98 protein-coding genes, 12 tRNA genes and 5 rRNA genes (2 of these 115 only partly in view) are annotated in these 115343 nt (G+C 56.1%); 86 read left to right on the top strand and 29 right to left on the bottom strand.

Annotation, left to right across the window (positions count from 1 at the left end; genetic code table 11):
* The 4 genes from DTA24_RS27335 to DTA24_RS27320 form a co-directional block, all read left to right on the top strand.
* Positions 1–51 (top strand): 23S ribosomal RNA (locus tag DTA24_RS27335) (it extends 2853 nt beyond the left edge of the window).
* Positions 52–149: 98 nt separating this feature from the next.
* A 5S ribosomal RNA gene (rrf, locus tag DTA24_RS27330) occupies positions 150–265 on the top strand.
* Positions 266–322: 57 nt separating this feature from the next.
* Positions 323–399: transfer RNA gene (locus DTA24_RS27325), tRNA-Asp, on the top strand.
* A gap of 52 nt (positions 400–451) precedes the next feature.
* Positions 452–527 (top strand) — tRNA-Trp (locus DTA24_RS27320).
* Between the two features lie 101 nt (positions 528–628).
* On the opposite strand, the gene hdfR is transcribed toward DTA24_RS27320, so the two are convergent.
* Positions 629–1450 (bottom strand): HTH-type transcriptional regulator HdfR, encoded by an 822-nt coding sequence (gene hdfR, locus DTA24_RS27315; protein ID WP_012543255.1) that lies wholly within the window; start codon positions 1448–1450, stop codon positions 629–631.
* Between the two features lie 118 nt (positions 1451–1568).
* On the opposite strand from hdfR, the gene DTA24_RS27310 reads away from it, so the two are divergent.
* A complete protein-coding gene (locus DTA24_RS27310; protein ID WP_004886877.1) occupies positions 1569–1907 on the top strand; it encodes a DUF413 domain-containing protein in 339 nt (112 codons plus the stop codon).
* Between the two features lie 24 nt (positions 1908–1931).
* On the opposite strand, the gene DTA24_RS27305 is transcribed toward DTA24_RS27310, so the two are convergent.
* On the bottom strand, positions 1932–3452 hold the full coding sequence (locus tag DTA24_RS27305) for a YifB family Mg chelatase-like AAA ATPase (RefSeq protein ID WP_012543254.1): 1521 nt from the start codon (positions 3450–3452) through the stop codon (positions 1932–1934).
* Between the two features lie 353 nt (positions 3453–3805).
* Between DTA24_RS27305 and ilvL the strand changes: the two genes are divergently transcribed.
* The 7 genes from ilvL (at position 3806) to ilvA (ending at position 10352) form a co-directional block, all read left to right on the top strand.
* Positions 3806–3904 (top strand): ilv operon leader peptide, encoded by a 99-nt coding sequence (ilvL, locus tag DTA24_RS27300; RefSeq protein WP_001311244.1) that lies wholly within the window; start codon positions 3806–3808, stop codon positions 3902–3904.
* A gap of 84 nt (positions 3905–3988) precedes the next feature.
* On the top strand, positions 3989–4042 hold the full coding sequence (gene ilvX, locus DTA24_RS29150) for a peptide IlvX (protein ID WP_201281575.1): 54 nt from the start codon (positions 3989–3991) through the stop codon (positions 4040–4042).
* Between the two features lie 2 nt (positions 4043–4044).
* Positions 4045–5691: an acetolactate synthase 2 catalytic subunit gene (gene ilvG, locus DTA24_RS27295; RefSeq protein ID WP_008807982.1), complete on the top strand. Its 1647-nt coding sequence runs from the start codon at positions 4045–4047 to the stop codon at positions 5689–5691.
* Complete coding sequence (ilvM, locus tag DTA24_RS27290; RefSeq protein ID WP_008807981.1) at positions 5688–5945, top strand: acetolactate synthase 2 small subunit; 258 nt, start codon at positions 5688–5690, stop codon at positions 5943–5945. The genes ilvG and ilvM overlap by 4 nt, the downstream gene beginning before the upstream one ends.
* Before the next feature lie 19 nt (positions 5946–5964).
* Positions 5965–6894: a branched-chain amino acid transaminase gene (locus DTA24_RS27285; protein WP_008807980.1), complete on the top strand. Its 930-nt coding sequence runs from the start codon at positions 5965–5967 to the stop codon at positions 6892–6894.
* Positions 6895–6954: 60 nt separating this feature from the next.
* Positions 6955–8805, top strand: a complete 1851-nt coding sequence (ilvD, locus tag DTA24_RS27280) for a dihydroxy-acid dehydratase (protein ID WP_008807979.1) — start codon at positions 6955–6957, stop codon at positions 8803–8805.
* Between the two features lie 2 nt (positions 8806–8807).
* Complete coding sequence (gene ilvA / locus DTA24_RS27275) at positions 8808–10352, top strand: threonine ammonia-lyase, biosynthetic (RefSeq protein ID WP_023296862.1); 1545 nt, start codon at positions 8808–8810, stop codon at positions 10350–10352.
* On the opposite strand, the gene ilvY is transcribed toward ilvA, so the two are convergent.
* On the bottom strand, positions 10349–11239 hold the full coding sequence (gene ilvY / locus DTA24_RS27270) for an HTH-type transcriptional activator IlvY (RefSeq protein WP_012543253.1): 891 nt from the start codon (positions 11237–11239) through the stop codon (positions 10349–10351). The two genes, ilvA and ilvY, sit on opposite strands and share 4 nt — an antisense overlap.
* A gap of 154 nt (positions 11240–11393) precedes the next feature.
* Here ilvY and ilvC point away from each other — a divergent pair, with 154 nt between their 5' ends.
* Entirely contained in the window at positions 11394–12869 is a 1476-nt protein-coding gene (gene ilvC / locus DTA24_RS27265) for a ketol-acid reductoisomerase (protein WP_008807976.1), read from the top strand.
* Positions 12870–13071: 202 nt separating this feature from the next.
* Here ilvC and ppiC (DTA24_RS27255) read toward each other — a convergent pair whose 3' ends face one another.
* On the bottom strand, positions 13072–13353 hold the full coding sequence (ppiC, locus tag DTA24_RS27255) for a peptidylprolyl isomerase PpiC (RefSeq protein ID WP_002883180.1): 282 nt from the start codon (positions 13351–13353) through the stop codon (positions 13072–13074).
* A 51-nt stretch (positions 13354–13404) separates the two neighbouring features.
* Positions 13405–13686, bottom strand: a complete 282-nt coding sequence (gene ppiC / locus DTA24_RS27250) for a peptidylprolyl isomerase PpiC (RefSeq protein ID WP_008807974.1) — start codon at positions 13684–13686, stop codon at positions 13405–13407.
* Positions 13687–13798: 112 nt separating this feature from the next.
* Between ppiC (DTA24_RS27250) and rep the strand changes: the two genes are divergently transcribed.
* Complete coding sequence (rep, locus tag DTA24_RS27245; protein ID WP_012543251.1) at positions 13799–15820, top strand: DNA helicase Rep; 2022 nt, start codon at positions 13799–13801, stop codon at positions 15818–15820.
* A gap of 4 nt (positions 15821–15824) precedes the next feature.
* On the opposite strand, the gene DTA24_RS27240 is transcribed toward rep, so the two are convergent.
* From DTA24_RS27240 to rhlB, 5 genes are all read right to left on the bottom strand, one after another.
* Positions 15825–16547 (bottom strand): DUF554 domain-containing protein, encoded by a 723-nt coding sequence (locus tag DTA24_RS27240; protein ID WP_032732167.1) that lies wholly within the window; start codon positions 16545–16547, stop codon positions 15825–15827.
* A gap of 62 nt (positions 16548–16609) precedes the next feature.
* Positions 16610–17608: an amidohydrolase family protein gene (locus tag DTA24_RS27235; RefSeq protein ID WP_008807971.1), complete on the bottom strand. Its 999-nt coding sequence runs from the start codon at positions 17606–17608 to the stop codon at positions 16610–16612.
* Between the two features lie 130 nt (positions 17609–17738).
* Positions 17739–18665: a LysR family transcriptional regulator gene (locus tag DTA24_RS27230; protein WP_032736939.1), complete on the bottom strand. Its 927-nt coding sequence runs from the start codon at positions 18663–18665 to the stop codon at positions 17739–17741.
* A 19-nt stretch (positions 18666–18684) separates the two neighbouring features.
* On the bottom strand, positions 18685–20193 hold the full coding sequence (gene gppA / locus DTA24_RS27225; protein ID WP_012969202.1) for a guanosine-5'-triphosphate,3'-diphosphate diphosphatase: 1509 nt from the start codon (positions 20191–20193) through the stop codon (positions 18685–18687).
* A gap of 118 nt (positions 20194–20311) precedes the next feature.
* Positions 20312–21577 carry an ATP-dependent RNA helicase RhlB gene (gene rhlB, locus DTA24_RS27215; RefSeq protein WP_008807968.1) on the bottom strand — a complete coding sequence of 422 codons (1266 nt, stop codon included), beginning with the start codon at positions 21575–21577 and terminating at the stop codon, positions 20312–20314.
* 341 nt (positions 21578–21918) lie between these two features.
* Here rhlB and trxA point away from each other — a divergent pair, with 341 nt between their 5' ends.
* From trxA to DTA24_RS27115, 20 genes are all read left to right on the top strand, one after another.
* Positions 21919–22248 (top strand): thioredoxin TrxA, encoded by a 330-nt coding sequence (trxA, locus tag DTA24_RS27210; protein ID WP_002883224.1) that lies wholly within the window; start codon positions 21919–21921, stop codon positions 22246–22248.
* A gap of 144 nt (positions 22249–22392) precedes the next feature.
* Positions 22393–22494: a rho operon leader peptide gene (locus DTA24_RS29145; RefSeq protein ID WP_049245627.1), complete on the top strand. Its 102-nt coding sequence runs from the start codon at positions 22393–22395 to the stop codon at positions 22492–22494.
* Between the two features lie 86 nt (positions 22495–22580).
* A complete protein-coding gene (gene rho, locus DTA24_RS27200) occupies positions 22581–23840 on the top strand; it encodes a transcription termination factor Rho (RefSeq protein WP_002883293.1) in 1260 nt (419 codons plus the stop codon).
* A gap of 240 nt (positions 23841–24080) precedes the next feature.
* Positions 24081–25184 carry a UDP-N-acetylglucosamine--undecaprenyl-phosphate N-acetylglucosaminephosphotransferase gene (wecA, locus tag DTA24_RS27195; RefSeq protein ID WP_004886849.1) on the top strand — a complete coding sequence of 368 codons (1104 nt, stop codon included), beginning with the start codon at positions 24081–24083 and terminating at the stop codon, positions 25182–25184.
* 13 nt (positions 25185–25197) lie between these two features.
* Entirely contained in the window at positions 25198–26244 is a 1047-nt protein-coding gene (wzzE, locus tag DTA24_RS27190; RefSeq protein WP_002883296.1) for an ECA polysaccharide chain length modulation protein, read from the top strand.
* 56 nt (positions 26245–26300) lie between these two features.
* The gene (gene wecB, locus DTA24_RS27185) at positions 26301–27431 is read left to right on the top strand and encodes a non-hydrolyzing UDP-N-acetylglucosamine 2-epimerase (RefSeq protein WP_008807966.1); all 1131 of its coding nucleotides are present in this window, start codon (positions 26301–26303) and stop codon (positions 27429–27431) included.
* Complete coding sequence (gene wecC / locus DTA24_RS27180) at positions 27428–28690, top strand: UDP-N-acetyl-D-mannosamine dehydrogenase (protein WP_008807965.1); 1263 nt, start codon at positions 27428–27430, stop codon at positions 28688–28690. The genes wecB and wecC overlap by 4 nt, the downstream gene beginning before the upstream one ends.
* Complete coding sequence (gene rffG / locus DTA24_RS27175; RefSeq protein ID WP_123837149.1) at positions 28687–29754, top strand: dTDP-glucose 4,6-dehydratase; 1068 nt, start codon at positions 28687–28689, stop codon at positions 29752–29754. The genes wecC and rffG overlap by 4 nt, the downstream gene beginning before the upstream one ends.
* Before the next feature lie 18 nt (positions 29755–29772).
* The gene (rfbA, locus tag DTA24_RS27170; protein ID WP_123837196.1) at positions 29773–30654 is read left to right on the top strand and encodes a glucose-1-phosphate thymidylyltransferase RfbA; all 882 of its coding nucleotides are present in this window, start codon (positions 29773–29775) and stop codon (positions 30652–30654) included.
* The gene (gene rffC / locus DTA24_RS27165) at positions 30632–31306 is read left to right on the top strand and encodes a dTDP-4-amino-4,6-dideoxy-D-galactose acyltransferase (protein WP_032732160.1); all 675 of its coding nucleotides are present in this window, start codon (positions 30632–30634) and stop codon (positions 31304–31306) included. Before rfbA ends, rffC begins: the two co-directional genes overlap by 23 nt.
* A 4-nt stretch (positions 31307–31310) precedes the next feature.
* Positions 31311–32441: a dTDP-4-amino-4,6-dideoxygalactose transaminase gene (gene rffA, locus DTA24_RS27160; protein ID WP_012543244.1), complete on the top strand. Its 1131-nt coding sequence runs from the start codon at positions 31311–31313 to the stop codon at positions 32439–32441.
* Position 32442: 1 nt separating this feature from the next.
* Positions 32443–33693 carry a lipid III flippase WzxE gene (gene wzxE / locus DTA24_RS27155; RefSeq protein ID WP_008807961.1) on the top strand — a complete coding sequence of 417 codons (1251 nt, stop codon included), beginning with the start codon at positions 32443–32445 and terminating at the stop codon, positions 33691–33693.
* On the top strand, positions 33690–34766 hold the full coding sequence (locus tag DTA24_RS27150) for a TDP-N-acetylfucosamine:lipid II N-acetylfucosaminyltransferase (RefSeq protein WP_123837148.1): 1077 nt from the start codon (positions 33690–33692) through the stop codon (positions 34764–34766). The genes wzxE and DTA24_RS27150 overlap by 4 nt, the downstream gene beginning before the upstream one ends.
* Positions 34763–36109 (top strand): ECA oligosaccharide polymerase, encoded by a 1347-nt coding sequence (gene wzyE, locus DTA24_RS27145; RefSeq protein ID WP_004886822.1) that lies wholly within the window; start codon positions 34763–34765, stop codon positions 36107–36109. Before DTA24_RS27150 ends, wzyE begins: the two co-directional genes overlap by 4 nt.
* An 11-nt stretch (positions 36110–36120) precedes the next feature.
* Positions 36121–36861 carry a lipopolysaccharide N-acetylmannosaminouronosyltransferase gene (gene wecG, locus DTA24_RS27140; protein WP_094284780.1) on the top strand — a complete coding sequence of 247 codons (741 nt, stop codon included), beginning with the start codon at positions 36121–36123 and terminating at the stop codon, positions 36859–36861.
* 205 nt (positions 36862–37066) lie between these two features.
* Positions 37067–38452 carry a bifunctional threonine/serine APC transporter ThrP gene (thrP, locus tag DTA24_RS27135; RefSeq protein ID WP_012969196.1) on the top strand — a complete coding sequence of 462 codons (1386 nt, stop codon included), beginning with the start codon at positions 37067–37069 and terminating at the stop codon, positions 38450–38452.
* 102 nt (positions 38453–38554) lie between these two features.
* A tRNA-Arg gene (locus DTA24_RS27130) sits at positions 38555–38631 on the top strand.
* A gap of 55 nt (positions 38632–38686) precedes the next feature.
* Positions 38687–38762 (top strand) — tRNA-His (locus tag DTA24_RS27125).
* A gap of 23 nt (positions 38763–38785) precedes the next feature.
* Positions 38786–38872 (top strand) — tRNA-Leu (locus DTA24_RS27120).
* A gap of 42 nt (positions 38873–38914) precedes the next feature.
* A tRNA-Pro gene (locus DTA24_RS27115) sits at positions 38915–38991 on the top strand.
* 461 nt (positions 38992–39452) lie between these two features.
* On the opposite strand, the gene hemY is transcribed toward DTA24_RS27115, so the two are convergent.
* From hemY to hemC, 4 genes are read right to left on the bottom strand one after another with little or no spacing between them, the layout of a single operon-like run.
* Positions 39453–40649 (bottom strand): protoheme IX biogenesis protein HemY, encoded by a 1197-nt coding sequence (gene hemY / locus DTA24_RS27110; protein WP_008807956.1) that lies wholly within the window; start codon positions 40647–40649, stop codon positions 39453–39455.
* A gap of 3 nt (positions 40650–40652) precedes the next feature.
* On the bottom strand, positions 40653–41834 hold the full coding sequence (gene hemX, locus DTA24_RS27105) for a uroporphyrinogen-III C-methyltransferase (protein WP_023296869.1): 1182 nt from the start codon (positions 41832–41834) through the stop codon (positions 40653–40655).
* 21 nt (positions 41835–41855) lie between these two features.
* Positions 41856–42596, bottom strand: coding sequence for a uroporphyrinogen-III synthase (hemD, locus tag DTA24_RS27100; RefSeq protein ID WP_123837147.1), 741 nt, complete (start codon positions 42594–42596; stop codon positions 41856–41858).
* Positions 42593–43534 (bottom strand): hydroxymethylbilane synthase, encoded by a 942-nt coding sequence (hemC, locus tag DTA24_RS27095; protein ID WP_008807953.1) that lies wholly within the window; start codon positions 43532–43534, stop codon positions 42593–42595. Before hemC ends, hemD begins: the two co-directional genes overlap by 4 nt.
* Before the next feature lie 357 nt (positions 43535–43891).
* Here hemC and cyaA point away from each other — a divergent pair, with 357 nt between their 5' ends.
* Complete coding sequence (gene cyaA / locus DTA24_RS27090; RefSeq protein WP_002883383.1) at positions 43892–46444, top strand: class I adenylate cyclase; 2553 nt, start codon at positions 43892–43894, stop codon at positions 46442–46444.
* A 133-nt stretch (positions 46445–46577) separates the two neighbouring features.
* Here the strand turns inward: cyaA and cyaY are convergent, their stop codons facing one another.
* Positions 46578–46898: an iron donor protein CyaY gene (gene cyaY, locus DTA24_RS27085; RefSeq protein WP_049139240.1), complete on the bottom strand. Its 321-nt coding sequence runs from the start codon at positions 46896–46898 to the stop codon at positions 46578–46580.
* Positions 46899–47036: 138 nt separating this feature from the next.
* Here cyaY and lptM point away from each other — a divergent pair, with 138 nt between their 5' ends.
* From lptM to corA, 8 genes are all read left to right on the top strand, one after another.
* Positions 47037–47240, top strand: a complete 204-nt coding sequence (gene lptM / locus DTA24_RS27080) for an LPS translocon maturation chaperone LptM (RefSeq protein ID WP_004886794.1) — start codon at positions 47037–47039, stop codon at positions 47238–47240.
* Positions 47241–47275: 35 nt separating this feature from the next.
* Complete coding sequence (gene dapF, locus DTA24_RS27075; RefSeq protein WP_002883394.1) at positions 47276–48100, top strand: diaminopimelate epimerase; 825 nt, start codon at positions 47276–47278, stop codon at positions 48098–48100.
* Positions 48097–48804, top strand: a complete 708-nt coding sequence (locus DTA24_RS27070; RefSeq protein WP_008807952.1) for a DUF484 domain-containing protein — start codon at positions 48097–48099, stop codon at positions 48802–48804. Before dapF ends, DTA24_RS27070 begins: the two co-directional genes overlap by 4 nt.
* Complete coding sequence (gene xerC, locus DTA24_RS27065; protein WP_008807951.1) at positions 48801–49703, top strand: tyrosine recombinase XerC; 903 nt, start codon at positions 48801–48803, stop codon at positions 49701–49703. The genes DTA24_RS27070 and xerC overlap by 4 nt, the downstream gene beginning before the upstream one ends.
* A complete protein-coding gene (yigB, locus tag DTA24_RS27060; protein ID WP_032734014.1) occupies positions 49703–50419 on the top strand; it encodes a 5-amino-6-(5-phospho-D-ribitylamino)uracil phosphatase YigB in 717 nt (238 codons plus the stop codon). The genes xerC and yigB overlap by 1 nt, the downstream gene beginning before the upstream one ends.
* A 63-nt stretch (positions 50420–50482) precedes the next feature.
* Positions 50483–52645, top strand: coding sequence for a DNA helicase II (gene uvrD / locus DTA24_RS27055; RefSeq protein ID WP_012543235.1), 2163 nt, complete (start codon positions 50483–50485; stop codon positions 52643–52645).
* Between the two features lie 148 nt (positions 52646–52793).
* Positions 52794–52850 carry a YsgD/CorL family protein gene (ysgD, locus tag DTA24_RS29140; RefSeq protein WP_349815745.1) on the top strand — a complete coding sequence of 19 codons (57 nt, stop codon included), beginning with the start codon at positions 52794–52796 and terminating at the stop codon, positions 52848–52850.
* Positions 52851–53000: 150 nt separating this feature from the next.
* The gene (gene corA / locus DTA24_RS27050) at positions 53001–53951 is read left to right on the top strand and encodes a magnesium/cobalt transporter CorA (RefSeq protein ID WP_012543234.1); all 951 of its coding nucleotides are present in this window, start codon (positions 53001–53003) and stop codon (positions 53949–53951) included.
* A 43-nt stretch (positions 53952–53994) separates the two neighbouring features.
* Here the strand turns inward: corA and rarD are convergent, their stop codons facing one another.
* Positions 53995–54888: an EamA family transporter RarD gene (gene rarD, locus DTA24_RS27045; RefSeq protein WP_002883402.1), complete on the bottom strand. Its 894-nt coding sequence runs from the start codon at positions 54886–54888 to the stop codon at positions 53995–53997.
* Positions 54889–54936: 48 nt separating this feature from the next.
* The gene (yigI, locus tag DTA24_RS27040) at positions 54937–55401 is read right to left on the bottom strand and encodes an acyl-CoA thioesterase YigI (protein WP_008807947.1); all 465 of its coding nucleotides are present in this window, start codon (positions 55399–55401) and stop codon (positions 54937–54939) included.
* Between the two features lie 152 nt (positions 55402–55553).
* Here yigI and pldA point away from each other — a divergent pair, with 152 nt between their 5' ends.
* The 3 genes from pldA (at position 55554) to rhtC (ending at position 58990) form a co-directional block, all read left to right on the top strand.
* Positions 55554–56414 carry a phospholipase A gene (pldA, locus tag DTA24_RS27035; protein ID WP_002883408.1) on the top strand — a complete coding sequence of 287 codons (861 nt, stop codon included), beginning with the start codon at positions 55554–55556 and terminating at the stop codon, positions 56412–56414.
* Positions 56415–56481: 67 nt separating this feature from the next.
* Positions 56482–58308 (top strand): ATP-dependent DNA helicase RecQ, encoded by a 1827-nt coding sequence (gene recQ, locus DTA24_RS27030; RefSeq protein ID WP_012543233.1) that lies wholly within the window; start codon positions 56482–56484, stop codon positions 58306–58308.
* A 61-nt stretch (positions 58309–58369) separates the two neighbouring features.
* Positions 58370–58990 carry a threonine export protein RhtC gene (gene rhtC / locus DTA24_RS27025; RefSeq protein ID WP_008807945.1) on the top strand — a complete coding sequence of 207 codons (621 nt, stop codon included), beginning with the start codon at positions 58370–58372 and terminating at the stop codon, positions 58988–58990.
* Positions 58991–59034: 44 nt separating this feature from the next.
* Here the strand turns inward: rhtC and DTA24_RS27020 are convergent, their stop codons facing one another.
* A complete protein-coding gene (locus DTA24_RS27020; RefSeq protein ID WP_012969188.1) occupies positions 59035–59943 on the bottom strand; it encodes an Rpn family recombination-promoting nuclease/putative transposase in 909 nt (302 codons plus the stop codon).
* Between the two features lie 162 nt (positions 59944–60105).
* On the bottom strand, positions 60106–60726 hold the full coding sequence (gene rhtB / locus DTA24_RS27015) for a homoserine/homoserine lactone efflux protein (RefSeq protein WP_008807943.1): 621 nt from the start codon (positions 60724–60726) through the stop codon (positions 60106–60108).
* A 109-nt stretch (positions 60727–60835) separates the two neighbouring features.
* On the opposite strand from rhtB, the gene pldB reads away from it, so the two are divergent.
* From pldB to DTA24_RS27000, 3 genes are all read left to right on the top strand, one after another.
* Positions 60836–61828 (top strand): lysophospholipase L2, encoded by a 993-nt coding sequence (gene pldB / locus DTA24_RS27010; protein WP_008807942.1) that lies wholly within the window; start codon positions 60836–60838, stop codon positions 61826–61828.
* Positions 61829–61872: 44 nt separating this feature from the next.
* Entirely contained in the window at positions 61873–62673 is an 801-nt protein-coding gene (yigL, locus tag DTA24_RS27005; protein WP_008807941.1) for a sugar/pyridoxal phosphate phosphatase YigL, read from the top strand.
* Between the two features lie 88 nt (positions 62674–62761).
* A complete protein-coding gene (locus DTA24_RS27000) occupies positions 62762–63661 on the top strand; it encodes a carboxylate/amino acid/amine transporter (protein ID WP_044613221.1) in 900 nt (299 codons plus the stop codon).
* Here the strand turns inward: DTA24_RS27000 and metR are convergent.
* The gene (gene metR, locus DTA24_RS26995; protein WP_023296876.1) at positions 63549–64502 is read right to left on the bottom strand and encodes an HTH-type transcriptional regulator MetR; all 954 of its coding nucleotides are present in this window, start codon (positions 64500–64502) and stop codon (positions 63549–63551) included. The two genes, DTA24_RS27000 and metR, sit on opposite strands and share 113 nt — an antisense overlap.
* Positions 64503–64749: 247 nt before the next feature.
* On the opposite strand from metR, the gene metE reads away from it, so the two are divergent.
* Positions 64750–67014 (top strand): 5-methyltetrahydropteroyltriglutamate--homocysteine S-methyltransferase, encoded by a 2265-nt coding sequence (metE, locus tag DTA24_RS26990; protein ID WP_123837146.1) that lies wholly within the window; start codon positions 64750–64752, stop codon positions 67012–67014.
* Positions 67015–67072: 58 nt separating this feature from the next.
* Here the strand turns inward: metE and DTA24_RS26985 are convergent, their stop codons facing one another.
* Complete coding sequence (locus tag DTA24_RS26985) at positions 67073–67885, bottom strand: dienelactone hydrolase family protein (RefSeq protein ID WP_123837145.1); 813 nt, start codon at positions 67883–67885, stop codon at positions 67073–67075.
* Positions 67886–68157: 272 nt separating this feature from the next.
* Here DTA24_RS26985 and udp point away from each other — a divergent pair, with 272 nt between their 5' ends.
* The 9 genes from udp (at position 68158) to tatD (ending at position 76124) form a co-directional block, all read left to right on the top strand.
* A complete protein-coding gene (udp, locus tag DTA24_RS26980) occupies positions 68158–68919 on the top strand; it encodes a uridine phosphorylase (protein ID WP_002883419.1) in 762 nt (253 codons plus the stop codon).
* Positions 68920–69054: 135 nt separating this feature from the next.
* A complete protein-coding gene (gene rmuC, locus DTA24_RS26975) occupies positions 69055–70503 on the top strand; it encodes a DNA recombination protein RmuC (protein ID WP_012969184.1) in 1449 nt (482 codons plus the stop codon).
* A gap of 70 nt (positions 70504–70573) precedes the next feature.
* Positions 70574–71329 carry a bifunctional demethylmenaquinone methyltransferase/2-methoxy-6-polyprenyl-1,4-benzoquinol methylase UbiE gene (ubiE, locus tag DTA24_RS26970; protein WP_008807935.1) on the top strand — a complete coding sequence of 252 codons (756 nt, stop codon included), beginning with the start codon at positions 70574–70576 and terminating at the stop codon, positions 71327–71329.
* A gap of 13 nt (positions 71330–71342) precedes the next feature.
* Positions 71343–71948, top strand: coding sequence for a ubiquinone biosynthesis protein UbiJ (gene ubiJ / locus DTA24_RS26965; RefSeq protein WP_008807934.1), 606 nt, complete (start codon positions 71343–71345; stop codon positions 71946–71948).
* Positions 71945–73585, top strand: a complete 1641-nt coding sequence (gene ubiB, locus DTA24_RS26960; protein WP_012543220.1) for a ubiquinone biosynthesis regulatory protein kinase UbiB — start codon at positions 71945–71947, stop codon at positions 73583–73585. Before ubiJ ends, ubiB begins: the two co-directional genes overlap by 4 nt.
* 129 nt (positions 73586–73714) lie before the next feature.
* Positions 73715–73966, top strand: coding sequence for a Sec-independent protein translocase subunit TatA (tatA, locus tag DTA24_RS26955; RefSeq protein ID WP_002883425.1), 252 nt, complete (start codon positions 73715–73717; stop codon positions 73964–73966).
* 3 nt (positions 73967–73969) lie between these two features.
* The gene (gene tatB / locus DTA24_RS26950) at positions 73970–74506 is read left to right on the top strand and encodes a Sec-independent protein translocase protein TatB (protein WP_123837144.1); all 537 of its coding nucleotides are present in this window, start codon (positions 73970–73972) and stop codon (positions 74504–74506) included.
* A gap of 2 nt (positions 74507–74508) precedes the next feature.
* Positions 74509–75288, top strand: coding sequence for a Sec-independent protein translocase subunit TatC (tatC, locus tag DTA24_RS26945; protein WP_004886745.1), 780 nt, complete (start codon positions 74509–74511; stop codon positions 75286–75288).
* Between the two features lie 32 nt (positions 75289–75320).
* Positions 75321–76124 (top strand): 3'-5' ssDNA/RNA exonuclease TatD, encoded by an 804-nt coding sequence (gene tatD / locus DTA24_RS26940; protein ID WP_164481358.1) that lies wholly within the window; start codon positions 75321–75323, stop codon positions 76122–76124.
* On the opposite strand, the gene rfaH is transcribed toward tatD, so the two are convergent.
* Positions 76121–76609: a transcription/translation regulatory transformer protein RfaH gene (rfaH, locus tag DTA24_RS26935; RefSeq protein ID WP_008807930.1), complete on the bottom strand. Its 489-nt coding sequence runs from the start codon at positions 76607–76609 to the stop codon at positions 76121–76123. The genes tatD and rfaH overlap by 4 nt on opposite strands.
* Before the next feature lie 178 nt (positions 76610–76787).
* Between rfaH and ubiD the strand changes: the two genes are divergently transcribed.
* The gene (gene ubiD, locus DTA24_RS26930; protein ID WP_008807929.1) at positions 76788–78257 is read left to right on the top strand and encodes a 4-hydroxy-3-polyprenylbenzoate decarboxylase; all 1470 of its coding nucleotides are present in this window, start codon (positions 76788–76790) and stop codon (positions 78255–78257) included.
* Between the two features lie 55 nt (positions 78258–78312).
* On the top strand, positions 78313–79014 hold the full coding sequence (gene fre, locus DTA24_RS26925) for an NAD(P)H-flavin reductase (protein WP_008807928.1): 702 nt from the start codon (positions 78313–78315) through the stop codon (positions 79012–79014).
* 106 nt (positions 79015–79120) lie between these two features.
* Here fre and fadA read toward each other — a convergent pair whose 3' ends face one another.
* Together fadA and fadB are read right to left on the bottom strand one after the other, a co-directional pair.
* Positions 79121–80284 carry an acetyl-CoA C-acyltransferase FadA gene (fadA, locus tag DTA24_RS26920; protein ID WP_043875960.1) on the bottom strand — a complete coding sequence of 388 codons (1164 nt, stop codon included), beginning with the start codon at positions 80282–80284 and terminating at the stop codon, positions 79121–79123.
* A gap of 9 nt (positions 80285–80293) precedes the next feature.
* Positions 80294–82483, bottom strand: coding sequence for a fatty acid oxidation complex subunit alpha FadB (gene fadB / locus DTA24_RS26915; RefSeq protein WP_012543218.1), 2190 nt, complete (start codon positions 82481–82483; stop codon positions 80294–80296).
* Positions 82484–82674: 191 nt separating this feature from the next.
* On the opposite strand from fadB, the gene pepQ reads away from it, so the two are divergent.
* The 11 genes from pepQ to birA all read left to right on the top strand — a co-directional run bounded on the left by pepQ (position 82675) and on the right by birA (position 94385).
* Positions 82675–84006 (top strand): Xaa-Pro dipeptidase, encoded by a 1332-nt coding sequence (pepQ, locus tag DTA24_RS26905; RefSeq protein WP_012969182.1) that lies wholly within the window; start codon positions 82675–82677, stop codon positions 84004–84006.
* Positions 84006–84620, top strand: a complete 615-nt coding sequence (locus DTA24_RS26900) for an IMPACT family protein (RefSeq protein ID WP_048268381.1) — start codon at positions 84006–84008, stop codon at positions 84618–84620. The genes pepQ and DTA24_RS26900 overlap by 1 nt, the downstream gene beginning before the upstream one ends.
* Before the next feature lie 39 nt (positions 84621–84659).
* Positions 84660–86111 (top strand): Trk system potassium transporter TrkH, encoded by a 1452-nt coding sequence (gene trkH, locus DTA24_RS26895; protein WP_008807923.1) that lies wholly within the window; start codon positions 84660–84662, stop codon positions 86109–86111.
* A gap of 11 nt (positions 86112–86122) precedes the next feature.
* A complete protein-coding gene (hemG, locus tag DTA24_RS26890; RefSeq protein ID WP_012543216.1) occupies positions 86123–86656 on the top strand; it encodes a menaquinone-dependent protoporphyrinogen IX dehydrogenase in 534 nt (177 codons plus the stop codon).
* A gap of 390 nt (positions 86657–87046) precedes the next feature.
* Positions 87047–88586: ribosomal RNA gene (locus DTA24_RS26885) — 16S ribosomal RNA — on the top strand.
* Positions 88587–88655: 69 nt separating this feature from the next.
* Positions 88656–88732 (top strand) — tRNA-Ile (locus tag DTA24_RS26880).
* 36 nt (positions 88733–88768) lie between these two features.
* Positions 88769–88844: transfer RNA gene (locus tag DTA24_RS26875), tRNA-Ala, on the top strand.
* 171 nt (positions 88845–89015) lie between these two features.
* Positions 89016–91919, top strand: a 23S ribosomal RNA gene (locus DTA24_RS26870).
* Between the two features lie 98 nt (positions 91920–92017).
* A 5S ribosomal RNA gene (rrf, locus tag DTA24_RS26865) occupies positions 92018–92133 on the top strand.
* The 16S, 23S and 5S rRNA genes sit together here with 2 tRNA genes alongside, the layout of an rRNA operon.
* Before the next feature lie 264 nt (positions 92134–92397).
* The gene (murB, locus tag DTA24_RS26860) at positions 92398–93426 is read left to right on the top strand and encodes a UDP-N-acetylmuramate dehydrogenase (RefSeq protein WP_008808011.1); all 1029 of its coding nucleotides are present in this window, start codon (positions 92398–92400) and stop codon (positions 93424–93426) included.
* Positions 93423–94385 carry a bifunctional biotin--[acetyl-CoA-carboxylase] ligase/biotin operon repressor BirA gene (birA, locus tag DTA24_RS26855; RefSeq protein WP_008808010.1) on the top strand — a complete coding sequence of 321 codons (963 nt, stop codon included), beginning with the start codon at positions 93423–93425 and terminating at the stop codon, positions 94383–94385. Before murB ends, birA begins: the two co-directional genes overlap by 4 nt.
* 26 nt (positions 94386–94411) lie before the next feature.
* On the opposite strand, the gene coaA is transcribed toward birA, so the two are convergent.
* Positions 94412–95362 carry a type I pantothenate kinase gene (gene coaA, locus DTA24_RS26850; protein ID WP_012543215.1) on the bottom strand — a complete coding sequence of 317 codons (951 nt, stop codon included), beginning with the start codon at positions 95360–95362 and terminating at the stop codon, positions 94412–94414.
* A gap of 418 nt (positions 95363–95780) precedes the next feature.
* Between coaA and DTA24_RS26845 the strand changes: the two genes are divergently transcribed.
* From DTA24_RS26845 to dcuB, 14 genes are all read left to right on the top strand, one after another.
* Positions 95781–95856: transfer RNA gene (locus DTA24_RS26845), tRNA-Thr, on the top strand.
* 10 nt (positions 95857–95866) lie between these two features.
* A tRNA-Tyr gene (locus tag DTA24_RS26840) sits at positions 95867–95951 on the top strand.
* A 115-nt stretch (positions 95952–96066) separates the two neighbouring features.
* Positions 96067–96141, top strand: a tRNA-Gly gene (locus DTA24_RS26835).
* A 5-nt stretch (positions 96142–96146) separates the two neighbouring features.
* Positions 96147–96222 (top strand) — tRNA-Thr (locus DTA24_RS26830).
* Between the two features lie 115 nt (positions 96223–96337).
* Complete coding sequence (gene tuf, locus DTA24_RS26825) at positions 96338–97522, top strand: elongation factor Tu (RefSeq protein WP_012540432.1); 1185 nt, start codon at positions 96338–96340, stop codon at positions 97520–97522.
* 338 nt (positions 97523–97860) lie between these two features.
* Positions 97861–98244 carry a preprotein translocase subunit SecE gene (gene secE / locus DTA24_RS26815; RefSeq protein WP_002883772.1) on the top strand — a complete coding sequence of 128 codons (384 nt, stop codon included), beginning with the start codon at positions 97861–97863 and terminating at the stop codon, positions 98242–98244.
* A 1-nt stretch (position 98245) separates the two neighbouring features.
* A complete protein-coding gene (gene nusG, locus DTA24_RS26810; RefSeq protein ID WP_007665882.1) occupies positions 98246–98791 on the top strand; it encodes a transcription termination/antitermination protein NusG in 546 nt (181 codons plus the stop codon).
* A 156-nt stretch (positions 98792–98947) separates the two neighbouring features.
* A complete protein-coding gene (gene rplK / locus DTA24_RS26805) occupies positions 98948–99376 on the top strand; it encodes a 50S ribosomal protein L11 (protein ID WP_008808007.1) in 429 nt (142 codons plus the stop codon).
* Between the two features lie 3 nt (positions 99377–99379).
* Positions 99380–100084, top strand: coding sequence for a 50S ribosomal protein L1 (rplA, locus tag DTA24_RS26800; protein ID WP_008808006.1), 705 nt, complete (start codon positions 99380–99382; stop codon positions 100082–100084).
* Between the two features lie 413 nt (positions 100085–100497).
* Complete coding sequence (gene rplJ / locus DTA24_RS26795; protein ID WP_001207203.1) at positions 100498–100995, top strand: 50S ribosomal protein L10; 498 nt, start codon at positions 100498–100500, stop codon at positions 100993–100995.
* Between the two features lie 66 nt (positions 100996–101061).
* The gene (rplL, locus tag DTA24_RS26790; RefSeq protein WP_002884142.1) at positions 101062–101427 is read left to right on the top strand and encodes a 50S ribosomal protein L7/L12; all 366 of its coding nucleotides are present in this window, start codon (positions 101062–101064) and stop codon (positions 101425–101427) included.
* A 324-nt stretch (positions 101428–101751) separates the two neighbouring features.
* Entirely contained in the window at positions 101752–105780 is a 4029-nt protein-coding gene (gene rpoB, locus DTA24_RS26785; RefSeq protein WP_008808005.1) for a DNA-directed RNA polymerase subunit beta, read from the top strand.
* A 76-nt stretch (positions 105781–105856) separates the two neighbouring features.
* Positions 105857–110080, top strand: a complete 4224-nt coding sequence (rpoC, locus tag DTA24_RS26780) for a DNA-directed RNA polymerase subunit beta' (RefSeq protein WP_008808004.1) — start codon at positions 105857–105859, stop codon at positions 110078–110080.
* A gap of 400 nt (positions 110081–110480) precedes the next feature.
* Positions 110481–111821: an anaerobic C4-dicarboxylate transporter DcuB gene (gene dcuB, locus DTA24_RS26775; RefSeq protein WP_008808003.1), complete on the top strand. Its 1341-nt coding sequence runs from the start codon at positions 110481–110483 to the stop codon at positions 111819–111821.
* Positions 111822–111864: 43 nt separating this feature from the next.
* On the opposite strand, the gene DTA24_RS26770 is transcribed toward dcuB, so the two are convergent.
* From DTA24_RS26770 to thiH, 4 genes are all read right to left on the bottom strand, one after another.
* Entirely contained in the window at positions 111865–112182 is a 318-nt protein-coding gene (locus tag DTA24_RS26770; protein ID WP_008808002.1) for a PTS lactose/cellobiose transporter subunit IIA, read from the bottom strand.
* 3 nt (positions 112183–112185) lie between these two features.
* Positions 112186–112491, bottom strand: coding sequence for a PTS sugar transporter subunit IIB (locus DTA24_RS26765; protein ID WP_002884150.1), 306 nt, complete (start codon positions 112489–112491; stop codon positions 112186–112188).
* A 171-nt stretch (positions 112492–112662) separates the two neighbouring features.
* On the bottom strand, positions 112663–114195 hold the full coding sequence (locus DTA24_RS26760; protein WP_012543212.1) for a sensor domain-containing diguanylate cyclase: 1533 nt from the start codon (positions 114193–114195) through the stop codon (positions 112663–112665).
* A 315-nt stretch (positions 114196–114510) separates the two neighbouring features.
* On the bottom strand, positions 114511–115343 hold the 3' portion of the coding sequence (gene thiH, locus DTA24_RS26755) for a 2-iminoacetate synthase ThiH (protein ID WP_012543211.1). Its footprint extends 301 nt past the window's final position; the window shows 833 of its 1134 coding nt (coding positions 302–1134); the start codon falls outside the window, past its right edge — the gene reads right to left on this strand; the stop codon is at positions 114511–114513.

Genomic DNA, 115343 nt, shown 5'->3' with positions numbered 1-115343 from the left:
GCAGCGATGCGTTGAGCTAACCGGTACTAATGAACCGTGAGGCTTAACCTTACAACGCCGAAGCTGTTTTGGCGATTTGAGAGAAGATTTTCAGCTCTGATACAGATTACTCGATGCGTCCGTGAGACGTGTTGATAAAACAGAATTTGCCTGGCGGCGATAGCGCGGTGGTCCCACCTGACCCCATGCCGAACTCAGAAGTGAAACGCCGTAGCGCCGATGGTAGTGTGGGGTCTCCCCATGTGAGAGTAGGGAACTGCCAGGCATCAAATTGCAGTAAGCCGGGGTGACAACCGGTGGTAATAAAGCGAAGAAATTCGGTGGAGCGGTAGTTCAGTCGGTTAGAATACCTGCCTGTCACGCAGGGGGTCGCGGGTTCGAGTCCCGTCCGTTCCGCCACTTATTAAAATTAAGCCTGCTATATTAGCGGGCTTAATAGCGAGAAAGATTTAGGGGCGTAGCTCAGTTGGTAGAGCACCGGTCTCCAAAACCGGGTGTCGCGAGTTCGAGTCTCTCCGCCCCTGCCATATATAATCCTTTGCTTAGGCAAAGGATTTTTTTTGCTTGTAATTTTTCCATTCCTCTCTCTTCCTTGCTTTCTGAGCACTCCATCCATGGAGTCAGATCTTTATTCCAGTATGCTGCTTTTCAGGATCTCGCGAATATGCGCTTGTTTATCACTATTTTGTAGCCAAATGGCATACAGAGGACGTGAGAGCGTTACGCTATCGGTCACCGTATGCAGACCACTTTTCTGCTGCGCCCAACTGACGGGTAACCAGGTACAGCCATTCAAGGTACTGAGTTGCTGATAAGCCAGTTCTGCGGAGCTCGTCGTTAACAGTGGCACATCATCGCTACCAATCAGCCCCACTTCGTTTTGCTGGAAATCCGGCCCCCATTCCAGACGCAGGTAGTTCAAATCATTCTTATTTTTCCCTGGGGCGGCACAATAGAGCGCCAGGGTGAAATTACCCAGCAACTGGCAGCTTAATTCATCCATCTTCGGTGATTCAGTTGTGATCAGGAGATCGAGCTGGCGTTCATGCAACTGTTTAACTAATGACTGACGTTGGGCGATCCGCGCCTCGAATTGCAGGTTATAGGGATCTTTGTAGAGAGTCCCCAGCCAGCCGTTCAGTAGACATTCCCACAGCGACGCGCTGGCCCCGATGGAGAATTCGTTATGTCGCGAAGAGTGAGCGACCTCCTTGCGCGCGGCCTGCCAGGTGTTCATCAACGTTTCGGCGTAGGGCAGTAGCTTTTCTCCGGCGGTCGTCAGACGAATGTTATTACGATGGCGGGTGAACAGGTTCACGCCAAGTTGATTCTCCAGCTGACGAATACGAAAGCTGACCGCTGACTGCGTCAGGTAAAGTGCCTCTGCTGCCCGCCCAAAGTGACGAGTTCTGCTCACTTCCAGGAAAGTCTTGAGCAATTCCGTATCCACACCGTTCTCCACAAAATTATTTGTCGTCATGATTTAAATGTTTTGTTTGACGCTCTGTCAAGCGTAACTAATACTCCGCGCCATAAATAGCTCGGCCAAAGAATCAGGAGCGTGTAGGATGGCGGAAAGCTTTACGACGACTAATCGTTTTTTCGACAATAAAAATTATCCACGCGGGTTCTCCCGTCATGGTGATTTCACCATCAAAGAGGCGCAACTGCTGGAACGTCATGGTTATGCCTTTAACGAACTGGAACTGGGTAAACGCGAACCTGTTACCGATGATGAAAAACAATTTGTCTCGGTGTGCCGTGGTGAACGTGAGCCGGTAACGGAAGCAGAACGCGTATGGATTAAGTATATGGCACGCATTAAGCGGCCGAAGCGTTTCCATACTCTTTCCGGCGGCAAACCGCAGATGGAAGGCGCTGACGATTACACCGAAAGCGATGACTAAGAAAAAAGGGCGTAAGCCCTTTTTTTACGCCATCATTTTCTGCAGATGGTTTAGCATCCGGTCTATTGCCCGATAGCTGAGCGCCTCCTGCAAATGGCGGCGTTCAATCTCTTCAGCTTCTGCCAGATCGGCAATGGTTCTTGCCACCTTTAACAGACGCTGCCAGGCCCGTATAGAAAGCCCCAGCTGCGTTAACGTCTGTTCCAGCCAAAGCGCATCCTCCTGGCGCAAGTGACAGCAGCTCTTCATTTCACGATTCTCAAGATGCGCATTCAGCTTATTTTGCCTGAGCATTTGACGTTCACGTGCCGCCAGCACACGCTGACGGACCATCGCACTCGATTCTTCGCCCTGCGTGCCCTGGCTCAGTATCCCCGGCGGCGGGAGCGGGATCTCTAAAGAAAGATCGAAGCGGTCGAGAAAAGGGCCGGACAGGCGCCCAAGGTAGCGCAATGTCTGCTCAGGCGACGCGCGATTATGTTTGCCCTGATAATGCCCGGTAGGGCTTGGGTTCATTGCCGCGATAAGCTGAAAACGCGCCGGATAGTCAATCTTGGCGCGCGATCGTGATATGTGGATCTTGCCTGACTCAATGGGTTCACGCAGCGCGTCCAGCACCCGTCGTTCAAACTCTGGCAGTTCATCAAGAAACAGCACGCCATTATGGGCCAGTGAAATCTCGCCGGGGACAGGTATTGAGCCTCCGCCTACCATCGCTGCCAGCGAGGCGCTATGGTGAGGGGCGCGAAACGGCCTCTGACGCCACCGGGTCTTCGCAGTCTGGAGGTTGACCAGACTTTGAATGGCCGTGCTCTCCAGCGCTTCCTGGTTGCTTAATGGCGGCAAAAGGCCGGGGAGCCGGCAGGCAAGCATTGTTTTGCCGGTACCGGGCGGGCCAATCAGCAGCAGGTTGTGGCCACCGGCCGCCACAATCTCCAGCGCTCGCTTGCCTTGTTGCTGGCCGATAACATCACGTAGATCTTCACAGCGTTCATCAACGGCGGGCACGTCGGCGAGAGGCGGCGAGAGCGATGCTTGCCCTGCGAGAAACGCGCACACCTGTTGCAGATGGTCGGCGACCAGGCAATCGCTGCCGCCGATCAGACCCACCTCAGCCGCATTGTCAGAGGAGACGACAATGCGCCGGCCGGCTTTGATGGCTTCCATTGCGCTGGGGATCGCCCCTGGAACGCCGCGTAAGCCGCCTGTAAGGGCGAGTTCGCCCACAAACTCATATTGATTCAATCGGGTAGTGTTGAGCTGCTCTGAGGCGACGAGAAGCGCGAGAGCGATGGGAAGGTCATATCGCCCGCCCTCTTTGGGCAGATCCGCGGGTGCCAGGTTAATGGTTATTTTCTTCGCAGGGAAAGCGTAGCCGCTGTTGATCAAGGCGCTGCGTACCCGGTCGCGGGCCTCTTTCACGGTGGTCTCCGGTAGCCCGACCATGGTCAAGCCAGGCAGACCGCTGCTGAGATGAACCTCGATAGTAATCAATGGCGCTTCGATACCGAGCGCCGCGCGTGTGTAAACGATGGCGAGCGACATAAAACCTCCTGGACAGAGAAGGATTATGACGAGCCTGCCGTGAAACGGCAGCGGCAATAACACGAAGTTAGAAGCATAAATCCATTATTTTCACGCCATCTCGTTACATTTAGCCGAAAATGGAAGCGTGATCGAAAAACGTGGTGCATCCGAAACAGAGATGGGCGCTGAGCGTACAGCGTGAAAGAAAACTGAATTTTTTTCATTTCTGATTTTCTTCATATAAAACAATTATTTTTCCTGAAACTGTTAGGCTGCTCAGAAACCAGGATATAAAAAAATCTTGTGTTTTATGTGATGTCTGTGGTACCTCTTTAGGTATTCCTTCGAACAAGAAGCCAGAAAGTACGAAAATGACAGCCCTTCTACGAGTGATTAGCCTGGTCGTGATTAGCGTGGTGGTGATTATTATCCCACCGTGCGGGGCTGCACTTGGACGAGGAAAGGCTTAAGAATCAAGCCTTAACGAACTAAGACCCCCGCACCGAAAGGTCCGGGGGTTTTTTTATAACTGAAATAACCTAAGCGAGGAGCAGATGATGACTTTTAGCATAAAATTCTGTTTCTCCCGATTTATGACGGGGAACTAACTATGAATGGCGCGCAGTGGGTGGTACATGCTTTGCGGACACAGGGAGTCGACACAGTTTTTGGCTATCCGGGTGGCGCAATTATGCCGGTTTACGATGCACTGTATGACGGCGGCGTGGAGCACCTGCTGTGTCGGCATGAGCAAGGGGCAGCCATGGCGGCTATTGGCTATGCGCGAGCAACCGGGAAAACCGGGGTGTGCATAGCGACGTCCGGCCCGGGCGCGACCAACCTGATCACTGGCCTGGCGGACGCCCTGCTTGATTCCATTCCCATTGTCGCTATCACCGGCCAGGTGGCCGCTCCCTTCATCGGCACGGATGCGTTCCAGGAAGTAGACGTTCTTGGTTTGTCACTGGCCTGTACTAAGCACAGTTTCCTCGTGCAGTCTCTGGATGAGCTGCCGCGGGTTATCGCTGAAGCTTTCCAGGTGGCAAACTCAGGCCGTCCGGGCCCGGTGCTGGTTGATATCCCTAAGGATATTCAGATGGCCCAGGGCGAGCTTGATCCTCATTTCTCTACCGTCGACGATGAGATGGCGTTCCCGCAGGCGGAGGTTGCTCAGGCTCTGCAGATGCTGGCTCAGTCACAGAAGCCGATGCTGTATGTTGGCGGCGGGGTAGGTATGGCGCAGGCGGTACCGGCTTTGCGTGAATTCCTGGCGGTAACCCGAATGCCGGCAACCTGCACGCTAAAAGGGCTGGGCGTGGTGGCCGCAGATTATCCGTATTATCTCGGTATGCTGGGCATGCACGGCACTAAGGCGGCCAACCTGGCGGTACAGGAGTGCGATCTGCTGATCGCTGTCGGCGCGCGCTTTGACGATCGTGTGACCGGTAAGCTCAATACCTTCGCTCCGCATGCCAAAGTGATCCACATGGACATCGATCCGGCGGAGCTGAACAAGCTGCGTCAGGCGCACATCGGTCTGACCGGCGATCTGAACCGCTTGCTGCCGGCGCTGCAGCAGCCGTTAGCTATCGATGCCTGGCGCGAGCATAATGCCGCACTGCGCACCGAGCACGCCTGGCGTTACGATCATCCCGGCGAGGCGATCTACGCGCCGCTGCTGCTGAAGCAGCTTTCCGACCGTAAGCCGGCGGATAGCGTCGTGACAACCGACGTTGGCCAGCACCAGATGTGGTCGGCTCAACATATGACCTATACCCGCCCGGAAAACTTTATCACCTCCAGCGGCTTAGGCACGATGGGCTTTGGCCTGCCAGCCGCCGTTGGTGCCCAGGTGGCGCGCCCGGACGATACGGTGATCTGTATCTCCGGTGACGGTTCCTTCATGATGAACGTGCAGGAGCTGGGCACCGTCAAGCGCAAACAATTACCGTTAAAGATCGTGTTACTCGACAACCAGCGGTTAGGGATGGTTCGACAATGGCAGCAGCTGTTTTTCCAGGAACGTTATAGCGAAACCACTCTGACTGATAACCCTGATTTCCTCACGCTGGCCAGCGCCTTCGGTATTCCTGGCCAACACATCACCCGTAAAGACCAGGTTGAAGCGGCACTCGACACCATGCTTTCGAGCCAGGGGCCATACCTGCTTCATGTCTCAATCGACGAACTTGAGAATGTCTGGCCGTTGGTGCCGCCCGGCGCCAGTAATGCAGAAATGCTGGAGAAATTATCATGAAGCAACATCAGGTCGCTTTGCAGGCGCGTTTCAATCCGGAAACCTTAGAGCGCGTGCTGCGCGTGGTCCGCCACCGTGGTTTTCAAATCTGCGCAATGAATATGGAAACCGCGTCGGATGCGCAAAATATAAATATCGAATTGACCGTTGCCAGCCCGCGGCCCGTCGAATTACTGTTTAGTCAATTAAGTAAACTGGTCGACGTCGCCTGCGTCGAGATCCAGCAACCCACATCACAACAAATCCGCGCCTGAGCGCAGAGGAATAAAAAAAATGACGACGAAGAAAGCTGATTACATTTGGTTCAATGGCGAGATGACCCCATGGGGCGAGGCGAAAGTGCACGTCATGTCCCATGCGTTGCACTACGGGACTTCGGTATTCGAAGGCATCCGCTGCTACGACTCGCACAAGGGCCCGGTGGTGTTCCGTCATCGCGAACATATGCAGCGTCTGCATGACTCAGCCAAAATTTATCGTTTCCCGGTCTCGCAGAGCGTTGATGAGCTGATGGAAGCCTGCCGCGAAGTTATCCGTACCAATAAACTGACCAGCGCTTATATTCGTCCGCTGGTGTTTGTTGGCGATGTTGGCATGGGCGTTAACCCGCCGGACGGTTACAAAACCGACGTTATCATCGCGGCGTTCCCGTGGGGCGCCTACCTCGGCGCAGAAGCGCTGGAGCAGGGGATCGATGCGATGGTTTCTTCCTGGAACCGCGCGGCGCCGAACACCATTCCAACCGCGGCGAAAGCGGGCGGCAACTATCTCTCCTCTCTGCTGGTCGGCAGCGAAGCGCGTCGTCACGGTTATCAGGAAGGTATCGCGCTGGATGTTAACGGTTATATCTCCGAAGGTGCAGGCGAAAACCTGTTTGAGGTAAAAGATGGCGTGCTGTTTACTCCGCCGTTCACCTCTTCCGCGCTGCCGGGCATTACCCGCGACGCGATCATCAAACTGGCGAAAGATCTTGGCATCGAAGTGCGCGAGCAGGTGCTGTCCCGTGAATCGCTGTACCTCGCGGATGAAGTGTTCATGTCCGGCACCGCGGCAGAAATCACCCCGGTACGCAGCGTTGACGGCATCCAGGTCGGCGCAGGCCGCCGCGGGCCGGTGACCAAACGCATTCAGGAAGCCTTCTTTGGCCTCTTCACCGGTGAAACAGAAGATAAATGGGGCTGGTTGGATCCGGTAAGTAAGTAATTAAAAATGGGACGGCACGCACCGTCCCATTTAATAAACAGAGATGGGAGTAAAAAGAGCATGCCTAAGTACCGTTCCGCCACCACCACACATGGCCGCAACATGGCGGGCGCCCGCGCGTTGTGGCGCGCAACCGGAATGACCGATGCCGATTTCGGCAAACCGATTATCGCCGTCGTCAACTCCTTTACCCAGTTTGTCCCCGGGCACGTGCACCTGCGCGATCTCGGCAAACTGGTTGCCGAGCAGATTGAAGCGGCAGGCGGTGTCGCCAAAGAATTTAACACCATCGCGGTGGATGATGGGATCGCCATGGGCCACGGGGGTATGCTCTATTCACTGCCATCCCGCGAGCTGATCGCCGACTCGGTCGAGTACATGGTTAACGCCCACTGCGCCGATGCCATGGTCTGTATCTCCAACTGCGACAAAATCACTCCGGGGATGCTGATGGCCTCTCTGCGCCTGAACATTCCGGTGATCTTTGTTTCCGGTGGCCCAATGGAAGCCGGGAAGACCAAGCTGTCAGATAAAATCATCAAGCTCGACCTGGTGGATGCGATGATCCAGGGGGCGGATCCGAAAGTGTCCGACGAACAGAGTAACCAGGTGGAACGTTCCGCTTGTCCGACCTGTGGTTCCTGTTCCGGGATGTTCACCGCGAACTCCATGAACTGCCTGACCGAAGCGCTGGGCCTGTCACAGCCGGGTAACGGCTCGCTGCTGGCGACCCACGCCGATCGTAAGGAGCTGTTCCTGAACGCCGGTAAACGTATCGTGGAGCTGACCAAACGCTACTACGAGCAGGATGACGCTTCCGCCCTGCCGCGCAATATCGCCAGCAAGGCGGCATTTGAAAACGCCATGACCCTCGATATCGCGATGGGCGGTTCAACCAATACCGTACTGCACCTGCTGGCGGCGGCGCAGGAAGCCGAAATCGACTTCACCATGAGCGATATCGACAAACTGTCCCGCAAGGTCCCGCAGCTGTGTAAAGTGGCGCCGAGTACGCAGAAATACCATATGGAAGACGTGCACCGGGCTGGTGGCGTTCTGGGCATTCTGGGCGAGCTGGACCGCGCGGGGTTACTCAACCGCGATGTGAAAAACGTCCTTGGCCTGACGCTGCCGCAGACCCTGGAACAGTACGATGTAATGGTGACCCAGGACGACGCGGTGAAAAAAATGTTCCGCGCCGGCCCGGCCGGGATCCGTACCACCCAGGCGTTCTCGCAGGATTGCCGCTGGGATACGCTGGATGACGATCGCGCCGAGGGATGTATCCGTTCTCTGGAACATGCCTACAGTAAAGACGGTGGCCTGGCGGTCCTGTACGGTAACTTTGCCGAAAACGGCTGTATCGTCAAAACCGCTGGTGTGGACGATAGCATCCTGAAATTTACCGGCCCGGCGAAAGTTTATGAAAGCCAGGACGAAGCGGTTGATGCCATCCTCGGCGGCAAAGTCGTGGAAGGCGACGTCGTGGTTATTCGCTATGAAGGGCCGAAAGGCGGGCCGGGGATGCAGGAAATGCTCTATCCGACCACCTTCCTGAAGTCCATGGGTCTTGGCAAAGCGTGCGCGCTGATCACCGATGGCCGTTTCTCCGGCGGCACCTCCGGGCTTTCCATCGGCCACGTATCGCCGGAAGCGGCGAGCGGCGGCAACATCGCGATCATCGAAGATGGCGACATGATTGCTATCGATATTCCGAACCGCGGTATTCAGCTGCAGCTCAGCGATGCAGAAATCGCCGCCCGTCGCGAAGCACAGGAAGCGCGTGGCGATAAGGCGTGGACGCCGAAAGACCGCGAGCGCCAGGTCTCCTTTGCACTGCGCGCTTATGCCAGCCTCGCGACCAGCGCCGACAAGGGCGCGGTGCGCGATAAATCAAAACTGGGTGGCTAATTATGGCGGACTCACAACCCCTGTCCGGTGCCCCTGAGGGCGCCGAATACCTGAGAGCAGTGCTGCGCGCGCCAGTTTATGAAGCGGTGCAGAAAACGCCGCTGCAAAAAATGGAGAAGCTCTCTTCGCGGCTGGATAACGTTATTCTGGTCAAACGCGAAGATCGCCAGCCGGTACACAGCTTTAAGCTGCGCGGCGCCTACGCGATGATGTCCAGCCTGACGGCGGAACAGAAATCGAATGGGGTGATCACGGCGTCGGCAGGCAACCATGCGCAGGGAGTGGCTTTCTCAGCCTCCCGGCTTGGGGTTAAGGCGCTGATCGTGATGCCGGTGGCGACCGCCGATATCAAAGTCGATGCCGTTCGCGGTTTTGGCGGCGAAGTGCTGCTGCATGGCGCCAACTTTGACGAAGCGAAAGCTCGGGCGATTGAACTGGCGCAGCAGCAGGGGTTTACCTGGGTGCCGCCATTCGATCACCCGATGGTCATCGCCGGTCAGGGAACGCTGGCGCTGGAGCTGCTGCAGCAGGATGCCCACATTGACCGCGTATTCGTCCCGGTTGGCGGCGGCGGTCTGGCGGCAGGCGTGGCGGTGCTGATCAAGCAGCTGATGCCGCAGATTAAAGTGATAGCGGTAGAAGCGGAAGACTCGGCATGTCTGAAAGCGGCGCTGGATGCCGGCCATCCGGTGGATCTGCCGCGCGTCGGTTTGTTTGCTGAAGGCGTGGCGGTCAAACGCATCGGCGATGAAACCTTCCGTTTGTGCCAGGAGTATCTGGACGACATCATCACTGTCGACAGCGACGCTATTTGCGCGGCGATGAAAGATCTGTTCGAAGATGTGCGGGCGGTGGCGGAGCCTTCCGGCGCGCTGGCGTTGGCGGGGATGAAGAAATATGTCGCCCAGTACAATATTCGCGGCGAGCGACTGGCTCATATTCTGTCCGGGGCCAACGTTAACTTCCACGGCCTGCGATACGTGTCTGAGCGCTGCGAGCTCGGGGAACAGCGCGAAGCGCTGCTGGCGGTGACGATCCCGGAAGAGAAGGGCAGCTTTCTGAAGTTTTGCCAGCTGCTGGGCGGGCGCTCGGTGACGGAGTTCAACTACCGCTTTGCTGATGCTAAAGACGCCTGCATTTTTGTCGGGGTACGCCTGAGTCGCGGGCTGGAGGAGCGGAAAGAGATCCTCCAGTTACTGAACGATGGCGGCTACAGCGTCGTTGACCTTTCCGATGACGAAATGGCCAAGCTCCATGTGCGCTATATGGTCGGCGGCCGGCCGTCCAAAGCGCTGCAGGAGCGGCTGTTCAGCTTCGAGTTCCCTGAATCGCCGGGGGCGCTGCTGAAGTTCCTGCATACCCTTGGCACCCACTGGAATATTTCGCTGTTCCACTACCGTAGCCACGGCACCGACTATGGTCGGGTGTTAGCGGCCTTTGAGCTGGGCGAGCACGAGCCGGACTTTGAAACCCGCCTTAATGAACTGGGCTATGAGTGCCACGATGAAACGCATAACCCGGCGTTCCGCTTTTTCCTCGCGGGCTAGTGGTTAGGCAGGATTTTCCAGAAAGCATCAATAAGCGGCTCATGCAGCCGCTTTTTTTGTGCGCAAACGCCCAGCTCAAACGGGGTTTGCTCATCACTGCGCTCCAGAATCATCACCCGGTTGCGTACTGGTTCCGGGCTGTTTTCCAGTACCACCTCCGGTAGCAGCGCCACGCCGCAGCCGAGGGCGACCATCGACACCATCGCTTCGTGTCCCCCGACGGTGGCATAGATCGACGGGTTGCTGATTTTATGGCGTCGAAACCACAGCTCGATGCGCCGACGTACCGGCCCCTGGTCAGCCATGATAAACGGCACTGTCGACCAGTCCGGACGCTCGACGGTCACCTGGTTACGCACCGGGCAGGGAAGCGCCGGGGCAATTAACACCACGGCGAGGTTCTCCAGCATCGAAAACGCCACCGATCCCGGCAGGGTCTCTGGTTTACCGGCAATCGCCAGGTCGGCTTCGCCGGTGACGACCTTCTCCATGGCGTCAGCGGCATCGCCGGTCGATAATTTTATCTCAACCGAAGGATGCGCGGCGCGAAAGCGGTCGAGGATCGGCGGCAGATGGCTATAAGCGGCGGTGACAGAGCAGAAGATATGCAGCTCACCGGAGAGCGACGGTCCCTGCTGATCGATGGCGTGGCGAAGCTGCTGATACTGCAGTAAGGTCTGCTGGGCAAAGGTGCGTAACTCTTCCCCGGCTTCGGTGAGCGTCACCGTGCGATTATCACGCACGAACAGCGGCTGGCCGAGGTCCTCTTCCAGGCGTTGGATCTGCCGCGAAAGGGTCGAAGGACTGACGTGCATGGCCCGCGCGCTGCGGCCAAAATGGCGGCTTTCCGCCAGATGCAGAAAGGTTTTCAGATCGCGTAAATCCACGGCGCGTACTCCCCGATTTTGTGTTTCATAAATTGCAACGTGACGTTGTGAATATATCAATTTCCGCAATAAAATTCCTGTCATATAGTAAGTTCATTCTCGCAAAAGCGAACCGAACAATAAGCACGACAACACAACATCACGAGGTATCACCATGGCTAACTACTTCAACACACTGAATCTGCGCCAGCAGCTGGCACAGCTGGGCAAATGCCGCTTTATGGGGCGCGATGAATTTGCCGATGGCGCAAGCTATCTTCAGGGTAAAAAAGTAGTCATCGTCGGCTGTGGCGCGCAGGGCCTGAACCAGGGTCTGAACATGCGTGATTCCGGCCTGGATATCTCCTATGCGTTGCGTAAAGAAGCGATTGCCGAGAAGCGCGCTTCCTGGCGTAAAGCGACCGAAAACGGCTTCAAAGTCGGTACCTATGAAGAGCTGATCCCGCAGGCCGACCTGGTGGTTAACCTGACGCCGGACAAACAGCACTCTGACGTTGTGCGTTCCGTACAGCCGCTGATGAAAGACGGCGCGGCGCTGGGTTACTCCCACGGCTTCAACATCGTTGAAGTGGGCGAGCAGATCCGCAAAGACATCACCGTGGTGATGGTGGCGCCGAAGTGCCCGGGTACCGAAGTTCGTGAAGAGTACAAACGCGGTTTCGGCGTGCCGACGCTTATCGCCGTCCACCCGGAAAACGATCCGAAAGGCGAAGGCATGGCTATTGCCAAAGCCTGGGCAGCGGCGACCGGCGGCCATCGTGCGGGCGTTCTGGAATCCTCCTTCGTGGCGGAAGTGAAATCTGACCTGATGGGCGAGCAGACCATCCTCTGCGGCATGCTGCAGGCGGGTTCTCTGCTGTGCTTCGACAAGCTGGTGGCGGAAGGTACCGATCCGGCGTATGCGGAAAAACTGATTCAGTTCGGCTGGGAAACCATCACCGAAGCGCTGAAGCAGGGCGGTATTACCCTGATGATGGATCGCCTCTCTAACCCGGCGAAACTGCGCGCTTATGCACTGTCCGAGCAGCTGAAAGAGATCATGGCGCCGCTGTTCCAGAAACACATGGACGACATCATCTCCGGCGAATTCTCCTCCGGTATGATGGCAGACTGGGCGAACGATGATAAGAAACTGCTGACCTGGCGTGAAGAGACCGGCAAAACCGCTTTCGAAACCGCCCCGCAGTATGAAGGCAAAATCGGCGAGCAGGAGTACTTCGATAAAGGCGTGCTGATGATCGCGATGGTGAAAGCGGGCGTTGAGCTGGCCTTCGAAACCATGGTTGATTCCGGCATCATCGAAGAGTCCGCTTACTATGAATCACTGCACGAGCTGCCGCTGATCGCGAACACTATCGCCCGTAAGCGTCTGTATGAAATGAACGTGGTTATCTCTGATACCGCAGAGTACGGTAACTACCTGTTCTCTTACGCTTGCGTACCGCTGCTGAAAGAGTTTATGACTACCCTGCAGACCGGCGACCTGGGCAAAGCGATTGCTGAAGGCGCGGTAGATAACGCTCAGCTGCGCGATGTGAACGAAGCAATTCGCAGCCACGCTATCGAGCAGGTAGGTAAGAAACTGCGCGGTTATATGACTGATATGAAACGTATCGCGGTAGCCGGCTAATTCCTCGCCGTCTTTCGACTTGCCGATGCGTTGGCTACGGTACGTACACCCCAGTCACATAGTAATCTATGTTCCTGGGGATGTACTTCCTCGCCGCCTTCCGGCAAGCCGAAATCCATAGAGGAATGGATTTGTTTAGTCGGCCTGATAAGCGAAGCGCCATCAGGCAAAAACCCGGAGATTAAGATCCCCGGGTTTTTTATTATTTCCGGTATAGCACTTTGATGATGTGGTAGCCGAACTGGGTATGCAGCGGGCCGGTTGGCTCCAGTTCCGGGCAGGAGAAGACCACTTTATCGAAGGCCGGTACCATCTGGCCCTGGCGGAACTCACCCAGATCGCCGCCGCGTTTGCCTGACGGACAAATGGAGTGTTTCTTTGCCAGCTTGCCGAAGTCGGCGCCGTTTTTGAGCTGCTCGAGCAGATCGAGCGCCAGTTTCTCTTCTTTTACCAGGATGTGCAGTGCTGCCGCGGTTTTAGCCATGATTGCGCCTTGAGTGAGTTGGGATAAATCAGGGCGCCATAGTAGCACGCGTTACCGACGATACAGCACCTTGATGATATGGTAGCCGAATTTGGTTTTCACCGGGCCATAGGGTTTAAGTAGCGGACAGCTGAAGACGGCTTGATCAAACGGGCCGACCATCGTCCCCTGCGGGAATTCGCCTAAATCACCGCCATGACGTCCGGACGGACACTTTGAGTAACGCTTCGCCAGATGATCGAAGCTGATGCCTCGTTCCAGTTTGGCGAGGATCTCATGCGCCAGTTTTTCTTCTTTGACCAGAATATGCAGGGCCGCTGCGCTTTTTGCCATTACCAGATCCTCAGGATGAATTGCGTGGCTGACACTTTACCATCAGCCGGTAAATCTCGGCCTCGCTTTCTGCTACAATCCACACCCCGTTCGAAGATTGAGCAATATTCCCATGCGTTTAAACCCTGGCCAACAACAAGCCGTCGAATTCGTTACCGGACCGTGCCTGGTGCTGGCGGGCGCCGGTTCCGGTAAGACCCGCGTTATTACGAATAAAATCGCCCACCTGATCCGCGGCTGCGGCTATCAGGCGCGCCATATCGCGGCCGTCACCTTCACCAACAAGGCCGCGCGCGAAATGAAAGAGCGCGTCGGGCAAACGCTGGGGCGCAAAGAGGCGCGCGGGCTGATGATCTCCACCTTCCACACCCTGGGCCTGGATATCATCAAACGTGAATACGCCGCGCTGGGAATGAAGTCTAACTTTTCCTTGTTCGATGATACTGACCAGGTCGCGCTGCTGAAAGAGCTCACCGAAGGGTTGATCGAAGATGACAAAGTGGTGTTGCAGCAGCTGATCTCGACGATCTCCAACTGGAAAAACGATCTGAAAACCCCGGCGCAGGCGGCGGCTGGCGCGAAAGGCGAACGGGACCGCATTTTCGCCCACTGCTATGGGCTGTACGATGCGCACATGAAGGCCTGCAACGTCCTCGATTTTGACGATCTGATCCTGTTGCCGACGCTGCTGCTGCAGCGTAATGAAGAGGTGCGCGAACGCTGGCAGAACAAAATCCGTTACCTGCTGGTGGATGAGTATCAGGATACCAACACCAGCCAGTATGAACTGGTGAAATTACTGGTGGGGCAGCGCGCGCGTTTTACCGTGGTGGGGGACGATGACCAGTCGATCTACTCGTGGCGTGGCGCGCGGCCGCAGAACCTGGTGCTGCTCAGCCAGGACTTCCCGGCGCTGCAGGTGATCAAGCTTGAACAGAACTACCGCTCCTCCGGGCGTATTCTGAAAGCTGCTAACATTTTGATCGCTAATAACCCGCACGTCTTTGAAAAGCGGCTGTTCTCAGAACTTGGCTACGGTACCGAGCTGAAAGTACTCTCCGCCAACAATGAAGATCATGAAGCGGAGCGCGTGGCCGGGGAACTGATCGCCCACCACTTTATTAATAAAACCAACTACAAAGACTACGCGATCCTTTACCGCGGCAACCACCAGTCGCGGGTCTTTGAAAAGATGCTGATGCAGAACCGCATCCCGTACAAAATCTCCGGCGGCACGTCGTTCTTCTCGCGTCCGGAAATTAAAGACCTGCTGGCCTATCTGCGCGTGCTGACCAACCCGGATGACGATAGCGCCTTCCTGCGTATCGTCAACACGCCGAAACGCGAGATCGGCCCGGCGACGCTGCAAAAGCTGGGTGAGTGGGCGATGAGCCGCAATAAAGGCTTATTCACCGCCAGTTTTGACATGGGGTTAAGCCAGACGCTGACCGGGCGCGGCTACGAATCCCTCACGCGCTTTACCCACTGGCTGCGGGAAATTCAGCAGCTGACCGAACGCGAGCCCGTTGCCGCCGTGCGCGATTTGATTCGCGGGATCGACTACGAATCCTGGCTGTATGAAACCTCGCCCAGCCCGAAAGCCGCGGAAATGCGGATGAAAAACGTCAACCAGCTGTTTACCTGGATGACCGAGATGCTGGAAGGCAGCGAAATCGATGAGCCGATGACCCTAACGCAGGTGGTCACCCGCTTTACCCTGCGGGACATGATGGAGCGCGGCGAATCGGATGAAGAGCTCGATCAGGTGCAGCTTATGACCCTCCATGCCTCAAAAGGGCTGGAGTTCCCGTATGTTTACCTGGTGGGAATGGAAGAGGGATTGCTGCCGCACCAGAGCAGCATCGATGAAGATAACGTCGATGAAGAGCGCCGGTTAGCCTACGTCGGCATCACCCGTGCGCAAAAAGAGCTGACCTTTACGCTCTGTAAGGAACGCCGACAGTATGGTGAGCTGGTGCGCCCGGAGCCAAGCCGTTTCCTGCTCGAGCTCCCGCAGGACGATCTGATATGGGAGCAGGAGCGAAAAGTTATCTCTGCGGAAGAACGTATGCATAAAGGCCAGGCCAACGTCGCGAATATTAAAGCGATGCTGGCGAAGGCGAAAAAAGGCTAACGCCTCAGGCGACAAACTGCTGCCAGGCGGCGGAGAAGGGCATTACCAGCAGCAGTGAGGGCAGCATGTTGGCGGTGGGGAAATGGCGAATACCACAAAGCCGAAAACCGGTCGCCAGCATAATGATGCCGCCGCAGGCAGTGAAATCAGCAATCATCGATGGGTTTATCAACGTCATAATAAACGTGGCGGCGAAGAACAGAATCACGAAGATGATCAGCTGAGGAATAAAAATCGTAGTGATGATGTAGCCCAGCGTAGAGGCGAAAATCGCGGCAGTGAAAAAGTCGAGTATCGACTTGGTCAGCAGAATGGTTGGGTCGCCGGTCATCCCTTCGGTTAAAGCACCGAAGATGCCGGTGCCGCTGGCGCAGAAGAGGATCAGCACGGCGATAAACTGATTCATAAAATCTTCCGCACTCACGCTGGCGCTGGCCTGCGCCGGGAAAATGCGCTCAATGGGCGTGCGTAGCGTTGTCCCGGCCCGCTCAATCCATTTTTCAATATTCAGCAGACCGCCGATAATCGTGCCGACAATAATGGCCAGGGCAATGGGTGGCAGATTATGCAATTTATTGACAAAGTGGATGCCCATGCTGATGGAGATCAGACCGGCAATTAGCGGCAAGGTTTTCTTGAAGTGTTCCGGAATAAAGCGATTCAGCGAGGCGCCGGCCAGCGCACCGACGAGAAGCGAGCCGCTACAGACAAATATACCTATTGCCATCATTTATTCTCCCTAATAAAAACAGGGCCTGAATATTCAGGCCCTGAAGTCTGTCTTTAATATTATTGAATGTTAAAGACGCGGCTGGCATTGCCCCAGGCAATTTTATCTTTCAGGCCCGCTTCAAGTTCTAACGGATCAAACCAGTCACAAGCCTGATGAATATCTTCATACGGATAATCGACAGAGAACATCACACGATCGGCGCCCATGACTTCAATGGCATTATTCAGCGAATGGGTATTAAAATGGCCGCTGGTGGTAACAATGAAGTTATTCTGCAGGTAGTGCATTAACGGTTTTTCCGCTTTACCCAGACCGCAGCCGAAACGCTGACGATAGAGGCGGTGCTGAGTACGCGGCAGCATATGAACCAGCCCTTCGCCGAGGTGGCCCAGTACCAGATTGAGGTTAGGATAACGATCGAACAAACCACTCATCATCAGACGGATAGCATGCACTGCCGTTTCCTGCGCAAAGCCCCACGCGGAGCCGATCAGGCTTTCGTAACCGGTATAGATGCCGCGCGCCGGGCCTTCCAGCGGTTCGCGAGGATGCAGGTACACCGGTACGTTCAGCTCGTTGACCTTATCCCAGAAGACCAACATCGATTCGTCATCAAGATACAGGCCATGCTCGCTATCTTTAACGTTGGTATAGCCGTTGATCAGCGCGCCTTTCATGCCTAGTTTCTTCACGGCGCGCTCCAGCTCTTCCGCCGCGGCTTCCGGGTTTTGCAAGGCCAGGGTGGCGAAAGCGCTAAATTTATCCGGATTTGGCTTCACATAATTCTCGACGATAAAATCGTTAGTATCACGAGCAAAAGAGACCGCTTTGGCTTTATCTAAAATAGATTGCGCGCCAGGTGAAGTTAGAGAAAGAATGACGTGGTCAATATGACGCTGCGCCATTTCTTCCAGCTGAATACTGCGATCCAGCAGGCGACGTTCAACGTCTTTCATATATTCTGTACCGTTACGGCCGGCTTCACCGGTTGAATCCCACAGACGGTTATTTTCAGGAGTGGAGACGTGTTCTTCTAAAGCGATTTTTCCGCGCATGATATATTCCTTGCGATATTTGTCAGTATGGCTCGATGCAATGAGAATAAAAGCTTTCTCGTATTGCCAGCAATAAACCAAACGTAATAGGGATTATCAGTAAAACTAATACAGCGGTATATTTCGCGGTTTAGATCGTAATAGATCCGCTCTGCTGAGCGGGATCGGCAAGTGCGGCGATCAGCGAACGTAGCCAGATATGCCCGGGATCGCGGTGCAGCCGCTGATGCCAGACCTGACGGATGGCGATCCTGGCGAGAGGAAAAGGTAGCGGCCAGCTGCGGCAGGGATAGCGGCGGGTGATATGCCGCGCTACCTGTTCCGGGACGACGGCAATCATATCGCTTTCGGCCACCAGCTCGCCGGTACCTAAAAAGCTCGGTAATGTCAGCGCGATCCGCCGGGGCATACTGTGCTCATCAAGCCGCTTATCCATATCGCCGTGGGCAGTCCCCTCCACGCGGATCGCCAGATGCTTTTCCTGCCGCCAGTCTTCGGCACGAAGCTGGGTTCGAATACGTGGATGATTTTCCGCCGCCAGGCAGACATACGATTGATCGAAGAGATGCTGCTGGTAGACGCTATCCGGAAGCTGCGTCAGGTAGCCGATCGCGAGATCACACTTCCCGGATTCGAGGGCGTTGAGGGTCTGCTCATCCAGATTCTGTACCGTAAAGGTGATCCCGTCCGCCGCCTGCTGCTGGAGCGCAATTTGCAGCAAAGGCAACAGCGTCATTTGACTGATATCGGTCATTCCAATCGTGAAGTTACGCTGGCTCTGCTGGGGAAGAAATTCAGGTTTGACGGCTAAATCGTTATCGGCAAGCTGGAGAAGGGTAAATACAGTCGGGGCGATCGCGTCCGCTCGCGGCGTCGGCATCATCCGCTGTCCCACCCGGACAAACAACGGGTCAGCAAAATGATCCCGTAGTTTTTTCAGCAAAAGGCTGCCGGTGGGTTGGCTGATATTCAGCGCGTCAGCCGCCGGGGAAACATTGCCTAGCCGGTAGAGCGCGGAGAAAAAGCGTAGCGATTTGAAATCCAGTTCTTCCCGCATCCGCCCTCCTGGCTGGATATTATCTTGGCGTATCGCCGCTGGTGACCCGTAGCGTCCAGTGGACGTAGCTTTGCCATTGACACTCCTGATCGACCATTTCCCGGCCAAGCGGATGTTCAGCCAGCCAGTTCTCCGGCAGCGTCAGCGTTAACTGGTCGTCGTGAGCGGCCAACTGAATGGCCGGCAACAAATCGTCGCGCCGCCGGCTGGCAAACAGGATCGCCAGTCGCAGCAGGCGACACAGATGTTCGGCCACTCGCGGCGGGACCGCATTCTGCTGATGAAGCGAAGACAGGTCGATGGCGTTGGTCTGATTCAGGAGCAGCGTGGCAATCAACTTCTTCTGCGCCGGGGTAAAGCCGGGCAGGTCGAGGTTATTGACCAGATAAGCCGCGTGCTGCGGCGCGCGCTTGAAATCCACACTCAGCCCAATTTCATGCAGCGAGCAGGCGCTGAGGAGTAAATCGCGGCTCAGCGGGTCCAGCTCCCAGCTGCCATCCAGCTGACTGAGCAGATGGCTGGCCAGACTGGCGACGCGTTGGGCCTGCTCGGTGTCGATCATAAAACGGCGCTGAATATTGCGCAGGGTGCGGCTGCGGATGTCCTGTTCGACAGAGAGATGCAGCATGCCGTACACCAGACCTTCGCGTAACGCGCCGCCTGCCAGGGTCATACACTGAATATTCAGTTCGCTGAAGATAGCGATCAGGATCGCCAGCCCGCTCGGGAACACCAGCGCCCGCTCAAGGGTTAAGCCTTCGATCTCCAGCTCTTCCAGACGTCCGCACTGGATGGCGCGCTGTTTAAGCTGCTGGAGTTTGGCGAGGGTGATGCGTTCATCCATCCCCTGCGCCATCATAATTTCCTGCAGCGCCTGAACGGTGCCGGAAGCGCCGACGCACACTTTCCATCCGTGATAGCGCAGCACATCGGCGATGGGTAATAACACCTCGCGCGCGGCCGCTTCGGCGAGATCGAAATTCTCTTTCGTCAGGCTACGGTCGGCAAAATAGCGTTCAAGCCAGGTCACACAGCCCATCGACAGACTGAACAGCGAGGTCGTTTGCGCGCCGGTGCCGGTCACCAGCTCGGTGCTGGCGCCGCCGATATCGACCACCAGACGCTGATCGGCGCCGCCGGTGGTGTGGGCGACACCCTGGTAAATCAGGCGCGCTTCTTCTTCGCCGCTGATCACCTGCACTGGCGTGCCGAGGATCTCTTGCGCTTTCGCCAGAAACTCCTCTGCATTGACGGCAAGACGTAGCGTGGCGGTGGCCACGACGCGGATTTGCGTCGGCGGAATATCCTGCAGGCGTTCGGCAAACAGGCGTAAGCACTGCCAGCCGCGCTCCATCGCTTCCGCGGAGAGCGTGTTGTCGCTATTCAGACCGGCGGCCAGACGAACCTTACGCTTAATACGGCTCAGCGTCTGGATGCTGCCCGCCACCTCGCGCACTACCAACATATGGAAACTGTTGGAACCCAAATCAATGGCGGCATACAGCGAGGTGGAGCTCATACTCTTCATCGTTCAGAAGGCTCCCTGGTTGGCGGAGCGTTTAGGCCCGGTCCACATCACTGAGCGGGTTGCCAGAGGAAGGTCGCCCTGGCTGATTCTGAATGATTGAGCGTATGGCATAGATTTCTTAACCTGAACGACGACGATTGCGCGGTGGACCGTTGCGGCGCGGGCCGTTGCCTGGGCGCGCACGGGTCAGACGCAGCGGCTTAGGCAGGTCGGTCATCAGCGCGTCCGGGTTGTACTTACTGACCGGGATCGAGTGACCAATATAGGTTTCGATTGCCGGCAGGTTCAGCGCGTACTCTTCGCAGGCGAGGCTGATAGAGTTGCCGCTGGCGCCAGCGCGGCCGGTGCGGCCGATGCGGTGAACGTAATCTTCGCAGTCGTCCGGCAGATCGTAGTTAAAGACGTGGGTCACGGCCGGAATATGTAAGCCGCGCGCAGCAACGTCAGTTGCGACCAGAATATCGAGATCGCCACGAGTAAATTCGTCGAGAATACGCAGACGCTTTTTCTGCGCCACGTCGCCGGTCAGCAGACCTACACGATGGCCGTCAGCGGCGAGATGACCCCAGATATCTTCACAACGGTGCTTGGTGTTGGCGAAGATGATGGCGCGATCGGGCCACTCTTCTTCCAGCAGCGTCTGCAGCAGGCGCATTTTTTCTTCGTTGGAAGGGTAGAACAGCTCTTCTTTAATACGGTGGCCCGTTTTCTGTTCCGGTTCCACTTCGACATATTCGGCGTTGTTCATCTGCTCGAACGCCAGTTCGCGAACGCGATAAGAAAGAGTCGCGGAGAACAGCATGTTCAGGCGCTGCGTCGCCGGCGGCATGCGGCGGAACAGCCAGCGGATATCTTTAATAAAGCCGAGATCGTACATGCGATCGGCTTCGTCCAGTACGACGACCTGAATGGCGCCGAGGTTAATGTGGTTCTGTTTCGCGTAATCGATCAGACGACCAGTGGTACCGATCAGAATATCGACACCGCTTTCCAGCACTTTCAGCTGCTTGTCGTAGCCGTCGCCGCCGTAAGCCAGACCCAGCTTCAGACCGGTGGCCTGCGCCAGCGGTTCAGCATCCGCGTGGATCTGTACCGCCAGTTCACGCGTTGGTGCCATAATTAGCGCGCGCGGTTGGTTAACCTGGCGATCGGCGATAGCCGGGTGAGAGAGAAGATAATGAAACGTTGACGTCAGGAACGCCATCGTTTTACCGGTACCGGTTTGCGCCTGCCCGGCGACATCGCGGCCTTCCAGCGTCAGCGGAAGGGCGAGGGCCTGAATGGGTGTGCAATTATGAAACCCTTTCTTTTCAAGGGCTTCAATGACTGCCGGGTGCAGGGCGAAGTCGGAAAACTTCTGTTCTGTTAAATGTGTTTTGCTCATAGTGTGGTAGAATATCAGCTAACTATTGCATTAAGAAAGCGTATCCGGTGAAATAACGTCAACCTTTCGTTGGCGGTGTACGAAATTATTCAAGGTACGTCTACGGTAACTGAACGAATCCAGGATAGCTTAGACTACTAAGCGAGTCGGGAGCGATAAATCTGCAGCATGCAGTTCGCGTTCGGGCACCCTGGCGTCAACAGGCGAGTCCATGATGGATTGCGCCAGTTGGCAGCCCAGAGAATTGAGGTATCCTGAAGAATAGCGTGCATAACGTAGCCGCAGCACGTCGTTGATGGCTACGACACCAACACACCAGGCTTATTCCTGTGGAGTTAAATATGAGCGATAAAATTATTCACCTGACTGACGACAGTTTTGACACGGACGTACTCAAGGCTGACGGGCTGACCCTCGTCGATTTCTGGGCAGAGTGGTGTGGTCCGTGCAAAATGATCGCCCCGATTCTGGATGAGATCGCTGAAGAGTATCAGGGCAAACTGACCGTAGCTAAGCTGAACATCGACCAGAACCCGGGCACCGCGCCGAAATACGGCATTCGCGGTATCCCAACCCTGCTGCTGTTCAAAAACGGCGAAGTGGCGGCCACTAAAGTTGGCGCACTGTCCAAGGGTCAGCTGAAAGAGTTCCTCGACGCCAACCTGGCGTAAGCGAATTGCTGGTCCGGCGTCCAGATTCCTATTTTTTGCGGAACTCTGGACGCCCGGCAGGAGTCGTGCTAAGTTAATCCACAGACTTCGTTTTAAACATACCTATTGTTTGAATCTTGTTTTACCCAAAGCGTCCCGCAGACGATGCGCGTGAGGCTAATAATTCCGGGCTTATCACTCATTCCGTCTTGTCGTTTCAGTTCTGCGTTCTTTCCTGTGACCAGGCAACGTACAGACACGAGATGAAGCCGCTAACAGGCATGGATGTTCCTGCCATACCATTCACAACATTAAGTTCGAGATTTACCCCGAGTTTAAGAACCCACACCACTATGAATCTTACCGAATTAAAGAATACGCCGGTTTCTGAGCTGATTACTCTCGGCGAAAATATGGGGCTGGAAAACCTGGCTCGTATGCGTAAGCAGGATATTATTTTTGCCATCCTCAAGCAGCATTCGAAGAGTGGCGAAGATATCTTTGGCGACGGCGTACTGGAGATACTGCAGGATGGATTTGGATTCCTCCGCTCCGCAGACAGCTCCTACCTCGCCGGCCCTGACGACATCTACGTATCCCCCAGCCAAATCCGCCGTTTCAACCTTCGCACTGGTGACACCATTTCCGGTAAGATTCGTCCTCCGAAAGAGGGTGAGCGTTACTTTGCACTGTTGAAAGTTAACGAAGTTAACTACGACAAGCCGGAAAACGCGCGTAACAAGATCCTGTTCGAGAACTTAACGCCGCTGCACGCGAATTCTCGCCTGCGTATGGAACGTGGTAACGGTTCTACCGAAGACTTAACCGCTCGCGTACTGGATCTGGCCTCCCCGATTGGCCGCGGCCAGCGTGGTCTGATCGTCGCGCCGCCGAAAGCCGGTAAAACGATGCTGCTGCAGAACATCGCGCAGAGCATCGCTTACAACCACCCGGACTGCGTGCTGATGGTGCTGCTGATCGACGAACGTCCGGAAGAAGTGACCGAGATGCAGCGTCTGGTGAAAGGTGAAGTGGTTGCTTCCACCTTTGACGAGCCGGCATCCCGCCACGTGCAGGTTGCCGAGATGGTTATCGAGAAAGCAAAACGTCTGGTTGAACACAAGAAAGACGTTATCATCCTGCTCGACTCCATTACTCGTCTGGCGCGAGCCTACAACACCGTGGTACCGGCTTCTGGTAAAGTCCTGACCGGTGGTGTGGACGCCAACGCCCTGCACCGTCCGAAGCGTTTCTTCGGTGCGGCACGTAACGTCGAAGAGGGCGGCAGCCTGACCATCATCGCTACGGCGCTGATTGACACCGGCTCCAAAATGGACGAAGTGATCTACGAAGAGTTTAAAGGCACCGGTAACATGGAGCTGCACCTCTCTCGTAAGATTGCCGAAAAACGCGTCTTCCCGGCTATCGATTACAACCGTTCCGGTACCCGTAAAGAAGAACTGCTCACCACTCAGGAAGAGCTGCAGAAAATGTGGATCCTGCGCAAAATTATTCATCCGATGGGTGAGATCGATGCAATGGAATTCCTCATTAACAAGCTGGCGATGACCAAGACGAATGATGACTTCTTCGATATGATGAAGCGCTCGTAAGGTAAAAAAAGCCAAAAACGCCACGCCTTTGCGTGGCGTTTTCATTTTTGGGTTTGTATGATCCAGAGACAGAGAAAGCGGGACGAAAGTTGTCGTATAATGGCGCCGGATAGCAGGCGGAGACAGCTTTAACAGACTAAAATCTATACAATAAATTTGTAATGTTCTGCTTTTCCCCTTCTGGAGTTGGGGCATCATCGCTATACTTCCCGGATTAACTATGCTGAGAGCACATGCGTTGTGAATTTACTCACTGCTATTACTGAATTAATCAGTATTTTCTTATTCACGACCCTCTTTATTTTTGTCGCGCGGAAAGTGGCAAAAAAGATCGGGTTGGTGGATAAACCAAACTATCGCAAACGGCATCAGGGGTTGATTCCGTTGGTCGGTGGTATCTCAGTTTATGCAGGCATCTGTTTTACTTTCGCCATCGCCGATTATTATATTCCTCACGCCTCGCTGTATCTGGCCTGCGCGGGGGTATTGGTGCTGGTTGGCGCGCTTGACGATCGCTTCGATATCAGCGTGAAAATTCGCGCAGTCATACAGGCTGCGATCGCCGTGATTATGATGATGGCAGGGAATCTGCATCTGAGTAGTCTCGGCTTTATTTTTGGCTCGTGGGAGCTGGTGCTGGGGCCTTTCGGCTTCTTCCTGACGCTGTTTGCCGTGTGGGCTGCCATCAATGCGTTTAACATGGTCGACGGGATCGACGGCCTGCTCGGCGGTCTGTCATCGGTCTCCTTTGCGGCGACTGGGATCATCCTCTGGTTTGATGGTCAGTACAGCCTGGCGATGTGGTGTTTCGCGATGATCGCCGCCATTCTGCCCTATATTCTTCTCAATCTTGGCGCCCTCGGCCGCCGCTATAAAGTCTTTATGGGTGACGCCGGCAGCACGATGATTGGCTTCACCATTATCTGGATCCTGCTGGAAACCACGCAAGGTAAAACACATCCCATTAGCCCGGTGACCGCGCTGTGGATTATCGCTATCCCGTTGATGGACATGGTGGCGATTATGTATCGCCGCCTGCGCAAAGGCATGAGTCCTTTCTCTCCGGACCGTCAGCATATTCATCATTTGATCATGCGCGCCGGCTTTACTTCCCGTCAGGCGTTCGTCCTGATTACCCTGGCCGCCGCCCTGCTGGCGCTGGTTGGCGTCGCGGCGGAATACACCCGCATTGTGCCGGAATGGGTGATGTTAATTCTCTTTTTGGTAGCCTTCTTCCTTTATGGCTACTGTATTAAGCGCGCCTGGAAAGTGGCGCGCCTGGTTAAGCGCATCAGACGCAGAATTCGGCGACACAGCGGCAATAATCCGAAACTAACCAAGTAAAGCTGGGGATGTGATGACTCAACCATTACCGGGAGCACAAGCAGTGAACGTTGAGAACGAGCTGGATATTCGCGGGCTGTTTCGCGCTTTATGGGCAGGAAAAGGCTGGATAGTCGGCGGCGCCGTACTCTTCGCCGCCATCGTGCTGGTATATACCTTTTTTGCTCGCCAGGAGTGGAGCGCCACGGCGATCACCGATCGGCCTACTGTCAATATGTTGGGGGGGTACTATTCCCAGCAGCAGTTCTTACGCAATCTGGACATTAAAGCCGACCTTGCCTCGGTCGATCAGCCTTCCGCCATGGATGAAGCGTATAAAGAGTTCATCATGCAGCTGGCCTCCTGGGATACCCGGCGCGATTTCTGGCTACAAACGGACTACTACAAGCAGCGTCAGTCGGGTAATGCCCGCGCGGATGCGGCGATGCTGGATGACCTGATTAACAATATCCAGTTTATGCCAGGCGATGCGGCCAAGAGCATTAACGACAGCGTCAAACTGACCGCCGAGACCGGGCAGGATGCCAATAATCTGTTGCGTCAGTATGTGGCTTTCGCCAGCCAGCGGGCGGCAGGCCATCTTAATGACGAACTCAAAGGCGCCTGGGCGGCGCGGACCGTGCAAATGAAAGCGCAGGTGAAGCGCCAGGAAGAGGTGGCCGAGGCCATCTTCAACCGTCGGACGCACAGCGTGGAGCAGGCGCTGAAGGTGGCCCAGCAGCACAATATTTCACGCAGCGAAACGGATGTTCCTGCCGATCAGTTGCCGGATTCAGAGCTATTTTTATTGGGCAGGCCGATGCTGCAGGCCAGGCTGGAAAACCTGCAGGCCGTCGGGCCGGAATATGACCTCGATTACGACCAGAACCGCGCCATGCTGAGCACGTTGAACGTCGGTCCAACGTTAGATCCGCGTTTTCAGACTTACCGGTATTTGCGGACGCCGGAAGAACCTGTAAAACGCGATAGCCCGCGCCGTGTATTTCTGATGGTGATGTGGGGGATTGTGGGTGCGCTCATCGGCGCAGGCGTGGCGTTATCACGTCGTCGTGTCCTGTGATTGCGGCCTGTGGTGAAGGGCAGATGACCTTCATCGCCTAATCGAAGAGAATCGATGTGAAAGTACTAACTGTATTTGGCACGAGGCCGGAAGCCATCAAGATGGCGCCTCTGGTCCATGCGCTGGCAAAGGATCCTCATTTTGAGGCGAAAGTATGCGTGACCGCGCAGCATCGGGAGATGCTCGATCAGGTGTTGAAACTTTTCTCTATTGTCCCGGACTACGATCTCAACATCATGAAGCCGGGGCAGGGGCTGACCGAGATCACCTGTCGCATCCTTGAGGGGCTGAAGCCGGTGCTGGAGTCGTTTAAACCCGACGTGGTGCTGGTGCATGGCGATACCACGACCACCATGGCGGCGAGCCTGGCGGCGTTTTATCAGCGGATACCGGTGGGCCACGTAGAGGCCGGCCTGCGCACTGGCGATTTAAGTTCGCCGTGGCCGGAAGAAGGCAACCGTACGTTGACCGGCCATCTGGCGACATACCATTTCGCCCCCACGGAAACCTCGCGGCAGAACCTGCTACGGGAAAATATTGCCGACAGTCGCATCACGGTCACCGGGAATACGGTCATTGACGCCCTGTTCTGGGTGCGGGATCGGGTTCTGGGTGATGAAGCGCTACGGGAGACCCTGCTGCAGCGCTATCCTTTCATTAGCCACGGTAAAAAGATGATTCTGGTTACCGGCCACCGGCGGGAAAGCTTTGGGCTCGGCTTTGAACAGATCTGCCAGGCGCTGGCGGAGATAGCCCATACCCACCCTGAGGTGCAGATTGTCTATCCGGTTCACCTGAATCCTAACGTCAGCGAGCCGGTGAATCGTATTCTCGGTCATATTGACAATGTGATGTTGATTGAACCGCAGGACTACCTGCCGTTCGTCTGGCTGATGGATCGGGCCTGGCTGATCCTGACCGATTCCGGCGGCATTCAGGAAGAGGCCCCTTCTCTCGGGAAACCGGTACTGGTCATGCGCGATATGACCGAACGTCCGGAAGCGGTGGCCGCTGGCACCGTGTGCCTGGTCGGCACCGACAGCCAGCGCATCGTGGCGGAAGTCACGCGACTGCTGCAGGATGATGCCGCATACCAGGCGATGAGCCGCGCGCATAATCCCTATGGCGATGGTGAAGCATGTCGTCGAATTTTGTCTGCACTTAAAAATAATCAGGTAACGTTATGAGTTTTTCTACCATTTCAGTGATTGGCCTTGGCTATATCGGGCTGCCAACCGCTGCCGCGTTCGCCTCCCGGCAGAAGCGGGTGGTCGGCGTTGATGTTAATCAACATGCCGTGGAGACCATTAACCGTGGAGAGATTCATATCGTGGAGCCGGATCTGGCGAGCGTGGTGAAGACCGCGGTCGAACAGGGTTATTTAAGCGCCACCACCACCCCGGTGGAGGCGGATGCCTACCTGATTGCCGTGCCGACGCCGTTTAAAGATCGCCACGAGCCGGATATGGTGTTTGTCGAGTCGGCCGCTAAATCCATTGCGCCGACGTTAAAGAAAGGGTCACTGGTGATCTTGGAGTCCACCTCGCCGGTGGGTTCGACTGAGCAGATGGCCGGCTGGCTGGCGGAGATGCGCCCGGATCTCAGCTTCCCTCAGCAGGCGGGCGACGCCGCTGACGTGAATATCGCCTACTGCCCGGAGCGGGTATTGCCCGGTCAGGTGATGGTCGAGCTGATTAAAAACGATCGCGTTATCGGCGGCATGTCGCCGGTCTGCTCGGCGCGCGCCAGCGAGCTGTATAAAATCTTCCTCGAAGGCGAATGCGTGGTGACCAACTCGCGCACCGCCGAGATGTGTAAGCTGACGGAAAACAGCTTCCGCGACGTCAACATCGCCTTTGCCAACGAACTGTCGCTGATTTGCGCCGACCAGGGCATTAACGTCTGGGAGCTGATCCGCCTGGCAAACCGCCATCCGCGCGTCAATATCCTGCAGCCGGGCCCGGGCGTCGGCGGCCACTGCATCGCCGTCGACCCGTGGTTTATCGTGGCGCAAAACCCGCAGCAGGCGCGTCTGATCCGCACCGCTCGCGAGGTCAACGACCATAAGCCGGAATGGGTTATCGAACAGGTGAAAGCGCAGGTCGCGGACTGCCTGAATGCCACCAACAAACGGGCCAGCGAACTGACGATCGCCTGTTTTGGCCTCGCTTTTAAACCGAATATTGACGACCTGCGCGAAAGCCCGGCGATGGAAATTGCCGCGCAGATTGCCCGCTGGCACAGCGGCACGACGCAGGTGGTTGAGCCCAACATTCACGCGCTGCCGAAGAAACTCGATGGACTGTGTACGCTGGCGACCCTCGATGCGGCGCTGGCCAGCGCCGATGTGCTGGTGATGCTGGTCGATCATAATGAATTTAAAGCCGTTAGCGGCGATAGCGTCACCCAGGCGTATATCATCGACACCAAAGGAGTGTGGCGGTGAGAACCATTCTGGTCACCGGCGGCGCGGGCTTTATTGGTTCGGCGGTGGTGCGGGAGATTATCCAGCACACCGCCGATCGCGTAGTGGTGGTGGATAAACTGACCTATGCCGGCAATTTAATGTCGCTGGCGCCAGTGGCGCAGGATGCGCGTTTCGCCTTTGAACAGGTGGATATCTGCGACCGCGGCGAGCTGGACCGTATTTTCCGTCAGCATCAACCCGATACGGTGATGCACCTGGCGGCAGAAAGCCACGTCGATCGTTCGATTGACGGCCCGGCGGCGTTTATCGAAACCAATATCCTAGGCACCTATACGCTACTGGAGGCGGCCCGCAGCTGGTGGAATACCCTGGCCACGGAGAAAAAATCGGCGTTCCGTTTTCACCATATCTCGACCGACGAAGTGTATGGCGATCTGCACGGCAGCGAGGATTTCTTTACCGAGACCACGCCCTATGCGCCAAGCAGCCCCTATTCGGCCTCGAAAGCCAGCAGCGACCACCTGGTGCGCGCCTGGCTGCGGACCTATGGCCTGCCGACGCTTATCACCAATTGCTCCAATAACTACGGCCCGTATCACTTCCCCGAGAAGCTGATCCCGCTGACGATCCTCAATGCGCTGGCGGGCAAGCCGCTGCCGGTGTATGGCAATGGGCAGCAGATCCGCGACTGGCTGTACGTGGAAGATCACGCCAGAGCGCTGTATCTGGTGGCGACCCGCGGCGAACCGGGCGAAACTTACAATATCGGCGGTCATAACGAACGTAAAAATATCGAGGTGGTGGAAACCATTTGTCAGTTGCTGGAAGAGCTGGCGCCGAATAAACCGCAGGGTGTGGCGCACTATCGCGATCTGATCACCTTCGTTGCCGATCGTCCGGGCCACGATCTGCGCTATGCCATTGATGCCTCGAAGATTGCCCGCGAGCTGGGCTGGACGCCGGCAGAGACCTTTACTTCCGGTATGCGTAAGACCGTGGCGTGGTATCTGGCGAACGAGAGCTGGTGGCGCCAGGTTCAGGATGGAAGCTATCAGGGCGAGCGTCTTGGGCTGCAAGGCTAATCATCTCTGGGGGGAATGATGAAAGGTATTATTCTGGCGGGCGGTTCCGGAACGCGACTGCATCCCATCACCCGCGGCGTATCGAAGCAGTTGTTGCCGATCTACGACAAGCCGATGATCTACTACCCGCTGTCGGTATTAATGCTGGCCGGGATACGTGAGATCCTGATCATCACCACGCCGGACGACCTACGTGATTTCCAGCGCCTGCTCGGCGATGGCTCAGAGTTTGGCATTGCGCTGCACTATGCCGTACAGCCGACGCCGGATGGTTTAGCCCAGGCGTTTATCATCGGCGAAGCCTTTCTTAACGGCGAACCGGCATGTCTGGTGCTAGGCGACAATATTTTCTTCGGCCAGAGCTTTAGCCCGAAGCTGCGCAGCGTGGCTGCCCGCACGGAAGGGGCGACGATTTTTGGCTATCAGGTGATGGATCCTGAGCGCTTTGGCGTGGTGGAGTTTGATGACAACTTCCGCGCGCTGTCGCTGGAAGAGAAGCCGAAGCAGCCGAAGTCGAACTGGGCGGTCACCGGTCTCTATTTCTACGATGGCAAGGTGACGGAGTATGCCAAACGGGTCAAGCCGTCCGAGCGCGGCGAGCTGGAAATCACCTCCATCAACCAGATGTACCTTGAGGATGGCGCATTGACCGTCGAGCTCCTCGGGCGCGGTTTTGCCTGGCTGGACACCGGCACGCACGATAGCCTGATCGAGGCCAGCATGTTCGTGCAGACCGTCGAGAAGCGCCAGGGCTTTAAAATCGCCTGTCTGGAAGAGATCGGCTGGCGTAACGGCTGGCTGGACGATGATGGCGTCAAACGCGCCGCGGAGCGGCTGGAAAAAACCGGCTACGGCCAATACCTGCTGGATCTGCTCCGTGCCCGTCCGCGCCAGTATTGATCCCCTGGAGTGGGAGAACCGCTTCTTTGCTGTTAACAGCGCCATCGTTCACTTTGATGAACGTGCGCCGCGGCTGACGCCTGAGGCGCTGGCGGGGTGGTCGCGGGTGCAGGCGAAGGTGGCCGCCAGCGACACCGTCCGGCTGGACGCGCTACAGCAGCTGGGTTTTCAGCTGGTGGAAGGCGAAGTCGATCTGGCGCTACCGGTGGGCAACCCTGCTGATGCGGGCGCCGACGTCGCCGTGGAAGCGGATATTGCGCCGCTGCGCGAGCTGGCGGCGCAGGCCTTTGCCATGAGCCGCTTTCGCGCGCCCTGGTACGCTGCCGATGCCAGCGGCCGCTTCTATGCCCAGTGGATTGAAAATGCGGTGCGTGGCACCTTCGATCATCAATGTCTGATTTACCGCCATCCTGAGGGGGATATCCGCGCCTTTGTCTCCCTGCGGCAGATCACTGCGACCGAAGCGCGTATCGGCCTGCTGGCCGGGCGCGGCGCCGGGGCGCAACTGATGCAGGCGGCGCAGTACTGGGCTGCCTCGCGCGGACTTTCTACACTGCGGGTGGCGACCCAGATGGGCAACACCGCCGCGCTTAAACGTTATATTCTCAGCGGTGCTAACGTGGAAAGCACCGCCTACTGGCTATACAGGTGACCCCATGATCCCATTTAACGCGCCGCCGGTGGTTGGAACCGAGCTTGATTACATGCAGTCTGCGATGAACAGCGGCAAGCTGTGCGGCGACGGCGGTTTTACGCGCCGCTGCCAGCAGTGGATGGAGCAGCGATTTGGCACGGCAAAAGCGCTGCTGACGCCTTCCTGCACGGCTTCGCTGGAGATGGCCGCGCTGCTGCTGGATATCCAGCCGGGCGACGAAGTGATTATGCCCAGCTATACCTTTGTCTCTACCGCCAACGCCTTTGTGCTGCGTGGGGCGAAAATCGTCTTCGTTGATATCCGCCGCGATACGATGAATATCGATGAAACGCTTATCGAAGCCGCCATCACCGATAAAACCCGGGCGATTGTCCCGGTGCACTATGCCGGCGTAGCCTGCGAGATGGACACCATCATGGCCATTGCCGACAAATACAACCTGTTTGTGGTGGAAGACGCCGCGCAGGGGGTGATGTCTACCTATAAGGGGCGTGCGCTGGGCACCATCGGCCATATCGGCTGCTTCAGCTTCCATGAAACCAAAAACTACACCGCCGGCGGTGAGGGCGGGGCGACGCTGATCAACGATCGCACACTGGTGGAACGCGCGGAGATCATTCGTGAAAAAGGTACCAACCGCAGCCAGTTCTTTCGCGGTCTGGTGGATAAATATACCTGGCGCGATATTGGCTCCAGCTATCTGATGTCCGACCTGCAGGCCGCCTATCTGTGGGCGCAGCTGGAAGCGGCGGAGCGGATCAACCAGCAGCGCCTGGCGCTGTGGCAGAACTATCACGATGCGCTGCTGCCGCTGGCGCGTGCGGGGCGTATCGAACTGCCGACGGTTCCGGCCGACTGTGGGCAAAATGCGCACATGTTCTACATTAAGCTGCGTGATATCGAGGATCGCAGCAGGCTGATCGCCTGGCTGAAAGAGGCGGAGATCCTCGCGGTATTCCATTATATTCCGTTGCACAGCTGCCCGGCCGGAGAACACTTCGGCGAGTTCCACGGTGAAGACCGCTACACCACCCAGGAGAGCGAGCGCCTGGTGCGCCTGCCGCTGTTTTACAATCTCTCTCTGGTGAACCAGCGGACGGTGATTAACTCGCTGCTGAGCTATTTCTCCTGATATGTCGTTAGCAAAAGCCTCACTGTGGACGGCGGCATCGACGCTGGTCAAAATCGGCGCCGGTCTGCTGGTCGTCAAGCTGCTGGCCGTCTCGTTTGGGCCGGCGGGCGTTGGCCAGGCCGGTAACTTCCGGCAGCTGGTCACCGTGCTCGGCGTGCTGGCGGGTGCCGGGATATTTAACGGCGTCACGAAGCTGGTGGCTCAGCATCACGACGATCCCCCACGTCTGAAACAGGTGGTGGGTACCTCGTCGGCTATGGTGCTTGGCTTTTCCACGCTGCTGGCGCTGGTGTTTTTACTGGCGGCGGCGCCGATAAGCCAGGGGCTGTTCGGCCATACGCACTATCAGGGGCTGGTACGCCTGGTGGCGCTGGTGCAGATGGGGATCGCCTGGGCGAACTTCCTGCTGGCGCTGATGAAAGGCTTTCGCGATGCGGCGGGTAACGCTTTCTCGCTGATTGCCGGGAGCCTGATTGGCGTCGCGGCCTATTATGCCTGTTACTACTTCGGGGGTTACCAGGGGGCGCTGTTGGGGTTGGCGTTAGTGCCGGCGCTGGTGGTGATCCCGGCGGGCATCATGCTCTGGCGGCGGGGTAATATACCGCTGAGCGCCCTGCGCCCGCGCTGGGATAACAGTCTGGCGGGACAGCTATCGAAATTTACCCTGATGGCGCTCATAACCTCGGTGACGCTGCCGGTGGCCTATGTGATGATGCGTAATCTGCTGGCGGCGCATTACGGCTGGGAGGCGGTCGGGATTTGGCAGGGGGTGAGCAGCATTTCCGATGCTTACCTGCAGTTTATTACCGCCTCGTTTAGCGTCTATCTGCTGCCGACGCTGTCGCGGCTGAGCGCCAAAACGGATATCACCCGCGAGATTGCCAAATCGCTGAAATTCGTTCTGCCGGCGGTGGCGGCGGCAAGCCTGACGGTCTGGCTACTGCGCGATTTTGCCATCTGGCTGCTGTTTTCCGATCGCTTTACCGCGATGCGTGACCTGTTCGCCTGGCAGCTGGTGGGCGACGTCTTAAAAGTCGGCGCCTATGTCTACGGCTATCTGGTGATCGCCAAAGCGTCGCTACGTTTTTATATTCTGACGGAAATCAGCCAGTTCACGCTGCTGACCGCATTCTCACACTGGCTTATTCCGGCGCACGGCGCAATTGGCGCGGCGCAGGCGTATATGGCCACGTATATTGTTTATTTCGCCCTCTGTAGTGGCGTGTTTTTACTCTGGCGTAAACGGGCATGACAGCACTGATACATGTACTGGGATCGGATATCCCGCACCATAACCAGACCGTACTGCGGTTCTTTAACGACGAACTGGCCGCCGACCCGCAGGCCCGGAAGTTTTTGGTCGTCGGTGATGAGGCCAGCGTGCGTGATGGATATCCGGCACTGGACATCACCTGCTATCCAGGAAAGAAAGCGCTGGCGCAGGCAGTGATTGCCACCGCGAAAGCCAACCGCCAGCAGCGCTTTTTCTTCCACGGCCAGTTTAATACCGGGCTGTGGCTGGCGCTGTTGAGCGGCGGCATCCGCCCGTCACAGTTTAACTGGCATATCTGGGGGGCAGATCTGTATGAAAACTCTGCCAGCCTGAAGTTTCGCCTGTTCTATCCGCTACGCCGCATGGCGCAGGGGCGAGTAGGGCGCGTTTTCGCCACCCGCGGCGATCTCAGCTGGTTCGCTAACCGCCATCCGCGTGTGCCGGGCGAGCGGCTCTACTTCCCGACCCGAATGGATCCGGCGCTGAATACCCTGGCCGATAACGCCCCGCGCGGTGATACCCTGACTATTCTGGTCGGCAACTCCGGGGATCGCAGCAATGAACATATTGCCGCGCTGAAGGCTATCCATCAGCAGTTTGGCGATACGGTGAATGTCATCGTGCCGATGGGTTATCCGGCGAATAACGACGCCTATATCAACGAGGTTCGCGAGGCGGGGGCGGCGCTGTTTAGCCGTGCGCATCTGCAGATCCTCAGCGAGAAGCTTGAATTTAATGATTATCTGGCGCTGCTGCGCCGCTGCGATCTGGGCTATTTTCTGTTTGCCCGCCAGCAGGGGATCGGCACCCTGTGTCTGCTGATTCAGGCGGGTATTCCCTGCGTGCTCAATCGCGAAAATCCGTTCTGGCAGGATATGACCGAGCAGCATGTGCCGGTGCTGTTCACCAGCGACGCGCTGGACGTCAGCGTGGTGCGTGAAGCGCAGCGTCAGCTGGCGAGCGTGGATAAATCTACTATCGCCTTCTTCCGGCCGAACTATCTGACGGGCTGGCAGCGGGCGCTACGGTTAGCGGCGGAGGGGCAGGCATGACGTTAATGCAATTTAGCGGGCTGCTGGTGGTCTGGCTGCTGTCGACCCTGTTTATCGCCACCGCCACCTGGTTTGAGTTCCGCCGGGTACGCTTCAACTTCAACGTCTTTTTCTCGTTGTTGTTTCTGCTGACCTTTTTCTTCGGCTTCCCGCTGACCAGTATTCTGGTGTTCCGCTTTGACGTCAGCGTAGCGCCGCCGGAGATTTTGCTGCAGACGCTGCTGATCGCGGTATGCTTCTACGCGATCTACTACGTGACCTATAAAACGCGGTTGCGCCCGGCCTCGCGCGAGGTTGCGCATCGCCCGCTGTTTACCATGAACCGGGTGGAAACCCATCTGGCGTGGGGCATACTGATGGGGCTGGCGCTGCTGTGCGTCGGCATCTTCTTCGCTCACAACGGCTTTCTGCTGTTTAAGCTCAACTCCTACAGCCAGATTTTTTCTGCTGAAGTGTCCGGCGTGGCGTTGAAGCGCTTCTTTTACTTCTTTATTCCGGCGATGCTGGTGGTCTATTTTCTGCGCCAGGATTATAAGGCGTGGATCTTCTTCCTCGTCAGCACCGTGGCCTTTGGTTTGCTGACCTACGCCATTGTCGGCGGGACCCGCGCCAATATCATCATCGCCTTCGCCATCTTTCTGTTCATCGGTATTATTCGCGGCTGGATCAGCTTGTGGATGCTGGCGGCGGCGGGCGTGCTGGGTATTGTCGGCATGTTCTGGCTGGCGCTGAAGCGCTACGGGATGAACGTCAGCGGCGATGAAGCGTTTTATACCTTCCTGTATCTCACGCGCGACACCTTCTCACCGTGGGAAAACCTGGCGCTGCTGCTGCAGAACTACGACAAGATCGATTTCCAGGGGCTGGCGCCGATGATCCGCGATTTCTACGTCTTCATCCCCAGCTGGATGTGGCACGGTCGTCCGACGATGGTGCTCAATACCGCCAACTACTTCACCTGGGAGGTGTTAAACAATCATTCGGGGCTGGCGATTTCGCCGACGCTGATTGGCTCGCTGGTGGTGATGGGCGGCGTCTGGTTTGTGCCACTGGGCGCTGTGGCGGTAGGGTTGATTATTAAATGGTTCGACTGGCTGTATGAGCTGGGCAACCGGGAGAGCAATCGTTACAAAGCGGCTATCCTGCACAGTTTCTGTTTCGGCGCTATCTTCAACATGATAGTGCTGGCGCGCGAGGGTCTGGATTCGTTCGGCTCCCGCGTGGTGTTTTTCCTCGTGATCTTTGGTATCTGCTTGCTGGCGGCGAAATTGCTGTACTGGTTCCTGGATAGCGTGGGACTGATTCATAAGCGCGTAAAACCGCTTTCGCAACCGCAAGTCTGAGAAGGATAGACATGACTGGGACCATTTCCGCGCCGTTGTACCTGTTAAGAGGGCTGCAGCTCATAGGCTGGCGCGATATGCAGCACGCTCTGGATTATTTGTATGCCGACGGCGCGCTCCGGGAGGGGACGCTGGTGGCCATTAATGCTGAGAAAATGCTGGCCGTAGAAGATAACCCGGAGGTACGGGCGCTGATTGAGGCTGCGGAGTTTAAATATGCGGATGGCATCAGCGTGGTGCGTTCGCTGCGCAAAAAATACCCGCAGGCCCAGGTATCCCGCGTCGCCGGGGCCGATCTCTGGGAAGCGTTAATGCAGCGCGCTGGCGCTGAAGGGACACCGGTGTTTTTGGTTGGTGGTAAACCTGAGGTCCTGACGCAAACGGAGTCCAGGCTGCGTCAGCGCTGGCAGGTGAACATCGTCGGCAGCCAGGACGGTTATTTTACCCCTGAGCAGCGCCAGGCATTGTTCGAACGCATTCGCGACAGCGGGGCGAAAATCGTCACCGTCGCGATGGGGTCGCCGCGCCAGGAGATCTTCATGCGCGACTGCCGGCGCCTGCATCCGCACGCGCTGTATATGGGCGTCGGCGGCACTTACGATGTCTTCACTGGGCACGTCCATCGGGCGCCGAAGTTCTGGCAGGATCTGGGGCTGGAGTGGTTCTATCGCCTGCTTTTGCAGCCGAGCCGCATCAAGAGACAGTTCCGTCTGCTGCGCTATTTACGTTGGCATTATACCGGCAAGCTCTGATATTCCACTGCAACCAGGCGAGTTTGCATACATATTCTGTGTAATCTCTTCACTCGCCTGATACTTTATTTGCCATTTCCGCAAAATTAATTAACCATTCGCAGGCTTCATACGCGCGGGGGAGACCTGCGCGTCGGCAAGGCTATGGTTTCAGTTAATAACAATAACCGGGAGTACCCGGAATACGGCAAACACAAGAGGATATATGACTGAGAAAAAAGCGGAGCTCCAGCGTGGACTGGAGGCCCGGCATATTGAACTGATCGCCCTTGGCGGGACGATTGGCGTGGGGTTGTTTATGGGGGCGGCCAGTACGTTGAAATGGGCCGGGCCTTCCGTGCTGCTGGCGTACATTATCGCTGGCCTGTTCGTCTTTTTCATTATGCGCTCAATGGGCGAAATGCTGTTCCTTGAGCCTGTCACTGGCTCCTTCGCGGTGTATGCGCATCGCTATATGAGCCCCTTCTTCGGCTACCTGACCGCGTGGTCCTACTGGTTTATGTGGATGGCGGTGGGGATCTCGGAGATTACCGCCATCGGGGTCTATGTGCAGTTCTGGTTCCCGGAGATGGCGCAGTGGATCCCGGCGTTAATTGCCGTGGGGCTGGTGGCGCTGGCGAACCTGGCGGCGGTCCGGCTGTACGGTGAAATCGAGTTCTGGTTCGCCATGATTAAAGTGACCACCATTATCGTGATGATCGTCGTCGGGCTGGGCGTCATTTTCTTCGGCTTTGGCAACGGCGGCCACTCCATTGGTTTTGGTAATCTCACCGAACATGGCGGTTTCTTCGCCGGCGGCTGGAAGGGCTTCCTGACGGCGCTGTGTATCGTGGTCGCGTCCTATCAGGGGGTGGAGCTCATCGGCATTACCGCAGGTGAAGCGAAAAATCCGCAGGTGACCCTGCGCAGCGCGGTGGGCAAAGTGCTGTGGCGGATCCTGATTTTCTACGTGGGCGCGATTTTCGTTATCGTCACCATCTTCCCGTGGGATCAAATCGGCTCCAACGGCAGCCCGTTCGTACTGACGTTTGCCAAAATCGGGATTACCGCGGCGGCGGGAATTATCAACTTCGTGGTGCTGACGGCGGCGCTTTCCGGCTGCAACAGCGGAATGTACAGCTGTGGACGTATGCTGTACGCCCTGGCGAAGAACCGCCAACTGCCGGCGGCGATCGGTAAGGTATCGCGCAACGGCGTTCCGGCCGTCGGCGTGGCGCTGTCGATTCTGATCCTGCTGGTGGGCTCCTGCCTGAATTACATCATTCCTAATCCGCAGCGGGTGTTTGTCTATGTCTACAGCGCCAGCGTGTTGCCAGGGATGGTGCCATGGTTTGTGATCCTGATCAGCCAGCTGCGTTTCCGTCGCGTGCATCGGGCGGCAATCGCCAGCCATCCGTTCCGTTCGCTGCTGTTTCCGTGGGCCAACTATTTCACCATGGCCTTCCTGATCTGTGTGCTGGTAGGGATGGGTCTGAATGATGAAACCCGGATGTCGCTGTTTGTCGGCATTATTTTCCTGGCCGCCGTCACCCTGATTTATAAGGTGTTTGGCCTCGGAAGACAGGGGCAAGTCAATAATACGGCTGAATAACCGTCAAAACGAACAAAGCATGAGCAAACGATAATTTTCTTTTAAAAGGCACTAGACAGCGGGGTAGGAAGTCCGTATTATCCGACCCCGCAACGGCGCTAAGCGCCCGTAGCTCAGCTGGATAGAGCGCTGCCCTCCGGAGGCAGAGGTCTCAGGTTCGAATCCTGTCGGGCGCACCATTAACCCGGTGCTGGAGCTGCGGTGGTTTTAATACCGCGTAAAAGGTTTGCAGTGGTGGCTATAGCTCAGTTGGTAGAGCCCTGGATTGTGATTCCAGTTGTCGTGGGTTCGAATCCCATTAGCCACCCCATTATTTGATAGAGTTGTGAATTTGCGAAGGTGGCGGAATTGGTAGACGCGCTAGCTTCAGGTGTTAGTGTTCTTACGGACGTGGGGGTTCAAGTCCCCCCCCTCGCACCACGACTTTAACGAATTGAACTAAAAATTCAAAAAGCAGTATTTCGGCGAGTAGCGCAGCTTGGTAGCGCAACTGGTTTGGGACCAGTGGGTCGGAGGTTCGAATCCTCTCTCGCCGACCAATTTTGAACCCCGCTTCGGCGGGGTTTTTTGTTTTCTGTCGCTGCCCGCCATTATTTATTCCCCTGATCTTGCTGATAAAAAAACGCCTCTCTGCTTGAGAATACGCGTCAGGAAAACTCTCAATTCATCACTGTGGTAGATGCAATTTCCCCGGATCCTGTGCGATAATAACCGGGTAGATGCTCATTCCATCTCTTATGTTCGCCTTCGTGCCTCATAAACTCCGGAATGATGCAGAGCCGTTCTTACGGTGCTTATCGTCCACTGACAGATGTCGCATTTATGCCTCATCAAACACCATGGACATTACGTTGAGTGAAGCACCCAATTTGTTGTCAAACAGACCTGTTTTAACGCCTGCCCTGATTTCAGCGCAGGCGTTTTTTTCTTTCAGGGATCCGTCAACGCGAAGGCGGGGGAGAAGGGCTATCGCCCCGCAGGAGGCGATAGCCATGGCAGGTTACGGCTGAGGATTATTCTGCAGCGTCAGCAGCAGCCCATCGCGGCGCATAGCGGCGGCTTCTTCCGGCTGATGCAGGCGATCCAGGGCATCCGCCAGCCAGGCGTAATCAAAGGCATCCGGACGCTGCTTAAGCGCGGCGCGGAAGGCGATGCTGGCCTCCTGCCATTCGCCGTGCCGCATCAGCGACTGGCCCAGGGTACTCCACAGCAGCGGACGGTCGCCAACGGCTTTGATCTGCTGGCGCAGCACTTTCTCCAGCTGTTCCGGGTTATTGGTCTTCAGACGCGGGATCGGCATCACCAGACGGTCATCATACTGTTTCTTCAGACCATCAATGATAATTTGCTGCGCGGTATCGTGATCGTCGCTCTCGATGAGGCGCTCGGCCATCGCCACCTGCAGCGGCACCAGCGCCCGCGTTTTACGGCTCTGGTTGCGCCACCATTCGCGCAACCCTTCGCTGCCGCCGTCGGCCAGCGCTTTATCCATCAGGCCAACCCAGGCCAGCTGTTCCAGCGCAGCGCGGTGCTCTTCATCGCCGACGTTAGCTTTCGCCATCGACGGAATGATGTCCAGCAGCGACTGCCAGGCGCCGGTGCGGGTGTATGCCTGTTCGGCGAGGCGCAGCACTTCAGGATGACGCGGAGTAATTTCCAGCAGCTTATCGATGCCATGGCGCGCGGCGTGATTTTCATTACGTGCCAGCTGCAGGCGAACGCGGGTGATTTCCACCGGGATCAGGTCATCGCCCGCCAGCTCGGTGGCGCGCTCCAGATGCTGGTTGGCCCGCGCTTCATCGCCGCGCTGCTGGGCCGCTTCCGCCGCCAGCAGATAGTTCACCACCGGCTGTTCGGCGTGATCGGCATTTTTCGCCATCAGCTTCTCAACCTGCTGGTAATCACCTTCCGCCAGCTTGAGAAGCGCCTGCTCGGTTTGCTTACGCGCGCGACGGCGTTTACGGCCGACAAACCAGCCGCGCGTATGCGCCCCGGTGCGGAAAATGCGGCGCAGCAGCCATTCGATGGCGAACAGCACCACCATGGCGAGGATCAGAATGATCACCAGCCCGGTGACGCTGGTCTCGATATTGTAATTATCGGTCTGGATCAGGACGTAGCCCTGATGCCCGGCGATCATCGGGCCAAGCACGATCCCGGCGATCAACAGCGCGAAGAGTAGAAGAATTTTCAGCATGCGTTACTCTCCTTGCGGCGCAGCAGGGGCGGCCGGTGCAGCAGGGGCTGGTGAGGGCGCGCCGCCCGCGGTAACGGCAGGCTGCGCCATCAGGTTGCGCACCCGGGTCTGCATCAGTTTTTCCAGCAACGCCTGGCTCTGCAGCGTTTCCGGCACCGTCATGGTAATGCTTTGCTGACTGAGCTTATCCACCTCGTCGAGGAAGGCTTTGGTGGTGGCGTCATCAGTATCGTAATAGGCGCGTACCCAGGTCGAGACGTTATCCAGCGACTGTTTCCAGGTCTCTTCCTGATGGCGCGGCACTGCCTGCGCGGCGACCAGCAGGCGAGAGCGAATATTTTCCCGCAGATAGATATCCTGATTCGGCGCCAGCAGCGGGACCGCGGTTTCATCGCGGCGGCGCACGGTGATAAAGCTGTTCATAAAGTTCTGCCAGCTTTTCTGCAGATTGACGCGCCATTCGCTGATAGAGCTGGAAAGCTCGTCGCTATCAGAGTCCATCGGCGAATCGTCATCGTTATTATCGGCCAGCCGCAGGTTGTCGATTTGGTTCGCCAACTGATTCACCTTGAGGATCATACCGTCGTAGTCCACCTGGCTTACCGCGGAGAGGGTGGCGATGTCGTCGGTGATCGCCCGGCGGGCGCCGATCAGGCTGGGGTCATTCATGTCGGCGAGGCTGGCGTCGGCGCTTTTTAGCAGCGCGGCGGCGGTGGTGACATCCTGATCGCTCCACAGCTTACGTCCCGCCAGCTTGACGAGGAAATCGGCCTGGGCCAGCAGCCAGGTTTTGGCATCGCTGCCCGAAATCACGGCGACTTTCTGCTGCAACTCATCAAGCTGTTTGGTCAGGGTTTCCTGCTCGTGTTTGGCCTGACTCAACTGGTCGGCCTGCTGTTTGATAATGCCTTCCAGTTCGCTCTTTTGGCTCTCCTGCGCTTTTTGCAGTGCCGCAAGCTGGCCTGATAATTCAGCGGTGGTTGCGTTTTGCCGCGTGGCCTGCTGTTTGTTCAGGCCATACAGGCCGATGCCAGCGGCTATCGCAATGGCGATAGCGATCGCGCTGAGCGCCAGGCTGGTTTTGTTACCCGCCTTCTTCTTATCGTTGTTCTCTGGCTGTGGTGTGGTTTCCACGGCCTCCCTGGTCTCTTCAACCACGGCGGATTGATTTTGTTGTTCCGTCATTATGGCTTCCAATGTTGAGAGTTATTGTAATGCGCGTAGCAGCGCATCGTTGTCAGCGTTATCGGCAACCTGAATCTCCTGCCAGCCCAGTTCCCGGGCCTGAAGGGCCAGACGTTCGCTGACAACGACAAGGCGGCAGTGCAGGAGCCACTGTTCGCGATACCATTGCGGTATGAGCGACCACAGCTGCTGCAGCATCTCACCGCTGGTGACCACCAGCGTGGTGACCCCGCGAGACTGCCAGCGCATCGCTTCTTCTGCGCCATCGTAATGTTTTGCACTACGTTGATAACATTCACAAAATGTGACCCTGGCGCCGCGTTCAGCCAGCGTGGCGCCTAAGAGTTCCCGCCCACCATTGCCGCGTAGGATCAGCGCATTTTTCCCGGCAATGTTTTGTAATTCAGGTAATTGTAGCAAGACTTCGCTAATTTCCCGATCTAACGGGTAACGGATGTGCTGCCCGCTGACCGTATGCAGGGCCAGCGCCGTCGTTCGACCAATGGCAAAATAGTGCGGAAAAGTAGGCCAGGGCAGGCCCTGCTGCTGCAGACGGGCATGGGCGAATTCCACCGCATGCTGGGATAGCGCAAACAGCAGGTCGTCGGACCCCAGATGGGCAAGATGGTCGCCCAGCACGGGAAGCTCCCGGCCAGGCGTAAATTCTATCAGCGGAAAGCTCCAGGCCACGCGTCCCATGGCCCGCAGACGGCTGACCAGCGCTTCCCCTTGCGGGAGTGGACGAGTGACCAGGATGCTCATCGTGGGGCTTCTCCATCATAAACTGCCGCGAGAATGTCGCGGGCGCCGTTATCCAGGAGCTCTTCCGCCAGCGAGATGCCGAGCGCTTCGGCCTGCTCTGCTGGCCCGCGCCGTTCGCCGCGTACCATCTGCGAACCATCCGGGGCGCCAACCAGCGCCCGCAGCCACAGTTCGCCGTTGACGAGTTCCGCATAGCTGCCAATTGGCACCTGACAACCGCCTTCGAGGCGGGTGTTCATCGCCCGTTCGGCGCGCACGCGTACCGCGGTTTCCGCATGGTTGAGAGGCGCTAACAGCGCCTGGGTCCATGCATCGTCAAGACGGCATTCGATACCCACCGCGCCCTGGCCGACGGCCGGCAGGGATTGCTCCGGCGACAGCGGCTGGCGAATACGCGCTTCCAGTTTCAGGCGCTTCAACCCGGCGGCGGCAAGGATAATGGCGTCATACTCACCGTTATCCAGTTTACTCAGCCGGGTACCGACGTTACCGCGCAGAGAGCGGATCACCAGGTCTGGACGGGTGGCGGCCAGCTGGCACTGACGGCGTAAACTTGACGTGCCAACGACGCTGCCGGCCGGCAGTTCGTCAATTGAGGCATAGTGATTGGAAACAAACGCGTCGCGCGGATCGTCGCGCTCGCAGATGGTGACCAACCCCAGGCCCTCCGGGAATTCCACCGGGACATCTTTCATCGAATGGACGGCGATATCGGCCCGCCCTTCGAGCATGGCGAGCTCTAACTCTTTCACAAATAAGCCCTTGCCGCCCACCTTTGCCAGGGGCGTATCAAGGATGACATCACCGCGCGTAACCATCGGCACCAGCTCGACGTTCAGTCCTGGATGCGCTTGTTCCAGGCGCGCTTTAACATACTGCGCCTGCCATAGCGCAAGCGGGCTTTGCCGTGTGGCAATTTTCAAAACTTTGTCTAACATGCTTGTTACCGTCATTGTCGACCACTATCCATCCTAACATTGTTGTCTTACGGATGTTAGTTTTCACGGTTTATGTGGGAGATGGCTCCGGCCTTCTCTTTTTTAACCTTTCATGCGCGTGGCGGTTGCCGGAGGCGTAGTGAGGAATTTACAGGTAATAAACGGTGCTACACTTGTATGTAGCGCATCTTTCTTTACGGTCAATGAGCAAGGTGTTAAATTGATCACGTTTTAAACCATTTGTCCGTCCGCTGCTCATCACAACCACACCGACGACGAATGGTGACGGTTTTTGTTGAAATACTGAAATCCTCCGTACTATTGTACTTCGGGTTTTTGAACATCAGGCGATATGTCTTGTACCTCTATATTGAGACACTGAAACAGAGACTGGATGCCATCAACCAATTGCGCGTGGATCGCGCGCTTGCTGCCATGGGACCCGCTTTCCAGCAGGTTTACAGTCTACTGCCAACGTTACTACATTATCATCACCCGCTGATGCCGGGTTACCTTGACGGTAACGTTCCCCGTGGCATTTGCCTCTACACGCCTGATGAAACCCAACGCCACTATCTTGAAGAACTGGAGCTGCATCGCGGCATGCAGACCCAGGAGCCGCCGAAAGGCGAGCTGCCGATCACCGGCGTCTACTCGATGGGCAGTACTTCCTCCGTTGGTCAAAGCTGTTCTTCCGATCTGGATATCTGGGTATGTCACCAGGCCTGGCTGGATAGCGAAGAGCGCCAGCTGCTGCAGCGAAAATGCAGCCTGCTTGAGAGCTGGGCGGCCTCGCTCGGCGTGGAAGTCAGCTTCTTCCTGATCGACGAAAACCGCTTCCGTCATAATGAAAGCGGCAGTCTCGGCGGCGAAGACTGCGGTTCGACTCAGCATATCCTGTTGCTCGATGAGTTCTATCGCACCGCGGTGCGTCTCGCCGGCAAGCGTATTCTGTGGAATATGGTGCCGTGCGATGAAGAAGAGCATTACGATGATTACGTCATGGGGCTGTATGCTCAGGGCGTGCTGACGCCTAACGAATGGCTCGATCTCGGCGGCCTCAGTTCGCTGTCGGCGGAAGAGTACTTCGGCGCCAGCCTGTGGCAGCTGTATAAAAGTATCGACTCCCCCTATAAAGCGGTGCTGAAAACGCTGCTGCTGGAAGCCTACTCCTGGGAATACCCCAATAACCGCCTGTTAGCGAAAGATATCAAACAGCGTCTGCACGACGGCGAGATTGTCTCCTTCGGCCTCGACCCGTACTGCATGATGCTGGAGCGCGTGACTACCTATCTGCAGGCCATCGAAGATGAAACCCGCCTCGACCTGGTGCGCCGCTGCTTCTACCTGAAAGTCTGTGAAAAACTCAGCCGCGAACGCGCCTGCGTCGGCTGGCGTCGCGAAGTCGTCAGCCAGTTGGTGAATGCCTGGGGCTGGGACGAAAAGCGTCTGATGATGCTCGACAACCGCGCCAACTGGAAAATTGATGAAGTGCGCAAGGCGCACAACGAACTGCTCGACGCCATGATGCAGAGCTATCGTAATCTGATCCGCTTCGCGCGGCGCAATAACCTTAGCGTCTCCGCCAGCCCTCAGGATATTGGCGTGCTGACCCGTAAGCTGTATGCGGCCTTTGAAGCGCTGCCGGGGAAAGTCACGCTGGTGAACCCGCAAATTTCGCCGGATCTGTCGGAACCGAACCTGACCTTTATCCACGTGCCGCCGGGCCGTGCCAACCGTACCGGTTGGTATCTGTATAACCGCGCGCCGGATATGGAATCGATCATCAGCCATCAGCCGCTGGAATATAACCGTTATCTTAATAAGCTGGTGGCCTGGGCCTGGTTTAACGGCCTGCTGACCTCACGCACCCGCCTGTTTATTAAGGGCAACGGCATCGTCGATCTGGCGAAGCTGCAGGAGATGGTGGCCGACGTGTCGCACCACTTCCCGCTGCGCCTGCCGGCGCCGACGCCAAAAGCGCTGTACAGCCCGTGCGAAATCCGCCATCTGGCGATTATCGTCAACCTCGAATATGACCCGACCGCGGCCTTCCGCAATCAGGTGGTGCACTTCGACTTCCGTAAACTGGATGTTTTCAGCTTCGGCGAAGAGCAAAAATGCCTGATCGGCAGCGTCGACCTGCTGTATCGCAACTCGTGGAACGAAGTGCGTACGCTGCACTTTAACGGCGAGCAGGCGATGATCGAAGCGCTGAAGACGATCCTCGGCAAAATGCATCAGGACGCCGCGCCGCCGGACAGCGTGGAGGTGTTCTGCTATAGCCAGCACCTGCGCGGCCTGATCCGTACCCGCGTGCAGCAGATGATCTCCGAATGCATCGAACTGCGTCTCTCCAGTACCCGCCAGGATACCGGGCGCTTCAAAGCGCTGCGCGTCTCCGGCCAGACGTGGGGGCTGTTCTTCGAGCGTCTTAACGTTTCGGTGCAGAAGCTGGAAAACGCCATTGAGTTCTACGGCGCTATCTCGCACAACAAGCTTCACGGGTTGTCGGTGCAGGTGGAAACCAATCACGTTAAGCTGCCGGCGGTGGTGGATGGCTTCGCCAGCGAAGGGATTATTCAGTTCTTCTTTGAAGATGCGGATAACAACGACAGCGGCTTTAACATCTATATTCTTGATGAGAGCAACCGCGCCGAGGTCTATCATCACTGCGAGGGCAGTAAAGAGGAGCTGGTGCGCGACGTCAGCCGCTTCTATTCGTCATCGCACGATCGTTTCACCTACGGCTCCAGCTTTATCAACTTCAACCTGCCGCAGTTCTATCAGATTGTCGAGGTAGACGGGCGCACCCAGGTGATCCCCTTCCGCACCCAGGCGATTGCCGCCGCGATACCCACCAGCCAGGACGTTACCGCTTCGCCGGTGCTGCAGCAGCGCTACTCGTAGATTTGGCCCGGATAAGGCGTGAGCCGCTATCCGGAGATCTTCCCTGCTGGCGCTGCGCTTAGCAGGGCTACGGTTCTAAGTCGTCGGGTAGCCCGGATAAGGCGCGATGCGCCGCCATCCGGGAAACACGTCATTAACGGAATTTCACCGTCTCACCGGCCTGCTGGCTCGCCGCCTGCTCCAGCAAATCCCAGAAGGTCTCGCCGCTGCGATCGCAGGTCCACTCGTCGCCTTTGAGATCAAAATGGTAGCCGCCCTGTTTGGTGGCCAGCCACACCTGGTGCAGCGGCTCCTGACGGTTAATAATGATTTTGCTGCCGTTTTCAAAGCTGATGGTCAGCACGCCGCCGTTGATTTCACAGTCGATGTCGCTATCGCCGTCCCAGTCGTCCAGGCGTTCTTCGATGGTCATCCACAGGCTATCCGCCAGGCGATGGAATTCACTGTCGTTCATGGTTCTATCCTGCTTTTTTGAAGATGGCGGCAGTATAGCGCGAAACAAAAGCGCGCGCAGTCGGATGCTAAAGGCTTGCTTTTACGTCTTCTCCTGCGATGATAGAAAGCAGAAAGAATGAATCACGGGCAACTATCAATGAAAAACGTTTTTCCTACGCTTGCCGTTTTGTTTGCGATCTTCAGCCTGACCGGCTGCGGTCTGAAAGGGCCTCTTTATTTCCCGCCGGCGGACAAAACCGCGCCGCCGCCGACCAAACCGGTTAACCCGGGCATTCAGAGCTCAACGCCGGATCGTAACGATCGTGGCGATACCGGTGGTCCGAGCCAGGTCAATTACTAACGATAACGTTCTGTTCCGCGCAACTGGAGTAGATGATGCAGTTCTCTAAAATGCATGGCCTTGGCAACGATTTTATGGTCGTTGACGCGGTAACGCAGAATGTTTTTTTCTCGCCGGAGTTGATTCGCCGCCTGGCAGATCGCCATCTTGGCGTCGGGTTCGATCAGCTGTTGGTCGTCGAGCCGCCCTACGATCCCGATCTGGATTTTCATTACCGGATCTTTAACGCCGACGGCAGCGAAGTGTCGCAGTGCGGCAACGGCGCGCGCTGTTTTGCCCGCTTTGTCCGGCTGAAAGGCCTGACCAATAAACGTGATATTCGCGTGAGTACGGCCAACGGGCGTATGGTATTAAGCGTAACGGAAGACGATCTGGTGCGGGTGAATATGGGCGAGCCTAACTTTGAGCCGTCCCAGGTGCCGTTCCGCGCCAACAAAGCGGAAAAGACCTATATCATGCGTGCCGCCGAGCAGACAGTATTGTGCGGCGTGGTGTCCATGGGGAATCCGCACTGCGTCATCCAGGTGGATGACGTGGATACGGCGGCCGTAGAAACCCTCGGCCCGGTGATGGAAAGCCACGAGCGTTTTCCGGAGCGCGCCAATATCGGCTTTATGCAGGTGGTCGGCCGGTCCCACATCCGTCTGCGCGTCTACGAACGCGGCGCGGGGGAAACCCAGGCCTGCGGCAGCGGCGCCTGCGCCGCGGTGGCGGTGGGGATCCAGCAGGGGCTGCTCGCTGAAACGGTACGCGTGGAATTGCCCGGCGGTCGTCTTGATATCGCCTGGAAAGGCCCGGGCCAGCCGCTGTTTATGACCGGCCCGGCGGCCCATGTCTATGATGGATTTATTCATTTATGAAACCAATCGGGGAAGAACAGCAGGAGGTTACCAGTGCGTTGAACGATCGTGCGGTGGTGGACTATCTGTTGCAACATCCTGAATTTTTTATTCGTAATGCCGCCCAGGTTGAACATATCCGTGTCCCGCATCCGGTCCGCGGTTCGATTTCGCTGGTGGAGTGGCACATGATGCGGGCGCGTAACCATATTCATGTGCTGGAAGAGAATATGTCGCTGCTGATGGAGCAGGCGGTCGCTAATGAAAGCCTGTTCCAGCGCCTGCTGCAGCTGCAAACGCGGCTGGCGGCCGCGGAGAGCCTCGATGATATGCTCAACCGCCTTCATCGCTGGGCTCGCGAGCTGGGGTTAGCTGGCGCCACGGTGCGCCTGTTCCCTGACTGCTGGCGCCTCGGCGCGCCCTCGAAGTTTACCCATTTGGCGTTAAGCCGGCAGGCGTTTGAGCCGATCCGTATTCAACGTCTGGGCCAGGCGCGCCACTATCTTGGGCCGCTGAACGGTCCGGAGCTGCTGGTGGTGCTACCGGAAGCGAAGGCCATTGGATCCGTGGCGATGTCGATGCTGGGCGGCGATAACGCTCCGGGCGTGATGCTCTTTAGCAGCCGCGATGCGCAGCATTATCAGTCAGGGCAGGGGACGCAGTTGCTGCAGGAAATTGCGCAGATGCTCCCTGGCCTGCTGGAGCGCTGGATTGAACGCGCATGACCGACTCTCCGCTTTTCGCCTGCGTCGACCGCTTCCTGCGCTATCTCGGCGTTGAGCGTCAGCTTAGCCCGATTACGCTGACTAACTACCAGCGTCAGTTGGACGCGTTGATCGTCCTGGCGGATGAGGCTGGGCTGAAAAGCTGGCAGCAGTGCGATGCCGCTCAGGTGCGTAGCTTTGCGGTACGTAGCCGCCGTGCGGGTTTAGGCCCGGCGAGCCTGGCGCTGCGGCTTTCCGCGCTACGCAGCTTCTTTGACTGGATGGTCAGTCAGGGCGAACTGGCCGCTAACCCGGCGAAGGGGATTGCGGCGCCGAAAATTCCCCGCCACTTGCCGAAAAATATCGATGTCGATGATGTAAATCGGCTGCTGGATATCGACCTCAACGATCCGCTGGCGGTGCGCGATCGGGCGATGCTGGAAGTGATGTACGGTGCAGGTCTGCGTCTGTCTGAGCTGGTCAACCTTGATATTAAGCACCTCGACCTCGAAAGCGGTGAGGTTTGGGTGATGGGTAAAGGCAGCAAAGAACGCCGTTTGCCGATCGGTCGTAACGCGGTGGCGTGGATTGAGCACTGGCTGGATTTGCGCGGCCTGTTCGGTACTGACGACGACGCGCTGTTTTTGTCGAAGCTGGGTAAACGCATTTCGGCGCGCAACGTGCAGAAGCGATTTGCCGAGTGGGGGATTAAGCAGGGGCTGAACAGCCATGTGCACCCGCACAAGCTGCGCCACTCCTTTGCTACCCATATGCTGGAGTCCAGCGGCGATCTGCGCGGCGTGCAGGAGCTGTTGGGCCATGCTAACCTCTCCACCACTCAAATCTATACCCATCTTGACTTTCAACACCTTGCCTCGGTGTACGATGCCGCGCATCCGCGCGCTAAACGGGGGAAATAATGCGTTTTTACCGACCTCTGGGCCAGATTTCCGCACTGACGTTTGACCTGGACGACACCCTATATGATAACCGCCCGGTGATTGACCGGACGATGCACGAATCGCTGGCCTTTGTGCGCAATTACCATCCGTCGCTCAGCCAGTTCGATGCCCATGAGCTTAACCAACTGCGTCAGACGCTGCTGGCATCTGAGCCGGAGATCTACCACGACGTGACCGTCTGGCGCCATCGTGCGCTGGAGCTCGGCATGCGTAACGCTGGGCTCTCCGCCGAAGCGGCAAAAGCCGGCGCCGATGCGGCGATGGAAAACTTCGCTCACTGGCGCAGCCGGGTCGATGTTCCGCAGGAGACCCACGATACGCTGGCGAAGCTGGCGGAGAAGTGGCCGCTGGTGGCCATTACCAATGGCAACGCCCGCCCCGAGCTGTTCGGCCTGAACGACTATTTCCGCTTCGTGCTGCGCGCGGGTCCGGATGGTCGTTCCAAGCCGTTTGCCGATATGTATCACCTGGCGGCGGCGCGTCTGAATTTACCGCTCGGGCACATTCTGCACGTCGGCGATGATCTGACGACCGACGTCGCCGGTTCGCTACGCTGTGGGATGCAGGCCTGCTGGATCAAACCGCAAGGCGCGGACCTGATGCACACCGCGGACAGCCGCCTGCTGCCGCATATTGAAATTTCACGGTTGGCATCTCTGACCTCGCTGATATAATCACCAGTCACTCTGTATATATTAACAGGGGTTCATGGAACCCCTTCTCTTCCGGCGGTGCCAATGGACGTTTCTTACCTGCTCGACAGCCTTAATGACAAACAGCGTGAAGCCGTAGCGGCCTCGCGTACCAATATGCTGGTTCTGGCAGGGGCGGGCAGTGGTAAGACGCGCGTTCTGGTGCACCGTATCGCCTGGCTGCTGAGCGTGGAGAACTGCTCGCCGTACTCGATTATGGCGGTGACCTTTACCAACAAAGCGGCGGCGGAGATGCGCCACCGTATCGGCCAGCTGATGGGCACTACCCAGGGCGGCATGTGGGTAGGCACCTTCCACGGCCTCGCGCACCGTCTGCTGCGTGCGCATCATCTGGACGCCAACCTGCCGCAGGATTTCCAAATCCTCGACAGCGAAGACCAGCTCCGTCTGCTGAAGCGTCTGATTAAGGCGATGAATCTCGATGAGAAGCAATGGCCGCCGCGTCAGGCAATGTGGTACATCAACAGCCAGAAAGATGAAGGGCTGCGCCCGCATCACATTCAGAGCTACGGCAACCCGGTCGAGCAGACCTGGCAGAAGGTCTATCAGGCCTACCAGGAGGCCTGCGACCGCGCCGGGCTGGTGGATTTCGCCGAGCTGCTGCTGCGCGCGCACGAGCTGTGGCTGAACAAGCCGCATATCCTGCAGCACTATCGTGAGCGTTTCACCAATATCCTTGTCGATGAATTCCAGGACACCAACAACATCCAGTACGCCTGGATCCGCCTGCTGGCGGGCGATACCGGCAAAGTGATGATCGTCGGCGATGATGACCAGTCGATTTATGGCTGGCGCGGCGCGCAGGTCGAGAACATTCAGCGCTTCCTCAACGACTTCCCCGGCGCGGAAACTATTCGCCTGGAGCAGAACTATCGTTCAACCAGCAATATTCTTAGCGCTGCCAACGCCCTGATTGAAAACAACAACGGGCGCCTGGGCAAAAAGCTGTGGACCGACGGTGCCGACGGCGAGCCGATTTCGCTGTACTGCGCCTTCAACGATCTCGACGAAGCGCGCTTCGTGGTGAACCGCATTAAAACCTGGCAGGAGAACGGCGGCGCGCTGGAGCAATGCGCCATTCTCTATCGCAGTAACGCCCAGTCGCGCGTGCTGGAAGAGGCGCTCCTGCAGGCCAGCATGCCGTACCGTATCTACGGCGGTATGCGCTTCTTCGAACGTCAGGAAATCAAAGATGCGCTCTCTTACCTGCGCCTGATTGCCAACCGTAACGACGATGCCGCCTTTGAGCGGGTGGTCAATACGCCGACCCGCGGCATCGGCGATCGCACGCTGGACGTGGTGCGCCAGACCTCGCGCGATCGTCAGCTGACGCTGTGGCAGGCCTGCCGCGAGCTGCTGAAAGAGAAAGTGCTGGCTGGCCGTGCCGCCAGCGCTCTGCAGCGCTTTATGGAGTTGATTGACGCGCTGGCGCAGGAAACCGCCGATATGCCGCTACATGTTCAGACCGATCGGGTGATTAAAGACTCCGGGCTGCGCGCGATGTACGAGCAGGAGAAAGGCGAGAAGGGCCAGACCCGTATTGAAAACTTAGAGGAACTGGTGACGGCGACGCGCCAGTTCAGCTACAACGAAGAAGATGAAGACCTGATGCCGCTGCAGGCGTTCCTCTCTCACGCCGCGCTGGAAGCGGGCGAGGGGCAGGCGGACACCTGGCAGGACGCGGTTCAGCTGATGACCCTTCACTCGGCGAAAGGGCTGGAGTTCCCGCAGGTGTTCATCGTCGGCGTCGAGGAGGGGATGTTCCCGAGCCAGATGGCGCTTGATGAAGGCGGCCGCCTGGAAGAGGAACGTCGTCTGGCCTACGTTGGCGTAACGCGCGCCATGCAGAAGCTGACGCTGACCTACGCCGAAACCCGCCGTCTGTACGGCAAAGAGGTTTACCATCGCCCGTCGCGCTTTATTGGAGAACTGCCGCAGGAGTGCGTAGAAGAAGTGCGTCTGCGGGCCACGGTGAGCCGTCCGGTAAACCACCAGCGACTGGGGGCGCCGATTGCCGAGAGCGATACCGGCTACAAGTTAGGTCAGCGGGTGCGCCATCCGAAGTTTGGCGAAGGCACTATCGTCAACCTCGAAGGCAGCGGCGAGCACAGCCGGCTGCAGGTGGCTTTTCAGGGCCAGGGAATCAAATGGCTGGTGGCGGCTTACGCGCGGCTTGAGACGGTGTAACTTTAAGAAAAATATCATTATTTTGTAATATTCTGCTACCTTTATACGTTAAGGCGCCTGATTTGCGCTTTCGCGTTCCGTTGCGTGTTGACGCCGATTTTGCGCTGGCGTAACATGCGCGCACGATTACGCTAAGAGGACATTCGCCTTGGACACACCCAGTAGATGCTGGCTCAACTTCCTGTCATTCAGGAACAACTCCTAAGGCTATCCTCTTATGCTGATAGCCTTAGCGGTTGTCAGCGACCTGCCCTATTCCCGTCGCGCTGAGTCAGGCTTAATGGTCTGAAACCCAATTTGTTTCTGTGTGCCCACCGAACTGTCCGATAATTTTTTTGCATTGGGAGTCCCGGTCATGCTGAGCGCATTTCAACTGGAAAACAATCGTTTAACGCGCCTGGAAGCCGATGAGATCAAGCACCTCGCCAGCTCGGTGTGGGTCGATCTGGTCGAGCCTGACGACGATGAGCGAAGCCGCGTGCAGACGGAACTGGGTCAGAACCTGGCGACGCGCCCGGAACTGGAAGATATCGAAGCCTCCGCGCGTTTCTTTGAAGATGAAGACGGGTTACACATCCACTCGTTCTTCTTTTTTGAAGATGCGGAAGATCACGCCGGCAACTCTACCGTGGCGTTTACCATCCGCGAAGGCCGCCTGTTCACACTGCGCGAGCGCGAACTGCCCGCTTTCCGCCTGTACCGTATGCGCGTGCGTAACCAGACGCTGGTCGACGGTAACGCCTACGAACTGCTGCTCGACCTGTTCGAAACCAAAATCGAGCAGCTGGCGGATGAAATTGAAAATATCTACAGCGACCTGGAAAAGCTGAGCCGCGTGATTATGGAAGGCCATCAGGGCGACGAGTACGATGAAGCGCTGTCGACGCTGGCGGAACTGGAAGATATCGGCTGGAAGGTCCGCCTCTGTTTGATGGATACCCAGCGCGCGCTGAACTTCCTGGTGCGTAAGGCGCGCCTGCCGGCGGGCCAGCTGGAACAGGCGCGGGAGATCCTGCGCGATATCGAATCCCTGCTGCCGCACAACGAATCGCTGTTCCAGAAGGTGAACTTCCTGATGCAGGCGGCGATGGGCTTCATCAACATCGAGCAGAACCGCATCATCAAGATCTTCTCCGTGGTGTCGGTGGTGTTCCTGCCGCCAACCCTGGTGGCGTCCAGCTACGGGATGAACTTTGAATTTATGCCGGAGCTGCACTGGAGCTTCGGCTACCCGGGGGCGATCGTCTTTATGATGCTGGCCGGCCTGGCGCCATATCTCTACTTCAAGCGTAAAAACTGGCTGTAAAAAAAGGGAGCGTCGGCTCCCTTTTTTATTGTCAGAGGCCGGCTTAGCCTCTGCGCAGCCGGCGCTGGGTATACAGCGCATCGACGATAAATACCGCCAGCGCGACCCAGATAAAGCCGAAGGTCACCATTTTATCCTTGCCCGGCACTTCGCCGTAGAACGTCACCGCCAGCAGGAACATCAGCGTTGGGCCGATGTACTGGAAAAAGCCCAGCGTGGAGAGCCGCAGGCGCGTTGCCGCGCCGGTGAAGCACAGCAGGGGAATGGTCGTGACCACGCCTGCAGCCATCAGCAGCAGATTGAGCGACCAGGGGTTCTCCCCCATATGGCTGGTCGGGCTATCAGTGATGCCAAACAGCCAGATTGCCGCCACCGGCAGTAGCCACAGCGTTTCCACCAGCATGCCGGTCTGCGCGTCGACAGCGATTTTCTTCCGCACCAGGCCGTAAAAGGCAAAACTGAAGGCCAGCCCAAGGCCGATTATCGGCAGCGAACCAAAGGTCCACAGCTGGACCAACACGCCGCAAAAGGCGAGGATCACCGCCAGCCACTGCAGGCGACGGAAGCGTTCGCCGAGGAAAATCATCCCCAACAGAATATTTACCAGCGGGTTGATAAAGTAGCCGAGGCTGGCTTCCAGCATATGGTGGTTATTCACCGCCCAGATGAACAACAGCCAGTTACCGCCGACCAGCACTGCCGAGAGCGCCAGCAGGAAGATCTTGCGCGGCGTCTTCAGCAGCTTTTTCACCTGCGGCCACTGGCGGCTGACGCTGATGAGCGCCACCATGAAGAAGAAGGACCAGATCACGCGATGGGTCAGAATTTCATCGGCGGGAACATAGTAGATAAGTTTGAAGTACGCTGGCGCGATACCCCAGATAAAGTAGGCGGCGAGGGCCAGAATGATCCCCAACCGCGTCTGTTTCGCATCCATCGGTAAAATCCATTGCCAAAGAGAGTGATGTTACTCGATTTTGGCCAATCAACCCACCATATAGGTGGCCGTTGCGCTGGCAATATAGACCTGAGCTTCGTTATGCAGTTCCACGCGGGCTACCGCCACTTTATTGCCGGCGCGCAGCAGGCTGCTGGTGGCGGTAAACCGTTCGCCGCGGCCCGGACGCAGGTAGTCTACGCGCAGGTCGATGGTTCCCATGCGGGAGAGGCGTTGGCGCAGCTCTTCTTCGTTGATGGTGTCATGGCGGGTGAGGGTGCTGCCGACGCAGACCAGGCCAGCGGCGACGTCCAGCGCGGAGGCGATCACTCCGCCATGCAAAATACTCTGCGCCCAGTTGCCGACCATCATCGGCTGATTATTAAAGCTGAGCTGGGCAAACGCCTTTTCATAGCGCTCCAGTTCGAGACCGAGGGCGCGGTTAAACGGCATGTGATAGACGAAAATCTCCCCCACCAGTTTCAGCGCTGCTTCGGCAGTAAGTTCAGACATAACACCGGTTCCATTCGTTAACAAAATGTTGATTTTATGCTTCTAAAATATTGATTTCCACTTTCGGAGCGGATTAGGGGGCAGGTGATTAATAAACAGGTAGAATGGCTTCAGGTTAAACAAAAATAAAAACTATTTATCAGGAGACCAGCATGCGTATCTCTTTGGCCTGCCTGGTGGCGCTGTGCGCGCTACCGGCCGGTGTTATGGCGCAGGATGCGTCGGTTCACGACAAACCGGCAGTGCGCGGCAGCATTATCGCCAACCTGCTCCAGGACCATGATAATCCTTTCCTGCTCTACCCTTATGAGAGCAACTATTTGCTCTACACATGGACCAGCGACCTCAATAAAGAGGCGATCCGCAGCTATGACTGGGCCGAAAATGCCCGTAAAGATGAAGTGAAATTTCAGCTGAGTCTGGCGTTTCCGCTGTGGCGCGGCATCCTGGGTGATAATTCGCTACTCGGCGCATCGTACACCCAGAAATCCTGGTGGCAGCTCTCCAACAGCAAAGAGTCGGCGCCGTTTCGCGAAACCAATTACGAACCCCAGCTGTTTTTGGGCTTTGCGACCGACTACCAGTTTGCCGGCTGGACGCTGCGCGACATCGAGATGGGGTATAACCACGACTCGAATGGTCGTTCCGACCCCACCTCGCGCAGCTGGAACCGGCTTTACGCCCGCCTGATGGCGCAAAACGGCAACTGGCTGGTGGAAGTGAAGCCCTGGTATGTGGTGGGCAACACCGATGATAACCCGGATATCACCAAATATATGGGCTATTACCGGCTGAAGGTGGGCTACCAGCTGGGAGAGGCGATCCTCAGCGCGCAGGGGCAATATAACTGGAACACCGGCTATGGCGGGGCGGAGCTCGGCGTGAGCTATCCCATTACCAAACATGTTCGCGCCTATACGCAGATCTACAGCGGTTACGGCGAATCGCTTATCGACTACAACTTCAATCAAACGCGCGTCGGCGTCGGGCTAATGCTCAACGATCTGTTTTAATCGTTGCACTCTGGCTCGCAGGCGCTGAAAATAGCGCCTGTTTTCTTTTCAGGCAAATGGGGTCAACGTGGCACAGGCGGAAGTATTAAATCAGGAATCGCTGGCGAAGCAGGTTTTACAAGAGACCTTCGGCTACCAGCAGTTCCGTCCTGGCCAGGAAACGATTATCGAGACGGTGCTTGAGGGCCGGGACTGCCTGGTGGTCATGCCGACCGGTGGCGGCAAGTCGCTGTGCTATCAGGTGCCGGCGCTGGTCATGGGCGGTCTGACAGTCGTGGTCTCACCCCTGATCTCGCTGATGAAAGACCAGGTCGATCAACTGCTGGCCAACGGCGTGGCGGCGGCTTGTCTGAACTCGACGCAAAGCCGCGAGCAGCAGCAGGAAGTGATGGCCGGCTGTCGCAGCGGGCAGGTTCGTCTGCTGTATATCGCGCCGGAACGGTTGATGCTGGATAACTTTCTTGAGCATCTGGCGAACTGGAACCTGGCGATGCTGGCGGTAGACGAAGCGCACTGTATCTCCCAGTGGGGCCATGACTTCCGTCCGGAATATGCCGCGCTGGGCCAGCTGCGCCAGCGGATGCCGCAGATCCCGTTTATGGCGTTGACCGCCACCGCCGATGACACCACCCGCCGCGATATCGTCCGTCTGCTCGGGCTTAACGATCCGCTGATTCAGGTCAGCAGCTTCGACCGTCCAAACATCCGCTATATGCTGATGGAGAAATTCAAGCCGCTCGATCAGCTGATGCGCTACGTTCAGGATCAGCGCGGCAAATCGGGCATTATCTACTGCAACAGCCGTTCGAAAGTGGAAGATACCGCCGCGCGTCTGCAGAGCCGCGGCATCAGCGCGGCGGCTTACCATGCTGGTCTGGAAAACGCCGTTCGCGCCGACGTGCAGGAGAAATTCCAGCGCGACGATCTGCAGATCGTGGTGGCGACGGTGGCCTTCGGGATGGGTATCAACAAGCCGAACGTCCGCTTTGTGGTGCACTTCGATATCCCGCGCAATATTGAATCCTACTACCAGGAAACCGGCCGCGCCGGGCGTGATGGCCTGCCGGCGGAAGCGATGCTGTTTTACGATCCGGCGGATATGGCGTGGCTGCGCCGCTGTCTGGAGGAAAAACCCGCCGGACCGCTACAGGATATCGAGCGGCATAAGCTGAATGCGATGGGGGCGTTTGCCGAAGCGCAAACCTGTCGTCGTCTGGTGCTGCTGAACTACTTTGGCGAAGGGCGCCAGGAGCCGTGCGGCAACTGCGATATCTGTCTTGACCCACCAAAGCAGTACGATGGCTTAATGGATGCGCGCAAGGCGCTGTCAACGATTTACCGGGTGAATCAACGTTTCGGGATGGGTTACGTGGTGGAGGTCCTGCGCGGGGCCAACAACCAGCGCATCCGTGACATGGGCCACGATAAGCTGCCGGTTTACGGTATCGGCCGGGAGCAGAGTCACGAGCACTGGGTGAGCGTAATCCGCCAACTGATTCACCTTGGGCTGGTGACGCAGAATATCGCCCAGCACTCCGCACTGCAGCTGACCGAAGCCGCACGACCGGTGCTGCGCGGCGAGGTGCCGCTGCAGCTTGCCGTACCGCGTATCGTGGCGCTGAAGCCGAAGGCGATGCAGAAATCCTTTGGCGGCAATTACGACCGCAAGCTGTTTGCCAAGCTGCGCAAATTGCGTAAAGCGATCGCCGACGAAGAGAATATCCCGCCATACGTGGTCTTCAACGACGCGACGCTGATCGAGATGGCGGAACAGTCGCCACTCACCGCCGGCGAGATGCTCAGCGTCAACGGCGTGGGGACGCGTAAACTTGAGCGCTTCGGTAAAGAATTCATGGCATTGATACGCGCTCATGTCGATGGTGATGATGAGTAGTCAGCCGCGGGAAAAGGTGCCAGAATAGTTTCCCTCTTCACTATTTTCCTGCGAGTTAACTATGCTGATGCTTTTCCTCACCGTGGCGCTGGTGCATATCATTGCGCTGATGAGCCCGGGGCCGGACTTTTTCTTTGTCTCACAAACGGCCATCAGCCGCTCGCGCAGAGAGGCGATGATGGGTGTGCTGGGGATCACCTGCGGCGTCATGATCTGGGCGGGGGTTGCCCTGCTCGGCCTGAACCTGATCCTCGCGCAGATGGCGTGGCTGCATAACATCATCATGGTCGGTGGCGGCCTGTATCTGTGCTGGATGGGCTACCAGATGCTGCGCGGCGCGCTGAAAAAAGAGGCGGTGGCCTCGGCGGAGCCGCAGGTGGAGCTGGCCCGCAGCGGACGCAGCTTCGTGAAGGGACTGCTGACCAATCTGGCGAATCCGAAAGCGATCATCTACTTCGGCTCGGTGTTCTCGCTGTTCGTGGGTGACAGCGTCGGCGCTGGTGCGCGCTGGGGTATTTTCCTGCTGATTATCGTCGAGACGCTGGCCTGGTTTATGGTGGTTGCCAGCCTGTTCGCCCTGCCGGGGATGCGCCGCGGCTATCAGCGGATGGCGAAGTGGATCGATGGTATCGCCGGTACGCTGTTTGCGGGCTTCGGCATCCACCTGATTATCTCGCGTTAACCGGTATGCTGTTTCCCACCCGGCTGTTTCCGGGTGGGAAAGTGTCAGTGGCGAAGCCGCTGCAGCTCATCCTCAGCCAGACCGGTCATTTCCATAATAGCTGCGTCATCAATACCACGTTTGCGCATTGCTTCGGCAACCTGCAGCAAGGCCTGGTGTTTACCTTCTTTTATGCCCTGCTGTACGCCTTTCTCCATACCTTCTGCAAGCCATGTTTCCGCCAGCGTCATCAGTAATCCTCCATGCTGCGGCACGCGCTGTGCCAGTCCGTACAAGAGTGTCCGAGTATCCTCGGCATCTCCTGCCTGAGCCATATAGTTTACCAATACGGTGATTTGTTGTCCGCTCATCTGCTCCAGCAGTAAGAGATGGGTCAACTTATCCAGCAATTGCGCCATATCGCGCTGGCGGATGTGCTTTTGCACCAGCGTCAGGGCTGCCATGCTGCGGTGCTGCATGATGTCGTCGTCGGGGATCACCGTGATATCGACCAGCGGAAACGCCCCGCTATAGAGCTGGCGGGCGGTCTCAGGATCGGCAAAATTATCCAGCCAGCGCATCGACCAGGGATAGGGGCTGCGTCGTCCCTGATAAAAGAGAATAGGGATAACCAGAGGCAGCGTTTTATGGCCGCTCTCCAGGTGCCGCTGCATGGCGGCGACAGCATAGCGCATTAAGCGAAAGGCCATCAGCTTATCAGGTGCGCTCTGGTGCTCGATCAGAACATGGACATAGCCCGCACCGCGGGTGGTTTCCAGCGAATAAAGGATATCGCTGTAGTAAGGCCTGAGATCGTCTTCGAGAAAGCTGCCGGATTCCAGACGCAGGGTATCCAGTTTGCAGATCTGTATTAACGACGAAGGCAGGTGGAGCTCGATAAAATCGCGCGCCGTCTCTACCCGCGAGAGAAAGGTTTTAAATACCGCATCATGAGGAGTCGCCGTTTCCGCCATCGCCGTTCATCCGTGAATCACGTATCTGGCGGCATCCTGACACGGTGGGTTCAACGCCGACAGCGGGTAAAAAAATTAATTACCCGCTTTGCGTGTCGGCTCGTGCAGAGAGTGCGCGTTTTTCGCCCGGCAAACCTCTCTTTGCGAGCGAGATTCCATGATTCAGGCGTGACGGGCGGAGGCGAGCAGCGCCCCGACCAGCATAAACAGCGAACCAAAGACTTTGTTCAGCGCCTTCATCTGCTTTGGCCCTTTGATCCATGCTGAAATGCGCTGCGCCAGGGTCGCATAGCCAATCATCACAATGATATCGACGACAATGGTGGTGACGCCCAGAACAAGATACTGCATCACCTGCGGCTGGTGCGGCAGGATAAACTGCGGAAACAAGGCGGCCAGAAACACAATGCTTTTGGGGTTGGTGAGATTCACGAACACCGCGCGCTGGAACAGTTTGCCGCGCGTCTGCGCCTTCGCCAGCGTATTCAGGTCGATCGCCCCCGCCGCCCTCCATTGCTGGATCCCCAGCCAGATAAGATAAGCCGCGCCGGCCCATTTCAGCACTTCAAAGGCCAGCACCGAGCGGGAGAAAAGGGTGCCGAGACCAACACCAACCAGCACGATATGAATAACCAGCCCGGTCTGCAAACCGGCAATCGACGCCGCCGCGCCGCGGTAACCGTGGTTAATGGAGGTGGTCATGGTATTAATCGCTCCGGAACCTGGTGACAGGCTGAGAATGATTGATGTCAGCAGGTAGGCGAACCACCACTCAATGGTCATGAGAAACTCCCTGATTGTCTGTTTTTATGCCACAATACGCTATTGTGTCAGCATTGTGTGATACAGGGCAAAAAAACGATTTTCAGCGGTTAACAGGGGTGTAAACCCGATGTTTGGGCAGAAAAAGGACTGGGAAACACGAGAAAACGCGTTTGCGGCCTTTAGTATGGGGCCGCTGACGGATTTCTGGCGACAGCGCGAAGAGGCTGAATTTAAAGGCGTCGATGATGTACCGGTACGCTTTGTTCGCTTCTGCGCGCAAAATAACGATCGTCTGGTGCTGATTTGCCCCGGGCGCATTGAAAGCTACGTGAAGTATGCCGAAGTCGCCTACGATCTCTTTCACAGCGGCTTTGACGTGATGATCATCGATCATCGTGGCCAGGGACGCTCGGGCCGCCTGCTCTCTGATACCCACCGCGGACACGTCGTCAACTTCAGCGACTATGTCGATGACCTGGCGGCGCTCTGGCAGCAGCAGGTGGTCCCCGGACACTGGCGAAAACGGTTTATCCTCGCTCACTCTATGGGCGGGGCGATTGCCACGCTTTTTCTGCAACGTTACCAGGCGCATTGCGATGCGATTGCGCTCTGCGCACCGATGTTCGGGATTATCATTCGATTGCCGGACTGGATGGTGCGCCATATTCTCGACTGGGCTGAGGGCCATCAGCGCATTCGCGAAGAGTATGCCATCGGCACCGGGCGCTGGCGGGCGCTGCCTTTTGCCGTTAACGTGCTGACGCACAGTCGACAACGCTATCGTCGCAACCTGCGCTTCTATGCCGATGAACCGCGACTGCAGGTTGGCGGCCCGACCTGGCACTGGGTGCGTGAGGGCATGCTGGCCGGCGACGAAGTGCTGGCGAATGTGGAAAAAGACACCGCCCCGACGCTGCTTTTACAGGCAGAGGAGGAGCGGGTGGTCGATAATCTGATGCACGACCGCTATTGTGAATTACGGGCCGCTGCCGGCCATCCCTGTGAGGGCGGTAAACCGCTCGTCATTGAAGGGGCATATCATGAGATCCTTTTTGAAAAGGACGCTATGCGCTCAGTCGCGCTCAATGCCATCGTCGAGTTTTTCAATCGACATACTTAATCCGACGATAACGCTCGTCGCCCTGCTTAGAGGTTAACTTTTTTATGTACCAGGTTGTTGCGTCTGATTTAGACGGCACGCTGCTTTCCCCCGATCATTTCCTGACCCCGTATGCCAAAGAGACGCTGAAATTGCTCACCGCCCGTGGGATCAATTTCGTCTTCGCCACCGGCCGTCACTACATCGACGTCGGGCAGATCCGCGATAATCTCGGCATCCGGTCGTACATGATCACCTCTAACGGCGCCCGGGTTCACGATAGCGATGGTCAGCAAATCTTTGCCCATAACCTCGACCGCGATATTGCCGCCGACCTGTTTGAGATCGTGCGTAACGACCCGAAAATCGTCACTAACGTCTATCGGGAAGACGAGTGGTATATGAACCGCCATCGTCCGGAAGAGATGCGCTTCTTCAAGGAGGCGGTGTTTAACTACAAGCTGTATGAGCCGGGCGAACTGGATCCGCAGGGGATCAGCAAAGTATTCTTTACCTGCGAGGATCACGAGCATCTGCTGCCGCTGGAGCAGGCGATGAACGCCCGCTGGGGCGATCGCGTGAACGTCAGCTTCTCCACCTTAACCTGCCTGGAAGTCATGGCGGGTGGGGTATCGAAGGGGCATGCGCTGGAGGCGGTGGCGAAAATGCTCGGTTACACTCTTGCCGATTGCATCGCCTTCGGCGACGGTATGAACGACGCTGAGATGCTGTCGATGGCCGGCAAAGGCTGCATCATGGCCAACGCCCATCAACGGCTGAAGGATCTGCATCCGGAACTGGAAGTGATCGGCAGCAACGCCGACGATGCGGTCCCGCACTACCTGCGTAAGCTATACCTCGACTGAAAAAGATTGACGACTGGCGAATAACTGTCCAGTCGTCAACCTGACTCTTCGCTACAATGCCTGTTCTTTATCCAACGAGACGACCATTGTGGCGCTGTTAATTATCACCACTATCCTGTGGGCCTTTTCTTTTAGCCTGATTGGCGAATACCTTGCCGGTAGCGTCGACAGCTATTTTTCGGTGCTGATGCGTGTGGGCCTGGCGGCGCTGGTGTTCCTGCCTTTCCTGCGCACGCGCGGCCAGTCTCCGCGCACGATCGTGCTCTATATGCTGGTGGGCGCGATGCAGCTTGGCATCATGTATCTGCTGGCTTTCCGCGCCTATCTCTATCTGACGGTTTCGGAATTTCTGCTGTTTACCGTGTTTACCCCGCTGTATATCACGCTGATCTACGACCTGCTCAGCGGACGTAAGCTGCGCTGGGGCTATCTGTTGAGTGCTGCGCTGGCGGTGCTGGGGGCGGCGATTATCCGCTATGACAAAGTCAGCGATCATTTCTGGACCGGGCTGTTACTGGTGCAGTTGTCAAACCTCTGCTTCGCTATCGGCATGGTGGGTTACAAGCGCCTGATGGAGGTACGTCCGATGCCGCAGCACAATGCCTTTGCCTGGTTTTATGTCGGGGCCTTTATCGTGGCGGTGGCAGCGTGGTTTATGCTGGGCAACTCCCAGAAGCTGCCGACCACCACGCTGCAGTGGAGCGTGCTGGTGTGGCTTGGCGTGGTGGCTTCCGGGCTGGGTTACTTTATGTGGAACTATGGCGCCACGCAGGTGGATGCCGGCACGCTGGGGATCATGAACAACGTCCATGTCCCCGCTGGTCTACTGGTTAACCTTGCCATCTGGCAGGAGCAGCCGCACTGGCCGAGCTTTATTAGCGGAGCGTTGGTGATCCTGGCCTCGCTGTGGGTCCATCGCCGCTGGGTCGCTCCGCACTCCGGACAAACGGCAGATGATCGCAGGCGTGGTTCCGCGCAGAGCGAATAAACGCTTCGGTGACCGGTTGACGCTGTTCGCCATCGCGGACGGCCGCGTACAACCGGCTCCATAATCCCTCACCCAGGGTTTTGGTGACCACCAGGCCCTGGCGTTCAAAGCTTTCCACCACCCAGTGCGGCAGCGCGGCGATGCCCATCCTTGCGGCCACCATCTGGATCAGCAACAGCGTGTTATCGACGCTTTTCAGCTGGGGACTGATGCCGGCCGGCTGCAGGAAATGGCGCCAGATATCGAGGCGCCCGCGCTGCACGGGATAAATCAGCAGCGTTTCCGCGGCCAGGTCCTCTGGCGTAATCAGGGTCTTCATGGCTAACGGGTGCTCGGGCGCCAGCACCAGACGCACCTCATAATCAAACATCGGCGAGTAGTGCAGACCGCTGCGCGGCAGGATATCAGAGGTCATCACCAGATCCAGTTCGCCCTGCTGCAGCGCAGGCTGCGGGTCGAAGGTCACTCCGGAATGGAAGTCGACCTCCACGTGCGGCCAGCGGGCGCGGAAATTCTCCAGCGCCGGCGTCAGCCACTGAATACAGCTGTGACATTCGATAGCCAGGCGCAGCCGGGTCTGCTGTGGTTCGTTACAGTCCTGCAGGGCGCGAGCGATCTGCGGCAGCACCTGATTGGCCAACTGCAGCAGAATTTCCCCTTGCGGCGTGAAGCGTAGTGGCTGGCTTTTACGCACAAACAAACGGAAGCCAAGGCGCTGTTCCAGATCGCTGAACTGGTGAGACAAGGCGGACTGGGTCTGGTGCAGGGCCGCTGCCGCACCCGCCAGTGAACCGCTGTTCCGCAACGCTTGCAGCGTTTTCAGATGTTTAATTTCGATCATGAAAGTCCTTCACTTCGCCATGAGCAATTTGCGCTTGAGGAATATACAGTAACTGTCAATTATGGATGTGTAAACATCTGGACGTCTAAAACTCGTCATATTTCGACTTGCAGATGCGTTGGCTGCCTCGCTTACCCCAGTCACTTACTTCAGTAAGCTCCTGGGGATGCGCATCGTTGCCGCCTTCCTGCAAGCCGAACTATTTAGAGTTTTTCTTCAGATTCAATGAAATAAGAGAGGAACAAAAATGACAATTATTAACCACACCCTCGGTTTTCCTCGCGTTGGCCTGCGCCGCGAGCTGAAAAAAGCGCAAGAGAGCTACTGGGCGGGCAACGCCACTCGCGAGGAACTGCTGACAGTAGGCCGTGAGCTGCGTGCCCGCCACTGGGAGCAGCAGAAACAGGCGGGCGTTGATCTGCTGCCGGTGGGGGATTTCGCCTGGTACGACCATGTTCTGACTACCAGCCTGCTGCTTGGCAACGTGCCAGCTCGTCATCAGAACAAAGACGGATCCATCGATATCGATACCCTGTTCCGCATTGGCCGCGGCCGTGCGCCGACTGGCGAACCGGCCGCCGCTGCGGAAATGACCAAATGGTTTAACACCAACTATCACTACATGGTGCCGGAGTTCGTGAAGGGCCAGCAGTTCAAACTGACCTGGACCCAACTGCTGGATGAGGTAGACGAAGCGCTGGCGCTGGGCCACAAGATCAAGCCCGTACTGCTGGGGCCGGTAACGTACCTGTGGCTGGGTAAAGTGAAAGGTGAACCGTTTGACCGTCTGAGCCTGCTGAATGCCATCCTGCCGGTTTACCAGCAGGTGCTGGCCGAACTGGCGAAGCGCGGCATCGAGTGGGTGCAGATTGATGAACCGGCGCTGGTGCTGGAGCTGCCGCCAGCGTGGCTGGAGGCTTTTAAACCGGCTTATGACGCCCTGCAGGGCCAGGTGAAACTGCTGCTGACCACCTATTTTGAAGGCATTAGTGACAATCTCGCGACCATTGCTGCGCTACCGGTCCAGGGGCTGCACGTCGATCTGGTGCACGGCAAAGATGATGTTGCCGAACTGCACAACCGCCTGCCGGCCGACTGGCTGCTGTCTGCGGGTCTGATCAATGGGCGCAACGTCTGGCGCGCCGATCTCACCGAAAAGTATGCGCAAATTAAAGACCTCGTCGGTAAACGCGACCTCTGGGTCGCGTCATCCTGTTCTCTGCTGCATAGCCCGATCGATCTGAGCGTGGAGACGCGCCTTGATGCGGAAGTGAAGAGCTGGTTTGCCTTCGCGCTGCAGAAATGCGGCGAGCTGGCGCTGCTGCGCGATGCGCTGAACAGTGGCGATACGGCGGCGATTACCGAGTGGAGCGCGCCAATCCAGGCCCGTCGCCATTCGACCCGCGTGCACAACGCGGAAGTGGAAAAACGGCTGGCGGCGATCACCGCTCAGGACAGCCTGCGTGCCAGCCCCTATGAGGTTCGCGCGCAGGCACAGCGCCAGCGCTTTAACCTGCCGAAATGGCCGACCACCACCATCGGGTCATTCCCGCAAACGACGGAGATCCGCGGTCTGCGTCTGGACTTCAAAAAGGGCAACCTTGACGCCAGTCATTATCGGACGGGGATTGCGGAACATATTAAGCAGGCGATCGTCGAGCAGGAGCGGTTAGGTTTAGACGTACTGGTGCACGGAGAAGCCGAGCGGAACGACATGGTGGAATACTTCGGTGAACATCTGGACGGTTTTATCTTCACGCAAAACGGCTGGGTGCAGAGCTATGGTTCCCGTTGCGTGAAGCCGCCGGTGGTGATCGGCGACGTCAGCCGTCCGCAGGCGATCACCGTCGACTGGGCGAAGTACGCGCAGTCGCTGACCGACAAGCCAGTGAAAGGGATGCTCACTGGACCGGTGACCATTCTGTGCTGGTCCTTCCCGCGGGAAGATGTCAGCCGTGAAACCATCGCGAAACAGATTGCGCTGGCCCTGCGTGATGAAGTGGCGGATCTGGAAGCGGCGGGGATCGGCATCATCCAGATTGATGAGCCGGCGCTGCGCGAAGGGTTACCGCTGAAGCGCAGCGACTGGGATGCCTATCTGCAGTGGGGTGTGGAAGCCTTCCGCCTTAATGCTGCGGTCGCCAAAGACGACACTCAGATCCACACCCACATGTGCTATTGCGAGTTCAACGACATCATGGACTCCATTGCCGCGCTGGATGCCGACGTGATCACCATTGAAACCTCGCGGTCCGATATGGAGCTGCTGGAGTCGTTCGAAGCGTTCGAGTATCCCAATGAGATCGGGCCGGGGGTATATGATATTCACTCGCCGAACGTGCCGAGTGTGGAGTGGATAGAAGCGCTGCTGGCAAAAGCCGCGCAGCGTATCCCGGCGGAGCGGCTGTGGGTTAACCCGGACTGCGGCCTGAAAACTCGCGGCTGGCCGGAAACCCGCGCCGCGCTGGCGAATATGGTGCAAGCGGCGCAGAACCTGCGCCAGTCCGCCTGATCGTTACGCAAAAAATCAAAAAGGAGGCATTTGCCTCCTTTTTTCATGCATTGGGTGATTATGCTTTTTTACCGCCATACTGAGCAAACCACGCGAGCATGCGCTGCCAGCCGTCTTTGGCTGACTCTTCATGATAGCTGGCGCGATAGTCGGCGTTAAAGGCATGATCGGCTTCGGGATAGACCACGATTTCCGCTGTGGCGTTGGCCGCCCGCAGCGCCTGACGCATGGTCTCGATGGTGTCCTGTGGAATACTGGCGTCTTTAGCGCCGTACAGACCAAGCACCGGGGCGTTGAGATCGACCGCGATATCTACCGGATGCTTCGGTGAATTCAGCGATTTTTCTCCCACCAGCTTGCCGTACCAGGCCACGCCTGCCTTCAGCTGCGGGTTATGCGCGGCATACAGCCAGGTAATGCGTCCGCCCCAGCAGAAGCCGGTGATTAGCAGACGATGGGCATCGCCGCCGTGGCGCGCCGCCCAGCTGGCGACATGGTCGAGATCCGCCAGCACCTGCGCGTCCGGCACCTTGGTAACCAGCTCTTTGAACAGGGTCGGGATATCGTGGTACTCATTCGGATCGCCCTGACGGAAGTACAATTCAGGCGCAATAGCCAGATAGCCTTCCTGCGCCAGGCGGCGACAAAGATCGCGAATATGCTCATGCACGCCGAAAATTTCCTGTACCACGATAACGATCGGCAGCGGACCGTCGGCATTTTTCGGGCGGGCGTGGTAGGCCGGCATGTTTTCACCCTGAGAGGGAATAGACGTCTCTCCGGCGATAATATGCTCTTCCGGCGTATGAACGGCGGTGGCGGCGTATGGTGAAGCTGCAGGTGCGAATCCAGGTTGCTTGGTGGTGGTCATGGTATTCTCCGTACCCTTATTTATTAGCGCATCAATAACTATAGACCCTTTACCTTTAGTTCGGGCGGTAATAAAGCACAGTGCCTGAAAGCGGCTATCTTTTGTTCTGTGACGATGAATATAACTTGTTAATGTGATGCGTATCACTATTTACTGAAAAACAACTGCAATCATTATTGGTCTTGGTGACTATCATCACAAAATGTTGCCAGGGGCTTCTGTACAGTACCGTTTTGCTTCTGCTGATAATTCGACCCACAGAGGAGTTTTTTATGTCCAAGTCTGATGTTTTTCATCTCGGCCTCACCAAGAACGATTTACAAGGGGCTACGCTGGCTATCGTCCCTGGCGATCCGGAGCGTGTGGAAAAGATCGCCGCGCTGATGGATAAGCCGGTTAAGCTGGCATCCCACCGCGAATTTACCTCCTGGCGCGCGGAGCTGGACGGCAAACCGGTGATCGTCTGCTCCACCGGCATCGGCGGCCCGTCGACTTCTATCGCCGTGGAAGAGCTGGCGCAGCTGGGCGTGCGTACCTTCCTGCGTATCGGCACCACCGGCGCGATTCAACCGCACATTAACGTTGGCGATGTGCTGGTTACGACCGCTTCCGTTCGCCTGGACGGCGCCAGCCTGCACTTCGCGCCGATGGAGTTCCCGGCCGTCGCAGACTTCGCCTGCACCACCGCGCTGGTGGAAGCGGCGAAATCTATTGGTGCCACCACCCATATCGGCGTGACCGCCTCTTCGGATACCTTCTACCCAGGCCAGGAGCGTTACGACACCTTCTCCGGCCGCGTGGTGAGCCGCTTCAAGGGCTCAATGGAAGAGTGGCAGGCAATGGGCGTGATGAACTATGAAATGGAATCCGCCACGCTGCTGACCATGTGCGCCAGCCAGGGCCTGCGTGCCGGGATGGTCGCCGGGGTTATTGTGAACCGTACCCAGCAAGAGATCCCTAACGCCGAAACCATGAAGCAAACCGAAAGCCACGCGGTCAAAATCGTCGTGGAAGCGGCGCGTCGTCTGCTGTAATTCAACCCCTTCTCTGTCAGGCCGGGTCCTCCGGCCTTTCTTTTTTGCGTTGCTCCTCGCAGGAAATCCCTTTTAAACTGGACGTTTGTACAGCACAATTCTATTTTGTGCCATCAGGTTATCGCAGGGGGCGTCGTGGATCTCTCAATCATTATCAGCGCGGTTATCGCACTGGCTGCCGGGTTAATGGTCGGCTGGCTGGCAACCAAAGCGCGCGCCGACCAAATCCGGGCCGATCTCATTGAGGAGCGGCGAGAGCTGGATATTGAGCTGAGCGCCGCCCGTCAGCAGCTGGTGCAGGAGGCCCACTGGCGTGAGGAGTGTGAGCTGCTGAACAATGAGCTGCGCAGTCTGCGGGATATCAATACCTCGCTGGAGGCCGATCTGCGTGAGGTCACCACCCGGCTCGAATCCACCCAGCTGCATGCGGAAGATAAGATCCGTCAGATGGTTAACAGCGAGCAGCGCCTGAGCGAGCAGTTTGAAAACCTCGCCAACCGCATTTTCGAACACAGCAACCGGCGCGTCGATGAGCAAAACCGCCTGAGTCTGCATGGTCTGCTGACCCCGCTGCGCGAACAGCTCGACGGGTTCCGCCGCCAGGTGCAGGAGAGCTTTGGCCAGGAGGCGCGGGAAAGGCACACCCTGGCGCATGAGATCCGCAATCTTCAGCAGCTGAACGCGCAGATGGCGCAGGAGGCACTGAACCTGACGAAAGCGCTGAAAGGTGATAACAAAACCCAGGGCAACTGGGGGGAAGTGGTCTTAACCCGCGTGCTGGAGGCCTCCGGCCTGCGCGAAGGCTATGAGTACCAGACCCAGGTCAGTATCGAGACCGATAACCGCTCGCGGATGCAGCCTGACGTCATTGTCCGCCTGCCGCAGGGCAAGGACGTGGTGATAGACGCCAAAATGACCCTGGTCGCCTATGAGCGCTATTTCAACGCCGAAGACGACTACACCCGCGAAGTCGCGCTGCAGGAACATCTTGCCTCGGTGCGAAACCATATTCGCCTGCTGGGACGCAAGGATTATCAACAGCTGCCGGGGCTGCGCTCTCTCGACTACGTGCTGATGTTTATTCCCGTCGAGCCGGCGTTCCTGGTGGCCATCGACCGTCAGCCCGAGCTCATCAGCGAGGCGTTGCAAAATAATATCATGCTGGTCAGCCCGACGACGCTGCTGGTAGCCCTGCGTACTATCGCCAATCTGTGGCGCTATGAGCATCAGAGCCGCAACGCGCAGAAGATCGCCGAGCGGGCGGGGCGCCTTTACGACAAAATGCGCCTGTTTGTGGATGATATGTCCGCCATCGGCCAGAGTCTGGATAAGGCGCAAGAGAACTATCGCCAGGCGATGAAAAAGCTCGCTTCCGGGCGCGGGAATCTGCTGGCCCAGGCGGAAGCCTTTCGCGGCCTGGGGGTGGAGGTGAAGCGCGGGATAAATCCTGATTTAGTCGAACAAGCCTCTGCCCAGGACGATGAATATCGTCTCGAAGACGAGGATAACCTCCCGGAAAATGACGCATTTTCAGCCGACTCTGCCGAGGCGTTACATAATCGGGAGGCGGCTCCGCCACGTTGAGACGTATGGGAAATGCGCTGAATCTGATACACTCAGTGAACATTTTCTTGAAAAGCAAGCAGGCATAGAGATGGTTGAGGATTCACAAGAAACGACGCACTTTGGCTTTCAGACGGTCGCTAAAGAGCAGAAACAGGACATGGTGGCGCATGTATTCCATTCTGTCGCGGCAAAGTATGATGTGATGAACGACTTGATGTCGTTTGGTATCCATCGTTTGTGGAAGCGTTTCACCATCGACTGCAGCGGCGTACGTCGCGGGCAGACCGTGCTGGATCTGGCGGGGGGGACCGGCGATTTGACGGCCAAGTTCTCCCGTCTGGTAGGAGAAACCGGCCGCGTCATGCTTGCTGATATCAATGATTCCATGCTCAAAATGGGCCGCGAAAAGCTGCGTAATATCGGCATCGTGGGCAACGTTGAGTATGTTCAGGCCAACGCGGAAGCCCTGCCGTTTGCTGATAACACCTTTGACTGCATCACCATCTCTTTCGGTCTGCGTAACGTTACCGATAAAGAAAAAGCGCTGCGTTCGATGTACCGCGTGCTGAAGCCGGGCGGACGTCTGCTGGTGCTGGAGTTTTCTAAACCGATTATCGAACCGCTCAGCAAAGCCTACGACGCTTACTCCTTCCATATCCTGCCGAAGGTGGGGGAACTGGTGGCAAAAGACGGCGACAGCTATCGCTACCTGGCAGAATCTATCCGTATGCACCCGGATCAGGAAACCCTGAAAGGGATGATGCAGGATGCAGGTTTTGAAAGTGTCGACTACCACAACCTGACGGCGGGTATCGTTGCCTTGCATCGCGGTTACAAGTTCTGACAGGAGGGACGCTATGCCTTTCACACCCCTGGTGACCGCTAGCATTGAGACGGCGCTGAATACTTTTCTCTGGCGTGACAAGGCGCTAAAACCCGCTCGTCAGCGCCTGCTGGGTAAGGTATTGCGAGTTCAACTGCAGGACTTCTCCACCCCGATCGTACTGGCGTTCAGCGAACGCCAGGTTGATGTCCTGAGCGCCTGGGAGGGAGAGGCCGACTGCACTGTGATTACCCGGCTCAGCGTGCTGCCCAAACTGCGTAATCGTCAGCAGCTCACGGCGCTTATCCGTAGCGGAGATCTGGAAGTGCAGGGCGATCTGCAGGTGGTGCAGAATATGGTCTCCCTGTGCGATCTGGCGGAGTTCGATCCCGCTGAACTGCTGGCGCCTTATACTGGCGATATCGTGGCTGAAGGCGTTGGCAAAGTCCTCCGCGGCGGCGCTCAGTTTTTACTGAAAGGCGCGCAGCGCCAGCAGCGCTATGTCGCAGAAGCGATCACTGAAGAGTGGCGACTGGCACCGGGGCCGCTGGAGCTGGCATGGTTTGCGGAAGAAACGACGGCTATTGAACGCGCGCTGGCCGCACTGGAAAAACGGCTGGAAACGCTGGAGGGCAAATGACGCCAGGAGAATTACGGCGCCTGTATTTCATCATCCACACCTTTTTGAGCTACGGGCTCGATGAGCTCATCCCCAAAATTCGTCTCACGCTGCCGCTGCGTATCTGGCGGCGGATGCTGTTCTGGATGCCAAATCGTCATCAAGACCAACCCCTTGGCACTCGTCTGCGCCTGGCGCTTCAGGAGCTGGGGCCGGTGTGGATTAAATTTGGCCAGATGCTTTCCACCCGCCGGGATCTCTTCCCGCCGCATATTGCCGATCAGCTGGCGCTGTTGCAGGACCGCGTAGCGCCCTTTGAAGGAAAGCTCGCGCAGCAGCAGATAGAGAAAGCGATGGGGGGCCTGCCGGTGGACGCCTGGTTTGATGATTTCTCCGTAGAGCCGTTAGCCTCGGCGTCCATCGCCCAGGTGCATACCGCACGTCTGAAAGAGAATGGCAAAGAGGTGGTGATCAAGGTTATCCGCCCGGATATTTTGCCGATCATTAAAGCGGACATGAAGCTCATCTACCGCCTGGCTCGCTGGGTACCGCGTCTGCTGCCTGACGGCCGCCGTCTGCGCCCGCAGGAGGTGGTTCGCGAATATGAAAAAACGCTGCTGGACGAGCTGAACCTGTTGCGGGAATCCGCCAACGCCATTCAGCTGCGGCGTAATTTCGAAGATAGTCCGATGCTGTACGTGCCGGAGGTGTACCCCGACTACTGCAGCGAAAGTATGATGGTGATGGAGCGCATCTACGGTATCCCGGTGTCCGACGTGGAGGCGCTGGAGGCCCAGGGGACCAACATGCAGCTGCTGGCGGAGCGGGGCGTGCAGGTCTTCTTTACCCAGGTGTTCCGCGACAGCTTCTTTCATGCCGATATGCACCCTGGCAACATATTCGTCAGCTACGAGCACCCGGAAGATCCGCAGTATATCGGCATCGACTGCGGTATTGTCGGCTCGCTGAACAAAGAAGATAAGCGCTATCTGGCGGAAAACTTTATCGCCTTCTTTAACCGCGATTATCGTAAGGTGGCTGAGCTGCACGTCGATTCCGGTTGGGTACCGCCCGATACGAATGTCGAAGAGTTTGAGTTCGCGATCCGCACGGTCTGCGAGCCGATCTTTGAGAAGCCGCTGGCGGAGATCTCCTTCGGCCACGTGCTGCTTAATCTGTTCAATACCGCGCGGCGTTTCAATATGGAAGTCCAGCCGCAGCTCGTTTTACTACAGAAGACATTACTTTACGTAGAAGGGGTAGGCCGGCAGCTCTATCCTCAGTTAGACTTGTGGAAAACGGCGAAGCCTTTCCTTGAGTCGTGGATCAAAGATCAGGTCGGCATTCCGGCGCTGGTGCGCGCGTTTAAAGACAAAGCGCCGTTCTGGATCGAAAGAATGCCTGAAATACCTGAGCTGGTGTATCAGAGCCTGCAGCAGAGCAAACAGCTGCAGACCAGCGTCGATACCATCGTGCGGGATATGCATGTGCGTCATGTGCGCCAGGGCCAATCCCGTTATCTGTTTGGTATAGGCGCGGTTTTATTGCTCAGTGGTACGCTGCTCTTTATCCATCGCCCTGAGTGGGGAATGATGCCCGGCTGGTTGATGGCCGGCGGTGTGGTGACCTGGCTGATTGGCTGGCGGAAAACCCACTGATCGGTTCGCCTCTTCATGACGCAGGCTTATTTGCGCAAAATCATGCCGGCGGCCTGACGAAGAGGCGGCTCGCAGGATGGCGTGTATAATGCGTCCACATAATTCATCATCTGTCATAGGGGAACGTGTATGGGTGGTATCAGTATTTGGCAGTTATTAATTGTTGTCGTCATCGTAGTTCTGCTTTTTGGGACGAAGAAGCTGAGCTCACTGGGGTCAGACTTAGGGGCATCTATCAAAGGCTTTAAAAAAGCCATGAGTGATGATGATAAACCCGAAAAGTCGGCGCCAGACGCAGATTTCACGGCGAAAACCATCGCCGATAAACAGGATGATGCAAAAAAAGACGAGACAAAACGCCACGACAAAGAGCAGGTGTAACTCGTGTTCGATATTGGTTTTAGTGAACTACTGCTGGTGTTTGTGATTGGCCTCATTGTTCTGGGGCCACAGCGGCTTCCCGTCGCGGTTAAAACGGTGGTTGGCTGGATCCGTACGCTACGCTCGCTGGCGACCACGGTACAAAATGAGCTGGCCCAGGAGCTAAAACTGCAGGAGTTCCAGGAGAGCCTCAAGAAGGTGGAAAAGGCCAGCCTGAATAACCTGACGCCGGAGCTGAAAGCCTCCATGGATGAACTGCGCGAGGCCGCGGAGTCGATGAAGCGCTCCTATAGCGCCCACGATCCTGAAAAGGCCAGCGACGAAGCCAATACTATCCTTAATCCGGTGGTGAAAGGCAGTGAAGCGCAGCGCCAGGACGTCACGCCGGCGACGGCAGAACATCAGGCCAGCGCTCCGGCTCATGCGCCGGAACCTGTCGTCGATGAGCAACCCGCTTCACCGGCTGAACTTCCGGCAGAGAAAACATCCGCTACGGCGGCAGCCCCTCATTCTTCCCCCGCATCGAGTGATAAACCGTAAACATGGGCGTAGACGATACACAACCGCTAATTTCGCATCTGATTGAGCTGCGCAAGCGTCTGCTCAACAGCATCATTGCTATTCTGGTGATCTTCCTGGCGCTGGTCTATTTCGCCAATGATATCTACCAGCTGGTCTCGGCCCCGCTTATCAGCAAGATGCCGGTGGGCGCGACGATGATCGCTACTGATGTCGCTTCACCTTTCTTTACGCCGATAAAGCTGACCTTCATGGTGTCGGTGATCCTGTCAGTGCCGATTATTCTTTACCAGGTATGGGCCTTCGTCGCGCCGGCGCTGTATAAGCACGAGCGCCGGCTGGTGGTGCCTTTACTGGTATCCAGTACGCTGCTGTTCTATATCGGCATGGCTTTCGCTTATTTTGTCGTGTTTCCGCTGGCGTTCGGCTTCCTGACCCATGCTGCCCCAGAGGGGGTGCTGGTCTCGACCGATATCCGCAGCTATCTCGACTTCGTGATGGCGCTGTTTATGGCTTTCGGGGTCTCTTTTGAGGTACCGGTCGCCATTGTGCTGCTCTGCTGGATGGGCGTTACCACGCCGGAAGAGCTGCGCAAAAAACGGCCGTATGTCCTGGTGGGCGCCTTCGTGGTGGGTATGCTGCTGACGCCGCCGGACGTATTCTCGCAGACGCTGCTGGCCATTCCGATGTACTGTCTGTTTGAAGTCGGGGTGTTCTTCGCCCGCTTCTACACCGGGAAGCGCCTGACGCGTGATGACGACGCTGCGGCCGAAGCTGAAGCCGCGGAGCACAGAGAAGAGTAATACCGCCAACCGCCCGTCAGGGCGGTTGTCATATGGGAGCGATCATGTTTGATATCGGCGTTAATCTCACCAGTTCGCAGTTTTCCCGCGACCATGATGAGGTGGTGGCGCGCGCCCGGGCGGCGGGGGTTCACGGCATGCTGCTGACCGGCACAAATTTGCCGGAGAGCCAGCAGGCCCAGAGAATGGCGAGCCATTATTCCGGCTGCTGGTCCACGGCGGGGGTTCATCCCCATGACGGCAGCAGCTGGTCGCCAGCGGTCGCCGAGGCGATTTATACCCTCGCCCGCGAGCCACAGGTGGTGGCGATAGGTGAGTGCGGTCTGGATTTTAACCGTAATTTCTCCACGCCGCAGGAGCAGGAGGCAGCGTTCAGCGCCCAGCTGGCGCTGGCCGCTGAGCTGGCGATGCCGGTGTTTTTACACTGCCGCGACGCTCACGACCGGTTTCTGGCGTTGCTTAAACCCTGGCTTGAGAAGATCCCGGGCGCGGTGCTGCACTGCTTTACCGGCAGCCGCAGCGAGGTGCAGGAGTGCCTGGATCTGGGCCTGTTTATCGGTATTACCGGTTGGGTATGCGATGAGCGGCGGGGACTGGAGCTGCGCGAGCTGCTGCCGGCGATCCCGGCGGAACGTCTGCTGCTGGAGACCGATGCGCCTTATCTGCTGCCGCGCGACCTCAAGCCGAGACCGGCCTCGCGGCGTAACGAGCCCGCGTATTTGCCGCATATCCTGGCCAGCGTCGCGAGCTGGCGGGGCGAAGAGACGCAATGGCTGGAGGCGCAAACGGACGCAAACGTCAGGACGCTGTTTGGCATCGACGTTAACGGCGTTTAGATTTTCTGGAAGTCGGTATTTTTAACGCTCTGCAGGACTTGCTTATTCAGCAGGTTTAACAGCAACATAGAACGAGCTTCGCCGTCCGGCTCGGTGAAGATAGCCTGTAAGCCTTCGAACGCGCCGTCGGTGATTAGCACGCTATCGCCCTCATGCGGCGTTTCCGGGTCGGTAATGCCTTCCGGTTTGTATATAGAGAGCTGATGAATCACCGCCGAGGGAACGACAGCGGGCAGGGCGCCAAAGCGCACGAAGTTGTTAACCCCGCGGGTGGCGCTGATGGTAGTGGTATGAATCACCTCTGGATCGAACTCAATAAACAGGTAGTTCGGGAACAGCGGTTCGCTGACCATGGTGCGTTTACCGCGAATGATTTTTTCCAGCGCAATCGTCGGCATCAGGCAGTTAACTGACTGACGTTCCAGATGTTCCTGGGCTCGTTGTAGCTGCCCACGTTTGCAATACAGTAAGTACCAGGCTTGCATAATGACTCATTCCACTTCTAATAACGGCAAGCATAACAAATGGCTGGTGTAATCGCGAAAGCCATTATAATTGAAATCCAAATTTCAGCGTTCTTTCACGCTAATTTAACAAAATTACAGCATCGCGCCGTCGAACACCGTATAATTAGCCGCCTGTAGAGAGGTCAATAACACTTTCATGAAATACCACGATCTTCGCGACTTTCTGACACTCCTGGAACAACAGGGCGAACTAAAACGTATCACTCTGCCGGTCGATCCTCACCTGGAAATCACCGAAATTGCCGACCGGACCCTGCGTGCCGGTGGCCCGGCGCTGCTGTTTGAAAACCCGAAAGGCTACTCGATGCCGGTGCTGTGCAATCTGTTTGGCACGCCGCGTCGTGTGGCGCTAGGGATGGGGCAGGAAGACGTCAGTTCGCTACGGGAAGTCGGGAAGCTATTGGCCTTTCTGAAAGAGCCGGAACCGCCAAAAGGCTTCCGCGATCTGTTTGATAAGCTGCCGCAGTTCAAGCAAGTGCTGAATATGCCGACCAAACGCCTGCGCGGTGCGCCCTGCCAACAAAAAATCATCCAGGGCGATGACGTCGACCTGAATAAAATCCCGATTATGACCTGCTGGCCGGAAGATGCCGCGCCGCTGATCACCTGGGGGCTGACGGTGACCCGCGGGCCGCACAAAGAGCGGCAGAACCTGGGAATTTATCGCCAGCAGCTGATCGGTAAAAATAAACTCATCATGCGTTGGTTATCCCACCGCGGCGGCGCGCTCGATTTCCAGGAGTGGTGCGCGGCGCATCCCGGCGAGCGCTTCCCGGTTTCCGTGGCGCTTGGCGCCGATCCGGCAACCATTCTTGGCGCGGTGACGCCGGTGCCCGATACCTTGTCGGAATATGCTTTCGCAGGCTTGCTGCGCGGCACCAAGACCGAAGTGGTGAAGTGCGTTTCCAATGACCTTGAAGTCCCGGCCAGCGCGGAAATTGTGCTCGAAGGTTACATTGAGGCCGGTGAGATGGCGCCGGAAGGCCCGTATGGCGATCATACTGGCTACTACAATGAAGTGGATAGCTTCCCGGTGTTTACGGTAACCCACATTACCCAGCGCGAAGACGCGATTTATCATTCGACCTATACCGGTCGTCCGCCGGATGAACCTGCGGTGCTGGGCGTGGCGCTGAACGAAGTCTTTGTGCCGATTCTGCAAAAGCAGTTCCCGGAAATCGTCGACTTTTATCTGCCGCCGGAAGGGTGTTCCTATCGCCTGGCGGTGGTGACCATGAAAAAACAGTACGCGGGCCATGCCAAGCGCGTGATGATGGGCGTCTGGTCATTCCTGCGCCAGTTCATGTATACCAAATTCGTGATCGTATGCGATGACGACGTCAACGCACGCGACTGGAACGACGTGATTTGGGCGATTACTACCCGTATGGACCCGGCTCGTGATACGGTACTGGTAGAAAATACGCCAATAGATTATCTGGATTTTGCCTCGCCGGTTTCCGGCCTGGGTTCAAAAATGGGGCTGGATGCCACAAATAAATGGCCTGGCGAAACCCAGCGTGAATGGGGTCGTCCAATCAAAAAAGATCCTCAGGTGACGGCGCGCATCGACGCCATCTGGGATGAACTGGCCATCTTTAAATAACAGTAAGCGGGGCTAACGCCGCTGTTTTGCTCTATAGACCCGACAGAGGGGACGCATGACAACCTTAAGCTGTAAAGTGACCTCGGTGGAGGCGATTACCGATACCGTGTATCGCGTTCGATTAGTACCGGAAGCGGCATTCTCTTTCCGCGCCGGCCAGTATCTGATGGTAGTGATGGATGAGCGCGACAAGCGTCCGTTCTCTATGGCTTCCACGCCGTCAGAGCACGAGTTTATCGAGCTGCATATCGGTGCTTCTGAACTCAATCTGTATGCGATGGCGGTGATGGATCGCATTCTGAAAGAGCGTGAAATTGAGGTTGATATTCCGCATGGCGAAGCGTGGCTGCGCGATGACGAAGATCGCCCGCTGATTCTGATCGCCGGCGGTACCGGATTCTCTTATGTGCGTTCTATTCTGTTAACCGCGCTGGCGCGTAACCCGGATCGCGATATCGCCATTTATTGGGGCGGCCGCGAGGCTAAGCATTTGTACGATCTGGCCGAGCTGGAAGCGTTAAGCATCAAGCATCCGAATCTGCGCATCGAGCCGGTGGTCGAGCAACCGGAAGAAGGGTGGCGCGGTCGTTCCGGTACGGTACTGACTGCCGTGCTACAGGATTACGGCACGCTGGCCGAGCATGATATCTACATTGCCGGTCGTTTTGAGATGGCCAAGATTGCCCGCGACCTGTTCTGCAACGAACGCGGCGCGCGTGAAGATCGCCTGTTTGGCGATGCGTTTGCGTTTATCTGAAAATAAAAAACCCGCCCCTGACAGGCGGGAAGAACGGCAACTAAACCTGCTCTCTTCGCCATTGCTGCCTGCTTCTGGTCGCAATGGCGTTGAGATAACCCTTCGATTAAATCCGCTCAAACACAGTGGCAATACCCTGACCTAAACCGATACACATGGTCGCCAGACCGAACTGAGCGTCTTTGCGTTCCATCTGATTGATCAACGTGGTGCTAATGCGCGCCCCGGAGCAGCCCAGCGGATGTCCGAGCGCGATCGCGCCGCCGTTGAGGTTGATCTTCTCGTCAATCTGCTCCATTAAGCCCAGATCTTTAATACACGGCAGGATCTGCGCGGCAAACGCTTCATTCATTTCAAAGACGTCGATATCGCTGGTGGATAAGCCCGCTTTTTTCAGCGCCAGCTTTGAGGCCGGAACCGGGCCATAACCCATAATGGACGGATCGCAGCCGACCACCGCCATCGAACGGACGCGAGCGCGCGGCTTCAGCCCCAGCTCGCGGGCGCGGCTTTCGCTCATCAGCAGCATTGCCGCCGCGCCGTCGGAAAGGGCGGAAGAGGTACCTGCCGTTACCGTGCCGGTCACCGGATCAAATGCCGGTCTCAGCGCCGCCAGCGCTTCAACGGTGGTTTCCGGGCGGATCACTTCGTCATAGTTAAAAGACTTCAGTACGCCATCGGCATCGTGGCCACCGGTCGGGATAATCTCGGCTTTGAAGGCGCCTGATTGCGTCGCCGCCCAGGCGCGAGCGTGAGAGCGTGCGGCGAACTGATCCTGCATTTCGCGGCTGATGCCGTGCAGACGCGCCAGCATTTCCGCGGTCAGCCCCATCATGCCGGCGGCTTTCGCCACATTACGGCTGAGGCCCGGATGGAAATCGACACCGTGGCTCATTGGCACATGGCCCATGTGCTCAACGCCGCCAATCAGGCAGACGCTGGCATCGCCGGTCATGATCATACGGGCCGCATCGTGCAGCGCCTGCATGGAGGAACCGCACAGACGGTTAACCGTCGTCGCCGGTACCGAGTGCGGGATTTCTGCCAGCAGCGCGGCGTTACGCGCAATGTTGAAACCCTGCTCCAGCGTTTGTTGCACGCAGCCCCAGTAAATATCGTCAATCGCGCTCGCCTCAAGCGACGGGTTACGCGAAAGCAGGCTACGCATCAGGTGCGCTGAGAGGTCTTCCGCACGCACGTGGCGAAAGGCGCCGCCCTTCGAACGGCCCATCGGGGTGCGAATTGCATCGACAATGACAACCTGTTCCATTGTGACTCCTTAAGCCGTTTTCAGAGCGCCAACCGGACGGGCTGGCTCTACCTGGGGATAATACGCTTCGTTATGGCGCGCTTTGTCACGCAGACCGGCTGGCACTTCATACAGCGGGCCAAGGTGCTGGTATTGCTGCGCCATATCGAGATATTTCGCGCTGCCGATGGTGTCCAGCCAGCGGAATGCGCCGCCGTGGAACGGAGGGAAGCCCAGGCCGTATACCAGCGCCATATCCGCTTCCGCCGGGCTGGCGATAATGCCTTCTTCCAGGCAGCGGACGACTTCGTTAACCATCGGGATCATCATGCGGGCGATAATCTCTTCATCGCTGAAATCGCGCTTCGGCTGGCTGACGTCGGCCAGCAGGCTGTCGACGGCAGCGTCTTCTTCTTTCTTCGGCTTACCTTTGCTGTCTTCTTTATAACGCCAGAAACCGAGGCCGTTCTTCTGGCCGAAACGGTTGGCGTCAAACAGGGCGTCGATGGCGTCGCGATAATCTTTCTGCATCCGCTGCGGGAAGCCCGCCGCCATCACGGCCTGAGCATGGTGGGCGGTATCGATGCCGACCACGTCCAGCAGATAGGCCGGGCCCATTGGCCAGCCAAACTGTTTTTCCATCACTTTGTCGACCTTGCGGAAATCCGCCCCGTCGCGCAGCAGCTGGCTGAAGCCGGCGAAGTAGGGGAACAGCACGCGGTTGACGAAGAAGCCGGGACAATCATTCACCACGATTGGCGTCTTGCCCATTTTGCTGGCCCAGGCCACAACTTTGGCAATGGTCTTATCCGAGGTTTTTTCGCCGCGGATCACTTCAACCAGCGGCATGCGATGCACCGGGTTAAAGAAGTGCATACCGCAGAAGTTTTCCGGGCGTTGCAGAACGCTGGCCAGTTCGCTGATGGGGATTGTTGAGGTGTTGGATGCCAGCACGGTATCCGGGCGCACTTTTGCCTCGGTTTCGGCCAGCACCGCTTTCTTCACTTTCGGGTTTTCGACCACCGCTTCAACAACCACGTCGACGCGATCAAAACCACTGTATTCCAGGGTTGGCTGAATGGTGCTGATCACTCCGGCCAGCTTCAGACCGTCGATTTTGCCGCGTTCCAGCTGTTTATTCAGCAGTTTCGCCGCTTCGGTCATGCCCAGGGTCAGCGATTTGTCGCTAATGTCTTTCATCACCACCGGCACGCCTTTCCAGGCCGACTGGTATGCGATACCGCCGCCCATAATGCCAGCGCCCAGGACAGCAGCATGCTTCGGCGTCTCGACATCTTTGGTCAACTTTTTCGCTTTCGCTTTGACGTACTGGTCGTTCAGGAAGATACCAACCAGCGCGCGGGCCTCATTGGTATGGGCCAGCGGGACAAAGCTTTTATTTTCCAGCACCAGGGCTTCTTCACGACCAAGACGTGCGGCGGCTTCAATGGTTTTCACCGCGGTGATCGGCGCCGGGTAATGTTTCCCGGCCGTTTGTGCGACCATGCCTTTGGCAATCGTGAAGCTCATGGTAGCTTCAATTTTGCTGAGCTTCAGCGGCTCTAGTTTCGGCTGACGTTTTGCTTTCCAGTCCAGATCGCCATTAATCGCCTGACGCAGGATCGCCAGCGCGCCGTCACGCAGTTTTTCCGCTGCGACCACACCATCCACCAGGCCGATTTTCAGCGCCTGATCGGCGCCGACGTCTTTCCCGGCGGCAATAATTTCCAGCGCGCTATCGGCGCCGAGCAAGCGTGGCAGACGCACAGAACCGCCGAAGCCCGGCATAATGCCAAGCTTGGTTTCCGGCAGACCGATACGCAGATCCGGCGTCGCCAGGCGGTAATCGGTCGCCAGGACGCATTCACAACCGCCGCCCAGCGCGTAACCATTGACGGCAGAGATCGTCGGGACGGGAAGATCTTCCAGACGATTGAAAACGCTGTTAGCAAAATGCAACCACTGGCTTAACTGCTCCTCAGGGACCAGGAACAGCGAGAGGAATTCGGTGATATCCGCGCCGACGATAAACGCCGCTTTTTCAGAGCGCAGCAGCAGACCTTTGAGATCGTTTTGTTTTTCCAGTACGTCCAGCGCGTGACCGAGGCTGGCTACGGTTGCGGTATCAAGCTTGTTGACCGAACCTGGGGCATCGAACACCAGTTCGGCGATGCCATCTTCCAGCCAGTCGAGGTACAGGGTGTCGCCTTTGTAGAGCATGTCAGTCTCCTGAATCCAGCAATATGATCTGGTCATACCAGATGAAACGGAGTGTGGAATTTATGTTAAAGAATTGCAAATTACTCTTTAAATAATTGCTGGTCGGATCACATCCGGCGGAAATCACCCGCACGCAGGGTGATGTGCTAAGATGCGGAGTATCACGATCCCATAAAAGCAAAGGATGAAAGATGGAATCCCTGTCCGCGCTCTATAAAAATCATATTGTTACCCTACAAGAACGTACCCGCGACGTGCTGGCCCGTTTTCAGATGGATGCGCTGCTGATTCACTCCGGTGAGCTGGTTAACGTCTTCCTTGACGACCACCCGTACCCGTTCAAGGTCAATCCGCAGTTCAAAGCCTGGGTGCCAGTGACGCAGGTGCCTAACTGCTGGCTGCTGGTGGATGGCGTTAACAAACCGAAGCTGTGGTTCTATCTGCCGGTCGATTACTGGCACAACGTCGAGCCGCTACCGACCGCATTCTGGACCGAAGAAGTTGACGTCATTGCTCTGCCGAAGGCCGATGGCATCGGCAGCCAGCTACCTGCCGCTCGCGGTAATATCGGTTATATTGGGCCGGTACCGGAGCGCGCGCTGGGGCTGGGTATCGCTGCGGATAAGATCAACCCGAAAGGGGTTATCGATTACCTGCACTACTATCGGGCTTACAAAACGGATTACGAGCTGGCCTGTATGCGTGAAGCGCAGAAATCGGCGGTCAATGGTCATCGCGCGGCCTATGAAGCTTTCCAGTCCGGGATGAGCGAATTCGATATCAACCAGGCCTATCTCACCGCCACTGGTCACCGCGATACCGACGTGCCTTACAGCAACATTGTCGCGCTGAATGAGCATGCCTCCGTCCTGCACTACACCAAACTGGATCATCGCGCCCCGGCGGAGATGCGCAGCTTCCTGCTCGACGCTGGCGCAGAATATAACGGCTATGCCGCGGATCTGACGCGAACCTGGGCGGCGCACGGCGACAACGACTTTGCCCATCTGATCAAAGACGTTAATGACGAGCAGCTGGCGCTGATTAGCACCATGAAGGCCGGGACTCGTTATGTTGATTACCATATCCAGTTCCATCAGCGCATCGCAAAGCTACTGCGTAAACACCAGTTGGTTACCGACATAAGCGAAGAGGCGATGGTGGAGAATGACCTGACCGGGCCGTTTATGCCGCACGGGATTGGCCATCCGCTGGGTCTGCAGGTGCATGATGTCGCTGGCTTTATGCAGGATGACACCGGTACGCATCTGGCGGCGCCGTCGAAATACCCGTATCTGCGCTGTACCCGTATTATCGAGCCGCGCATGGTGCTGACTATTGAACCCGGCATCTACTTCATCGAGTCGTTACTGGCGCCGTGGCGTGAAGGCCCGTTCAGCAAGCACTTCAACTGGCAGAAAATTGACGCCATGAAGCCGTTTGGCGGGATCCGTATCGAAGATAACGTGGTGGTTCACGAAAACAGCATTGAAAATATGACGCGCGATCTGAAGCTGGCGTAATGGAAAGCTGGTTAATCCCGGCGGCGCCGGTTACCGTCGTTGAGGAGATTAAAAAAAGCCGTTTTATCACGCTGTTGGCGCATACCGACGGCGTGGCGGCGGCAAAAACTTTTGTCGAGTCCGTCAGAGCGGATCACCCTGATGCCCGCCACCACTGCGTGGCGTGGGTCGCCGGGCCGCCTGATGATTCGCAACAGCTGGGGTTTTCTGACGATGGCGAACCGGCGGGGACGGCGGGTAAACCGATGCTGGCGCAACTGATGGGGTGCGGCGTGGGTGAGATAACCGCTGTCGTCGTGCGCTACTACGGTGGTATCCTGCTGGGCACCGGCGGCCTGGTGAAAGCCTATGGCGGCGGTGTTCATCAGGCGCTGGCGCAGCTGACGACGCAGCGCAAGACACCGTTAACAGCATATACTTTGCAATGTGAGTATGGGCAACTGGCCGGTATCGAAGCGCTGCTCGCCCAATTCTCCGGGAAGGTAGTCGAAAGCGAATATCTGGCGTCGGTTCGGCTGCGCGTGGCGCTTCCCCGGGCCGAAGTGGCGGCTTTTTCAGCAAAACTGGCTGATTTTAGTCGCGGTTCATTGCAATTACTGAAGATTGACGAATAATCCCCTCTGTTTTTTTGCCTATCAAAGGAAGCGCCAGAGATGCATTTTCGCGCCATAACCCGAATCGTTGGACTGTTGGTCATCTTATTTTCGGGGACGATGATCGTTCCGGGATTAGTGGCCCTGATATATCGCGATGGCGCGGGGCGGGCCTTCACGCAAACCTTTTTTGTTGCGCTGGCGATTGGCTCCATGCTGTGGTGGCCGAATCGTAAACAAAAAGGCGAACTGAAATCCCGCGAAGGGTTTCTGATTGTGGTGCTGTTCTGGACCGTGCTGGGGAGCGTGGGGGCCTTGCCCTTTATTTTCGCCGAGCAGCCGAACCTGACGGTGACCGATGCCTTCTTCGAGTCATTTTCCGGCCTGACGACGACCGGAGCGACCACCCTGGTGGGTTTGGACTCATTACCTCATGCAATCCTCTTTTACCGGCAGATGCTGCAATGGTTCGGCGGCATGGGGATCATTGTGCTGGCGGTGGCGATTCTGCCTATCCTCGGCGTAGGGGGGATGCAGCTCTACCGCGCGGAAATGCCCGGTCCGTTGAAAGACAACAAGATGCGCCCGCGTATCGCCGAGACGGCGAAGACGCTGTGGCTAATCTATGTGTTATTGACGATAGCCTGCGCATTGGCGCTCTGGTTTGCCGGTATGCCGGCGTTCGATGCGATTGGGCACAGCTTTGCCACTATCGCCATCGGCGGTTTCTCGACTCACGATGCCAGCGTCGGCTATTTCAATAGCCCGATGATTAACTCTATCATCGCGATCTTTTTGCTGATCTCTGGCTGTAACTACGGTCTGCATTTTTCGTTATTGAGCGGACGCAGCCTGAAGGTGTACTGGCGCGACCCAGAATTTCGCATGTTCATTGGCGTCCAGTTGACGCTGGTCATCATCTGTACGCTGGTGCTATGGCTTCATAACGTGTATGGGTCGGTGCTGACGACGCTGAATCAGGCATTTTTCCAGGTGGTGTCGATGGCGACCACCGCGGGATTCACTACCGATAGCATTGCGCGCTGGCCGCTATTCCTGCCGGTGTTGCTGCTCTGCTCCGCATTTATCGGCGGCTGTGCCGGTTCCACGGGCGGTGGCTTAAAGGTGATCCGTATCCTGTTGCTGTTTAAGCAGGGCAACCGTGAGCTTAAGCGTCTGGTACACCCGAATGCGGTTTATAGCATCAAGTTAGGTAACCGCGCCTTGCCGGAACGTATTCTTGAAGCCGTGTGGGGGTTCTTCTCCGCCTATGCGCTGGTCTTTATCATTAGTATGTTGGCTATTATCGCCACCGGGGTGGATGATTTCTCTGCCTTCGCCTCCGTGGTGGCGACGTTGAACAACCTCGGGCCTGGGCTTGGCGTTGTCGCGGACAACTTTGCCACTATGAACCCGGTCGCGAAATGGATCCTGATTGCTAATATGCTGTTTGGTCGTCTGGAAGTGTTCACCTTACTGGTGCTCTTTACTCCCACTTTCTGGCGCGAATAACAGGAGTGCTCGTGAAAACTTTAATACTCTTCTCCACCCGCGACGGGCAGACCCGTGAAATCGCTTCGTTTCTGGCCTCCGAGCTGAAAGAGCTGGGCATCGACGCGGACACCTTGAACCTGAACCGTACCGATGTCGTCGAATGGCATCACTACGATCGGGTGGTCATCGGCGCGTCGATTCGCTACGGGCACTTTCATCCGGCGGTGGACCGCTTTGTGAAAAAGCATCTGGCATCATTGCAGGCGCTGCCGGGAGCATTCTTCTCTGTTAACCTGGTGGCGCGTAAACCCGAGAAGCGCACGCCGCAGACCAACAGCTATACGCGTAAGTTTCTGCTGAACTCGCCGTGGCAGCCGCAGAGCTGCGCGGTATTTGCCGGCGCGCTGCGCTACCCGCGCTACAGCTGGTACGATCGGTTTATGATCCGCCTGATTATGAAAATGACCGGGGGGGAAACGGATACCCGCAAAGAAGTGGTCTATACCGACTGGCAACAGGTATCCCGGTTTGCTCGGGAAATCGCACAAATGGCGCGCAAATAGCGCGTAAAACTCGCGTTGTGATGGAAAATCGAGCGAACGAAAAGTTTTTTTGAATTTCCCCTTGTCACCTCAGAATTACTCCCTATAATGCGCCTCCACTGACACGGAACAACGGCAAACAAGCCGCCGGGTCAGCGGGGTTCCGGTGAGAACCTCGCAGAGAAAAGCAAAAATAAATGCTTGACTCTGAAGCGGGAAAGCGTAATATACGCCACCTCGCGACAGAGCGCTAAAGCGCGTCGCAACTGCTCTTTAACAATTTATCAGACAATCTGTGTGGGCACTCAAAGTGACATGGATTCTTAACGTCCTCGGACGAAAAATGAATACCAAGTCTCTGAGTGAACATACGTAATTCATTACGAAGTTTAATTCACGAGCATCAAACTTAAATTGAAGAGTTTGATCATGGCTCAGATTGAACGCTGGCGGCAGGCCTAACACATGCAAGTCGAGCGGTAGCACAGAGAGCTTGCTCTCGGGTGACGAGCGGCGGACGGGTGAGTAATGTCTGGGAAACTGCCTGATGGAGGGGGATAACTACTGGAAACGGTAGCTAATACCGCATAACGTCGCAAGACCAAAGTGGGGGACCTTCGGGCCTCATGCCATCAGATGTGCCCAGATGGGATTAGCTGGTAGGTGGGGTAACGGCTCACCTAGGCGACGATCCCTAGCTGGTCTGAGAGGATGACCAGCCACACTGGAACTGAGACACGGTCCAGACTCCTACGGGAGGCAGCAGTGGGGAATATTGCACAATGGGCGCAAGCCTGATGCAGCCATGCCGCGTGTGTGAAGAAGGCCTTCGGGTTGTAAAGCACTTTCAGCGGGGAGGAAGGCGGTGAGGTTAATAACCTCATCGATTGACGTTACCCGCAGAAGAAGCACCGGCTAACTCCGTGCCAGCAGCCGCGGTAATACGGAGGGTGCAAGCGTTAATCGGAATTACTGGGCGTAAAGCGCACGCAGGCGGTCTGTCAAGTCGGATGTGAAATCCCCGGGCTCAACCTGGGAACTGCATTCGAAACTGGCAGGCTAGAGTCTTGTAGAGGGGGGTAGAATTCCAGGTGTAGCGGTGAAATGCGTAGAGATCTGGAGGAATACCGGTGGCGAAGGCGGCCCCCTGGACAAAGACTGACGCTCAGGTGCGAAAGCGTGGGGAGCAAACAGGATTAGATACCCTGGTAGTCCACGCTGTAAACGATGTCGATTTGGAGGTTGTGCCCTTGAGGCGTGGCTTCCGGAGCTAACGCGTTAAATCGACCGCCTGGGGAGTACGGCCGCAAGGTTAAAACTCAAATGAATTGACGGGGGCCCGCACAAGCGGTGGAGCATGTGGTTTAATTCGATGCAACGCGAAGAACCTTACCTGGTCTTGACATCCACAGAACTTTCCAGAGATGGATTGGTGCCTTCGGGAACTGTGAGACAGGTGCTGCATGGCTGTCGTCAGCTCGTGTTGTGAAATGTTGGGTTAAGTCCCGCAACGAGCGCAACCCTTATCCTTTGTTGCCAGCGGTTAGGCCGGGAACTCAAAGGAGACTGCCAGTGATAAACTGGAGGAAGGTGGGGATGACGTCAAGTCATCATGGCCCTTACGACCAGGGCTACACACGTGCTACAATGGCATATACAAAGAGAAGCGACCTCGCGAGAGCAAGCGGACCTCATAAAGTATGTCGTAGTCCGGATTGGAGTCTGCAACTCGACTCCATGAAGTCGGAATCGCTAGTAATCGTAGATCAGAATGCTACGGTGAATACGTTCCCGGGCCTTGTACACACCGCCCGTCACACCATGGGAGTGGGTTGCAAAAGAAGTAGGTAGCTTAACCTTCGGGAGGGCGCTTACCACTTTGTGATTCATGACTGGGGTGAAGTCGTAACAAGGTAACCGTAGGGGAACCTGCGGTTGGATCACCTCCTTACCTTAAAGAACCTGCCTTTGTAGTGCTCACACAGATTGTCTGATGAAAAACAGCAGTAAAAACCTCTACAGGCTTGTAGCTCAGGTGGTTAGAGCGCACCCCTGATAAGGGTGAGGTCGGTGGTTCAAGTCCACTCAGGCCTACCAAATTTGCGAAGCAAATTTGAAGAGGTTGCAAACGATGGGGCTATAGCTCAGCTGGGAGAGCGCCTGCTTTGCACGCAGGAGGTCTGCGGTTCGATCCCGCATAGCTCCACCATCTTTACTGCAAACACAAGAAAACTTCAGAGTGAACCTGAAAAGGTGCACTGCGAAGTTTTGCTCTTTAAAAATCTGGATCAAGCTGAAAATTGAAACGACACACAGTTAATGTGTGTTCGAGTCTCTCAAATTTTCGCGACACGATGGTGAAGACATCTTCGGGTTGTGAGGTTAAGCGACTAAGCGTACACGGTGGATGCCCTGGCAGTCAGAGGCGATGAAGGACGTGCTAATCTGCGAAAAGCGTCGGTAAGGTGATATGAACCGTTATAACCGGCGATGTCCGAATGGGGAAACCCAGTGTGATTCGTCACACTATCGTTAACTGAATACATAGGTTAACGAGGCGAACCGGGGGAACTGAAACATCTAAGTACCCCGAGGAAAAGAAATCAACCGAGATTCCCCCAGTAGCGGCGAGCGAACGGGGAGCAGCCCAGAGTCTGAATCAGCTTGTGTGTTAGTGGAACGGTCTGGAAAGTCCGACGGTACAGGGTGATAGTCCCGTACACCAAAATGCACAGGTTGTGAACTCGAAGAGTAGGGCGGGACACGTGGTATCCTGTCTGAATATGGGGGGACCATCCTCCAAGGCTAAATACTCCTGACTGACCGATAGTGAACCAGTACCGTGAGGGAAAGGCGAAAAGAACCCCGGCGAGGGGAGTGAAAAAGAACCTGAAACCGTGTACGTACAAGCAGTGGGAGCACCTTCGGGTGTGACTGCGTACCTTTTGTATAATGGGTCAGCGACTTATATTCTGTAGCAAGGTTAACCGTATAGGGGAGCCGCAGGGAAACCGAGTCTTAACTGGGCGTTAAGTTGCAGGGTATAGACCCGAAACCCGGTGATCTAGCCATGGGCAGGTTGAAGGTTGGGTAACACTAACTGGAGGACCGAACCGACTAATGTTGAAAAATTAGCGGATGACTTGTGGCTGGGGGTGAAAGGCCAATCAAACCGGGAGATAGCTGGTTCTCCCCGAAAGCTATTTAGGTAGCGCCTCGTGAACTCATCTTCGGGGGTAGAGCACTGTTTCGGCTAGGGGGTCATCCCGACTTACCAACCCGATGCAAACTACGAATACCGAAGAATGTTATCACGGGAGACACACGGCGGGTGCTAACGTCCGTCGTGAAGAGGGAAACAACCCAGACCGCCAGCTAAGGTCCCAAAGTCATGGTTAAGTGGGAAACGATGTGGGAAGGCACAGACAGCCAGGATGTTGGCTTAGAAGCAGCCATCATTTAAAGAAAGCGTAATAGCTCACTGGTCGAGTCGGCCTGCGCGGAAGATGTAACGGGGCTAAACCATGCACCGAAGCTGCGGCAGCGACACTATGTGTTGTTGGGTAGGGGAGCGTTCTGTAAGCCTGCGAAGGTGGCCTGTGAGGGTTGCTGGAGGTATCAGAAGTGCGAATGCTGACATAAGTAACGATAAAGCGGGTGAAAAGCCCGCTCGCCGGAAGACCAAGGGTTCCTGTCCAACGTTAATCGGGGCAGGGTGAGTCGACCCCTAAGGCGAGGCCGAAAGGCGTAGTCGATGGGAAACAGGTTAATATTCCTGTACTTGGTGTTACTGCGAAGGGGGGACGGAGAAGGCTATGTTAGCCGGGCGACGGTTGTCCCGGTTTAAGCATGTAGGCGGAGGTTCCAGGTAAATCCGGTACCTTTTAACGCTGAGGTGTGATGACGAGGCACTACGGTGCTGAAGTAACAAATGCCCTGCTTCCAGGAAAAGCCTCTAAGCATCAGGTAACATTAAATCGTACCCCAAACCGACACAGGTGGTCAGGTAGAGAATACCAAGGCGCTTGAGAGAACTCGGGTGAAGGAACTAGGCAAAATGGTGCCGTAACTTCGGGAGAAGGCACGCTGGTGTGTAGGTGAAGTCCCTGCGGACGGAGCTGAGACCAGTCGAAGATACCAGCTGGCTGCAACTGTTTATTAAAAACACAGCACTGTGCAAACACGAAAGTGGACGTATACGGTGTGACGCCTGCCCGGTGCCGGAAGGTTAATTGATGGGGTTATCCGTAAGGAGAAGCTCTTGATCGAAGCCCCGGTAAACGGCGGCCGTAACTATAACGGTCCTAAGGTAGCGAAATTCCTTGTCGGGTAAGTTCCGACCTGCACGAATGGCGTAATGATGGCCAGGCTGTCTCCACCCGAGACTCAGTGAAATTGAACTCGCTGTGAAGATGCAGTGTACCCGCGGCAAGACGGAAAGACCCCGTGAACCTTTACTATAGCTTGACACTGAACATTGAGCCTTGATGTGTAGGATAGGTGGGAGGCTTTGAAGCGTGGACGCCAGTCTGCGTGGAGCCAACCTTGAAATACCACCCTTTAATGTTTGATGTTCTAACGTAGGCCCCTGACCGGGGTTGCGGACAGTGTCTGGTGGGTAGTTTGACTGGGGCGGTCTCCTCCCAAAGAGTAACGGAGGAGCACGAAGGTTAGCTAATCCTGGTCGGACATCAGGAGGTTAGTGCAATGGCATAAGCTAGCTTGACTGCGAGCGTGACGGCGCGAGCAGGTGCGAAAGCAGGTCATAGTGATCCGGTGGTTCTGAATGGAAGGGCCATCGCTCAACGGATAAAAGGTACTCCGGGGATAACAGGCTGATACCGCCCAAGAGTTCATATCGACGGCGGTGTTTGGCACCTCGATGTCGGCTCATCACATCCTGGGGCTGAAGTAGGTCCCAAGGGTATGGCTGTTCGCCATTTAAAGTGGTACGCGAGCTGGGTTTAGAACGTCGTGAGACAGTTCGGTCCCTATCTGCCGTGGGCGCTGGAGAATTGAGGGGGGCTGCTCCTAGTACGAGAGGACCGGAGTGGACGCATCACTGGTGTTCGGGTTGTCATGCCAATGGCACTGCCCGGTAGCTAAATGCGGAAGAGATAAGTGCTGAAAGCATCTAAGCACGAAACTTGCCCCGAGATGAGTTCTCCCTGAGACTTTAAGTCTCCTGAAGGAACGTTGAAGACGACGACGTTGATAGGCCGGGTGTGTAAGCGCAGCGATGCGTTGAGCTAACCGGTACTAATGAACCGTGAGGCTTAACCTTACAACGCCGAAGCTGTTTTGGCGATTTGAGAGAAGATTTTCAGCTCTGATACAGATTACTCGATGCGTCCGTGAGACGTGTTGATAAAACAGAATTTGCCTGGCGGCGATAGCGCGGTGGTCCCACCTGACCCCATGCCGAACTCAGAAGTGAAACGCCGTAGCGCCGATGGTAGTGTGGGGTCTCCCCATGTGAGAGTAGGGAACTGCCAGGCATCAAACAAGTAAAAAGCCCATCCTGCCGGATGGGCTTTTTGCGTTTCAGTGGTCCGGCAACCGTGCCGGCATGTCTCCCCGGTGGCGCTGCGCTTACCGGGGCTACGGATTCGCACCCGCCCTGCACGACCTGTAGCTGTAGCCCGGATCGGTACACCGCATCATTACCGGTAACGCCCCCAATATCACTGCCCCTGCAATCAGGCAAGCCTTCCCCCGCCAGATACGGTAAACTAACGCCGATTTTGCATCAGGAAGCCACTATGAACCACTCCCTCAAACCCTGGAATACCTTTGGCATTGAGCGCTCCGCCAGGACGATTGTACGCGCCGAAACTGAGCAGCAGTTATTAAGCGCCTGGCAAACTGCTGTCGCGGCAGGCGAACCCACGCTGATCCTTGGGGAAGGTAGTAATGTCCTGTTTCTGAACGACTATGCCGGTACGGTGATCCTCAACCGAATTATGGGGATCGAGGTGAGCGAAACGCCGGAAGCCTGGTGCTTGCACGTCGGCGCCGGCGAAAACTGGCATCAATTGGTGCAGTTCACGCTACAGCATGCGATGCCAGGTCTGGAAAATTTGGCATTGATCCCTGGCTGCGCAGGATCTTCGCCGATCCAGAATATTGGCGCCTACGGTGTCGAGCTCCAGCGGGTTTGCAACTATGTGGACTGCATTGAGCTGGAAACGGGTCGTAAGCAGCGTCTTTCAGCGGCGGAATGCCGTTTCGGCTACCGTGACAGTATCTTTAAACATGAATACCAGGATCGCTACGCCATCGTCGCGATTGGTTTAACGTTAGCGAAAGCATGGCAGCCTGTACTGAGTTACGGTGATTTAACGCGTCTTGATCCACAGACCGTCACCCCGCAGCAGGTATTCGATTCCGTTTGTCATATGCGAATGACTAAGTTGCCGGATCCCAAGATTAACGGCAATGCCGGAAGTTTCTTTAAGAATCCGATCGTCAGCGCTCAGGTTGCTGAAGCGCTGCTGGCGCAATTCCCCCAGGCGCCGCATTATCCGCAGGCAAACGGCACCGTCAAGCTGGCCGCGGGCTGGTTAATCGATCAATGTCAGCTCAAAGGGCAACGCATTGGCGGCGCGGCCGTCCATCGACAACAGGCCCTGGTACTCATTAATGAAGATCGAGCGACCAGCGAGGACGTGGTAAAACTAGCCCATTACGTTCGCCAGCAGGTGGGTAAGAAATTCGATGTATGGCTTCAGCCCGAGGTGCGCTTCATTGGAACGCATGGTGAAGTCAACGCAGAGGAGAGCATTGCGTGAAAGACCATACTATTCCCTTAACGTTGATTTCTATCCTGGCTGATGGCGAGTTCCACTCAGGTGAACAGCTTGGTGAGCAGTTAGGTATGAGCCGGGCGGCGATTAATAAGCATATCCAGACCTTACGCGACTGGGGCGTCGATGTGTTTACAGTGCCAGGCAAGGGTTACAGCCTGCCAGAGCCCATTCATCTGTTGGATGAGAAAAAGATTTCCCAACAGATTGAACATGGCCGAGTGACGGTTCTCCCCGTGATTGACTCCACTAACCAGTATTTACTGGACAGGCTTGATGAGCTGACATCCGGGGATGCCTGTGTGGCTGAATATCAGCAGGCAGGGCGAGGACGGCGAGGTAGAAAATGGTTCTCGCCCTTTGGCGCCAATCTTTATCTCTCGATGTACTGGCGCCTGGAGCAGGGACCGGCGGCGGCTATTGGACTCAGCCTGGTGATTGGTATCGTGATCGCTGAAGTTCTGCAGCAGCTCGGGGCCGATCAGGTTCGTGTGAAATGGCCAAACGATATTTACCTGCAAGATCGTAAACTGTCAGGGATCCTCGTGGAACTGACCGGGAAAACGGGTGATGCTGCACAAATCGTTAGTGGCGCGGGTATCAATCTTGTGATGCGTCGCGTGGAGTCTGACGTGGTCAATCAGGGGTGGATAAGCCTTCAGGAGGCGGGGGTTGTCATCGACCGCAACCTCCTCGCCGCGCGCCTGATTAAAGAGCTACGTCTGGGCCTGGAACTGTTCGAGCAGGAAGGGTTAGCGCCCTATCTGCCGCGCTGGGAGAAACTGGATAACTTTATTCATCGCCCGGTAAAACTCATTATCGGTGATAAAGAAATCTATGGAATTTCCCGGGGCATTGATGCGCAAGGCGCACTATTGCTGGAACAGGATGGGGTGATAAAAGCCTGGGTTGGCGGTGAAATATCATTGCGCAGCGCAGAATAAAAAAGGGAGCTTCGGCTCCCTTTGCTTTATTTACGTAAGCGTACTTGATTCACAGAATGATTGGCGCTTTTGGTCATGATCAGGCTGGCACGTTCGCGGGTTGGAAGGATGTTTTCTTTAAGATTCATTAAGTTAATCTCGTTCCATAGCGAGGTGGCAATATCCACCGCCTCTTCCTTCGACAGCTTAGCGTAATTGTGGAAGTAGGAGTCAGGATCGGTAAACGCCCCTTCTCGGAATTTGAGAAAACGGTTGATATACCAGCTTTTCAGTAATTCTTCCGGGGCATCGACATAAATAGAAAAATCGACAAAATCGGATACAAATACATGATGAGGATCGTGCGGATAATCCATTCCACTTTGCAGAACGTTGAGTCCCTCAAGAATTAAAATATCCGGCTGCGCGACGGTTTTATCGCCGTCGGGAATAACATCATAAATCAGATGGGAATAAACCGGCGCGGTTGCCTGCGGTACACCTGATTTAAGATCGGAGACAAACTTCACCAGTCGATGCATATCATAGGACTGCGGGAAGCCTTTCTTCTTCATTAATCCGCGTTCTTTCAATACTGAGTTAGGGTGCAAAAAACCGTCAGTAGTGATGAGTTCAACATGGCGGTGCTCCGGCCAACGGCTAAGCAAGGCCTGCAGTACACGCGCGGTGGTGCTTTTCCCCACCGCAACGCTGCCAGCGATGCTGATGATATAGGGAATGCGTTGACCGTTGGTGCCAAGAAATTGTTCGAGAACAGCCTGACGACGCAGGTTAGAACTGATATAGAAGTTGAGCAAACGCGACAGCGGCAAATAGATCTCGGCAACCTCTTCCAGAGAGAGATCTTCGTTGATGCCTTTTAACCGCGTGATTTCATCCTCGGTTAACGTCATCGGGACAGAATCACGAAGTGCAGCCCATTGGTGGCGGTTAAATTGTAGGTACGGTGTCATTAACGTCTGCTCTTTTTGGCTCATAAGCATGTTCTTACCATCGCCGTATACGTTGAAACGGCGATGCTTCACACGAGTTAATCAGGACAATGGGCAGGAGGGTAACACCAGATTGCCGGGAATAATAAGAAAAAAACTCATTGAATGCTGCTTTCTCGCGCCAGCATCACAAGAGAGGAATAAGTTTCTTATTCGTAGTAAACCAGCAGGATAGTGCTAACGGCCCGTTACCTTTCTGTCAGTCGTCCGCATACATCCTGGGCATCAGCGGGTGACTGGAACCGCTCCTGATGAGCTGGATTGCTGGCGAATATTTGCACTGCCCTGTTTGAAATTACACCGTTTTTTCGTGTAAGAGCACAAAATGTGAGCAAGAGAACGTTTTATGCAAATTTTTAGTTGCATGAACTCGCTCCTCTCCCTAGAATGCGCGCTACTTGATGCCGACTTAGCTCAGTAGGTAGAGCAACTGACTTGTAATCAGTAGGTCACCAGTTCGATTCCGGTAGTCGGCACCATAACAATTTGGGTGGGGTTCCCGAGCGGCCAAAGGGAGCAGACTGTAAATCTGCCGTCATCGACTTCGAAGGTTCGAATCCTTCCCCCACCACCACTTTCTGGCGACGCTTTGCGTAGCCGGAGTTGGTTGGGTAAACTAATCAGCTCAATACTAAAGAGAGCAGTCTCTTTAGTATTACAGAAAGAACTGGGTAGCCGAGTTTCAGGATGCGGGCATCGTATAATGGCTATTACCTCAGCCTTCCAAGCTGATGATGCGGGTTCGATTCCCGCTGCCCGCTCCAGACGTGCTGATATGGCTCAGTTGGTAGAGCGCACCCTTGGTAAGGGTGAGGTCCCCAGTTCGACTCTGGGTATCAGCACCACTTCTTTTCTCTCCTTCCCTGTTTCTCTTCTGTTATTTTCATTCAACAAGTCGGGCATGTTGCCTGGTTGATGTGGTGATATCACCGATTTATCCGTGTCTTAGAGGGACAATCGATGTCTAAAGAAAAGTTTGAACGTACAAAACCGCACGTTAACGTCGGTACTATCGGCCACGTTGACCATGGTAAAACAACGCTGACCGCTGCCATCACTACCGTTCTGGCTAAAACCTACGGTGGTTCTGCTCGTGCATTCGACCAGATCGATAACGCACCGGAAGAAAAAGCTCGTGGTATCACCATCAACACCTCTCACGTTGAATATGACACCCCGACTCGCCACTACGCGCACGTAGACTGCCCGGGCCACGCCGACTATGTTAAAAACATGATCACCGGTGCTGCGCAGATGGACGGCGCGATCCTGGTTGTTGCTGCGACTGACGGCCCGATGCCGCAGACTCGTGAGCACATCCTGCTGGGTCGTCAGGTAGGCGTTCCGTACATCATCGTGTTCCTGAACAAATGCGACATGGTTGATGACGAAGAGCTGCTGGAACTGGTTGAGATGGAAGTTCGTGAACTGCTGTCTCAGTACGATTTTCCGGGCGACGACACCCCGATCGTTCGTGGTTCTGCTCTGAAAGCGCTGGAAGGCGACGCAGAGTGGGAAGCGAAAATCATCGAACTGGCTGGCCACCTGGATACCTATATCCCGGAACCAGAGCGTGCGATTGACAAGCCGTTCCTGCTGCCGATCGAAGACGTATTCTCCATCTCCGGTCGTGGTACCGTTGTTACCGGTCGTGTAGAGCGCGGTATCATCAAAGTCGGTGAAGAAGTTGAAATCGTTGGTATCAAAGATACCGCGAAAACCACCTGTACTGGCGTTGAAATGTTCCGCAAACTGCTGGACGAAGGCCGTGCTGGTGAGAACGTTGGTGTTCTGCTGCGTGGTATCAAACGTGAAGAAATCGAACGTGGTCAGGTACTGGCTAAGCCGGGCAGCATCAAGCCGCACACCAAGTTCGAATCTGAAGTGTACATCCTGTCCAAAGACGAAGGCGGCCGTCATACTCCGTTCTTCAAAGGCTACCGTCCGCAGTTCTACTTCCGTACTACTGACGTGACTGGCACCATCGAACTGCCGGAAGGCGTAGAGATGGTTATGCCGGGCGACAACATCAAAATGGTTGTTACCCTGATCCACCCGATCGCGATGGACGATGGTCTGCGTTTCGCAATCCGTGAAGGCGGTCGTACCGTTGGCGCGGGCGTGGTTGCTAAAGTTCTCGGCTAATCGCTGATAACATTTGACGCAATGCGCAATAAAAGGGCATCATTTGATGCCCTTTTTGCACGCTTTCATACCAGAACCTGGCTCATCAGTGATTTTTTTTGTCATAATCATTGCTGAGACAGGCTCTGAAGAGGGCGTTTATACACCAAACCATTCGAGCGGTAGCGCGACGGCAAGTCAGCGTTCTCCTTTGCAATAGCAGGGAAGAGGCGCCAGAACCGCCAGCGTTGAAGCAGTTTGAACGCGTTCAGTGTATAATCCGAAACTTAATTTCGGTTTGGATCGCCTCGCCCCCGCGGGGTGAAATTGTTTGTAGAATACTTCTGACAGGTTGGTTTATGAGTGCGAATACCGAAGCTCAAGGGAGCGGGCGCGGCCTGGAAGCGATGAAGTGGATTATCGTTGCCGTGCTGCTGATCGTGGCGATCGTGGGCAACTTCCTTTATCGCGACATTATGCTGGCGGTGCGTGCGCTGGCCGTGGTTATTCTTATTGCTGCTGCCGGTGGCGTCGCGCTGTTGACGACGAAAGGTAAGGCGACCGTTGCTTTTGCTCGCGAAGCGCGAACTGAAGTGCGTAAAGTGATTTGGCCGACTCGCCAGGAAACGCTGCATACTACGCTGATTGTTGCTGCCGTGACTGCAGTAATGTCACTGATCCTGTGGGGACTGGATGGTATTCTGGTTCGCCTGGTCTCCTTTATCACTGGCCTGAGGTTCTGAGATGTCTGAAGCTCCTAAAAAGCGCTGGTACGTCGTTCAGGCGTTTTCCGGTTTTGAAGGTCGCGTAGCTACTTCGCTGCGTGAACATATCAAATTACACAACATGGAAGAGTTGTTTGGCGAAGTCATGGTTCCAACCGAAGAAGTGGTTGAAATCCGTGGCGGCCAGCGTCGCAAAAGCGAACGTAAATTCTTCCCAGGCTACGTTCTGGTTCAGATGGTCATGAACGACGCGAGCTGGCACCTGGTGCGCAGCGTACCGCGTGTGATGGGCTTCATCGGCGGTACTTCCGACCGTCCGGCGCCGATCAGCGACAAAGAAGTCGATGCCATCATGAACCGCCTGCAGCAGGTTGGCGATAAGCCGCGTCCGAAAACGCTGTTTGAGCCGGGCGAAATGGTTCGTGTCAACGATGGTCCGTTCGCTGACTTTAACGGCGTCGTTGAAGAAGTGGACTATGAGAAGTCCCGCCTGAAAGTTTCTGTTTCTATCTTCGGTCGTGCGACGCCGGTAGAACTGGACTTCGGTCAGGTTGAGAAGGCGTAAGCCGGCGATCAAAAAAGCAGCGATTTAATCGTTGCATAGGGCGCGAAATTGGCATACAATTTCGCGCCTTTTGTTTTTATGGGCCTGGCCCGTAAAACGATGTTTAATCACGGGGAGCTTCTCTGAAGCGTTAATACCCAATTTGAGGATTTAAGAATGGCTAAGAAAGTACAAGCCTACGTCAAGCTGCAGGTTGCAGCTGGTATGGCAAACCCGAGTCCGCCGGTTGGTCCAGCACTGGGTCAGCAGGGCGTTAACATCATGGAATTCTGCAAAGCGTTCAACGCAAAAACTGAATCCATGGAAAAAGGTCTGCCAATCCCGGTTGTTATCACCGTTTACGCTGACCGTTCTTTCACTTTCGTTACCAAAACCCCGCCGGCAGCAGTTCTGCTGAAAAAAGCGGCTGGTATCAAGTCCGGCTCTGGTAAGCCGAACAAAGATAAAGTGGGTAAAATTTCCCGCGCTCAGCTGCAGGAAATCGCGCAGACCAAAGCTGCCGACATGACTGGTGCCGACATTGAAGCGATGACTCGCTCCATCGAAGGTACTGCACGTTCCATGGGCCTGGTAGTGGAGGACTAAGAAATGGCTAAACTGACCAAGCGCATGTCCGTGATCCGTGACAAAGTTGATGCAACTAAACAGTATGACATCAACGAAGCCATCTCTCTGCTGAAAGAACTGGCTACTGCTAAGTTCGTTGAAAGCGTTGACGTTGCTGTAAACCTGGGCATCGATGCTCGTAAATCTGACCAGAACGTACGTGGTGCAACTGTACTGCCGCACGGTACTGGCCGTTCTGTTCGCGTTGCCGTATTTGCCCAGGGCGCAAACGCTGAAGCTGCTAAAGCTGCAGGCGCTGAGCTGGTAGGTATGGAAGATCTGGCTGACCAGATCAAGAAAGGCGAAATGAACTTTGATGTTGTTATTGCTTCCCCGGATGCAATGCGCGTTGTTGGCCAGCTGGGCCAGGTTCTGGGTCCGCGCGGCCTGATGCCAAACCCGAAAGTGGGTACCGTAACCCCTAACGTTGCTGAAGCGGTTAAGAACGCTAAAGCAGGTCAGGTTCGTTATCGTAACGACAAAAACGGCATCATCCACACCACCATCGGTAAAGTGGACTTTGACGCTGACAAACTGAAAGAAAACCTGGAAGCTCTGCTGGTTGCGCTGAAAAAAGCAAAACCGACTCAGGCGAAAGGCGTGTACATCAAGAAAGTTAGCATCTCCACCACCATGGGTGCAGGTGTTGCAGTAGATCAGGCTGGCCTGAACGCTTCTGCAAACTAATGCCTTTACGTGGGCGGTGATTTTGTCTACAATCTTACCCCCACGATTCTGTCAATAAGACAGACGCTATGCGAGTCATTTGAATTGCAGCAAGGCAGCAATCGAGTGAATCACCGGGAGTGTAGTTAACTACATGACCGGTGTGAACGAGAGCAGCTAACGCCGCTGCGGTTCGAAGGACGAAGTCATAGGAAGAATTTGTTCGTTGGAGCCTGGCCTATCCAGGCCTCCGTCGAAGACCGCAGGTGTTTCGCAAGAAACTTAATCCCCTGCGTAGACGGTGACAGAACGCTAAGATTATTTTTGGATACTCTGGCTTGTTTCTGCTCACCGTATTTAGACGCTCTTTTCGTTGAATTGAGTGAAGTGAGTTCCAGAGCATAAGCTCTGGCAAACATCCAGGAGCAAAGCTAATGGCTTTAAATCTTCAAGACAAACAAGCGATTGTTGCTGAAGTCAGCGAAGTAGCCAAAGGCGCGCTGTCTGCAGTAGTTGCGGATTCCCGTGGCGTAACTGTAGATAAAATGACTGAACTGCGTAAAGCAGGTCGTGAAGCTGGCGTATACATGCGTGTTGTTCGTAACACCCTGCTGCGCCGCGTCGTTGAAGGTACTCAGTTCGAGTGCCTGAAAGACACGTTTGTTGGTCCGACCCTGATTGCATACTCTATGGAACACCCGGGCGCTGCTGCTCGTCTGTTCAAAGAGTTCGCGAAAGCGAATGCAAAATTTGAGGTCAAAGCCGCTGCCTTTGAAGGTGAGCTGATCCCGGCGTCGCAGATCGACCGCCTGGCAACTCTGCCGACCTACGAAGAAGCAATTGCACGCCTGATGGCAACCATGAAAGAAGCTTCGGCTGGCAAACTGGTTCGTACTCTGGCTGCTGTACGCGATGCGAAAGAAGCTGCTTAATCGCAGTTATCTTTATAAAGCATTCGCTTACGTATAAACTTATTCTGATATTCAGGAACAATTTAAATGTCTATCACTAAAGATCAAATCATTGAAGCAGTATCCGCTATGTCCGTAATGGACGTTGTTGAGCTGATCTCTGCAATGGAAGAAAAATTCGGTGTTTCCGCTGCTGCTGCTGTAGCTGTAGCTGCTGGCCCGGTTGAAGCTGCTGAAGAAAAAACTGAATTCGACGTAATTCTGAAAGCTGCTGGCGCTAACAAAGTTGCTGTTATCAAAGCAGTACGTGGCGCAACTGGCCTGGGTCTGAAAGAAGCTAAAGACCTGGTAGAATCTGCTCCGGCTGCACTGAAAGAAGGCATCAGCAAAGACGACGCTGAAGCTCTGAAAAAATCTCTGGAAGAAGCTGGCGCTGAAGTTGAAGTTAAATAAGCCAACCCTTCCGGTTGCAGCCTGAGAAATCAGGCTGAGGCTGGTGACTTTTTAGTCACCAGCCTTTTTGCGCTGTAAGGCGCCAGTAGCATTTCACACTGTTTGACTGCTGGTTTGCCTGACAATGCTTGTTTCTATCGACGACTTAATATACTGCGACAGGTTAGGGTTCCTGGGCTGTGTAAATCGCAACGAAATGGTTTAAGCGTGATAGCAACAGGTATTGCGGAAAGTGTTCCATTTTCCGGTCAACAAAATAGTGTTGCATAAAAAACTGCCTTACTTAGGCAGACGGGTCGACTTGTCAGCGAGCTGAGGAACCCTATGGTTTACTCCTATACCGAGAAAAAACGTATTCGTAAGGATTTTGGTAAACGTCCACAAGTTCTGGACATACCTTATCTCCTTTCTATCCAGCTTGATTCGTTCCAGAAGTTTATCGAGCAAGATCCTGAAGGGCAGTATGGTCTGGAAGCAGCCTTCCGTTCCGTATTCCCGATTCAGAGCTACAGCGGTAATTCAGAGCTGCAATACGTCAGCTACCGTCTGGGCGAACCTGTTTTTGATGTTAAAGAATGTCAGATCCGTGGCGTGACTTATTCTGCACCGCTGCGCGTAAAACTGCGTCTGGTGATCTACGAGCGCGAAGCGCCGGAAGGCACCGTTAAAGACATCAAAGAACAAGAAGTCTACATGGGCGAAATCCCGCTCATGACCGACAACGGTACCTTTGTTATCAACGGTACCGAGCGTGTTATCGTTTCTCAGCTGCACCGTAGCCCGGGCGTCTTCTTTGACAGTGACAAAGGTAAGACCCACTCCTCCGGTAAGGTCCTGTATAACGCACGTATCATCCCTTACCGCGGTTCCTGGCTGGACTTCGAATTCGACCCGAAAGACAACCTGTTCGTTCGTATCGACCGTCGTCGTAAACTGCCGGCAACCATCATTCTGCGCGCGCTGAATTACACCACTGAGCAGATCCTTGACCTGTTCTTCGAGAAAGTGGTCTTTGAAATTCGCGACAACAAGCTGCAGATGGAGCTGGTACCGGAGCGTCTGCGCGGTGAAACCGCCTCCTTCGATATCGAAGCCAACGGTAAAGTGTACGTTGAGAAAGGCCGTCGTATTACTGCGCGCCACATTCGCCAACTGGAAAAAGACGATATCAAACATATCGAAGTTCCGGTTGAGTACATCGCGGGTAAAGTTGCTTCTAAAGACTACATCGACGAAGCGACCGGCGAACTGATCTGCCCGGCGAACATGGAGCTGAGCCTGGATCTGCTGGCTAAACTGAGCCAGTCCGGCCACAAGCGTATCGAAACGCTGTTCACCAACGATCTGGACCACGGTCCGTACATTTCTGAAACGGTACGCGTCGACCCGACCAACGATCGTCTGAGCGCGCTGGTAGAAATCTACCGCATGATGCGCCCTGGTGAGCCGCCGACTCGCGAAGCGGCTGAAAGCCTGTTTGAGAACCTGTTCTTCTCCGAAGACCGCTACGATCTGTCCGCGGTTGGTCGTATGAAGTTCAATCGTTCTCTGCTGCGCGACGAAATCGAAGGTTCCGGTATCCTGAGCAAAGACGACATCATCGAAGTGATGAAGAAGCTCATCGATATCCGTAACGGTAAAGGCGAAGTCGATGATATCGACCACCTCGGCAACCGTCGTATCCGTTCCGTTGGCGAAATGGCGGAAAACCAGTTCCGCGTTGGCCTGGTACGTGTAGAGCGTGCGGTTAAAGAGCGTCTGTCTCTGGGCGATCTGGATACCCTGATGCCTCAGGATATGATCAACGCCAAGCCGATTTCCGCAGCAGTGAAAGAGTTCTTTGGTTCCAGCCAGCTGTCCCAGTTTATGGACCAGAACAACCCGCTGTCTGAGATTACGCACAAACGTCGTATCTCCGCACTCGGCCCAGGCGGTCTGACCCGTGAACGCGCAGGCTTCGAAGTTCGAGACGTACACCCGACGCACTACGGTCGCGTATGTCCAATCGAAACGCCTGAAGGTCCGAACATCGGTCTGATCAACTCCCTGTCCGTGTACGCACAGACTAACGAATACGGTTTCCTTGAGACCCCGTATCGTAAAGTGACCGACGGTGTGGTTACCGATGAAATTCACTACCTGTCTGCTATCGAAGAAGGCAACTACGTTATTGCTCAGGCGAACTCCAACCTGGATGAAAACGGCCACTTCGTAGAAGACCTGGTTACCTGCCGTAGCAAAGGCGAATCCAGCTTGTTCAGCCGCGACCAGGTTGACTACATGGACGTATCCACCCAGCAGGTGGTATCCGTCGGTGCGTCCCTGATCCCGTTCCTGGAGCACGATGACGCCAACCGTGCATTGATGGGTGCGAACATGCAACGTCAGGCGGTTCCGACTCTGCGCGCTGATAAGCCGCTGGTTGGTACCGGTATGGAACGTGCTGTTGCCGTTGACTCCGGTGTTACTGCGGTGGCTAAACGTGGCGGTACCGTTCAGTACGTGGATGCTTCCCGTATCGTTATCAAAGTTAACGAAGACGAGATGTACCCGGGCGAAGCAGGTATCGACATCTATAACCTGACCAAGTACACCCGTTCTAACCAGAACACCTGCATCAACCAGATGCCTTGCGTGTCCCTGGGCGAACCCATTGAGCGCGGCGACGTGCTGGCCGACGGCCCGTCCACCGACCTTGGTGAACTGGCGCTGGGTCAGAACATGCGCGTAGCGTTCATGCCGTGGAACGGCTACAACTTCGAAGACTCCATCCTCGTCTCCGAGCGTGTTGTTCAGGAAGACCGTTTCACCACCATCCACATTCAGGAACTGGCGTGCGTGTCCCGTGACACCAAGCTGGGGCCGGAAGAGATCACCGCTGACATCCCGAACGTGGGTGAAGCTGCGCTCTCTAAACTGGATGAGTCCGGTATCGTTTATATCGGCGCGGAAGTGACCGGCGGCGACATTCTGGTTGGTAAGGTAACGCCGAAAGGTGAAACCCAGCTGACGCCGGAAGAGAAACTGCTGCGTGCGATCTTCGGTGAGAAAGCGTCTGACGTTAAAGACTCTTCTCTGCGCGTACCGAACGGTGTCTCTGGTACCGTTATCGACGTTCAGGTCTTTACCCGTGATGGCGTAGAAAAAGACAAACGTGCGCTGGAAATCGAAGAGATGCAGCTGAAGCAGGCGAAGAAAGACCTGTCTGAAGAACTGCAGATCCTCGAAGCCGGTCTGTTCAGTCGTATCTACGCGGTGCTGGTCTCCGGTGGCGTTGAAGCTGAGAAGCTCGACAAACTGCCGCGCGATCGCTGGCTGGAACTGGGCCTGACCGACGAAGAGAAACAGAATCAGCTGGAGCAACTGGCTGAGCAGTATGACGAACTGAAACACGAGTTCGAGAAAAAACTCGAAGCGAAACGCCGTAAAATCACCCAAGGCGACGATCTGGCACCGGGTGTGCTGAAGATTGTTAAGGTATACCTGGCCGTTAAACGCCGTATCCAGCCTGGTGATAAGATGGCAGGCCGTCACGGTAACAAGGGTGTTATCTCTAAGATCAACCCGATCGAAGATATGCCGCACGATGCTAACGGTACGCCGGTAGATATCGTACTGAACCCGCTGGGCGTACCGTCTCGTATGAACATCGGTCAGATCCTGGAAACTCACCTGGGTATGGCTGCGAAAGGCATCGGCGATAAGATCAACGCCATGCTGAAACAGCAGCAAGAAGTCGCGAAACTGCGCGAATTCATCCAGCGTGCTTACGATCTGGGCGCTGACGTTCGCCAGAAAGTTGACCTGAATACCTTCAGCGATGAAGAAGTTCTGCGTCTGGCTGAAAACCTGCGTAAAGGCATGCCGATCGCAACGCCGGTATTCGACGGTGCGAAAGAAGCTGAAATCAAAGAGCTGCTGCAGCTGGGCGACCTGCCGACTTCCGGTCAGATCACCCTGTTTGACGGCCGCACCGGTGAACAGTTCGAACGTCCGGTAACCGTGGGTTACATGTACATGCTGAAACTGAACCACCTGGTCGACGACAAAATGCACGCTCGTTCCACCGGTTCCTACAGCCTGGTTACTCAGCAGCCGCTGGGTGGTAAGGCGCAGTTCGGTGGTCAGCGCTTCGGTGAGATGGAAGTGTGGGCGCTGGAAGCTTATGGCGCGGCCTACACCCTGCAGGAAATGCTCACCGTTAAGTCTGATGACGTGAACGGTCGTACCAAGATGTATAAAAACATCGTGGACGGCAACCACCAGATGGAACCGGGCATGCCGGAGTCCTTCAACGTACTGTTGAAAGAAATCCGCTCGCTGGGCATCAACATCGAACTGGAAGACGAGTAACTCTCGCTCAAACAGGTCACTGGTGCCGGGATAAAACCCGGCGCCAGATTGTGCTAACTCCGACGGGAGCAAATCCGTGAAAGACTTATTAAAGTTTCTGAAAGCGCAAACTAAAACCGAAGAGTTTGATGCGATCAAAATTGCTCTGGCATCGCCAGACATGATCCGTTCATGGTCTTTCGGTGAAGTTAAAAAGCCGGAAACCATTAACTACCGTACGTTCAAGCCTGAGCGTGACGGTCTGTTCTGTGCTCGTATTTTCGGGCCAGTAAAAGACTATGAGTGCCTGTGCGGTAAGTACAAGCGCCTGAAACACCGCGGTGTGATCTGTGAGAAGTGCGGCGTTGAAGTGACCCAGACTAAAGTGCGTCGTGAGCGCATGGGCCACATCGAGCTGGCATGCCCGACGGCGCACATCTGGTTCCTGAAATCGCTGCCGTCCCGTATCGGCCTGCTGCTGGATATGCCGCTGCGCGATATCGAACGTGTACTGTACTTCGAATCCTACGTGGTTATCGAAGGTGGCATGACCAACCTCGAACGCAACCAGATTCTGACTGAAGAGCAGTACCTGGATGCGCTGGAAGAGTTCGGTGACGAATTCGACGCGAAAATGGGTGCGGAAGCGATCCAGGCGCTGCTGCGCAATATGGATCTGGAGCAGGAATGCGAACAGCTGCGTGAAGAGCTGAACGAAACCAACTCCGAAACCAAGCGTAAAAAGCTGACCAAGCGCATTAAACTGCTGGAAGCGTTCGTTCAGTCTGGCAACAAGCCGGAATGGATGATCCTGACCGTTCTGCCGGTTCTGCCGCCAGATCTGCGTCCGCTGGTTCCGCTCGATGGCGGCCGTTTTGCGACTTCTGACCTGAACGATCTGTATCGTCGCGTCATTAACCGTAACAACCGTCTGAAACGTCTGCTGGATCTGGCTGCGCCGGACATCATCGTACGCAACGAAAAACGTATGCTGCAGGAAGCGGTTGACGCCCTGCTGGATAACGGCCGTCGCGGTCGTGCGATCACCGGTTCTAACAAACGTCCTCTGAAATCTTTGGCCGATATGATCAAAGGTAAACAGGGTCGTTTCCGTCAGAACCTGCTCGGTAAGCGTGTTGACTACTCCGGTCGTTCTGTTATCACCGTAGGTCCATACCTGCGTCTGCATCAGTGCGGTCTGCCGAAGAAAATGGCGCTGGAGCTGTTCAAACCGTTCATTTACGGCAAGCTGGAACTGCGTGGCCTGGCCACCACCATCAAAGCCGCTAAGAAAATGGTTGAGCGCGAAGAAGCCGTTGTTTGGGATATCCTGGACGAAGTTATCCGCGAACACCCGGTACTGCTGAACCGTGCGCCAACGCTGCACCGTTTAGGTATCCAGGCATTCGAACCGGTTCTGATCGAAGGTAAAGCTATTCAGCTGCACCCGCTGGTTTGTGCGGCCTATAACGCCGACTTCGATGGCGACCAGATGGCTGTTCACGTACCGCTGACGCTGGAAGCCCAGCTGGAAGCGCGTGCGCTGATGATGTCTACCAACAACATCCTGTCCCCGGCGAACGGCGAACCAATCATCGTTCCGTCTCAGGACGTTGTACTGGGTCTGTACTACATGACCCGTGACTGTGTTAACGCCAAAGGCGAAGGCATGGTGCTGACTGGCCCGAAAGAAGCGGAGCGTATTTATCGCGCCGGTCTGGCCTCTCTGCATGCGCGCGTTAAAGTGCGTATCACTGAATACGAAAAAGACGAGAATGGTGAATTCGTCGCGAAGACTAGCCTGAAAGACACGACCGTTGGCCGTGCCATTCTGTGGATGATCGTACCGAAAGGTCTGCCGTTCTCTATCGTGAACCAGGCGCTCGGTAAGAAAGCGATCTCCAAGATGCTGAACACCTGTTACCGTATTCTGGGCCTGAAACCGACCGTTATTTTTGCGGACCAGACGATGTACACCGGCTTTGCTTATGCAGCGCGTTCAGGTGCATCCGTTGGTATCGATGACATGGTCATCCCGGAGAAAAAATACGAAATCATCAGCGAAGCGGAAGCGGAAGTTGCTGAGATTCAGGAACAGTTCCAGTCTGGTCTGGTCACCGCGGGCGAGCGCTACAACAAAGTTATCGATATCTGGGCTGCGGCGAACGATCGTGTATCCAAAGCGATGATGGATAACCTGCAAACCGAAACCGTGATTAACCGTGACGGTCAGGAAGAGCAGCAGGTTTCCTTCAACAGCATCTACATGATGGCCGACTCCGGTGCGCGTGGTTCTGCGGCACAGATTCGTCAGCTGGCTGGTATGCGTGGTCTGATGGCGAAGCCGGATGGCTCGATCATCGAAACGCCGATCACCGCGAACTTCCGTGAAGGTCTGAACGTACTCCAGTACTTCATCTCCACCCACGGTGCGCGTAAAGGTCTGGCGGATACCGCACTGAAGACAGCGAACTCCGGTTACCTGACTCGTCGTCTGGTTGACGTTGCCCAGGACCTGGTCGTCACTGAAGACGACTGCGGCACCCTGGAAGGCATCACCATGACGCCGGTTATCGAAGGTGGCGACGTTAAAGAGCCGCTGCGCGATCGCGTACTGGGTCGTGTGACTGCTGAAGACGTTCTGAAGCCGGGTACCGCGGACATTCTGGTTCCACGCAACACGCTGCTGCATGAGCACTGGTGTGACCTGCTGGAAGAGAACTCCGTTGACTCCGTCAAAGTTCGTTCCGTTGTATCCTGTGACACCGACTTTGGTGTATGTGCGCACTGCTATGGTCGTGACCTGGCGCGTGGCCACCTCATCAACAAAGGTGAGGCTATCGGCGTTATCGCGGCACAGTCCATCGGTGAGCCGGGTACACAGCTGACGATGCGTACGTTCCACATCGGTGGTGCGGCATCTCGTGCGGCTGCTGAATCCAGCATCCAGGTGAAAAACAAAGGTAGCATCCGTCTGAGCAACGCGAAGTCGGTTGTGAACTCCAGCGGTAAACTGGTTATCACCTCGCGTAACACCGAGCTGAAACTGATCGACGAATTCGGTCGTACCAAAGAAAGCTATAAAGTGCCTTACGGCTCCGTTATGGCGAAAGGCGATGGCGAACAGGTTGCCGGCGGTGAAACCGTTGCAAACTGGGATCCGCATACCATGCCGGTTATCACCGAAGTGAGTGGTTTCGTCCGCTTCACTGACATGATCGACGGCCAGACCATTACTCGTCAGACCGACGAACTGACCGGTCTGTCTTCGCTGGTGGTTCTGGATTCCGCAGAACGTACCTCCGGTGGTAAAGATCTGCGTCCGGCGCTGAAAATTGTTGATGCTCAGGGCAACGACGTTCTGATCCCAGGCACCGATATGCCTGCTCAGTACTTCCTGCCGGGTAAAGCGATTGTTCAGCTGGAAGATGGCGTACAGATCAGCTCTGGTGACACCCTGGCGCGTGTTCCGCAGGAATCCGGCGGTACCAAGGACATCACCGGTGGTCTGCCGCGCGTTGCGGATCTGTTCGAAGCACGTCGTCCGAAAGAGCCGGCAATCCTGGCTGAAATCAGCGGTATCATTTCCTTCGGTAAAGAAACCAAAGGGAAACGTCGTCTGGTTATCACCCCGGTAGACGGTAGCGAACCGTACGAAGAGATGATTCCGAAATGGCGTCAGCTGAACGTGTTCGAAGGTGAACGTGTAGAACGTGGTGACGTGGTTTCCGACGGTCCGGAAGCACCGCACGACATTCTGCGTCTTCGTGGCGTGCACGCGGTAACGCGTTACATCACCAACGAAGTGCAGGACGTTTACCGTCTGCAAGGCGTTAAGATTAACGATAAGCACATTGAAGTTATCGTTCGTCAGATGCTGCGTAAAGCGACCATCGAAAGTGCTGGTAGCTCCGACTTCCTCGAAGGCGAGCAGGTTGAATACTCCCGCGTTAAGATCGCTAACCGCGAGCTTGAAGCGAATGGCAAAGTGGCGGCAACCTATTCCCGCGACCTGCTGGGTATCACCAAAGCGTCTCTGGCAACCGAGTCCTTCATCTCCGCGGCCTCGTTCCAGGAGACCACTCGCGTGCTGACCGAAGCAGCCGTTGCGGGCAAACGCGACGAACTGCGCGGTCTGAAAGAGAACGTCATCGTGGGTCGTCTGATCCCGGCGGGTACCGGTTATGCGTACCACCAGGATCGTATGCGCCGTCGCGCAGCGGGCGAACAGCCAGCTGCTCCGCAGGTGAGCGTAGAAGAAGCGTCTGCCAACCTGGCAGAACTGCTGAACGCAGGCCTGGGCGGTTCTGACAACGATTAATCGTTGATGCACTGCTAAAAAGCCGGTCAGGTTTCCTGACCGGCTTTTTTATTGTTTGTTCGCCGCCTCACCCTCTTCTTTAATTACATTTACGACATATTAACGCCGCATATTTTTAGCAATTAATTCATATAAAATATCCATCCCCCGTTCACTGGAAAAACCTTTGTTTATATATGGGTAAAAGTTCTACTCATATCAAAAAATAATCAATCCAAAGGCGATATATTCAAAATACCTAATGAATCATGGGATTACTTCTGCTGCTTTATCTTCGAAGCTACGGCTCTGGAGAGGGATCGCCGCATCTCATGCTTCTCCCGATAAGACGCAGAAATAATACCGGCAGGCAGGTGTTGGTCATTTCTTTTGGTCTGAGTGGACAGGCTCTGGGGGCTGCATGGAATTTGCGATACAACTCATTATTATCTTAATTTGTCTGTTTTATGGTGCCCGAAAAGGCGGTATTGCGCTGGGCCTGTTGGGCGGCATCGGTTTGGTTATCCTTGTTTTTGTGTTCCATCTTCAGCCGGGTAAACCACCGGTTGATGTAATGCTGGTGATCATTGCCGTCGTGGCCGCCTCGGCCACGCTACAGGCGTCCGGCGGGCTGGATGTCATGTTACAGATTGCCGAGAAGCTGCTGCGGCGCAACCCGAAATATGTCTCGATCGTCGCGCCTTTCGTCACCTGCACGCTGACCATTCTCTGTGGTACCGGACACGTGGTGTACACGATCCTGCCGATTATCTACGATGTCGCCATTAAGAATAACATTCGTCCGGAGCGTCCAATGGCGGCCAGCTCCATAGGCGCCCAGATGGGGATCATCGCCAGCCCGGTCTCGGTAGCAGTGGTGTCGCTGGTGGCGATGCTGGGGAATTTTACCTTTAACGGTAAACACCTGGAATTTCTCGACCTGCTGGCGATAACCATTCCGTCCACGCTGTTGGGGATCCTGGCGATTGGTATCTTCAGCTGGTTCCGTGGCAAAGATCTGGATAAAGACGAAGCCTTCCAGGCGTTTATTGCGGTACCGGAAAATCGCCATTATGTCTATGGCGATACGGCGACACTGCTGGATAAAAAGCTGCCGACCAGCAACTGGATTGCGATGTGGATCTTTCTGGCCTCCATCGCCGTGGTGGCCCTGCTCGGCGCGTTTTCCGAACTGCGTCCGGCCTTCGACGGTAAGCCGCTGTCGATGGTGCTGGTGATCCAGATGTTCATGCTGCTCTCCGGGGCATTAATCATCATCATTACCAAAACCAACCCGGCGTCGATTTCTAAAAATGAGGTTTTCCGTTCGGGGATGATCGCTATCGTCGCGGTATACGGCATCGCGTGGATGGCGGAGACTATGTTCGGCGCGCATATGACCGAGATTAAAGGTGTGCTCGGGGAGATGGTGAAGGAGTACCCGTGGGCTTACGCCATCGTACTGCTGCTGGTTTCGAAGTTTGTGAACTCTCAGGCGGCAGCGCTGGCGGCGATTGTTCCGGTGGCGCTGGCCATCGGCGTCGACCCGGCCTATATCGTGGCTTCCGCGCCGGCCTGCTATGGCTACTATATTCTGCCGACCTACCCAAGCGATCTGGCGGCGATCCAGTTCGACCGCTCAGGGACCACCCATATCGGCCGCTTTGTCATTAACCATAGCTTCATCCTGCCCGGGCTCATCGGCGTCGGTGTCTCCTGCGTGTTTGGCTGGGTATTCGCCGCGATGTATGGTTTTCTTTGAGAGGGGACGGGCGCCGGCAGCGGCGCCCGTTAAATCCGCGAGATTACTGCGCGAGCGGCAGACGACGATAGAGTTCAATCATATCGGTCGCCAGATCCTGAATGACCATGGCGTTCATCAGGTGGTCCTGAGAGTGAACGGTGATCAGGTTGACCGGCAGCTTACCGGTGCCTTCATCCAGGCCGATGAGCTGGGTCTGGATTTTATGCGCATGTTTGACGAACTCATGGGACTCGGCCATGGCCTGCTCGGCTGCCGCAAAGTCACCTTTCCGTGCTAACTGGAGAGCAGTGAGCGCCGCGCTACGTGCGGAACCGGCATTAACCAACAGCTCCATGATGATCGTTTCTAAATCTTCCATCGATTACTCCAGCATCTTCAGGGCTTTATCCAGAACGGCATCGCCTTTCATCATGCCGTAGTCCATCATATCGATCACCGCGACTTTCTTGCCGAATGGATCGGCCAGCGCCTGCAGTTTCGCCTGCTCATATTTCACCTGCGGGCCGAGTAAAATAATGTCGGCGGCGGCCAGGTTATCTTTAAACTCGGCGACCGGGACGGCCTTGATAGAAACCTCAACACCTTTTTTCTGCGCGGCATCTTGCATACGCTGAACCAGCATGCTGGTGGACATACCGGCGGCACAGCACAAAACGATATTCTTCATAGTCAGTGGCCCTTGTGTTCCGTGATGTCTTATCTTTATCGCGGCCCTGGCGATGCGACAACCGCTTTACCGTGATTGTGTGTAAGTCATCACACAAAAATTGAAACCGGTTTCATTTTTGCCGATAAAAATAAAAAAGCCCACCGAAGTGGACGGCAGCGTCCTGTTGTCTCACGCGCGGAGGATGCGGTTTTTACCTTGTTGCTTGGCTTTATAAAGTGCCTCATCGACGCTCACCACCAGCTTATCCAGCGGCTCCATATTCCATTCCCCCAGTCCGGCGCTAAAGGTGACCGTCAGGCCATCTTCGCGCCAGGTACGCCGTTCGACGTTGACCCGCCATGTTTCCAGTAGCGTTCGGGCGTTATCGATGTGTTCGGCAGGAAAGACCACCGCGAACTCTTCACCGCCGTAGCGATAAAGGGAAATCTCCAGCGGCTGGAGGACCTGCAGCCCCTCGCGGGCGACGTTGCGCAGGACGATATCGCCGTTGAGGTGTCCCCAGGTGTCGTTGATCGATTTGAAGTTATCGATATCGACCAGGGCAAGGGCGAAAGGTTGGTGATCGTTCATCAGCGCGGCGATATCGCTGTCGAAGGCGCGGCGGTTTTTGCAGCCAGTGAGGGCGTCGATGGTGGCCTGGCGAACGTAGGTCAGTTCACGCTGTTTGTTGGTTTCAATGGCTTTACTCAGCATTGCCTCAAGGCGCGGAGCGCGTTTGACGTCGCCGGTTTTAATCGCATTGATGATATTCATCAGCACGGTACGGGAAGCATGACGCAGATAAAGGCCGAACAAGAGGATGATAATCGCCGCGAGTGAGAAACCGCCGATCACTAAGTTTGTCTCATGGCGCGTCAGATTGATCAGGGTGGCGTTATCGACACGGTAAATCACGAACCAGTCGGGATTGGTAAAGGAGTAGTAGTAATACCAGGTATCGCTCCTGACATCGTAAAGCTGCCCCTCTCCGCTGGTCATTTTATCCATCAGTTCGTCGCTGACGAAGGGTTTAAACAGCGCGCCCGGGTCGGAGTGCAGGACAACTTTGCCATCCCGCTGCACCACAAAAAATTCCCCCTGTACGGGGGCGACCATCTGCCGTAGCGCGAACCCCATGGAGGTGAGATCTAGATGAAAAGCCAGGCTGCCCTTGAGTTTACCCTCCGGAGTAATGATGGGTTTGAAAATGGTAATCGTCGGATGGTGGGTGAAAAAGTCCATATACGGGCTGGTGTAGTGGCTGAAGGTGCTGGCTTCTGCCTGTTTGATAAACCAGGGCCGCGTTTTGGGGTCGAAAGCCAGGCTGTCTTCATTTTTCAGTACTTCCGGGGCGCGCAGATAGTGGCCCTCGGTATCCGCCAGCGAGATGGATGAGACGCTTGGCATCATGTTCTGTAACTGCATTAGCGTGGTTAACCCTTTCTCCGGATCAACGTTCACCGCGCGGTTCAGTTCGTCATTACGGGCAAAGAAGGTGGCCGCGCGGCCGAGGATAAAATCATTTTCCCGCAGCAGCGTTTCCGTATAGTTGATGGCCAGGTTGTGGGTAAAGTTGCGGTTAATATCGTGATAATCTTCGAGAAAATCTTTCCGCTGTGCCAGGGTGACAAAAGTAGCAATCAGCATGAAACTGAGCAAAATGCCGGCAAACCCCACGACGATTGGTGTCGTAAAAGAGAGTTTTCTGTTGTGTAGCGCCATGAATCGTTAATCGTCCCGGATGTATAAACCAAGGGTCCGAACGCAGCTTGTGTCAGCGAGCCTGCCGATCGAATCAGTTAACTATTGCTCAATTATAACTCTGAGGCCTTCATCTATCGTGATTTATATTCGTCGATAATGAACCGGCCCTCGCGCAGCGCGGAGAGGCAGGGCGAAAATGAGGAAGAAAACGTTCGCCCTGGTCAGCGTCCGCTGCTGACCCGGGCAGAATAGAAAAACGGCGGCAATCGGGCGACTCCCCATTTTTCATCTCTCGTGCAGGCACGCAAAATAATCAGCGGCTTGCAACATACTTCATGATGATTGCGAGGCGCGTCCCAGCCAGCTGTCCCAGTCTTTCCATACCGGCTGCAGGCCACGGGCGGCTAGCGCGCTGGCGACCTCTTCAGGGCGGCGATCGTCATGTGGGGCAAATTGCTCGAGCTCCGGATGATCGTCGGCGTAGCCGCCGGGCTGCGTTTTAGAGAAGGCGCTGACGTTATTGATCGCCAGCGGGATCACCCGGTCGCGGAACCAGGGTGATTCACGGGTTGAAAGCGACAGCTCAACCTCCGGCGCCAGCAGGCGGAAGGCGCAAATGGTCTGCACCAGCTGGCGCTCATCCATCAGCGAAGCTGGTTCAATACCGCCGGCGCAGGGACGCAGGCGCGGGAAGGAGACCGAGTAGCGGCTGCGCCAGTAGCGCTGCTGCAGCCACAGCAGGTGCTCGGCGACCATAAAGCAGTCCACCCGCCAGCTGTCGGAAAGACCAATCAATGCACCGAGGCCGATCTTATCGATCCCCGCCTCGCCCAGGCGATCCGGTGTATCCAGCCGCCAGAAGAAATCCTGTTTTTTCCCTTTCAGATGGTGCTGGGCATACATGCTTTCATGGTAGGTCTCCTGATAGACCATTACCCCGTCGAGCCCCAGCGTTTTCAGCTCGGCATACTCTTCGGTCGCCAGCGGCTGCACCTCCATATGCAGCGAGGCAAACTGGCTGCGGATAGCCGGCAGGTGCTGGCGGAAATAATCCATTCCCACCTTGCCCTGATGCTCGCCGGTCACCAGCAGCAGATGCTCAAAGCCCAGGTCGCGGATCGCGGCGCACTCGCGGGCAATCTCGGCGGCATCCAGCGTCTTGCGCT

Origin of the sequence: Klebsiella sp. P1CD1 (genome assembly GCF_003790505.1) — a bacterium.
In the GTDB taxonomy this organism is placed as follows: Bacteria; Pseudomonadota; Gammaproteobacteria; order Enterobacterales; family Enterobacteriaceae; genus Klebsiella; species Klebsiella variicola.
Note: the sequence above shows the minus strand (reverse complement) of the source record. Positions and strands in the feature narration are given on the sequence as shown.

Excerpts from the sequence above, each read along its gene's own strand:
- DTA24_RS27310 (WP_004886877.1), top strand. The coding sequence starts at position 1,569 with ATGGCGGAAAGCTTTACGACGACTAATCGTTTTTTCGACAATAAAAAT.
- DTA24_RS27305 (WP_012543254.1), bottom strand. The coding sequence starts at position 3,452 with ATGTCGCTCGCCATCGTTTACACACGCGCGGCGCTCGGTATCGAAGCG.
- ilvL (WP_001311244.1), top strand. The coding sequence starts at position 3,806 with ATGACAGCCCTTCTACGAGTGATTAGCCTGGTCGTGATTAGCGTGGTG.
- ilvG (WP_008807982.1), top strand. The coding sequence starts at position 4,045 with ATGAATGGCGCGCAGTGGGTGGTACATGCTTTGCGGACACAGGGAGTC.
- ilvM (WP_008807981.1), top strand. The coding sequence starts at position 5,688 with ATGAAGCAACATCAGGTCGCTTTGCAGGCGCGTTTCAATCCGGAAACC.
- DTA24_RS27285 (WP_008807980.1), top strand. The coding sequence starts at position 5,965 with ATGACGACGAAGAAAGCTGATTACATTTGGTTCAATGGCGAGATGACC.
- ilvD (WP_008807979.1), top strand. The coding sequence starts at position 6,955 with ATGCCTAAGTACCGTTCCGCCACCACCACACATGGCCGCAACATGGCG.
- ilvA (WP_023296862.1), top strand. The coding sequence starts at position 8,808 with ATGGCGGACTCACAACCCCTGTCCGGTGCCCCTGAGGGCGCCGAATAC.
- ilvC (WP_008807976.1), top strand. The coding sequence starts at position 11,394 with ATGGCTAACTACTTCAACACACTGAATCTGCGCCAGCAGCTGGCACAG.
- ppiC (WP_002883180.1), bottom strand. The coding sequence starts at position 13,353 with ATGGCTAAAACCGCGGCAGCACTGCACATCCTGGTAAAAGAAGAGAAA.
- ppiC (WP_008807974.1), bottom strand. The coding sequence starts at position 13,686 with ATGGCAAAAAGCGCAGCGGCCCTGCATATTCTGGTCAAAGAAGAAAAA.
- rep (WP_012543251.1), top strand. The coding sequence starts at position 13,799 with ATGCGTTTAAACCCTGGCCAACAACAAGCCGTCGAATTCGTTACCGGA.
- DTA24_RS27240 (WP_032732167.1), bottom strand. The coding sequence starts at position 16,547 with ATGGCAATAGGTATATTTGTCTGTAGCGGCTCGCTTCTCGTCGGTGCG.
- DTA24_RS27235 (WP_008807971.1), bottom strand. The coding sequence starts at position 17,608 with ATGCGCGGAAAAATCGCTTTAGAAGAACACGTCTCCACTCCTGAAAAT.
- DTA24_RS27230 (WP_032736939.1), bottom strand. The coding sequence starts at position 18,665 with ATGCGGGAAGAACTGGATTTCAAATCGCTACGCTTTTTCTCCGCGCTC.
- gppA (WP_012969202.1), bottom strand. The coding sequence starts at position 20,193 with ATGAAGAGTATGAGCTCCACCTCGCTGTATGCCGCCATTGATTTGGGT.
- rhlB (WP_008807968.1), bottom strand. The coding sequence starts at position 21,577 with ATGAGCAAAACACATTTAACAGAACAGAAGTTTTCCGACTTCGCCCTG.
- trxA (WP_002883224.1), top strand. The coding sequence starts at position 21,919 with ATGAGCGATAAAATTATTCACCTGACTGACGACAGTTTTGACACGGAC.
- DTA24_RS29145 (WP_049245627.1), top strand. The coding sequence starts at position 22,393 with ATGCGCGTGAGGCTAATAATTCCGGGCTTATCACTCATTCCGTCTTGT.
- rho (WP_002883293.1), top strand. The coding sequence starts at position 22,581 with ATGAATCTTACCGAATTAAAGAATACGCCGGTTTCTGAGCTGATTACT.
- wzzE (WP_002883296.1), top strand. The coding sequence starts at position 25,198 with ATGACTCAACCATTACCGGGAGCACAAGCAGTGAACGTTGAGAACGAG.
- wecC (WP_008807965.1), top strand. The coding sequence starts at position 27,428 with ATGAGTTTTTCTACCATTTCAGTGATTGGCCTTGGCTATATCGGGCTG.
- rfbA (WP_123837196.1), top strand. The coding sequence starts at position 29,773 with ATGAAAGGTATTATTCTGGCGGGCGGTTCCGGAACGCGACTGCATCCC.
- rffA (WP_012543244.1), top strand. The coding sequence starts at position 31,311 with ATGATCCCATTTAACGCGCCGCCGGTGGTTGGAACCGAGCTTGATTAC.
- wzxE (WP_008807961.1), top strand. The coding sequence starts at position 32,443 with ATGTCGTTAGCAAAAGCCTCACTGTGGACGGCGGCATCGACGCTGGTC.
- DTA24_RS27150 (WP_123837148.1), top strand. The coding sequence starts at position 33,690 with ATGACAGCACTGATACATGTACTGGGATCGGATATCCCGCACCATAAC.
- wzyE (WP_004886822.1), top strand. The coding sequence starts at position 34,763 with ATGACGTTAATGCAATTTAGCGGGCTGCTGGTGGTCTGGCTGCTGTCG.
- wecG (WP_094284780.1), top strand. The coding sequence starts at position 36,121 with ATGACTGGGACCATTTCCGCGCCGTTGTACCTGTTAAGAGGGCTGCAG.
- thrP (WP_012969196.1), top strand. The coding sequence starts at position 37,067 with ATGACTGAGAAAAAAGCGGAGCTCCAGCGTGGACTGGAGGCCCGGCAT.
- hemY (WP_008807956.1), bottom strand. The coding sequence starts at position 40,649 with ATGCTGAAAATTCTTCTACTCTTCGCGCTGTTGATCGCCGGGATCGTG.
- hemX (WP_023296869.1), bottom strand. The coding sequence starts at position 41,834 with ATGACGGAACAACAAAATCAATCCGCCGTGGTTGAAGAGACCAGGGAG.
- hemD (WP_123837147.1), bottom strand. The coding sequence starts at position 42,596 with ATGAGCATCCTGGTCACTCGTCCACTCCCGCAAGGGGAAGCGCTGGTC.
- hemC (WP_008807953.1), bottom strand. The coding sequence starts at position 43,534 with ATGTTAGACAAAGTTTTGAAAATTGCCACACGGCAAAGCCCGCTTGCG.
- cyaY (WP_049139240.1), bottom strand. The coding sequence starts at position 46,898 with ATGAACGACAGTGAATTCCATCGCCTGGCGGATAGCCTGTGGATGACC.
- lptM (WP_004886794.1), top strand. The coding sequence starts at position 47,037 with ATGAAAAACGTTTTTCCTACGCTTGCCGTTTTGTTTGCGATCTTCAGC.
- dapF (WP_002883394.1), top strand. The coding sequence starts at position 47,276 with ATGCAGTTCTCTAAAATGCATGGCCTTGGCAACGATTTTATGGTCGTT.
- DTA24_RS27070 (WP_008807952.1), top strand. The coding sequence starts at position 48,097 with ATGAAACCAATCGGGGAAGAACAGCAGGAGGTTACCAGTGCGTTGAAC.
- xerC (WP_008807951.1), top strand. The coding sequence starts at position 48,801 with ATGACCGACTCTCCGCTTTTCGCCTGCGTCGACCGCTTCCTGCGCTAT.
- yigB (WP_032734014.1), top strand. The coding sequence starts at position 49,703 with ATGCGTTTTTACCGACCTCTGGGCCAGATTTCCGCACTGACGTTTGAC.
- uvrD (WP_012543235.1), top strand. The coding sequence starts at position 50,483 with ATGGACGTTTCTTACCTGCTCGACAGCCTTAATGACAAACAGCGTGAA.
- corA (WP_012543234.1), top strand. The coding sequence starts at position 53,001 with ATGCTGAGCGCATTTCAACTGGAAAACAATCGTTTAACGCGCCTGGAA.
- rarD (WP_002883402.1), bottom strand. The coding sequence starts at position 54,888 with ATGGATGCGAAACAGACGCGGTTGGGGATCATTCTGGCCCTCGCCGCC.
- yigI (WP_008807947.1), bottom strand. The coding sequence starts at position 55,401 with ATGTCTGAACTTACTGCCGAAGCAGCGCTGAAACTGGTGGGGGAGATT.
- pldA (WP_002883408.1), top strand. The coding sequence starts at position 55,554 with ATGCGTATCTCTTTGGCCTGCCTGGTGGCGCTGTGCGCGCTACCGGCC.
- rhtC (WP_008807945.1), top strand. The coding sequence starts at position 58,370 with ATGCTGATGCTTTTCCTCACCGTGGCGCTGGTGCATATCATTGCGCTG.
- DTA24_RS27020 (WP_012969188.1), bottom strand. The coding sequence starts at position 59,943 with ATGGCGGAAACGGCGACTCCTCATGATGCGGTATTTAAAACCTTTCTC.
- rhtB (WP_008807943.1), bottom strand. The coding sequence starts at position 60,726 with ATGACCATTGAGTGGTGGTTCGCCTACCTGCTGACATCAATCATTCTC.
- pldB (WP_008807942.1), top strand. The coding sequence starts at position 60,836 with ATGTTTGGGCAGAAAAAGGACTGGGAAACACGAGAAAACGCGTTTGCG.
- yigL (WP_008807941.1), top strand. The coding sequence starts at position 61,873 with ATGTACCAGGTTGTTGCGTCTGATTTAGACGGCACGCTGCTTTCCCCC.
- metR (WP_023296876.1), bottom strand. The coding sequence starts at position 64,502 with ATGATCGAAATTAAACATCTGAAAACGCTGCAAGCGTTGCGGAACAGC.
- metE (WP_123837146.1), top strand. The coding sequence starts at position 64,750 with ATGACAATTATTAACCACACCCTCGGTTTTCCTCGCGTTGGCCTGCGC.
- DTA24_RS26985 (WP_123837145.1), bottom strand. The coding sequence starts at position 67,885 with ATGACCACCACCAAGCAACCTGGATTCGCACCTGCAGCTTCACCATAC.
- udp (WP_002883419.1), top strand. The coding sequence starts at position 68,158 with ATGTCCAAGTCTGATGTTTTTCATCTCGGCCTCACCAAGAACGATTTA.
- ubiE (WP_008807935.1), top strand. The coding sequence starts at position 70,574 with ATGGTTGAGGATTCACAAGAAACGACGCACTTTGGCTTTCAGACGGTC.
- ubiJ (WP_008807934.1), top strand. The coding sequence starts at position 71,343 with ATGCCTTTCACACCCCTGGTGACCGCTAGCATTGAGACGGCGCTGAAT.
- ubiB (WP_012543220.1), top strand. The coding sequence starts at position 71,945 with ATGACGCCAGGAGAATTACGGCGCCTGTATTTCATCATCCACACCTTT.
- tatA (WP_002883425.1), top strand. The coding sequence starts at position 73,715 with ATGGGTGGTATCAGTATTTGGCAGTTATTAATTGTTGTCGTCATCGTA.
- tatC (WP_004886745.1), top strand. The coding sequence starts at position 74,509 with ATGGGCGTAGACGATACACAACCGCTAATTTCGCATCTGATTGAGCTG.
- tatD (WP_164481358.1), top strand. The coding sequence starts at position 75,321 with ATGGGAGCGATCATGTTTGATATCGGCGTTAATCTCACCAGTTCGCAG.
- rfaH (WP_008807930.1), bottom strand. The coding sequence starts at position 76,609 with ATGCAAGCCTGGTACTTACTGTATTGCAAACGTGGGCAGCTACAACGA.
- ubiD (WP_008807929.1), top strand. The coding sequence starts at position 76,788 with ATGAAATACCACGATCTTCGCGACTTTCTGACACTCCTGGAACAACAG.
- fre (WP_008807928.1), top strand. The coding sequence starts at position 78,313 with ATGACAACCTTAAGCTGTAAAGTGACCTCGGTGGAGGCGATTACCGAT.
- fadA (WP_043875960.1), bottom strand. The coding sequence starts at position 80,284 with ATGGAACAGGTTGTCATTGTCGATGCAATTCGCACCCCGATGGGCCGT.
- fadB (WP_012543218.1), bottom strand. The coding sequence starts at position 82,483 with ATGCTCTACAAAGGCGACACCCTGTACCTCGACTGGCTGGAAGATGGC.
- pepQ (WP_012969182.1), top strand. The coding sequence starts at position 82,675 with ATGGAATCCCTGTCCGCGCTCTATAAAAATCATATTGTTACCCTACAA.
- DTA24_RS26900 (WP_048268381.1), top strand. The coding sequence starts at position 84,006 with ATGGAAAGCTGGTTAATCCCGGCGGCGCCGGTTACCGTCGTTGAGGAG.
- trkH (WP_008807923.1), top strand. The coding sequence starts at position 84,660 with ATGCATTTTCGCGCCATAACCCGAATCGTTGGACTGTTGGTCATCTTA.
- murB (WP_008808011.1), top strand. The coding sequence starts at position 92,398 with ATGAACCACTCCCTCAAACCCTGGAATACCTTTGGCATTGAGCGCTCC.
- coaA (WP_012543215.1), bottom strand. The coding sequence starts at position 95,362 with ATGAGCCAAAAAGAGCAGACGTTAATGACACCGTACCTACAATTTAAC.
- tuf (WP_012540432.1), top strand. The coding sequence starts at position 96,338 with ATGTCTAAAGAAAAGTTTGAACGTACAAAACCGCACGTTAACGTCGGT.
- secE (WP_002883772.1), top strand. The coding sequence starts at position 97,861 with ATGAGTGCGAATACCGAAGCTCAAGGGAGCGGGCGCGGCCTGGAAGCG.
- nusG (WP_007665882.1), top strand. The coding sequence starts at position 98,246 with ATGTCTGAAGCTCCTAAAAAGCGCTGGTACGTCGTTCAGGCGTTTTCC.
- rplK (WP_008808007.1), top strand. The coding sequence starts at position 98,948 with ATGGCTAAGAAAGTACAAGCCTACGTCAAGCTGCAGGTTGCAGCTGGT.
- rplA (WP_008808006.1), top strand. The coding sequence starts at position 99,380 with ATGGCTAAACTGACCAAGCGCATGTCCGTGATCCGTGACAAAGTTGAT.
- rplJ (WP_001207203.1), top strand. The coding sequence starts at position 100,498 with ATGGCTTTAAATCTTCAAGACAAACAAGCGATTGTTGCTGAAGTCAGC.
- rplL (WP_002884142.1), top strand. The coding sequence starts at position 101,062 with ATGTCTATCACTAAAGATCAAATCATTGAAGCAGTATCCGCTATGTCC.
- rpoB (WP_008808005.1), top strand. The coding sequence starts at position 101,752 with ATGGTTTACTCCTATACCGAGAAAAAACGTATTCGTAAGGATTTTGGT.
- dcuB (WP_008808003.1), top strand. The coding sequence starts at position 110,481 with ATGGAATTTGCGATACAACTCATTATTATCTTAATTTGTCTGTTTTAT.
- DTA24_RS26770 (WP_008808002.1), bottom strand. The coding sequence starts at position 112,182 with ATGGAAGATTTAGAAACGATCATCATGGAGCTGTTGGTTAATGCCGGT.
- DTA24_RS26765 (WP_002884150.1), bottom strand. The coding sequence starts at position 112,491 with ATGAAGAATATCGTTTTGTGCTGTGCCGCCGGTATGTCCACCAGCATG.
- DTA24_RS26760 (WP_012543212.1), bottom strand. The coding sequence starts at position 114,195 with ATGGCGCTACACAACAGAAAACTCTCTTTTACGACACCAATCGTCGTG.